At 71.7% G+C, this 115343-nt stretch carries 93 protein-coding genes and 1 pseudogene (2 of these 94 only partly in view); 70 read left to right on the forward strand and 24 right to left on the reverse strand.

All coding sequences use genetic code 11. The annotated features are described in order from the left end of the window. The 18 genes from AIF0345_RS07765 to AIF0345_RS07850 all read left to right on the forward strand — a co-directional run. A protein-coding gene (locus tag AIF0345_RS07765; RefSeq protein WP_268916780.1) for a lipid II:glycine glycyltransferase FemX crosses the window boundary here: on the forward strand, positions 1-531 show its 3' portion. Its footprint begins 516 nt before the window's first position; the window shows 531 of its 1047 coding nt (coding positions 517-1047); its start codon lies beyond the left edge, outside the window; its stop codon occupies positions 529-531. A gap of 86 nt (positions 532-617) precedes the next feature. Further along, complete coding sequence (gene thrS / locus AIF0345_RS07770; protein ID WP_285297828.1) at positions 618-2657, forward strand: threonine--tRNA ligase; 2040 nt, start codon at positions 618-620, stop codon at positions 2655-2657. Then, positions 2650-3300, forward strand: a complete 651-nt coding sequence (locus AIF0345_RS07775; protein ID WP_052374820.1) for an HIT family protein — start codon at positions 2650-2652, stop codon at positions 3298-3300. Before thrS ends, AIF0345_RS07775 begins: the two co-directional genes overlap by 8 nt. Before the next feature lie 24 nt (positions 3301-3324). Continuing rightward, positions 3325-3993 carry a phosphatidylinositol phosphate synthase gene (gene pgsA / locus AIF0345_RS07780; protein WP_268916778.1) on the forward strand — a complete coding sequence of 223 codons (669 nt, stop codon included), beginning with the start codon at positions 3325-3327 and terminating at the stop codon, positions 3991-3993. Between the two features lie 2 nt (positions 3994-3995). Continuing rightward, complete coding sequence (locus AIF0345_RS07785; protein ID WP_043561940.1) at positions 3996-4967, forward strand: phosphatidylinositol mannoside acyltransferase; 972 nt, start codon at positions 3996-3998, stop codon at positions 4965-4967. Continuing rightward, on the forward strand, positions 4964-6142 hold the full coding sequence (locus tag AIF0345_RS07790; RefSeq protein WP_268916777.1) for a glycosyltransferase family 4 protein: 1179 nt from the start codon (positions 4964-4966) through the stop codon (positions 6140-6142). The genes AIF0345_RS07785 and AIF0345_RS07790 overlap by 4 nt, the downstream gene beginning before the upstream one ends. A 3-nt stretch (positions 6143-6145) precedes the next feature. Next, a complete protein-coding gene (locus AIF0345_RS07795) occupies positions 6146-6778 on the forward strand; it encodes a hypothetical protein (RefSeq protein WP_043561935.1) in 633 nt (210 codons plus the stop codon). 74 nt (positions 6779-6852) lie between these two features. Next, positions 6853-7992, forward strand: coding sequence for a PrsW family intramembrane metalloprotease (locus AIF0345_RS07800; RefSeq protein ID WP_285297908.1), 1140 nt, complete (start codon positions 6853-6855; stop codon positions 7990-7992). 14 nt (positions 7993-8006) lie between these two features. After that, complete coding sequence (locus tag AIF0345_RS07805; protein WP_285297829.1) at positions 8007-8675, forward strand: NUDIX hydrolase; 669 nt, start codon at positions 8007-8009, stop codon at positions 8673-8675. Positions 8676-8793: 118 nt separating this feature from the next. Continuing rightward, complete coding sequence (locus AIF0345_RS07810; RefSeq protein WP_285297830.1) at positions 8794-9552, forward strand: YebC/PmpR family DNA-binding transcriptional regulator; 759 nt, start codon at positions 8794-8796, stop codon at positions 9550-9552. 50 nt (positions 9553-9602) lie between these two features. Continuing rightward, positions 9603-10223, forward strand: a complete 621-nt coding sequence (ruvC, locus tag AIF0345_RS07815; RefSeq protein ID WP_268916807.1) for a crossover junction endodeoxyribonuclease RuvC — start codon at positions 9603-9605, stop codon at positions 10221-10223. A 103-nt stretch (positions 10224-10326) separates the two neighbouring features. Beyond that, positions 10327-10947 (forward strand): Holliday junction branch migration protein RuvA, encoded by a 621-nt coding sequence (gene ruvA / locus AIF0345_RS07820; protein WP_285297831.1) that lies wholly within the window; start codon positions 10327-10329, stop codon positions 10945-10947. Between the two features lie 61 nt (positions 10948-11008). Then, positions 11009-12013: a Holliday junction branch migration DNA helicase RuvB gene (ruvB, locus tag AIF0345_RS07825; protein ID WP_273166972.1), complete on the forward strand. Its 1005-nt coding sequence runs from the start codon at positions 11009-11011 to the stop codon at positions 12011-12013. Between the two features lie 145 nt (positions 12014-12158). After that, positions 12159-12623: a preprotein translocase subunit YajC gene (locus tag AIF0345_RS07830; RefSeq protein WP_285297832.1), complete on the forward strand. Its 465-nt coding sequence runs from the start codon at positions 12159-12161 to the stop codon at positions 12621-12623. Positions 12624-12684: 61 nt separating this feature from the next. Next, positions 12685-14679: a protein translocase subunit SecD gene (secD, locus tag AIF0345_RS07835; RefSeq protein WP_285297833.1), complete on the forward strand. Its 1995-nt coding sequence runs from the start codon at positions 12685-12687 to the stop codon at positions 14677-14679. Further along, positions 14676-15779 carry a protein translocase subunit SecF gene (gene secF, locus AIF0345_RS07840; protein ID WP_043561917.1) on the forward strand — a complete coding sequence of 368 codons (1104 nt, stop codon included), beginning with the start codon at positions 14676-14678 and terminating at the stop codon, positions 15777-15779. Before secD ends, secF begins: the two co-directional genes overlap by 4 nt. Next, a complete protein-coding gene (locus AIF0345_RS07845; protein ID WP_285297834.1) occupies positions 15776-16330 on the forward strand; it encodes an adenine phosphoribosyltransferase in 555 nt (184 codons plus the stop codon). The genes secF and AIF0345_RS07845 overlap by 4 nt, the downstream gene beginning before the upstream one ends. Before the next feature lie 81 nt (positions 16331-16411). Then, positions 16412-18745: a RelA/SpoT family protein gene (locus AIF0345_RS07850; RefSeq protein WP_268916772.1), complete on the forward strand. Its 2334-nt coding sequence runs from the start codon at positions 16412-16414 to the stop codon at positions 18743-18745. Here AIF0345_RS07850 and AIF0345_RS07855 read toward each other — a convergent pair. After that, on the reverse strand, positions 18733-19413 hold the full coding sequence (locus tag AIF0345_RS07855) for a hypothetical protein (protein ID WP_285297835.1): 681 nt from the start codon (positions 19411-19413) through the stop codon (positions 18733-18735). The genes AIF0345_RS07850 and AIF0345_RS07855 overlap by 13 nt on opposite strands. Positions 19414-19577: 164 nt before the next feature. Then, positions 19578-21218, reverse strand: coding sequence for a DUF349 domain-containing protein (locus tag AIF0345_RS07860; RefSeq protein ID WP_285297836.1), 1641 nt, complete (start codon positions 21216-21218; stop codon positions 19578-19580). Positions 21219-21538: 320 nt separating this feature from the next. Between AIF0345_RS07860 and AIF0345_RS07865 the strand changes: the two genes are divergently transcribed. Both AIF0345_RS07865 and AIF0345_RS07870 read left to right on the forward strand, forming a co-directional pair. Further along, on the forward strand, positions 21539-22561 hold the full coding sequence (locus AIF0345_RS07865; RefSeq protein WP_268916769.1) for a helix-turn-helix domain-containing protein: 1023 nt from the start codon (positions 21539-21541) through the stop codon (positions 22559-22561). A 111-nt stretch (positions 22562-22672) separates the two neighbouring features. Continuing rightward, entirely contained in the window at positions 22673-24322 is a 1650-nt protein-coding gene (locus tag AIF0345_RS07870) for an ATP-binding cassette domain-containing protein (protein WP_285297837.1), read from the forward strand. A 43-nt stretch (positions 24323-24365) separates the two neighbouring features. Here the strand turns inward: AIF0345_RS07870 and AIF0345_RS07875 are convergent, their stop codons facing one another. Next, entirely contained in the window at positions 24366-24995 is a 630-nt protein-coding gene (locus tag AIF0345_RS07875; protein WP_285297838.1) for a class I SAM-dependent methyltransferase, read from the reverse strand. 77 nt (positions 24996-25072) lie between these two features. Between AIF0345_RS07875 and AIF0345_RS07880 the strand changes: the two genes are divergently transcribed. Together AIF0345_RS07880 and hisS are read left to right on the forward strand one after the other, a co-directional pair. Continuing rightward, positions 25073-25900: an MBL fold metallo-hydrolase gene (locus AIF0345_RS07880; protein WP_273168436.1), complete on the forward strand. Its 828-nt coding sequence runs from the start codon at positions 25073-25075 to the stop codon at positions 25898-25900. 47 nt (positions 25901-25947) lie between these two features. Continuing rightward, positions 25948-27354: a histidine--tRNA ligase gene (gene hisS / locus AIF0345_RS07885; protein WP_285297839.1), complete on the forward strand. Its 1407-nt coding sequence runs from the start codon at positions 25948-25950 to the stop codon at positions 27352-27354. 50 nt (positions 27355-27404) lie between these two features. Here the strand turns inward: hisS and AIF0345_RS07890 are convergent, their stop codons facing one another. After that, positions 27405-29042: a cation:proton antiporter family protein gene (locus AIF0345_RS07890; RefSeq protein WP_285297840.1), complete on the reverse strand. Its 1638-nt coding sequence runs from the start codon at positions 29040-29042 to the stop codon at positions 27405-27407. 191 nt (positions 29043-29233) lie between these two features. On the opposite strand from AIF0345_RS07890, the gene AIF0345_RS07895 reads away from it, so the two are divergent. Continuing rightward, positions 29234-29785 carry a toxin-antitoxin system HicB family antitoxin gene (locus tag AIF0345_RS07895; protein WP_285297841.1) on the forward strand — a complete coding sequence of 184 codons (552 nt, stop codon included), beginning with the start codon at positions 29234-29236 and terminating at the stop codon, positions 29783-29785. A 78-nt stretch (positions 29786-29863) separates the two neighbouring features. Continuing rightward, positions 29864-30604 (forward strand): DUF4097 family beta strand repeat-containing protein, encoded by a 741-nt coding sequence (locus AIF0345_RS07900; RefSeq protein WP_043561884.1) that lies wholly within the window; start codon positions 29864-29866, stop codon positions 30602-30604. Positions 30605-30622: 18 nt separating this feature from the next. Here the strand turns inward: AIF0345_RS07900 and AIF0345_RS07905 are convergent, their stop codons facing one another. Continuing rightward, positions 30623-33100: a DEAD/DEAH box helicase gene (locus AIF0345_RS07905; protein WP_285297842.1), complete on the reverse strand. Its 2478-nt coding sequence runs from the start codon at positions 33098-33100 to the stop codon at positions 30623-30625. 474 nt (positions 33101-33574) lie between these two features. Further along, positions 33575-33850, reverse strand: coding sequence for an ATP-binding cassette domain-containing protein (locus AIF0345_RS07910; protein WP_285297843.1), 276 nt, complete (start codon positions 33848-33850; stop codon positions 33575-33577). Positions 33851-34360: 510 nt separating this feature from the next. Here AIF0345_RS07910 and AIF0345_RS07915 point away from each other — a divergent pair. The 4 genes from AIF0345_RS07915 (at position 34361) to AIF0345_RS07930 (ending at position 39799) form a co-directional block, all read left to right on the forward strand. Then, the gene (locus AIF0345_RS07915; protein WP_285297844.1) at positions 34361-35953 is read left to right on the forward strand and encodes a hypothetical protein; all 1593 of its coding nucleotides are present in this window, start codon (positions 34361-34363) and stop codon (positions 35951-35953) included. Positions 35954-36125: 172 nt separating this feature from the next. Continuing rightward, positions 36126-36815, forward strand: a complete 690-nt coding sequence (locus AIF0345_RS07920; RefSeq protein WP_285297845.1) for a hypothetical protein — start codon at positions 36126-36128, stop codon at positions 36813-36815. A gap of 204 nt (positions 36816-37019) precedes the next feature. Beyond that, on the forward strand, positions 37020-38798 hold the full coding sequence (gene aspS, locus AIF0345_RS07925; protein ID WP_268916759.1) for an aspartate--tRNA ligase: 1779 nt from the start codon (positions 37020-37022) through the stop codon (positions 38796-38798). A gap of 815 nt (positions 38799-39613) precedes the next feature. Then, complete coding sequence (locus AIF0345_RS07930; protein ID WP_156966651.1) at positions 39614-39799, forward strand: hypothetical protein; 186 nt, start codon at positions 39614-39616, stop codon at positions 39797-39799. Positions 39800-40009: 210 nt separating this feature from the next. Here AIF0345_RS07930 and AIF0345_RS07935 read toward each other — a convergent pair whose 3' ends face one another. Then, the gene (locus AIF0345_RS07935) at positions 40010-40570 is read right to left on the reverse strand and encodes a hypothetical protein (RefSeq protein ID WP_285297846.1); all 561 of its coding nucleotides are present in this window, start codon (positions 40568-40570) and stop codon (positions 40010-40012) included. 118 nt (positions 40571-40688) lie between these two features. Next, a complete protein-coding gene (locus AIF0345_RS07940) occupies positions 40689-41855 on the reverse strand; it encodes an ISAs1 family transposase (RefSeq protein ID WP_285295904.1) in 1167 nt (388 codons plus the stop codon). A 219-nt stretch (positions 41856-42074) separates the two neighbouring features. Here AIF0345_RS07940 and AIF0345_RS07945 point away from each other — a divergent pair, with 219 nt between their 5' ends. The 7 genes and pseudogenes from AIF0345_RS07945 (at position 42075) to AIF0345_RS07975 (ending at position 49960) form a co-directional block, all read left to right on the forward strand. Next, the gene (locus tag AIF0345_RS07945) at positions 42075-43229 is read left to right on the forward strand and encodes a Gfo/Idh/MocA family protein (protein WP_268916756.1); all 1155 of its coding nucleotides are present in this window, start codon (positions 42075-42077) and stop codon (positions 43227-43229) included. Positions 43230-43267: 38 nt separating this feature from the next. Next, positions 43268-44227 (forward strand): annotated as a pseudogene (locus AIF0345_RS07950) (sugar phosphate isomerase/epimerase family protein); the annotation flags it as partial. Positions 44228-44372: 145 nt separating this feature from the next. After that, positions 44373-45230 carry a sugar phosphate isomerase/epimerase family protein gene (locus AIF0345_RS07955; RefSeq protein WP_268916755.1) on the forward strand — a complete coding sequence of 286 codons (858 nt, stop codon included), beginning with the start codon at positions 44373-44375 and terminating at the stop codon, positions 45228-45230. 64 nt (positions 45231-45294) lie between these two features. Continuing rightward, complete coding sequence (locus tag AIF0345_RS07960; RefSeq protein WP_285297847.1) at positions 45295-46356, forward strand: LacI family DNA-binding transcriptional regulator; 1062 nt, start codon at positions 45295-45297, stop codon at positions 46354-46356. Between the two features lie 162 nt (positions 46357-46518). Further along, positions 46519-47832, forward strand: coding sequence for an MFS transporter (locus tag AIF0345_RS07965; RefSeq protein WP_285297848.1), 1314 nt, complete (start codon positions 46519-46521; stop codon positions 47830-47832). Between the two features lie 76 nt (positions 47833-47908). Then, positions 47909-48943, forward strand: a complete 1035-nt coding sequence (locus AIF0345_RS07970; protein WP_268916752.1) for an NAD(P)-dependent alcohol dehydrogenase — start codon at positions 47909-47911, stop codon at positions 48941-48943. Between the two features lie 33 nt (positions 48944-48976). Continuing rightward, a complete protein-coding gene (locus AIF0345_RS07975; RefSeq protein ID WP_285297849.1) occupies positions 48977-49960 on the forward strand; it encodes an AraC family transcriptional regulator in 984 nt (327 codons plus the stop codon). A gap of 44 nt (positions 49961-50004) precedes the next feature. Here the strand turns inward: AIF0345_RS07975 and AIF0345_RS07980 are convergent, their stop codons facing one another. Then, positions 50005-50328: a hypothetical protein gene (locus AIF0345_RS07980; RefSeq protein ID WP_043559685.1), complete on the reverse strand. Its 324-nt coding sequence runs from the start codon at positions 50326-50328 to the stop codon at positions 50005-50007. Between the two features lie 282 nt (positions 50329-50610). Here AIF0345_RS07980 and AIF0345_RS07985 point away from each other — a divergent pair, with 282 nt between their 5' ends. Further along, complete coding sequence (locus AIF0345_RS07985; RefSeq protein ID WP_043559682.1) at positions 50611-51228, forward strand: L-threonylcarbamoyladenylate synthase; 618 nt, start codon at positions 50611-50613, stop codon at positions 51226-51228. A 62-nt stretch (positions 51229-51290) separates the two neighbouring features. On the opposite strand, the gene AIF0345_RS07990 is transcribed toward AIF0345_RS07985, so the two are convergent. Further along, complete coding sequence (locus AIF0345_RS07990) at positions 51291-53579, reverse strand: MMPL family transporter (RefSeq protein WP_268916750.1); 2289 nt, start codon at positions 53577-53579, stop codon at positions 51291-51293. Between the two features lie 131 nt (positions 53580-53710). Between AIF0345_RS07990 and AIF0345_RS07995 the strand changes: the two genes are divergently transcribed. From AIF0345_RS07995 to AIF0345_RS08125, 27 genes are all read left to right on the forward strand, one after another. After that, a complete protein-coding gene (locus AIF0345_RS07995; protein ID WP_043559676.1) occupies positions 53711-55117 on the forward strand; it encodes a replication-associated recombination protein A in 1407 nt (468 codons plus the stop codon). After that, entirely contained in the window at positions 55114-55941 is an 828-nt protein-coding gene (locus tag AIF0345_RS08000) for a sulfite exporter TauE/SafE family protein (protein ID WP_268916748.1), read from the forward strand. Before AIF0345_RS07995 ends, AIF0345_RS08000 begins: the two co-directional genes overlap by 4 nt. Positions 55942-56122: 181 nt before the next feature. After that, the gene (rpsD, locus tag AIF0345_RS08005) at positions 56123-56746 is read left to right on the forward strand and encodes a 30S ribosomal protein S4 (RefSeq protein ID WP_043559669.1); all 624 of its coding nucleotides are present in this window, start codon (positions 56123-56125) and stop codon (positions 56744-56746) included. 202 nt (positions 56747-56948) lie between these two features. Continuing rightward, entirely contained in the window at positions 56949-59660 is a 2712-nt protein-coding gene (gene alaS, locus AIF0345_RS08010) for an alanine--tRNA ligase (protein ID WP_285297850.1), read from the forward strand. A 12-nt stretch (positions 59661-59672) separates the two neighbouring features. Then, the gene (gene ruvX, locus AIF0345_RS08015) at positions 59673-60146 is read left to right on the forward strand and encodes a Holliday junction resolvase RuvX (protein WP_043559662.1); all 474 of its coding nucleotides are present in this window, start codon (positions 59673-59675) and stop codon (positions 60144-60146) included. Then, positions 60146-61420 carry an endolytic transglycosylase MltG gene (gene mltG, locus AIF0345_RS08020; RefSeq protein WP_268916746.1) on the forward strand — a complete coding sequence of 425 codons (1275 nt, stop codon included), beginning with the start codon at positions 60146-60148 and terminating at the stop codon, positions 61418-61420. The genes ruvX and mltG overlap by 1 nt, the downstream gene beginning before the upstream one ends. A 5-nt stretch (positions 61421-61425) precedes the next feature. Continuing rightward, positions 61426-62355 carry a shikimate dehydrogenase gene (locus AIF0345_RS08025; RefSeq protein ID WP_285297851.1) on the forward strand — a complete coding sequence of 310 codons (930 nt, stop codon included), beginning with the start codon at positions 61426-61428 and terminating at the stop codon, positions 62353-62355. Between the two features lie 46 nt (positions 62356-62401). Further along, positions 62402-63634, forward strand: a complete 1233-nt coding sequence (gene aroC, locus AIF0345_RS08030; protein WP_229118312.1) for a chorismate synthase — start codon at positions 62402-62404, stop codon at positions 63632-63634. After that, on the forward strand, positions 63634-65508 hold the full coding sequence (gene aroB, locus AIF0345_RS08035; RefSeq protein ID WP_285297852.1) for a 3-dehydroquinate synthase: 1875 nt from the start codon (positions 63634-63636) through the stop codon (positions 65506-65508). The genes aroC and aroB overlap by 1 nt, the downstream gene beginning before the upstream one ends. Further along, complete coding sequence (locus AIF0345_RS08040) at positions 65505-66056, forward strand: shikimate kinase (protein WP_268916743.1); 552 nt, start codon at positions 65505-65507, stop codon at positions 66054-66056. Before aroB ends, AIF0345_RS08040 begins: the two co-directional genes overlap by 4 nt. A 73-nt stretch (positions 66057-66129) precedes the next feature. Beyond that, positions 66130-66807 carry an FMN-binding negative transcriptional regulator gene (locus AIF0345_RS08045; RefSeq protein ID WP_043559653.1) on the forward strand — a complete coding sequence of 226 codons (678 nt, stop codon included), beginning with the start codon at positions 66130-66132 and terminating at the stop codon, positions 66805-66807. 137 nt (positions 66808-66944) lie between these two features. After that, the gene (gene efp, locus AIF0345_RS08050) at positions 66945-67508 is read left to right on the forward strand and encodes an elongation factor P (RefSeq protein WP_043559650.1); all 564 of its coding nucleotides are present in this window, start codon (positions 66945-66947) and stop codon (positions 67506-67508) included. Positions 67509-67520: 12 nt separating this feature from the next. Then, complete coding sequence (nusB, locus tag AIF0345_RS08055; protein WP_285297853.1) at positions 67521-68111, forward strand: transcription antitermination factor NusB; 591 nt, start codon at positions 67521-67523, stop codon at positions 68109-68111. A 63-nt stretch (positions 68112-68174) separates the two neighbouring features. Continuing rightward, positions 68175-69056, forward strand: coding sequence for an SDR family oxidoreductase (locus tag AIF0345_RS08060; RefSeq protein ID WP_285297854.1), 882 nt, complete (start codon positions 68175-68177; stop codon positions 69054-69056). A 120-nt stretch (positions 69057-69176) separates the two neighbouring features. Then, positions 69177-69941, forward strand: coding sequence for a hypothetical protein (locus AIF0345_RS08065; protein WP_285297855.1), 765 nt, complete (start codon positions 69177-69179; stop codon positions 69939-69941). A 146-nt stretch (positions 69942-70087) separates the two neighbouring features. Beyond that, positions 70088-70699, forward strand: a complete 612-nt coding sequence (gene pyrR, locus AIF0345_RS08070) for a bifunctional pyr operon transcriptional regulator/uracil phosphoribosyltransferase PyrR (protein WP_285297856.1) — start codon at positions 70088-70090, stop codon at positions 70697-70699. Then, positions 70696-71679, forward strand: coding sequence for an aspartate carbamoyltransferase catalytic subunit (locus tag AIF0345_RS08075; RefSeq protein ID WP_043559634.1), 984 nt, complete (start codon positions 70696-70698; stop codon positions 71677-71679). The genes pyrR and AIF0345_RS08075 overlap by 4 nt, the downstream gene beginning before the upstream one ends. Beyond that, the gene (locus tag AIF0345_RS08080; protein ID WP_268916737.1) at positions 71676-72986 is read left to right on the forward strand and encodes a dihydroorotase; all 1311 of its coding nucleotides are present in this window, start codon (positions 71676-71678) and stop codon (positions 72984-72986) included. Before AIF0345_RS08075 ends, AIF0345_RS08080 begins: the two co-directional genes overlap by 4 nt. 3 nt (positions 72987-72989) lie before the next feature. Continuing rightward, positions 72990-74276, forward strand: a complete 1287-nt coding sequence (gene carA / locus AIF0345_RS08085) for a glutamine-hydrolyzing carbamoyl-phosphate synthase small subunit (RefSeq protein ID WP_404975993.1) — start codon at positions 72990-72992, stop codon at positions 74274-74276. 1 nt (position 74277) lies between these two features. After that, positions 74278-77613 (forward strand): carbamoyl-phosphate synthase large subunit, encoded by a 3336-nt coding sequence (carB, locus tag AIF0345_RS08090; RefSeq protein ID WP_285297857.1) that lies wholly within the window; start codon positions 74278-74280, stop codon positions 77611-77613. Then, on the forward strand, positions 77610-78512 hold the full coding sequence (pyrF, locus tag AIF0345_RS08095) for an orotidine-5'-phosphate decarboxylase (protein WP_043559625.1): 903 nt from the start codon (positions 77610-77612) through the stop codon (positions 78510-78512). The genes carB and pyrF overlap by 4 nt, the downstream gene beginning before the upstream one ends. 33 nt (positions 78513-78545) lie before the next feature. Further along, a complete protein-coding gene (gene gmk / locus AIF0345_RS08100; RefSeq protein WP_285297858.1) occupies positions 78546-79124 on the forward strand; it encodes a guanylate kinase in 579 nt (192 codons plus the stop codon). A gap of 63 nt (positions 79125-79187) precedes the next feature. Beyond that, entirely contained in the window at positions 79188-79598 is a 411-nt protein-coding gene (rpoZ, locus tag AIF0345_RS08105) for a DNA-directed RNA polymerase subunit omega (protein ID WP_043559619.1), read from the forward strand. Further along, positions 79595-80899, forward strand: coding sequence for a bifunctional phosphopantothenoylcysteine decarboxylase/phosphopantothenate--cysteine ligase CoaBC (gene coaBC, locus AIF0345_RS08110; RefSeq protein WP_268916804.1), 1305 nt, complete (start codon positions 79595-79597; stop codon positions 80897-80899). Before rpoZ ends, coaBC begins: the two co-directional genes overlap by 4 nt. 145 nt (positions 80900-81044) lie before the next feature. After that, on the forward strand, positions 81045-82358 hold the full coding sequence (locus AIF0345_RS08115; protein WP_268916735.1) for an SAM-dependent methyltransferase: 1314 nt from the start codon (positions 81045-81047) through the stop codon (positions 82356-82358). Between the two features lie 64 nt (positions 82359-82422). Beyond that, positions 82423-83646: a methionine adenosyltransferase gene (gene metK / locus AIF0345_RS08120; protein WP_043559611.1), complete on the forward strand. Its 1224-nt coding sequence runs from the start codon at positions 82423-82425 to the stop codon at positions 83644-83646. Positions 83647-83674: 28 nt separating this feature from the next. After that, complete coding sequence (locus tag AIF0345_RS08125) at positions 83675-85768, forward strand: primosomal protein N' family DNA-binding protein (RefSeq protein WP_404975994.1); 2094 nt, start codon at positions 83675-83677, stop codon at positions 85766-85768. 16 nt (positions 85769-85784) lie between these two features. Here the strand turns inward: AIF0345_RS08125 and AIF0345_RS08130 are convergent, their stop codons facing one another. From AIF0345_RS08130 to argF, 10 genes are all read right to left on the reverse strand, one after another. Further along, on the reverse strand, positions 85785-86414 hold the full coding sequence (locus AIF0345_RS08130; protein WP_268916734.1) for a TetR/AcrR family transcriptional regulator: 630 nt from the start codon (positions 86412-86414) through the stop codon (positions 85785-85787). 83 nt (positions 86415-86497) lie between these two features. Then, complete coding sequence (locus AIF0345_RS08135; RefSeq protein ID WP_268916733.1) at positions 86498-87871, reverse strand: MFS transporter; 1374 nt, start codon at positions 87869-87871, stop codon at positions 86498-86500. 436 nt (positions 87872-88307) lie between these two features. Continuing rightward, positions 88308-89918 (reverse strand): BCCT family transporter, encoded by a 1611-nt coding sequence (locus tag AIF0345_RS08140; RefSeq protein WP_268916802.1) that lies wholly within the window; start codon positions 89916-89918, stop codon positions 88308-88310. Positions 89919-90272: 354 nt separating this feature from the next. Further along, positions 90273-91040, reverse strand: a complete 768-nt coding sequence (locus AIF0345_RS08145; RefSeq protein WP_268916732.1) for a creatininase — start codon at positions 91038-91040, stop codon at positions 90273-90275. 53 nt (positions 91041-91093) lie between these two features. Then, positions 91094-92152 (reverse strand): DMT family transporter, encoded by a 1059-nt coding sequence (locus tag AIF0345_RS08150; protein WP_285297859.1) that lies wholly within the window; start codon positions 92150-92152, stop codon positions 91094-91096. A 225-nt stretch (positions 92153-92377) separates the two neighbouring features. Beyond that, positions 92378-93505, reverse strand: coding sequence for a serine/threonine protein kinase (locus tag AIF0345_RS08155; protein ID WP_043559598.1), 1128 nt, complete (start codon positions 93503-93505; stop codon positions 92378-92380). Positions 93506-93626: 121 nt separating this feature from the next. Beyond that, positions 93627-94700, reverse strand: a complete 1074-nt coding sequence (locus AIF0345_RS08160; protein ID WP_285297860.1) for a DMT family transporter — start codon at positions 94698-94700, stop codon at positions 93627-93629. A gap of 219 nt (positions 94701-94919) precedes the next feature. After that, on the reverse strand, positions 94920-96047 hold the full coding sequence (locus AIF0345_RS08165; RefSeq protein ID WP_285297861.1) for a serine/threonine protein kinase: 1128 nt from the start codon (positions 96045-96047) through the stop codon (positions 94920-94922). Between the two features lie 146 nt (positions 96048-96193). Next, on the reverse strand, positions 96194-97168 hold the full coding sequence (locus AIF0345_RS08170; protein ID WP_285297862.1) for a carbamate kinase: 975 nt from the start codon (positions 97166-97168) through the stop codon (positions 96194-96196). A gap of 145 nt (positions 97169-97313) precedes the next feature. After that, positions 97314-98324, reverse strand: coding sequence for an ornithine carbamoyltransferase (gene argF / locus AIF0345_RS08175; protein WP_285297863.1), 1011 nt, complete (start codon positions 98322-98324; stop codon positions 97314-97316). A gap of 605 nt (positions 98325-98929) precedes the next feature. Between argF and AIF0345_RS08180 the strand changes: the two genes are divergently transcribed. From AIF0345_RS08180 to rpe, 4 genes are all read left to right on the forward strand, one after another. After that, positions 98930-99661, forward strand: coding sequence for an HAD family hydrolase (locus AIF0345_RS08180; RefSeq protein ID WP_268917141.1), 732 nt, complete (start codon positions 98930-98932; stop codon positions 99659-99661). Between the two features lie 10 nt (positions 99662-99671). Next, the gene (gene fmt, locus AIF0345_RS08185) at positions 99672-100622 is read left to right on the forward strand and encodes a methionyl-tRNA formyltransferase (RefSeq protein ID WP_268917142.1); all 951 of its coding nucleotides are present in this window, start codon (positions 99672-99674) and stop codon (positions 100620-100622) included. Positions 100623-100750: 128 nt separating this feature from the next. Then, positions 100751-102127 carry an RsmB/NOP family class I SAM-dependent RNA methyltransferase gene (locus AIF0345_RS08190; protein WP_404976007.1) on the forward strand — a complete coding sequence of 459 codons (1377 nt, stop codon included), beginning with the start codon at positions 100751-100753 and terminating at the stop codon, positions 102125-102127. Positions 102128-102169: 42 nt separating this feature from the next. Then, the gene (gene rpe / locus AIF0345_RS08195; protein ID WP_285295846.1) at positions 102170-102832 is read left to right on the forward strand and encodes a ribulose-phosphate 3-epimerase; all 663 of its coding nucleotides are present in this window, start codon (positions 102170-102172) and stop codon (positions 102830-102832) included. A 4-nt stretch (positions 102833-102836) separates the two neighbouring features. Here rpe and AIF0345_RS08200 read toward each other — a convergent pair whose 3' ends face one another. From AIF0345_RS08200 to AIF0345_RS08215, 4 genes are all read right to left on the reverse strand, one after another. After that, complete coding sequence (locus AIF0345_RS08200) at positions 102837-103610, reverse strand: DUF364 domain-containing protein (protein WP_285295847.1); 774 nt, start codon at positions 103608-103610, stop codon at positions 102837-102839. A gap of 57 nt (positions 103611-103667) precedes the next feature. Continuing rightward, a complete protein-coding gene (locus AIF0345_RS08205; RefSeq protein ID WP_285295848.1) occupies positions 103668-104747 on the reverse strand; it encodes an ABC transporter substrate-binding protein in 1080 nt (359 codons plus the stop codon). A 95-nt stretch (positions 104748-104842) separates the two neighbouring features. Next, a complete protein-coding gene (locus AIF0345_RS08210) occupies positions 104843-105658 on the reverse strand; it encodes an ABC transporter ATP-binding protein (protein ID WP_285295849.1) in 816 nt (271 codons plus the stop codon). Beyond that, positions 105655-106626: a FecCD family ABC transporter permease gene (locus tag AIF0345_RS08215; RefSeq protein WP_285295850.1), complete on the reverse strand. Its 972-nt coding sequence runs from the start codon at positions 106624-106626 to the stop codon at positions 105655-105657. The genes AIF0345_RS08210 and AIF0345_RS08215 overlap by 4 nt, the downstream gene beginning before the upstream one ends. A 512-nt stretch (positions 106627-107138) precedes the next feature. On the opposite strand from AIF0345_RS08215, the gene AIF0345_RS08220 reads away from it, so the two are divergent. The 3 genes from AIF0345_RS08220 to AIF0345_RS08230 form a co-directional block, all read left to right on the forward strand. Beyond that, positions 107139-109016: an acetyl/propionyl/methylcrotonyl-CoA carboxylase subunit alpha gene (locus AIF0345_RS08220; protein WP_285295851.1), complete on the forward strand. Its 1878-nt coding sequence runs from the start codon at positions 107139-107141 to the stop codon at positions 109014-109016. Positions 109017-109019: 3 nt separating this feature from the next. After that, entirely contained in the window at positions 109020-110678 is a 1659-nt protein-coding gene (locus AIF0345_RS08225) for an acyl-CoA carboxylase subunit beta (RefSeq protein WP_043559579.1), read from the forward strand. A gap of 101 nt (positions 110679-110779) precedes the next feature. After that, positions 110780-115343, forward strand: the 5' end (the start) of a protein-coding gene (locus AIF0345_RS08230) for a type I polyketide synthase (protein WP_285297910.1). It continues 4904 nt past the right edge of the window; the window shows 4564 of its 9468 coding nt (coding positions 1-4564); its start codon is at positions 110780-110782; the stop codon falls past the right edge of the window.

Consider the following 115343-nt stretch of genomic DNA (forward strand, 5'->3'; position numbering starts at 1 on the left):
ACCGAGGCGGGCTGCGTCATGGCCGAGGAGACAGGGCTCGACCGCCGGGCCTTCGACGAGGTCTACCAGGTGATGGTCACCACGGCCGAGCGCGACGGCTTCCGCCCCCACCCCGCCGAGGTCTACTGGGACATGCTGCGCACCCTGGGCCCGGAGCACGCCAGGCTCTTCGTCCTGCGCCGCGACGGCGCGCCCCACTGCTGGGACCTCGTCACCGTCTCCGGCAAGGCCGCCGTCGCCTACTACGGGGCCTCCTCGGACGAGTCGCGGGGGTTCCGCGGCGCCGAGGCCCTCGACTGGTTCGTGGCCCGCACCCTGGCCGCCGAGGGCAAGGACTCCTTCGACCTCATGGGGGCCGACTCCGCCCGTGTGCCCGAGCTCTACGGGGTGGGCCGTTACAAGAAGCGCTTCGCCCACCACGCCACCGAGGTCGACGGCGCCTGGGACATCCCGATTCACAGGGCTGTCTACGCCGCCCTGGTCCGCGCCCGCCGCGTGCGCCACCTGGTGCGCGACCGCCTGGGCGTCTGAGCAGGCGCTGGCCGACGAGTAGACTCCCGGCCGTCAGCGGGTGCACCAGTGCAGCGCCCGGTCCACAACTCACCAGGAGCAGACTCGTGCCAGCCCAGCCCACCATCGACATCACCCTCGACGGCGCCGTGCGCAGCGTCGAGGCGGGCACCACCGGGACCGCGCTCTTCGGACAGGATCGCGCGGTCGTCGCCATGCGGGTCGATGGCGAGCCGTGGGACCTGGACAGGACCGTTCCCGCGGGCGCGAGCGTGGAGCCCATCACCCTCGGCTCCGAGGACGGCCTGAACATCCTGCGCCACTCCGTCACCCACGTCATGGCCCAGGCCGTCCAGGAGATCTTCCCCGACGTCGACCTCGGCATCGGCCCCTTCATCACCGACGGCTTCTACTACGACTTCGGTGGCATCGACGCCGTCACCCCCGAGCTCCTGCGCGACATCGAGAAGCGCATGAAGCGCATCGTCAAGGAGGGCCAGACCTTCCGACGCCGGGACATCACCGAGGCCGAGGGGCGCGCCGAGCTCGCCGACCAGCCCTACAAGCTCGAGCTCATCACCACCAAGGGCGCCGGCGCCGAAGGCGCCTCGGTGGAGGTGGGCAGGGGCGGCCTCACCGTGTACGACAACGTGCGCCGCGACGGGACCGTGGCCTGGAAGGACCTGTGCCGCGGCCCCCACCTGCCCTCCACCCGGCTCATCGGCCAGGGCTTCGCCCTGACCAAGTCATCCTCCGCCTACTGGAGGGGCGACCAGCACGGGGACTCCCTCCAGCGCATCTACGGCACCGCCTGGGCCTCCAAGGAGGACCTGCGGGCCTACCAGGAGCGCCTCAGGGAGGCCGAGCGCCGCGACCACCGCAGGCTGGGGGCCGAGCTCGACCTCTTCTCCTTCCCCGAGGAGATCGGCCCCGGCCTGGTGGTCTTCCACCCCAGGGGCGGCATGCTCCGTCACCAGATCGAGAGCCATGTGATCCGACGGCACGAGGAGGCCGGCTTCGACTTCGTCCACACCCCCGAGATCTCCAAGGGCGGCCTCTTCCACACCTCGGGCCACCTGCCCTACTACGCCGACACCATGTTCCCGCCCATGCTCGCCGACGAGGAGCGCGACGCGGCGGGCGCCATCACCAGGGCCGGGCAGGAGTACTACCTCAAGGCCATGAACTGCCCCATGCACAACCTCATCTTCCGCTCCCGGGGCCGCTCCTACCGCGAGCTGCCGCTGCGCTTCTTCGAGATGGGCCGTGACTACCGGTACGAGAAGTCCGGCGTCGTCCACGGGCTGACCCGCATGCGCGGCTTCACCCAGGACGACTCCCACACCTACTGCACCCCCGAGCAGGCCGGTGAGGAGATCCGCGCCCAGATCGACTTCTTCCTGTCCATCCTGTCCGACTTCGGGCTGACCGACTTCTACCTGGAGCTGTCCACCCGCGACGACGGCGCCAGGAAGGACAAGTTCATCGGCTCCGAGGCGGACTGGGCCGCCGCCACCGCCGCCCTCCGGGAGGCCTGCGACGCCTCCGGCCTGGAGGTCGTCCCCGACCCCGGCGGCGCCGCCTTCTACGGCCCCAAGGTCTCCGTCCAGGTCAAGGACGCCATCGGCCGCACCTGGCAGATGTCCACCATCCAGTACGACTTCAACCAGCCCGAGCGCTTCGACCTGGAGTACACGGCGGCCGACGGGACCCACCGGCGCCCCGTCATGATCCACTCCGCCAAGCTGGGCAGCGTGGAGCGCTTTATCGGCGTGCTCACCGAGCACTACGCCGGGGCCTTCCCCGCCTGGCTGGCACCCGTCCAGGCGCGGCTCGTGCCCGTGGCCGAGGTCTTCGACGACTACGTCAAGGACATCGCCGCACGCCTGCGCGCCGCGGGCGTGCGGGCGGAGACCGACCTGTCGGACGATCGCTTCAGCAAGAAGATCCGCAACGCCGCCAAGGAGAAGGTGCCCTTCATCCTCATCGCCGGGGGCGACGACGTGGAGGCCGGCGCCGTCTCCTTCCGCTTCCGCGACGGCGAGCAGTGCAACGGGGTGCCGGTCGACCAGGCCGTGGCGCACATCGCCGGCGTCATCGGGGCCCGCGTCAACGACCCGGCGGGGGAGAGGCTCACCCGTGGCTGAGCACCCCGAGACCGAGGCCGACGCCCTGGCGGGCCTGGAGGGCGCCGTCGTGGACGGCGTGCGCATCGAGACGCCCTTCCAGCACGCCGACGCCCCCGACCCCTTCGGGCGGTTGTGGACGCCCCACCGCATGGTCTACATCGGCGGGCAGGACAGGCCCGAGGACTCCTCGCCCGGCCAGTGCCCCTTCTGCGCGGCGCCCGGGCGGGAGGACCGGCAGGCGCTGATCGTCCACCGGGGCGAGAGCGCCTACGTGCTGATGAACCTCTACCCGTACAACACCGGCCACCTCCTGGTGTGCCCCTACCGGCACATCTCGGACTGGACCGAGGCATCGGAGGACGAGCGCATCGAGATCGGCAGGCTGACCGCCCGCGCCATGGAGGTCGTCCGCTCCGTGTCCCACCCCCACGGCTTCAACCTGGGCATGAACCAGGGCGAGGTCGCCGGGGCCGGTATCGCCGCCCACCTCCACCAGCACATCGTTCCGCGCTGGACCGGCGACGCCAACTTCATGCCCATCATCGGCAAGACGAAGCCCGTCCCCCAGCTCCTGGGCGTCCAGCGCGACCAGCTCGCCGCCGCCTGGGACGGCGCTCCTGCCCACCTAGCCGGCCCCGACGACTCCGTACAACCCCGATGACCCAGACGACCCCGTAAGGACTCCATGCTCGGACAGCACGGCCGAGGCCTGACCAAGGCACTGCTCACCCGCCCCGCGCTCGCCATGGCCCGGGCGGGGATCACTCCTGACATGCTCACCGTGGCCGGCACGGTCCTGACGGTGGGCGTGGCCGTGGCGACCCTTCCGCAGGGCCGCTTCCTCGCCGGCCCGCCCCTGCTGGGACTCGCCCTGGCGGGGGACTCCCTCGACGGCATCCTCGCCCGGGCCACAGGGCGCAGCTCGGTCTTCGGCGCCTTCCTCGACTCCACGCTCGACCGGCTCGCCGACGGTGCCGTCTTCGCCTCCCTGGCCGCCTGGGCGGCCCTGACCATGAGGACCGACAGCGCCGCGCTGCGCACGGTCACGGTCGGTCTCGCCCTGGCCTGCATCGTGCTGGCCGCGGCCGTGCCCTACGCCCGGGCCCGCGCCGAGTCCATCGGAGCCGCCGCCTCGGTGGGGATCGCCGAGCGCACCGACCGCCTGGTGGTGGCCCTCGTGGCGGCCTTCGCGGTCGGTCTCGGGGCGCCCCAGTGGGTGCTGTCCGCGGCGCTCGGCTACGTGGCGCTGGCCTCCTTCATCACCGTCATCCAGCGCATTGTCGCGGTCCGCCGTCAGGCGGTGGGCCGAGCGGCCCCTGCGGCCGGTGGCGGAGGACCGGAGGAGGGCGCGTGAGCATGGCGGTCAACGACCTGTACCGTTTCGCCTGGCGGCACGTGCCCGCACTGCCGGCGCCGGTGGGCTACGGGCTGTTCCGCGCCGGGGCCGACGCCGCGTGGGGGCTGCACCGCCTGGGCGCCGGGGCCGCCGGCGTCGGGCAGCTGGAGAGGAACCTGGCGCGCGTCCTGCCCGCGCCCACGAGTCCGCGGCAGGTGCGGCGGGCCTCCCGGCGGGCGATGCGCTCCTACATGCGCTACTTCTACGAGGCCTTCGCCCTGGCCGGCATGAGCGAGGAGCAGATCCTGGCGCGCGTGCGCGCCGACATGCCCCCGCGGGTGCACGCCGACCTGCGGCGGGGCTCGATCGTGCTGGCCGTGGGCCACATGGGCAACTGGGACCTGGTGGGCGCCTGGGCGTGCCGGCGGCTGGCGACCGTTCTGACTGTGGCCGAGCGACTCGAGCCGGCCGACCTGTTCGACCAGTTCGTCGCCTTCCGCGAGCGGCTCGGCATGAGGATCCTTGGCCAGGGCCGCGGTGAGAGGGTCTTCGACCGGCTCGTCGCCGCCGCGCAGGACGGGGGGCCCTACGTCATCCCGCTGCTGGCCGACCGGGACCTGTCGGCCTCCGGCCTGGAGGTGGACCTGTGCGGCCACACCGCGCGCTTCGCCGCCGGGCCCGCCGCCCTGGCGCAGCGCCTGGACCTGCCCCTGTACGTCGCCGGCATGCACTACGAGGCCCTGGCGGGCGAGCGCCGTCGGGCCGCGGGGTCGCGGTGGGGCCTGGTGCTGACCCTGCGGGAGGTGCCCCGCCCCCCGGGCCCGGGCGGCCCTGAGCTGGTCGTGGCGCACACGCGCGCCTGGGCGGCCGCCATGGGTCCGCTGCTCGCCGAGCACGCCGTCGACTGGCACATGCTCCAGCCGGTCTTCGACGCCGATCTCGACCACGAGCGGCTCGCGCGCAGCCACGCGAAGCAGGAGGGGCGCGCATGAGGATCGGTCTTGTGTGCCCGTACTCCCTGGACGCGCCCGGAGGGGTGCAGGCCCATGTCATGGACCTGGCCGCCGAGCTGCGCGGGCGGCGCCACGATGTGCGGGTCCTGGCGCCGGCCGCAGCCGACTCCGACCTGCCCGAGTGGGTCACCTCGGCGGGCGACTCGATCGCCATCCCGTACAACGGCTCGGTCGCCCGCCTCAACTTCGGTGCGGCCGTGGCCCGGCGGGCGCGCCGCTGGCTGGACGCCTACGACTTCGACCTGCTCCACATCCATGAGCCGAGCATGCCCAGCGTCGGTACGATCGCCCTCCAGGCGGCCTCCTGTCCCGTGGTGGGGACCTTCCACGCCGCCATGCCGCGATCCCTGGCTCGCAAGCTGCTCTCCCCGGCCGCGGTCCCGCTCATGGAGAGGATCACTGCGCGCATCGCCGTGTCGGAGGAGGCGCGTCGCACCCTCATCCAGTACCACGGCGGTGACGCCGTGGTGATCCCCAACGGCGTGTACGTCGCTCCTTTCACCGCCGCCAAGAGGGACCCGCGCTTCGCCGGCAGTCCCCAGGCTCCGACGATCTCCTTCCTGGGACGCCTGGACGAGCCCCGCAAAGGGCTGCAGGTACTGGCCGCGGCCATTCCCGCCGTCCTGGAGCGCGTCCCCGGGGCCCGCTTCCTCATCGCCGGCCGCGGCGAGGCCGGGCCCCAGCGCGCCGCCCTGGCCCGATACGGCGATGCCGTGACCTTCCTCGGCGGAGTCTCGGATGAGGACAAGGCGAGCCTGCTCGCCTCGTCCTCATGCTATGTGGCCCCCCAGACCGGTCGCGAGTCCTTCGGAATCGTACTGGTGGAGGCCATGGCCGCCGGCACCCGGGTCGTCGCCTCGGACCTGGCGGCCTTCTCCGACGTCCTGGGCGCGGGCGCCTACGGGGCGCTGTTCCGCAACGGGGACGGAGCGGACCTGGCCCGCGCCATCGTGGACACGCTCACCGACACGCGCGCCGCGGACGCCAGGCGCGAGGCCGCCGCCGCCGTCGTGGGCCGCTACGACTGGTCGGCCGTCACCGACTCCGTGCTCGACGTCTACGACATGGCGCTGTCCACCGCCCACACCCGAGTGACCGTCGCACCGGGCTCGCGCACCATGGTGGGGCGCCTGCGCGACGCCCTGGAGGACTGAGCCGTGGCCGATGTCCTGCTGACCGTGCTCGCCTCAGCGCTCGTCCTGCTGGCCCTGGGATGGGGCCTGTACGCCAGGGCGCTGCGGGTGGACCGGCTCCACCGGCAGGTGCTGGGCTCGCGGGCCACCCTGGAGGCCCAGCTCGTCCACCGCGGCCAGGCGGTCATCGACCTCGCGGCCACCGGCGCCCTCGACCCGGCCTCCGCCGCCCTGCTGTCCCGCGCGGCGCACGACGCCCTGGACTGCGAGGGCCCGATCGTCGAGGACGGCCTGGACCCCGATGACCGGGCGGCGTCCGGCCGGCGGAGCCGGGCCCTGGTCGAGTCCGACCTCTCGCGGGTCATCCGGGTGGTGCTCAACGTGCAGGCGCGTGCGGCCCTGGGCGCCCGCCCCCTGGCCGCCGACGCGCTGACGCGCCTGGACAAGGCCTGCTACCGGCTCGTCCTGGCCCGGCGGTTCCACAACACCCACGTGGCCGAGGCGCGGCGCCTGCGCTCCGGCCTCCTCGTGCGCCGCCTGCACCTGGCCGGTCGCGCGCCCATGCCCCAGACCTTCGACATCGACGACGACGCCGCTCCCGTGGCGGGTCCCGTCACCGCCGCAGCAGACGATCCCACGGACGGAGACTCAGCATGAGCATGCCCACGTCCCCCGCCAACGGCTGGTCCCCGCGCGCCGGCTACCGACGCTCGGCCTACCCGGAGGTGGCGCTGAGCGCGGGGAGCAGGCCGCTGTCGGTCGAGTGGACCCCGCAGGTCGCCTCGGCGCGCCGCCGCGGCCGCATCGCCACCATCGTGCTCAGCGCGCTCGGAGGCGTGGGCCTGCTCGCCATGCTCGGTGTCGTCTACCTCTCGGCCATGAAGTCGTCGCAGCTCGCGACCCAGAGGACGTGGGTCGCCGTGGCGCTGGCGCTCGTTCCGCTGCTCATCGTCCTGGGAACGGTCTGGTGGATCGACAGGTGGGAGCCCGAGCCGCCGGGCGTCCTGGTCGCCGCCTTCCTGTGGGGATCGGGCGTGGCCGCGGTGGTCTCGCTGGTGGTCAACACGTCGGCGTCCCTCCTGGTGGCATCCTCCACCGGCAGCCATTCGGGGACGGAGCTCTTCTCCGCGGTCGTCTCGGCGCCCATTGTCGAGGAGTCCACCAAGGCCCTGGGCGTGCTCATCATCTTCCTGATCTGGCGACGCACCTTCAACGGGCCCGTGGACGGCGTCGTCTACGCGTGCGTCGTTGCAGCGGGCTTCGCCTTCGCCGAGAACATCTCGTACTTCGTGAGGTACTGGGACCAGATTGCCGCCACCTTCCTGATGCGCGGCATCCTGTCGCCGTTCGTGCACGTGACCTTCACCGCCTGCACGGGGCTCGCCATCGGTGCGAGCGCGCGCATGCGCTCCTCACTGGCCTGGATCTGGATGACGCCGATCGGCCTGGCGTGCGCGATCGTGCTGCACGCCTTCTGGAACGGGATCGTCAGCCAGGCCTTCATCCTCTACTTCCTCGTCGAGGTGCCCCTGTTCATGGCCTGGGTCGGCGTGGTCGTCTGGCTGCGGTGGAGCGAGCGCATGACCATGCGCGCCCGCCTGTACGACTACCACCGGGCCGGGTGGTACAGCCCCGCCGAGATCACCATGCTCACCACCGGCTCGGGGCGCGCGGCGGCCAGACGGTGGGCCAGGAGCCAGGGGCCGCGGGCGCTCGACGCCATGAGGGGCTTCCTGAAGGCCTCCGCCGCCCTGGCGCAGCTGCGCCAGCAGGCGCTCGACGGGCACGCCGAGGCCGACTTCGCAGCCCAGGAGGCGTCCCTGCTGGAGACGATGTCGTCATCACGGCGCATCTTCACCGGTCAGGCCTGAGCGCCGCCCCGACCATGACCCCGATCCCGGCAGAGGGCCCTGCGCCGGTCCCGGCCGCCGACGGCCGGGACCAGCGCCGCGTCCCGGAGAACTGGCGCGAGCTCATCGACCCCGACGAGTGGGCCCTCAACGACGAGGGCCTGCCGGCCCGCCGCGCCGCCCGCGTCATCGCCCTGCGGGAGGACCCCGCCCCGGCGGTGCTGCTCGCGGTCGGGCACGACTTCGCCGACGCCGGGCGCTCCTGGGCCTTCACGCCCGGAGGCGGCCTCAGGCCGGGCGAGAGCCCGGTGCAGGGGGCGCTGCGCGAGCTGGCCGAGGAGACCGGCATCCGCCTGGGCGCCGCCGCCCTGGAGGGGCCTGTGGTCGAGCGGAGCGCGCACTTCGCCTTCAACCTGGTCACCTGCCGTCAGGAGGAGCTGTTCTACCTCGTCAGGCTCGACGCCGAGGCGGCCGCGCGCGCCGATGCCGCACGCGGCCGGGACGGCCAGATGGACCGCAGCGGGTGGACCCCGCTGGAGCGCGACGTCCTCGACTCGCTGCGCTGGTGGCCCCTCGATGAGCTCGACGCCGCCGTCGGGGCGGGTCTGACCGTCTACCCGCAGGCCCTGCCGGAGCTGGCCCGGCGGCTGCTGCCCGGGTGGGACGGGACGGTGCTCACCATCCGCGAGGAGGGCGATGCCTGAGCGCGGGAGCGGACGGCGTTAGGATGTCCGAGGTTCTGCCGCGGGCCGTGTCGGCCCGCGGCCGCAGCGTGGCGTCCCCGCCCGGGACGCGTACACGGATCGACACCCAGGAGAACACATGTCGGGACACTCCAAGTGGGCCACCACCAAGCACAAGAAGGCCGCCATCGACGCCAAGCGCGGCAAGCTGTTCGCCCGCCTGATCAAGAACATCGAGGTCGCCGCGTGCACCGGCGGCGCCGACCCCGCCGGTAACCCGACGCTCTTCGACGCCATCCAGAAGGCCAGGAAGAACTCCGTGCCCGCCGACAACATCACCCGCGCCGTCAAGCGCGGCAGCGGCGAAGAGGCCGGCGGCGCCGACTGGCAGACCATTATGTACGAGGGCTACGGGCCGGCCGGCGTGGCCTTCCTGGTGGAGTGCCTCACCGACAACCGCAACCGCGCCGCCTCCGACGTCCGCGTCGCCTTCACCCGCACCGGCGGCAGCCTGGCCGACCCCGGGTCCGTGGCCTACAACTTCTCCCGCAAGGGCGTGGTCGAGATCGCCAAGGCCGACGGCGTTGACGAGGACACGATCCTCATGGCCGTCCTGGACGCCGGTGCCGAGGAGGTCCTCGAGGGCCCGGAGTCCTTCGAGGTCATCAGCGACCCCTCCGACCTCGTCGCCGTGCGCAGCGCCGTGACCGAGGCGGGCATGGAGTACGACTCCGCCGAGTCCCAGTTCATCGCCGCCACCAAGGTGGAGGTCGACCTCGAGGGCGCCCGCAGGGTCCTGCGGCTCGTCGACGCCCTGGAGGACCTCGACGACGTCCAGAACGTCTTCACCTCGGTGGACATCCCCGCCGGGGTCGCCGCCCAGCTCGACGACGAGTGAGCCCCGCCGCTCGCCCCGCCTCCGCGCATGCCGCCGTCGCCCAGCAACGGGTGCTCGGGGTGGACCCCGGCCTGACCCGCTGCGGCCTGGGCTGCGTGGACATCGACCCCCGTCGTCGAGCACGGCTCGTGGAGGCGGGGGTCGTGCGCACACCGACCTCGCAGAGCCCCGAGCTGCGCCTGCTCGCGATCGGAGAGGCGATCGAGGACTGGATCGCCCGCCTCGGCCCGACGGCCGTGTCCGTCGAGCGCGTCTTCGCCCAGGACAACCTGCGCTCGGTCATCACGGTCGCCCAGGTCATGGGCGTGGTCATGGTGGCCGGGGCCCGGGCGGGCCTGGAGGTCGCCCAGCACACGCCCAGCGAGGCCAAGGCCGCGGTCACCGGCTCGGGCACCGCCTCCAAGTCGCAGGTCCAGGCGATGGTCCAGCGGATCCTGGGGCTGGCCGAGGCCCCCAGGCCGGCCGACGCCGCCGACGCCGTCGCCCAGGCGATCTGCCACGGCTGGCGCGGGGGAGGCACGGGCGTGGACGGGGCGACCGAGATGGTCTCGGCCGGCGGCTCGGTGCGGGCCTCGGCGCGCACACCCGCCCAGCAGAAGTGGGCGTCCGCGCAGGCCGCCGCCCGGCGCACCGGCGCCGTCGACCCCCGGTACCGGCGGAGACCGACGTGACACGGCGGACTGCGTGCGCACCGGCGCCCGCGGACTGGTCGCCCGCCCACTGCTATCCTGTGAACAGGCGTTCGATCCACCGCTACCCAAGGAGCTCACCCGCATGATCGCCTCACTGCGCGGAACCGTCCTCGAGGTCTCCCTGACCGGGGCGGTCATCGAGGTCGGCGGCGTCGGCATGGCCTTCCAGGCCACGCCCGCCACCCTGGCCGGGCTGCGCACCGGCCAGGAGGGCTCCGTCCACACCGAGCTCGTCGTCCGCGAGGACTCACTGACCCTGTTCGGCTTCGCCGACGCCGACGAGCGCCGCTGCTTCCGCGTGCTGCTGGGGGCCAAGGGCGTGGGCGCCAAGCTGGCCCTGGCCGTGCTCGCGGTCCACACCCCAGACGCCCTGCGCAGGGCCATCGCCGACCGGGACGTCGCCGCGCTCACGCGCGTGCCGGGCCTGGGGCCCAAGGGGGCGCAGCGCGTCATGATCGACGTCGGCGACAAGCTCGGCGCCCCCGCCGGCGAGGAGCCCGCGCCCGCGACTGTCCCGGCGGCCGGCGCGAAGCAGCCGAACCCGGACGTCGTCGGCGCCCTGGTCCAGCTCGGGTGGAACGAGGCGATCGCGGCCCGGGCCGTGGCCGCCGTCGAGCTGGAGCGCTCGGAGCAGGGGGCCGAACCGAGCGTGCCCGAGCTGCTGCGCGCCTCCCTGCGCCGACTGGGAGGCGGCCGTGGCTGAGTCTTCTGAGTCTTCTGCGTCGTCCGGGGCGTCCGCGCCGGGGAAGGGCCCGAACCGGCTCGTGACGGGCGGCGCCGACGACGTCGAGCGCGCCGCCGAGGCGGCCCTGCGCCCCAAGCGCCTGGAGGACTTCGTGGGCCAGCAGGTCGTGCGCGACCAGCTCTCGGTCGTGCTGCGCGCCGCCCTGGCGCGCGGCGACCCTCCCGACCACGTCCTGCTGTCGGGGCCGCCCGGCCTGGGCAAGACGACCCTGGCCATGATCATCGCCGCCGAGGTCGAGGGCTCCCTGCGCCTGACCTCCGGCCCCGCCATCCAGCACGCCGGCGACCTGGCCGCCATCCTGTCATCCCTGGAGAAGGGCGACGTGCTGTTCATCGACGAGATCCACCGCCTGGCCCGCACCGCCGAGGAGATGCTCTACCTGGCCATGGAGGACTACCGGGTCGATATCGTCGTGGGCAAGGGGCCGGGCGCGACATCCATCCCGCTGACACTGCCCGTCTTCACGGTCGTCGGCGCGACCACCCGCGCGGGTCTGCTGCCGGCGCCGCTGCGCGACCGCTTCGGCTTCACCGGCCACCTGGAGTACTACGACCCGGCCGACCTGGTCCGCATCATCCTGCGCTCCGCCGGGCTGCTGGGCGTGGCCATCGAGGACGAGGCGGCCCAGGAGCTGGCCCGCCGCTCGCGCGGCACGCCCCGCATCGCCAACCGCCTGCTGCGCCGCGTCCAGGACTGGGCGGAGGTGCACGGCACGCCCGGGCGCCTGGACCTGCGGGCGGCCCGCGGCGCCCTGAAGGTCTTCGAGGTGGACGCCCTGGGCCTGGACCGCCTGGACCGCTCGGTGCTTCACGCCCTGTGCTCCCGCTTCTCCGGCAACCCGGTGGGCCTGACGACGCTGGCGGTCAGCGTGGGAGAGGAGCCCGAGACCATCGAGACGGTGGCCGAGCCCTTCCTCTTCCGCGAGGGACTGATCGTGCGCACGCCCCGGGGCCGCATGGCCACGCCGGCCGCCTACAAGCACCTGGGCATGAGCGCCCCCGATGCCGGGCTCCTGTTCACCTGAGCCGGGCGCGCCGGTGCCGTATGGCGGAGCCGACCCGTGATCATCGCGGCGGTCACGTCTCACACGCGCAGGTGTCGGCAGGTGGCCTAGACTCTGCACGGTCGTTCCTCTTCGCCAGAGGATCTCTTGAACGGAAGTCGCCTCCATGAATCCACAGATGCTTATCATGCTCGCCGTTATGGTGCTCGCCTTCTGGGGCCTGTCGCGTTTCTCGCGCTCGCAGCAGAAGAAGATGCTCGCCGAGCAGGAGCGCCGCACCAACGAGGCGCTCGTACCCGGGAACTGGGTGCGCACGCGCGCCGGCTTCTACGGCACCGTGGTCGAGGTCAGCGGCGACGTCGTGACTCTTGCCACGCCACTGGGCGATGAGTCCCTGTGGGCCAAGGCCTCGATCGTCGGCGCGGAGGAGCCGCCCTTCGCCACCGATCCCGAGGGCTCCGAGGTCGAGGACGGCGAGGCGCCCGAGGACGGGGCCGGCACCCGGGCCGACGAGGAGGGCGGGGACGGAGCAGCCGACTCAGCTGACGCGGCTGGCTCAGCCGGCTCAACTGGCGCAGCCCCCGCGGCCGACGACGCGGCGGACGCCGACGACGAGCGCTCCCGGGCCTGAGACGTCCAGACACATCTGACTGAGCGGCGCGAGCCGCACCATCTCCTGAGGAAGGGACCGCGTGTCCACCAAGCAGACGAAGCATCCGGGGCGCCGCCTCGTGATGCTGCTTCTCATCATTGTGATCGGCTTCGCCGGCCTCTACGCCGGCGCCGCCACCGGCCGCACGTCCATGACTCCGGGCCTGGCGCTGGACCTGGAGGGCGGGACCCAGATCATTCTGACGCCCACGACGTCGGACGGCTCCGAGATCACCGATGAGGACGTCGACCAGGCCATTGAGATCATCCGGCAGCGCGTGGACGCCTCCGGCGTCGCCGAGGCGCAGATCTCGCGCCAGGGCGGGCAGAACATCGTGGTCTCGCTGCCGGGATCCCCCAGCCAGGACACCCTCGAGCTGGTGCGCACCTCCGCGGTGCTCTACTTCCGCCCGGTCATCCGGATCATCCAGGGCAGTGCGAGCGCGTTCGCCGACAGCTACAACCAGCGGCTCGCCCAGGCCTCCGCCTCATCGGCCCCGACCGACGCGGCCAGCCAGGCTCCCACCGACGCGCCGAGCGACGCGGCGGAGGAGCCGACCGAGGCGGCCAGCGAGGCCCCCGCCGAGGAGGGGGCGAGCCAGGCGCCCACCGATGCCGCCACGCCCAGCGCCCAGCCGACCCCCGTCACCGCCGAGCAGGTGGCCACCCAGGTCGCTGACGTCAACCAAGACGGGACCATTAGCGAGGACCCGCTGCCGGCGACGTCGGAGGACAGCTCCTCGGACTCGTGGATCAGCGAGAAGATGATCTACGACGCCTACATGCTGGACTGCACGGCACCGGACAACCTCACCGGCGAGACGCAGGACCCGACCAAGGCCGTCATCTCCTGCGCCAAGGATGGCACGGGCAGGGCCTACATCCTGGGCCCCGCGGACATCGCGGGCACCAACATCGCCAACGCCGCCTCCGGCCTGGAGACCACCAGCCAGGGCACGACCACCAACAAGTGGGTCGTGTCCCTGGAGTTCAACGACGAGGGCACCGAGGAGTTCGCCGCGGTCTCGGAGCGCCTCATCGCCTACCGGGACAAGGCGTCGGCCACCGGCGGCCAGGCCAACGCGCAGTCCCACGACTCCGAGAAGGCCCAGTTCGCCATCGTGCTGGACGGGCTGACCATTATGGCCTCGGGGTTCAACCCGGACGTCACCACATCCATCACCGACGGCCGGGTCCAGATCACCGGAGGCTTCACCCAGGCGCAGGCCAACACGCTGGCCAACCAGCTGTCCTTCGGGTCCCTGCCGCTGAGCTTCACCGTCCAGTCCGAGCAGCAGATCTCCGCCACCCTGGGAACCGAGCAGCTGCGCAACGGCCTGATCGCCGGGCTCATCGGCTTCGCCCTCATTATCGTCTACCTCGCCTGGCAGTACCGCGGACTGAGCGTGGTCGCGGTCGCCTCCCTCATGATCGCGGCGGCCACCACCTACCTGGCGATCGCGCTGCTGAGCTGGGCGATGGGCTACCGCCTGTCCCTGGCGGGCGTGGCAGGACTCATTATCTCCATCGGCATCACGATGGACTCCTTCATCATCTACTTCGAGCGCGTGCGCGACGAGGTCCGCCACGGCCGCACCCTGGTGGCCGCCGTGGACGAGGGGTGGAAGCACGCCCGCCGGACGATCATCGTCTCCGACACCGTCAACCTGCTGGCCGCCGTCGTGCTGTACTTCCTGGCCGTGGGCGGCGTGCAGGGGTTCGCCTTCACCCTGGGCGTGACCACGGTGGTCGACCTGGCGGTCATCATCCTGTTCACCCACCCGATGATGGTGTGGATCCTGCGCTTCGCGTTCTTCGGCAGGGGCCACCGCCTGTCGGGCCTGGATCCCGAGCACCTCGGGGCGCGCTCGCTGGCCGCCTACGGCAAGGGCCGCCAGGCCGTCATCGACTCCGCCGTCGGCACCCTGGCCCGCCGCAAGGCCGAGGCCCGCAGAAGGGCGAGTGCTGAGAACGACGGGGACGATGATGCCGTCGCCTCGCAGGACGCCACCGGAAAGGACGGTGAGACGAAGTGACCTCCCTCGCCGCGCTGGGCAACGATCTCTACTCGGGCAGGACCTCTCTGCCCTTCATCGCCAGACGACGTCTGTGGTACACCATCGCCGTCCTCGTCGTCGCCGTCTCGGCCGTGCTGGTGGTCAAGCCCGGGCTCAACCCCGGCATCGACTTCAAGGGCGGCTCGGAGATCACGATCACCGGGGTGACCGACCCCTCCGAGAGCCCGGCCAACGACGTCCTGGCCGACAAGGGCCTGTCCTCGGGCTCGAGCGTGACGACCATGGGAGCGTCCTCCGTGCGGGTTCAGGCCAATGAGCTGGACAAGGCCCAGCTCGACGACCTGGCCTCGGCCCTGGCATCCGCTTACGGCGTCGACCCGGCCGGCGTGTCGGCCACCACCATCGGCCCGACCTGGTCCGCGGACGTGACCAACAAGGCGATCCGCGGCCTGGTGCTCTTCTTCCTGCTCGTAGGCGGCCTCATCTGGGCCTACTTCCGCACCTGGAAGATGGCCGTGGCGGCCCTGCTCGCCCTGAGCCACGACATCATCGTCACCGTCGGCGTCTACGCGGCCTCGGGCTTCGAGGTCACCCCTGCCACCATTATCGGCGTGCTGACCATTCTGGGGTACTCCCTGTACGACACGGTCGTCGTCTTCGACAAGATCCGCGAGAACACCTCGCACTACGAGGCGCAGACGCGCTCCACCTACGCCGAGCTGGCCAATCTCGCGGTCAACCAGACCTTCATCCGGTCGATCAACACCTCGGTGGTGGGCGTTCTGCCCGTCGCCTCCCTGCTGGTGGTGGGCGCCTTCATCCTGGGCGCGGGCACCCTGCGGGACATCGCGCTGACCCTGTTCATCGGCATGATCGCGGGGACGCTGTCCTCGATCTTCCTGGCCACGCCGCTGCTGGTCGACCTGCGCAGCCGCGAGAAGGGCGTCGTCGAGCAGGCGGGGCGCGTCGCGGCGGCCCGCGCCGAACGCGTCGCCCAGGCGGACGGCGACGAGGAGGTCCTGGCCGCCCTCGGCGCCGAACCGGTGGCATCCCCCCTCGTCCCGGGCCACCACCTGGGAGTATCCGCGCAGCCCAAGAGGAAGAAGAGGCGCTCATGACGACCCCCTCCACCCTGCCGCCCGAGCTCACCCGGCTCGTTCTGGACAACCTCCGCGAGGTGCCGGACTTCCCTCAGCCCGGGGTCCTGTTCCGCGACATCACCCCGCTGCTGGCCAACGGGCCGGCCTTCGCCGCCTTCATCGAGGGCCTGGCGGACCATTACGCGGACCGGGTCGACGCCGTGGCCGGCCTGGAGTCCCGCGGCTTCATCCTCGCCGCGCCCCTGGCCGTGCGCCTGGGCACCGGCATGATCACCGTCCGCAAGGGGGGCAAGCTGCCCGGACCCGTGATCGGCGTCGACTACGCGCTCGAGTACGGCACCGCCCGCATGGAGGTCCGCCCGGACACGGTAGTGGCCGGCCAGCGCGTCCTGGTCATCGACGACGTCCTGGCCACCGGCGGGACCGCCGCGGCGTCGATCGCGCTGCTCGAGCAGGCCGGCGCCACCGTCGAGGCGATCTGCATGCTCCTGGAGCTCACCGGCCTGGGCGGACGCGAGAAGCTCGCGGGCCGTCCGATCGACTCCGTCGTCACCTTCGCCACCACCTGAGGCCGGGCCCGACCGGCCGCTGAACGACTCGCAAGGTGGAAGCATGTCGGGGCGGGACCGCCTCGTGGCTATGATCCGGTCATGACGGAGACCAAGAGCAGCGAGGCAGGCGGGCAGACCGTCGTCCCGGGGTCGCGCGTCCGCAGCCGTCTGGCCTGGTTCGGCTCGCGGGGGCACTCGACGCCCGCGGCCATCGAGCCCCTCATGCGGGCGCTGCGCGCCAACCACCCCAAGGCCGACACCGGCCTCATTGTGCGCGCCTACGAGGTGGCCGAGAAGGCCCACGCCGGGCAGACGCGCAGGTCCGGCGAGCCGTACATCACCCACCCGGTCGCGGTGGCGACCATCCTGGCCGAGCTCGGCATGACTCCTCAGACCCTGGCCGCCGCCCTGCTCCACGACACCGTGGAGGACACCGACTACTCCCTGGAGCGGCTGCGCGGGGACTTCGGCGACGAGATCGCCCTGCTGGTGGACGGCGTCACCAAGCTCGACAAGCTCCAGTACGGGGACGCCGCCCAGGCCGAGACGGTGCGCAAGATGATCGTCGCCATGTCCAAGGACATCCGCGTCCTGGTCATCAAGCTCGGCGACCGCCTGCACAACGCCCGCACATGGAAGTACGTCCCCGCGGACAACGCCGCCCGCAAGGCCAAGGAGACCCTGGAGATCTACGCCCCGCTCGCGCACAGGCTGGGCATGAACGCCATCAAGTGGGAGCTGGAGGACCGCTCCTTCAAGACGCTCTACCCGGGCGTGTACGACGAGATCGAGCACATGGTCGCCGAGCGGGCCCCCGCCCGCGAGGAGTACCTGCGCCAGGTCCGCCTCCAGATCGAGGAGGACCTGCGCGTCAGCAAGATCAAGGGCGTCGTGACCGGCCGCCCCAAGCACTACTACTCGGTCTACCAGAAGATGATCGTGCGGGGTAAGGAGTTCGACGACATCTACGACCTGGTGGCGGTGCGCGTCATCGTGGACTCCGTCCAGGACTGCTACGCCGTGCTGGGCTCCCTGCACTCGCGGTGGACGCCCATGAGCGGGCGCTTCAAGGACTACATCGCGGTGCCCAAGTTCAACCTCTACCAGTCGCTGCACACCACCGTCGTCGGTCCGGGCGGCAAGCCGGTGGAGATCCAGATCCGCACCCGCGAGATGCACCGCATGGCCGAGTACGGGGTGGCCGCCCACTGGAAGTACAAGGAGGACCCGAACGCCACCGGCCCCAGCCCGCTGGGCGGCGCCCCCGGGGACTCCGACGCGGGGGAGATGGGCTGGCTGCGCCAGCTCGTCGACTGGCAGAAGGAGACGCAGGACCCCACCGAGTTCCTGGACTCGCTGCGCTACGAGATGGCCGGCACCCAGGTCTACGTCTTCACCCCCAAGGGCGACGTCCTGGCCCTGCCCAGCGCCTCCACCCCGGTGGACTTCGCCTACGCCGTGCACACCGAGGTCGGCCACCGCACCGTGGGGGCGCGCGTCAACGGGCGCCTGGTGCCGCTGGACACCAAGCTGGAGAACGGCGACACCGTGGAGGTCTTCACCTCCAAGGCCCAGGGCGCCGGCCCCAGCCGGGACTGGCTGACCTTCGTGGGCTCCACGCGCGCCCGCAACAAGATACGCTCCTGGTTTTCCAAGGAGCGCCGCGAAGAGGCCATCGAGGCGGGCAAGAACGCGATCGCTCGCGCCATGCGCAAGAAGGACCTGCCGATCCAGCGGCTCATGAGCCACGACTCGCTCATGAACGTGGCCCAGACCCTCGACAAGGGCGACATCGACGGCCTGTACGCCGCCGTCGGCGAGGGGCACGTCTCCGCTCAGCACGTGGTCAACACGCTGGTGGCCGCCATGGGCGGGGAGGCCGGCGCGGAGGAGACCCTGGCGGAGGGCGTCCTGCCGACCAAGGCGACCACGGCCCACCACCGCACCCGAACGGCCGACACGGGTGTCATTGTCGACGGCATGGACGAGGGCGACGTCTATGTCAAGCTCGCCCGGTGCTGCACCCCCCTGCCGGGGGACCCGATCATCGGGTTCGTCACCCGCGGCTCGGGCATCTCGGTGCACCGCAGCGACTGCCAGAACGTCGACCAGCTCAAGCACGAGCCCGAGCGCCTGCTGTCAGTGCACTGGGCGGATCACGCCCAGAGCGCCTACCTCGTCCAGCTCGAGGTGGAGGCCCTGGACCGCGGAGGGCTGCTGGCGGACATCACCCGGGTCCTGGCCGACAACCACGTCAACCTCATCAGCGCCACCATAGGCACCTCCCGCGACCGCGTCGTCACCGCCCGCTTCGTCGTCGAGCTGGCCGAGGCGGGGCACCTGGACTACACGCTGTCGTCCCTGCGCCGCATCGACGGCGTCTTCGAGGCGCGTCGGTCCACCTCTGCGGCTGCGCGCCGTCAACAGGCCTGAGCCCCGGCTGCGCGGGGCGCCGTCCCCTGGCGGCACGGCGGGATCACCGCGTCGATAATGCGCCTGGCGCGGGGGCCGCCTCTGCACGCCGCGCCCCGACAGGTCAGCAGGGCGACCTCCAGGCGGTTCCTGGTCAGTCCCGCGTCGCGGGCCCGGATCACCGCCTCGACCGCGCGCACCGGCGGCGCGACCCTGGTCACATCGACCACCGCCCGGGCGAGCGTGGCGCAGGGCACGCCGCCGACGGCCTCGATCTCCGCGGTCGGGATCACCATGCGGGAGTAGGACAGCGTCCGGGTCCGGCCGCGGCGGTCGGGGTGGGCGACCTGGATGGTGGCGGGCGGCTGCCCGCCCAGGTGCACCCATACGGCCGTGTCCCTGATGACGACGCCGCCGTCGGGCATGACGGCGGCCAGGGCGCGGGCGCGCGCGCCGGGGGTGCCCAGCAGGTCGCGCGGTATCGCGAGAGCGCCGACGCGCTCCAGGAGCCGTTCGTCGAGCCCGCGGCAGCGCAGCACCGCCAGCTCCCGGGGCCCCAGCGGGCCCAGCGCGGGCTCGAAGCCGCGCGGCTGAAGGCGGGCGAGTATGGTGCGCGCGCTCACATCGCGCGAGGAGCCCGGGGGACGGAGCGCACGGGAAGCGGAGGGTACGGGCATGACCTCAGACATGACCCCATGGTGGCGCGGCCCGTCCGCTGAGCACCAGGGCGGTGCGTACCTGTGGAAAAGTCCGCGGGTCGGCGCAGCCGGGGACTCCCTGAGACCACCGGAGCCCGGTGGCCTCAGGGAGTCGATACGTGCGGCGGCCTCGAGGAGGCCGGCCGGGGCCCGTGTCAGGCGCGGGCGGAGCGGCGCACCTGCTCCAACCAGGCTCGCCGTGCGGTGAGCGCCGCCTCGGCCTCGGCGATCTTCTTCGCGTCGCCGGCGGCCGTGGCCGCCGCCAGGTCCTTCTCCAGCGCGGCGATCGAGCTCTCGAGCTGGCCGGCCAGGCCCTCGGCGCGCGCCTTGGTCTCCGGGTCGGTGCGGCGCCACTCGGCGTTCTCCGCCTCGCGGATGGCGTCCTCGACGGCGCGCATGCGGCCCTCGATGCGGCGCAGGGCGGAGCGCGGGACGCGGCCCGCCTCCTCCCAGGCGTCCTGGATGGGGCGCAGCGCCCTCCTGGCGGCCTTGACGTTCTTGACCGGCAGGAGCGCCTCGGCCTTGGCGACCAGCGCCTCCTTGACCTTGAGGTTCTCGGCGTACTCGGCGTCGGTGGCCGCGTCCTTGGCCCGGCGGGCGTCGAAGAACACCTGCTGGGCCGCGCGGAACCGGGCCCACAGGGCGTCGTCCTCCTTGCGGGAGGCGCGGCCCGCCTTCTTCCACTCCTCCATCAGGCCCCGGTACTTGGCGGAGGTCCCCGCCCAGTCCGTCGAGCCGGACAGCTCCTCGGCGCGCTTGATGAGCGCCTCCTTGGCGGCCTTGACCTTCGCCTGCTTGGCGTCGAGCTCGCTGAAGAACTGACGGCGGTGGCGGTCGAAGGCGGTGCGGGCGTGGCTGAAGCGCTTCCACAGGCCGTCCTCGGTGGGGCGGTCCAGGCGCGGACCGCGGCGCTGGGCCTCCTTCCACTTCTCCAGCAGCTCGCGCAGCTCGGCGCCCGAGCTCTTCCACTGGGTGCGGGCGGGGTCCTGGGCGCTGATCGCCTCGGCGCGCTCGACGATCGCGGTGCGGTCCTTCAGGGCCTGCTCCTTGGCGGCGGCGCGCTCGGCCGCAACCGCCGCCCGGCGCTCGGCGGCGACGGACTTCAGGGCGGTGAAGCGGGCGCGCAGGCCGTCCAGGTCGCCGACGGCGGCGGGCTCGGCCAGGGACTGCTCGATCGACTTTAGGGTCGAGTCGATCTCGCGGACGCTGAGCTGCGGCAGGCGAGTGGCGAACAGGTCGACCGTGGCCTTGAGGTCCAGGAAGCGGCGCACATAGAAGGCCATGGCCTCGGCAATGGGCGCGTCGGGGAACTGCCCGACCTCGCGCTCGGTCCCGTTGTCCTGGACGTAGACCCTGCCCTCGCCGTCGACACGCCCCCACTTGGCGGCATCCATGGCCTCCTGGGGGTCGATCGCCGAATCGGAGGCCGGGTTCTTGGCGGGCGCATCCCGACCGTCCTTCTGCTTCGGATCGGGATCGCCCTGCGAGCCCGAGGGCTGTGGAACGTGCTTCGCGGTCTCGGCGGGGGGCTGGGGCTGGGCGGACTCGTCAGGCTCGGTGGCCTCGACCGGCGCTGCCGGCTCGGGCCCGGCATTGTCAGCACCATCAGCACCGTCAGCGCTGTCGGCATTGTCAGCACCGGCGGCGTCGGCGGCACTGTCAGTGCCGCCGACGGCGGCCGACTCGTCCGAGGACGGCTCGGCCTCGGCGGTGGTGGCGGCGATGGCGGAGGAGGTCCCCTCCGCGGACGTGGTGGTAGGATCCAGGGCGGTGTCGGGCTGCGTGTTCTCGGTCACGTGTGCTCCTTCATGAATTGACGGGGTGGATCCGGAGGAGCCTCCGGCCATTTCCGTTCGCGCCCGGCGGTGCCGGGAGTGTCCTGCTGCGGGATGACAGCAATGGCCACCACTCTACGTGCTCAAGGCGTTACGCGGGACCACACCAGCCCTGCCGGCGACCGGATCCGTGGGCGCCGGCGCGGGTGGGGCGCCTCGGCGGGCCGGAGGATGACGACCGTCTTCTGCGCGCATCGGGGACGGCAAAGGGCGTTACGGTGGATCAGTGGGAGACGGGTTAATCGGCCGTCGCCCCGCCCGATAGCGTCCGAGGAGTGACAATGAGCCGTACGAACAATCGGGATGCCGACCGTCCGCGGCATGAGCCCACGGACCCGGATATCGCCGAGGCCATGCGCGACCGGCGGATCGAGCTCGGTCTGACCGTGCAGGAGATCGCTGAGCGGGCCGGCGTATCGGAGCAGACCTGGCGCAACTACGAACGCGGACGCACCCAGGCGCGCGGTGACAAGCAGCTCGGGGTGTGGGAGGCCCTGGACTGGGAGCCGCCCCGGCACTGGGCCCCCGTCACCGTGCTCGAGAACGCTCTCGGCATCCTGGCCGACGGGCAGGGCGGGGGCCCGCAGAGCGCCATGAGCCCCTTCGACTACCCGTGGGCGGACGGATCCGAGCCGCGGTCGGCCGAGGCCGCCCTTGAAGGGTTGGGACTGCCCGACTGGGACGAGATCCCCGACGCCCTCGACTCCTACTCCTTGCTCGTGGAGCGCACGCTCGGAGAGGACGCCGCCCGCTGCTACGCCCTGGGCGCTCACCTGTACGACCGGCTCTTGAGCGAGGACCTCGAGGCCCTGACCGAGATGCCCCGCGGCACCCACGTCGGCGAGCTCGACATCTCCCACATCAGCGGGACGCTGCCCGCTCTGTGGATGACGCGCTACGACTACGAGTTCCTCTTCCAGCTCAGGGGCCTGGGGCAGGTCACCACCCACCGGCTGGTCGAGGAGATCGTCGCTCCCGATGAGCCCCTGGTGCGCACTCTCGCCGAGGCGGTGGTCGTCCACGACATCTTCACCCTGGGCGGAATGACCGCGTCCTCGCTGGGCAAGGAGTTCGACGACGAGGAGTGGGAGGGGTGGGTCAACGAGCTCAGCGGCCCGCACGAGCCGGCGCACCTGCTCCTGAGCACCATCCTCGTGCCGCCGCCGGACGCCGCGATCCACATCGACCACTGGTTCGATCCTCTCACCGACCCCTTCATACCGCGCTGGAACATCGCGGGCACCGCCACCGCCGAGGAGGGGACGGGCGCTCGGGCGACGGTGACCCGGCTGCACCGCGACTGACCCGCGGGCCGCCTGGCCGAGACCCCCCGCATCACTGCGTCTACAATTGGACCCATGGCCGCCTGAGCATCCTGTCCGAACCACCTTCTCGCACAGCCCCAAGGATGCCCCGTGCCCGCGATCACCCTGACCGACCTCAGCTTCTCCTTCACCGCCGAGCCGCTCCTCGACGGCGTCACCCTCACCGTCGCCGACGGCGAGCGGGCCTGCCTCGTCGGCCCCAACGGCTGCGGCAAGACCACCCTGCTGCGCCTGGTCGCCGGCGACCTCACCCCCGACTCCGGCACCGTCCAGGCCCCGCCCCTTGCGCCCGTCCCCGCCGCCACCGCGGCCGGGAGCGTCGGCGACTACCTCGACGCCGCCACCGCGCCGGTCCGCGCGCTCACCGCCCGCTTCGAGGCCGCCGCCAGCGCCCTGGCCGCCGCTCCCGACGACGCCCTGGCCCGCGACTACGACGACCTGCTGGCCGCCGCCACCGCCGCCGACGCGTGGGGCCTGGAGACCCGCACCGAGGAGACGCTTGCGGGCCTGGGGCTCGGGGCCCTGGCCGGGGGCCCTGGGCGCGCCCGCGAGCTGGCGGCGCTCTCGCCGGGCCAGCGCGGCCGCCTCGCGCTGGCGGTCACCCTGCTCGCCCGTCCCGCCGCCCTGGTCCTGGACGAGCCGACCAACCACCTCGACGACACCGCCATCGCCCACCTCGCCGCCGTCCTGCGCGGCTGGCAGGGCCCCGTCCTGCTGGCCAGCCACGACCGCGCCTTCATTGACGACGTCGCCACCTGCGTCCTGGACCTGGACACCGCTCCCTGGCAGGCGCTCCTGACCGCCTCCGGGGGCGGGAACCTGCCCGGCGTCCAGCGCTGCGCCGGCACCTACACCGACTACCTGGAGAACAAGGCCCGCGCCCGCGCCTCCCACGAGCGCATCCACGCCTCCCAGCAGGAGGACAAGCGCGCCCTGGCCCGCCACCGCCGCGAGTCCGAGACCGTCGGCCACTACGGCACCGCACGCCACCACGGCGAGCGCACCGAGGTCAGGATGGCCAAGAAGTTCTACGCCGACCGCGCCGCCTCGACCTCGACGCGGCGTCAGCGTAACGACGACCGTCGGCTCGCCGCCCTGGCCGCCGTCGAGGTCCGCCGACCCCGTTCCTACCGCCTGAGCCTGGATCTGCCGCGGGTCGCCGCCCGCGGCGGCCTGGCGGTCCTAGCCCGCGAGGCCCATGTCCCGGGACGCCTGGCCCCGGTCGCCTTCGACCTGCGCGCCGGGGAGCACCTGCTGGTCACCGGCCCCAACGGCTGCGGCAAGACCACCCTGCTGCGCTGGGCGGCCACCGGCGCGCCTCCCACCGCCGACTCCACCGGCGTGCTGACCGCCTCCGGCCGCATCGCCGTCGTCCCCCAGCGGCTGCCGCGCCCCGGCGACCCCGGCCTGGGGGAGAAGACGTGGGAGTCGGGCATAGGCGGGGCCGGTGCGGGCGTCCTGCACCCCGCCTACTGGTCCCGGCGGGTGGGGGACCTCTCCGCGGGTAACCAGCGCCGTGTCCAGCTCGCCGTGGCGGCCGCGGCCGCCCCCGAGATCCTCATCATTGACGAGCCCACCAACTACCTGGACCTGGACACCATGGAGGCGCTGGAGGCGGCGCTGGTCGCCTGGGGCGGCACCCTGCTCGTGGCCAGCCACGACCGCTGGCTCATTGACCACTGGGACGGCCCCCGGCTGCGCCTGGCGGGCGCGGCGGACGGCCCCCGGCCGGTCGGCTGAGGCGCTGGCGGCCCCGCGACCGGCCTGTGGCCGGCCCGGCGGCTCAGACCTCGGCGACCACGCGCAGCCAGGGCCGGCGCGGGTGGCGCTGCGCGGAGGCGCGGGCGAAGCCGGCCGCCCGGCAGGCGGAGACCAGCTCCTCGCCGTCGGGCACGTTCATGGCCAGCCGGTCGGCCCAGGCCCCGGCCGCCTGGCGGTCGGCGCACTCATCGGCGACGACCAGGCGGCCGCCGGGGGCCAGGACTCGCGCCGTCTCGCGCAGCCCGGCCACGAGGTCGGGCCAGAAGTACACGGTCTCGAAGGCGGTGACGACGTCGAAGCACCCCGAGCGGAACGGCAGCGCCTCGACCGATCCCTCCACCACCCGCAGGCGGCCGGAGGCCGCGGCGGCGGCGTTGAGGCGGCGCGTGCTCTCCACCGCGGCCAGGGAGTGGTCGACGGCGCCCACCTCGGCGCACGTCAGGCGCAGAATGCGGCGCACGGCCGCTCCGCCCCCGCAGCCCACGTCCAGGACGCGCGAGCTGTGCCCGATGCCGGCGGCCTCCAGGCCCCACCGGTGCAGACGGCTGTGCCCGACGTTCATCATCCTGAGCGTGAGCCGGCCGCTCAGCGACGAGGAGGGGCGCTCGAAGTCCGAGGGCGTGCGGGGACCGGAAGATGCGTCGGCGGCCATGAGGCGGATGCTACGGCTCCGAGGCACCGCCGTGCCAGGGACGTCGTGAAGGCGGGAGGCCCCGGTAGGCTGGCACCATGATCCTCGAACGCACGATCGCCCCCGTCTTCGCCGCGAACTGTTACGTCCTGGCGCCCGGGCCGGACCGCCCCGCCCTGGTCGTCGACCCCGGGGCCGGAGCAGTGCGCGGTGCACTGGCCCTGCTGCGCTCGAACCGCCTGACTCTGGGAGCGGTCCTGCTCACCCACGGCCACGCCGACCACGTGTGGGACACCGCCGCCCTCATTGAGACCGCCCGCACCGAGGGCCTGCTGGCCGTCGAGGACCCCGCCGACCCCGCCGCGTCCGTGCCGGTCCACATCCCCGAGCCCGACCGCTACCGCCTGGAGGACCCGGACGCCACCACGGGCGTCAGCGCCGGGGGCATGACCTTCGCCGACCTGGCCGGAACCCCCTGGCGCAGACCGGGCGACATCCGCGCCGTCCCCGCCGAGGCCTTCAGCGGACCCGTCGAGCTGGTCCCCGGCCTCCCCGTCCGGGCGGTGGCGGCGCCGGGCCACTCGGAGGGCTCGACGCTGTTCTTCCTCAACGCCGCCCTGGCGGACAACGCGCTGCTGTACGAGGCGGAGGCCGTCGAGGACGACCCGTCCGTGGCCGAGGAGGAGCACGACTACCTGGTCGCCCTGGACGGCGACGTCATCTTCAAGGGCTCGGTGGGCCGCACCGACCTGCCCGGCGGCGACCAGGTCCAGATGTGGGCCACGCTGCGATTTCTCGCCTCGGCAGTCAACCCCGAGACGGTTCTGCTGCCCGGGCACGGCGCGGCGACCACCATGGCCCACGAGCACCACGCCAACCCCTACCTGGCCGAGGCGAAGGTGCGCGGGGGAGACCGCCACGTGTGAGCCTGGGCGGTGGCCCGGCGACTCCGCCATCATGAGAGGATGCGCCCATGGCGCAATCCGCACAGGCACGACAGGCACTCTCCTCGCTCTCCGGCTTCCCCGAGTGGCTCCCCGCGGGCCGCGTGGTCGAGCAGCACTTCATCGACGCCCTGCGCCGCACCTTCGAGCTCCACGGGTTCAGCGGCATCGAGACCCGCGCCGTCGAGCCGCTCAGCGAGCTGACCAGGAAGGGGGAGACCTCCAAGGAGGTCTATCTCCTCTCCCGCCTGCAGGCCGAGCCCGGGCGGGCGGCCGACACCGCCGATCCCTCCAAGCAGCTCGGCCTGCACTTCGACCTCACGGTCCCCTTCGCCCGCTACGTCGTCGACAACGCCGGCATCCTCCACTTCCCCTTCAAGCGCTACCAGATCCAGAAGGTCTGGCGCGGCGAGCGCCCCCAGGAGGGCCGCTTCCGCGAGTTCTACCAGGTCGATATCGACGTCGTCGGCGACGGTGTGCTCCCGCTGCACCACGACGTCGAGATCCCGCTGATCATGCACGAGGCCCTGTCCGCCCTCCCGATCCCGGCCATCACCATCCACGTCTCCAACCGCAAGGTCGCCCAGGGCTTCTACCAGTCCACGGGCATCGGCGACGACAGGCTCGTCGAGGTCCTGCGTGTGGTTGACAAGATCGACAAGATCGGCCCCGAGCGCGTCGCCGCCGAGCTCGTCGGGGCCGTCGGCACCACGCGCGCCCAGGCCGAGGCCGCACTGAGGCTCGCCACCGTCACCGGCACCGAGCCCGATGATCTGCGCGCCCGCGTCCTGGACGCACTGGACGGCGCCGAGCCCGGCGGGCTCCTGACGGCGGGCCTGGACGAGCTGGAGGCGCTGCTGCGGACCGCCGCGCGACGCCGGCCGGGCGCCGTCGTCGCCGACCTGAAGATCGCCCGCGGCCTGGACTACTACACCGGCACCGTCTACGAGTCCTTCATGGCCGGTCACGAGGACCTCGGCTCAGTGTGCTCGGGAGGCCGCTACGACTCCCTGGCCTCCACCGGCAAGCGCACCTTCCCGGGCGTGGGCATCTCAATCGGCCTGTCCCGCCTGCTCTCCCGTGTCGTGGGCGCCGGGCTGGTCGAGGTCAGTCGGGCGGTGCCCACTGCCGTCCTCGTCGCCGTGACCGACGAGGAGCACCGCGCCGCCTCCGACGCGGTGGCAGACGCCCTGCGCGCGCGCGGCATCGCCGCCGACGTGGCCCCCACGGCCGCCAAGTTCGGCAAGCAGATCAGGTTCGCCGACAGGCGCGGCATCCCCTTCGTCTGGTTCACCGGGGCGGGCGGCGCCCCCGACTCGGTGAAGGACATACGCTCCGGCGAGCAGGTCGACGCCGACGCCGCGACGTGGACGCCGGCCGACCGGGCCGACCTCGCCCCCCGGCTCCTGGTGCCCTCCGGCGGCCCCGGCGCCTGAGCCGCCGCGACCGCGGCCGGACCCGGGGCTCGTACGGGCGATGGCGCCCGTCAGTCGGCGGCGGGCTCCGGCTGCGAGGAGGCGACGACGTCGTTGGCGGCCGGAACGACGGGCGGGGCGGCGTCGGCGGGCAGCGCCTCGACGGCCCGGGCGAGGGCGTCCCCGAGTCCGTCGTACATGTTGATGACGGCATCCACGCCGGCGCGGCGCATGGTGTCGGCCTCGTCGTCGAAGGTCGCCACGGCGATGACGCGGCCCTCGAAGCTGGAGCGGTTGAGCCACTCCAGGACGTGAACATCGGCGCCGGGCTCGGGCATGGCCAGCACGGCCCTGGTGACATGGACGGCGTCGAGACGGTCCCAGAACTCCTGGTCGGTGGCATCGGCCTCGAGAATGTTGTAGCCCTGCTCAGCGAGCGTCTCGACCTTGGAGGCGTCGTTGTCGATCCCCAGGACACCGGCCTCGCCGTCGGCGTACAGGCGGGTGTAGGTGGCGCGGCCGACGCGCCCCATGCCGAAGACGACCGTGCGCACGCCCAGCAGGTTGAGCGGGCGCTCCTCGGGGTGCAGCGTGCTGGAGGGCCGGTGGGGAAGGCGCCCGGCCATCCAGCGCACAAGCCCTGCGGGCTTGCGGTTGACGATGGAGGACACGATGAAGGACAGCGCCAGGGCGAGCGAGACGGCCGCCGTCCAGCCCCCGCCGAGCAGGTTCTGGCGCACGGCGACGCTGACCACGATGAGCGCGAACTCGCTGTAGGCCGTCATCGCCAGCCCCGTCATCACCGAGATGCGCCTGCGCATGCGCATGAGGCGCACGACGACGGCGTAGACGACGGCTCGCACCGGCAGCAGCACGAGCAGCGCCGCGGCCAGGACGAGGGCGCCGGCGCCGGGGATCCCGTCCATGCCGATCGCCAGGAAGAAGCCCACCAGGAGGAGCTCCTTAATGGTGAACAGGGCGCTGGAGAGCTCCTTGGCGGCGGGGTGGGAGGCGAGCAGGGCGCCCATAATGAGCGCGCCGAGGTCGCCGTCCAGGCCGAGGATGTCGAACAGGAGGTATCCGGGCAGCAGCGCCATGGACATGCCGAACAGGGTGCGCATCTCCCGGTGGTCGATGCGGTTGAGGACCTTGCCGAAGAGCCTGGAGGCGGGCCACAGGGCGACCAGGGCGAGCGTCCACGGGCTCGGCGGCTCCTCGGCGCTGAAGGTTATGTGGGCGACAGCGGCGATGTCCTGGGCGACCAGGACGCCGATGGCGATCCGCCCGTACAGGGAGGCGGCGTCGTCGCGGTCCTCCAGGAGCTTGACCACCACGACGGTGGAGGAGAAGGACAGGGAGAAGCACAGCGCCACCGCGCCGGCGGGGGTGACGGTGTCGACCCGTAGGCCGACCAGGAGCAGAGGGCCGACAAGGGCGGCACTCAGTGCCGTCAGCAGCACTAGGGTGGCGGCCGCGGTTCCGGCCACCTCGCGGCGGGCGAGGACCCTGAGGTCGAGCTTGAGACCGATGGTGAACAGTAGCACCGCGACGCCCAGGTCGCCCAGGGTCTGGACGAAGTCGAGGGTGGGCAGATCGGAGGCGCTCAGGACGAACCCGGCTGCCAGGAAGCCGACCAGCGGCGGGAGGCGCAGCAGGGTGGCCGCGAAGCCGAGGACGACGACGGCGAGCAGGTAGATGGCTGGAACCACATGCGCCTCTTTCATGCCGGGCTCGGCGTCGCTGAAACTCGTCGTCAATCGCTGCTAACCGCGCGGACGGGCGGACTATTCCGCCGTGTCGGCGCGTGGGAGGGCCCGCCGCATATGGCATGACAAAAGAATGACTCAATGTGACGTCAGACAGACTTGACTCGACGTCAAAGTGGTGTCAATATGGTGCCATGCATGTGAACGGTTATGCCGAGATCCTGAGCCGAACGCTGCTGGAGACCTCCTCCCTGGGCGACGAGCGCACGCAGGAGGTGGCCCGCTCGCTGATGGCGGCGCTGGATCCCGCGCTGCGGCTCGTTGCGCTCCAGATGCTGACCGATGCCGCCGAGGAGCTGAACGATGAGCTCGACGGCGAGCGCGTCACCGTGGTCATGGACGGTCCGGCGGCGCGCTTCATGGTGACCCAGGCGGCGCCCTGGGAGGCCCGGCCCGATCAGCAGGGGCAGGCCGCGTCCGGGCGCCCCGGGGACCAGGAGGACCAGGAGGACCAGGAGGTCCGTACCACTCTGCGCCTGCCGGGATCCCTCAAGCGGGATATCGACGCCGCGGCCCAGGCGCAGGGCCGGTCCCTGAACGCCTGGATGATCGAGGCCGCCCGCGACGCCCTGACGCGTCCGGGCGCAGCCGGGCCCGACAGGGCGTCCCGGGGCGCCCGTCGTCGGGACCCGGGAGCCGGCGGCACCGGCATATCCGGATCGACGTTGAGGGGGTGGCTGGGATGACCCCGCCTCATCGGCGAACCGGAGCCGCGCTGCACCAGTCCCGCCCTGACGCACCCGACGCAGAAGGAGAAAGAGCCCATGTCCATCTGGACCTTCGAGCTGCCCGAGGACGCTGAGCCCGTCCTCTGCCTGGATCTGTCCTCATTGAGCGTGGTGACCTCCCCGGGCGTCGGCGGAACCATTGCCGTGGAGGCCGAGGCGCGCCTGGAGCCTCTCCTGGACGTCACCGCCGACGGCGCCATTGTGAGCGTCCGTCAGACCGCTCTCCTGGGGCGGGACGGGCTCGGCGGCATCTGGCCGTGGGGCTGGGGCTCGTACGCACCGCGCCTGCGCATTACCGTGCCGCAGGGAACCAGGCTGGAGGCCCGCCTCGACGCCGGCTCTTTGACCGCCGCCCACCCCTGGACCCGGGTCCAGGTGCACACGAGGGCCGGGTCGGTGCGCCTGGGGCCCTGCGACAGCGCCCGGGTGCATGCCGACGCCGGCTCCGTCACCGTCGCCTCGCTTCACGACGGCAGCGTAAGCGCCCAGGCCGGGTCGGTGCGCATCGGCACCACCACCGGTCCGGTGTCCGCCCGGACCGAGGCCGGCTCGGTGAAGGTCATGGAGGCCCGCGAGGGCTCCCTGGACCTGGTCACCGAGATGGGCACAGTCAATGTCGGAGTGCCCGAGGGCACGGCCGTCCTGGCCGACTGCCGGTCGGAGATCGGACGGGTCACCACCGACCTCCTGCGCCACGACCGCCCCGAGGACTTCGACAGGCGCCTGGAGCTGCACGCCCGCACCTCCATGGGCGCCGTTCGCGTGCGGCGCGTGTGAGGCCCGGCCCGCGGGGGCTCAGCGGTCTCCGCGGCCGCGGAAGCCCCGGTTGCCGCCGAAACGGCCCTGGCCGCGGTCCTCGCGCCGGGACCGGAACCCGTCGCGGCCCCCGCGCCGGTCCTCCCAGCGACGGCCACCGCGGTGCCCGCCCCGGTCCTCCCAGCGCCTGCCGCCCTGATCGTCGCGGCGGCCGTCGCGGTCGCGGAAGCCGCGGCGGCCGTCCTGACCATCGCGATCCGTCCAGCGCCTGTCGCCGTCCTCGCGCCGCGGACGGAAACCGCGTTCGGGACGCTCGCCCCGGTCCTCCCAGTCGCGCCGGCGCGCGCGCCTGTCGTCCCCGCCCGGGCCGGACCAGCCGTGGCCCGGCCCCTGGTCCGGGCGAATACGCAGCTCGCGGCCGCCGAAGGTCGCCCGACCCATCGTCTTGAGTTGCTCGGAGCTGAGGTCGGCGTGAATGGTCACCAGGGAGAAGGACTGGAGGATGTCGATCTTGCCGATGTCGGAGCCGCTGATGCCGCCCTCATTGGCCAGGGCCCCCACGATCGCGCCGGGCAGGACGCCGTCGCGGTGCCCGACCTCGATGCGGTAGACGGTGCCGGTGCCGTCCTCGTGGCGACGACCGCCGCGGCCCCCGAACCTGCCCTCGGCGCGGTCCCCCCGGCGCGGGCGACGATCCTCCCGGTCCCGCCCGCCCTCGAAGGAGGCGGACACGAAGGCGCCCTCGGCGTCGAGGTGCTCCTCGCGGCGGCCGCGCTGGCGGGGGCGGTCGTCGTCCTCTCGGCGGCGCGGGCCGTCGTCGCCCACGGCCAGGGCCAGCAGGGTGGAGGCGAACTCGGCGGCGTCGATGCCCAGCTCCTCGGTCCTGGCCTCGACCAGGTCCCGGTACATGGACAGGCGCCCGCGCCCGTGGCGGGCGGCGGCCCTGTCGAGAAGCTTGCGGGCCCGGTGGGATGAGACATCGGCCGGGGACGGCAGAGTGATCTCCTCCAGCCTCGTGCCGGTCAGGCGCTCGATCTGGCGGAGCTTGCGCTTCTCCTTGGGGGTCAGGAAGGTGACGGCCTCGCCGTGGCGGCCGGCGCGCCCGGTGCGGCCGATGCGGTGCACATACGCCTCCGCCTCGCGGGGCACGTCGAAGTTGACCACCAGCCCGATGCGGTCCACGTCCAGACCGCGGGCGGCCACGTCGGTGGCGACGAGCACGTCGAGGGTGCCGGTGCGCAGGCGCTCCACCAGGCGCTCGCGCTCCCGCTGGGGGACGTCGCCGGAGATGGCGGCGGCCTGGATGCCGCGGCCCGCCAGCTCGATCGCCACGTCCTCGGCGGTGGACTTGGTGCGCACGAAGACAATGGCGGCCTCGGCCTCGGTGACGGCCAGGACGCGGGAAACCGCGCCGATCTTGTGGCGGAAGGGCACGACCGCGTAGGTCTGGTGGACGGTGTCGACGGTGGAGGCCTGGGGGGAGACCTCGATCTGGACGGGGTCGACCAGGTGCTGGCGGGCCACGGCCTGGATGGCGGGCGGCATGGTCGCGGAGAACAGGGAGGTGCGCCGCTGCTCGGGCAGGGAGGCGGCGATGGTCTCGACGTCCTCGGCGAAGCCCATGCGCAGCATCTCATCGGCCTCGTCGAGCACGAAGTAGCTCACGTCGTCCAGGACGAGGGCGCCCTTGTCGATGAGGTCGATAATGCGCCCGGGGGTGCCGACGACGACCTGCGCGCCGTCTCTGAGCGCACCGATCTGCGGGCCGTAGGGGGCGCCGCCGTAGACGGCGACGACGTCCAGGCCGCGCGAGCGGTGCGCCATGTCGGTGATGGCGTCGGCGCTCTGGAGGGCCAGCTCGCGTGTGGGCGCCAGGACCAGGGCCTGGACGGCGGGCTCGCGGGCGTCGACGGCGTCCAGCAGGGGCAGGCCGAAGGCCGCGGTCTTGCCCGTGCCGGTCTGGGCGACGCCGACGACGTCGCGGCCGGACATGAGCACCGGGATGGCCTCGCGCTGGATGTCCGTGGGCGTCTTGTAGCCCATGTCGGTCACGGCCTTGAGCAGGTCGGCCGGCAGGCCGAGGTCGTCGAAGGTGACCTCCTCGGGGGCCTCGGCGTCCGGCCCGGCCCCCCCGGCCTCCTCGGGGGCGCCGTCCTCAGTAGTGCCGGTGTCGATGAAGGGGGCGTGGCCGTCGACGTCGTCCTCGTCGATGTCCTCCCCGGTGTCCTCCTCGCCGTCGTCGGAGTCGTCCTCGCCCTCGGGATCGGCCTCGGGCAGGTCCCGGTCGACGTCGTCGGCCTCCTCGGCGTGCTCGACGTCCTCGGGGTCCTCCGGCGAGTCCGAGGAGGCGGGCGTCGCGAAGAAGTCGGGGGAGGCGGTCGAGGAGGTCTCGACCGTATGGGGTGCGGCGACCCCCTCGGCGGTGGCCGCGAGCTCGGCGTTGAAGAGGTCGTCGAGACCGAGCGGGCCGCCCGCCTCGTCGGAGGACGCGGAGGGACCAGTGCTGGTGGCAGTCATGAAGTTCTTCCCGTATCCGGCCCATGGTGGGGCCTGTTGCGGAGTGTGGGGGAGGGCCGCTTGCCCTCCGCTCTTGCCGCACCGCGCCCACCACACTCGCCCTGCGCCGTGGCGCCCCAAGGGGACGACGGCGGCTGACGGGCTTCACGCACAGACTCACGGACTTCCGCCGGTCGCGCCCGCGAGCGCGGGCGACCTGGCAGGCTCCGAACGGGGCTCGCAAATGCGGATCGCTCCTGCACCAAGCCTAGGGGAGGAGCTCGGCGCCAGGGGCCCTCCGACCCACGTGACGCGCAATGTCACACGTGAGGCCCGTCTCTGCGCGTGCTTATCGGCCCAGCAGGCGCAGGATCCTGGCGCGCAGGTCCTGGAACTGCGACGACGCCGGGTCCTGCCCGGCCTCCGGGGGCACGGTGATGTCCTCGACGACGCGGGCGGGCAGCTCGGACAGGACGATGACGCGCCCCGACAGCCTCAGGGGGCCTCCTCGACGTCATGGGTTACCAGCAGGCGGTGAGCTGCTGGGAGAGCCACAGGCGCCTGATCTCGTCCTGCAGGGAGCCGGGTCAGGGCGTCGAGCTTGCCGAAGGGCTCGTCCAGGAGGAACAGGCGGGGGCGGTTGACCAGGGCCCTGGCCGGCGCCGCCCGCTGCGCCATCCCGCCGGACAGGGTCGCGGGATAGGCCTCCGCGAAGTCGCGCAGGCCCACGAGCTCGAGCGCGGCGGTGATGCGGCGCCCGTCGGCCTCCACGACGCCGGTGCCTGGCGTTGAGCACCCGCAGCTCGGCGGGCCTGGCCGTCTCCGCCCGGTGGCGGGCGCGGGCGGCACGAGCCGCGGCGCCGCGGTGTGGGTCACGGCCGGAGCCGGTGGGCCCGCTCGGAGGAGTCGCGGCTCGTCTGCTCGGCCCTCGCCACGCAGTTGTTACAGAGATGAGACCTTCGCGGCGGGGAGCCCGGTGGAGGCCCTTCCGAACCCCGGGAACTGAGTTGTGAAGGGCGTCATATCACTGTGATGGCGGGTGGCCCGGGCGGAAGCGGGCGGCGGCGACGGGCGGGCCGTGCGCCCGGTGCGGTGACCCGGACCGGGCGATCGGCCCGCCTGCGGTTTCGGTGCCGCCTGTGGTGGCGATACGATCTTCTTCGCCGGTCACCGTTCGGTCACGGTCCTCGTACCCGGCGGGAACGGCCTCCATCGCCGCAGCAGCTCTCGAGCTCTCGCGACACGACCCGTATCCAGTGAACCATCGACGAGAGCCACCGTATGACACGTCCACAGCGCTGCACGGCCTCGCGCCGCAGGGTCGGGCTCTCTGCGCGCGCCGCGTTCGTGCTGCCCGCGGTGGCGGCAGCGGCACTGACGACGGGCGCAGGCGGTGCCGCGGCGGTCGGGACCGACGCCGTCGCCCCCGGCTCCCCCTCGGTTCTCGCGGCTGCCGACGCGGGCGGTCCTGCGGAGGGCAGGTGCGAGGAGGACGCTGCGCAGGTCGTCACCGGGGCGGCCGATGGTGCCGGGGCCTCCTACGGCCCAGAGGAGTCGGTTCGTCTCACCGGCAGCGGCTGGTGCGCCAACGGCAGTCTTCTGCAGGGAGAGCGGAGTGTGCGCGTGCGCCTTGTCGCCGTGGGCGGCTACGCCTCGCAGGAGGAGATCATGGTGCCCGTCACGTTCGTCGACGGCGCTTTCGACGCCACTGTGCAGCTCGGCGGGCTCTACGCCCTGTCGGGCCAGGGGCCCGGCAGCTACTACCTCTCCGTCACCGTGGACTCCCGGCAGTACGTCGGCACCGGCCAGTTCCAGATCGCCGAGTCCGCGTCGCGGTCTGCCGACCAGTCCGCCTCAGAGCCGACGACTGCCCCCGAGCCCGCGGGCCAGGCGGACGTGGCGGATGGGGCGGAACCCGCTCCGGAATCGGCCCAGGAGGCCATGGCGGCCCCCGGGCCCGCCTCGGAGCCGGATGGTGAACCCGTTCCGCGGTCTGCCGACCAGTCCGCCTCAGAGCCGACGACTGCCCCCGAGCCGGTCGACGACGTCGAGCCCTCCCCACAGCCCGATCCGGAGCCGACCCCGGAGCCGACTCCGGAGCCGACGCCGTCGTCCGGCCCCGCAGAGACGCCTGCTTCTCCGCCGGCGCCCGACGCCCCGGGCGGGCCCGCCGCGCCTCCCGATCCGCCGCGCTCAGAGCCGACTCCCGCTGGGCCCTCAGGATCGACATCTCAGCCCGGCGGCGGAGGCTCCGACGGCGAGCGGCCCGTGCCGCCGGGTTCCCAAGACGTCCCGGGCGGGCCGAGCGGCGCCCCTGCGGATCCGGGGACCGGGCCCGCTCCGGAGCCCGGGACCGAGCCCACGGCGGACACGGGGGCGGGCAGGGGCCGCCCGACGACGAAGCCAGCGGCTCCCGTCGCCGACGCGAGCCAGCTCGACGCCTCCAACGCCGGCTCCCTGTCGGGGACTCGGCGCGGCAACACCGTGTCGCTGATCCTCCCCTCGGACAAGGCCAAGAAGGACGACTGGGTCGCGGTCTTCCTCTTCCCCGACGAGTCGACTCCGGGGTGGACGCAGGTCGATGCCAGTAACTCCGTGTCGATCGACGTGTCCAACCTTGAGGCCGGCACCTACCAGCTCGCCGTTGGCGATAGGGACTCCCACCTGCTTGGATGGGCGCAGCTGGAGATCACGACAGCCGCCGCGGACACCTCCGAGCCGGCGAGGATGACGGTCGGTACCGCGTCCGTTCCTCAACCCGGCGTGCTGGGGCGGGACGACTGGATGCTCGTCTCCGCCGGAGGTCTCCTTCTGGTGGGCGCGGCGTCCTTCCTGATCCTCGCGAGCCCGACGCTGACCGGTCGTAGGCGGTAAGAGCGTACGAGACAGCAACGAGTCAGTGAAGAGGACGCAGACGGAATCGCGATCGGCGCGCAGGTCCCCCGGAAGAGGGGCCTGGCGGTGCCGCATCCTTCTCGGGTGCCGTGCGGCCGTGGCGGTGTGCGCGCTGGTCGTGGTGTCCGTGCTGGCTCTTGGCATGACGCGCATGGCGCATCCCCTGGCGTCGGCCGCGGAATCCGGCGACTCGACCACCGGCACGGCGTCGACGGTCAGCCCCTCGACAGTGGCTGTGGGCGGTACCCTGACCTACACGCTGTCCGGGTTCCCCCCCGGGGCCACCATCCAGATCTCGGTTGACGACGGCATGCTCAGCGCCCAGGAGGCCATCGGCGCCGCGACGATCAACAAGGACGGAGTCACCTCCGGGGCCGTCGAGCTGCCCGGCTATGTCGCCAAGGGCTCCCACTGGCTTCGGTTCGACGTCTCCGCCGGTCGGGATATTCCGACCAATGAGGTCCGTACCCTGGACTACACGAACAAGAGTCCCTACTTCACCGTCGGCGACGTGACGATTATCGGCGGCTCCGCCACGACCTCTGCGACCGCGAGCGAGTCGGCGCCGGCCGCCGACACGACGCCCTTCGACTCGGGGGCCGCGGACTCCGCGACGGCGGGCTCCGAGACGGCGGGCGCCGAGACGGGCGACTCCCGCACGACCCAGGTCGAGATCGTCTCCGGCGGAAGGGAGACGCAGCCCGCGGTCGAGATCAGGGACAGCACCTTCCCCTATGTGGGCGCGTCCCTCTTCCTGCTCGCACTCCTGCTGGTGCTGCTGGCCGCCGTCGTCGTGCTGAACCGCCGTCGGCGCGCCGCCAGGGAGATGTCTGGAGAGTGATTCCGGGGGCGCTGGTCCACTCCGGTCCTCGCGGTCGTACCATCCTCCTCGCGAGGCGGGGCGTGTCGGCCTGATCACCTTGGCGGTGCCTGGTGAGCGGAGGACCGGGGTCGGCATAGGATCGCAGGCGGCGCCCGCTCATCTCGCGGTGCGCACCGCCGGGCGCCGGGGACGCGCCCCCAATGGTTTAAGGAGATCAGCACCGTGCTGCGAACCCGCTACGCCGGATCCCTGCGACCCGCCGACATCGGCGACACCGTCACCCTCGCCGGCTGGGTGGACCGGCGCCGGGACCACGGCGGCGTCGCCTTCATCGACCTGCGCGACGCCTCGGGGATCGCCCAGGTCGTCATCCGCGAGGAGATCGCCCACGACCTGCGCGCCGAGTACGTCCTGGCGGTCACCGGCGAGGTGACTCAGCGCCCCGAGGGGAACGCGAACCCGAACCTGCCCACCGGCCAGATCGAGGTCGTCGTCTCCGACGTCGAGATCCTCAATCCCGCGGCCCCGCTGCCCTTCCAGGTCTCCGACCACGCCGAGGACGCCGGTCGGGCGGGGGAGGAGGCGCGGCTGAGGTACCGCTATCTCGACCTGCGGCGCAGCCCCATGCAGCACGCCATCCGCCTGCGCGCCAGGGTCAACCAGGCCGCCCGCCGGGTGCTGGACTCCCACGACTTCGTCGAGATCGAGACCCCGACCCTCACCCGCTCCACCCCCGAGGGCGCCCGCGACTTCCTGGTGCCGGCACGCCTGGCGCCGGGCTCCTGGTACGCCCTGCCGCAGAGCCCCCAGCTGTTCAAGCAGCTGCTCATGGCGGCCGGGATGGAGCGCTACTACCAGATCGCCCGCTGCTACCGCGATGAGGACTTCCGGGCCGACCGCCAGCCCGAGTTCACCCAGCTGGACGTGGAGATGAGCTTCGTCGAGCAGGACGACGTCATTGCGGTGGCCGAGGACGTCCTCAAGGAGATCTGGGCCCTCATCGGCTACGAGCTGCCCACCCCGATCCCGCGCATGACCTACGCCGACGCCATGGAGCGGTACGGTTCGGACAAGCCGGACCTGCGCTTCGGCTGCGAGCTGGTGGACCTGACCGGCTATTTCAGGGACACGACCTTCCGCGTCTTCCAGAACCCGTACGTGGGCGCCATCGTCATGCCCGGCGGCGCCTCCCAGTCCCGCCGCACCTTCGACGCCTGGCAGGACTGGGCCAAGCAGCGCGGCGCCAGGGGGCTGGCCTATGTGACGGTCGCCGAGGACGGGGCGCTGGGCGGACCGGTGGCGAAGAACATCACCGATGCCGAGCGAGCGGGCCTGGCCGAGGCCGCCGGGGCGAAGCCGGGGGACTGCATCTTCTTCGCCGCCGGCGACGCGGACGCCTCGCGCGCCCTGCTGGGGGCCGCGCGCCTGGAGATCGGCAGGCGCTGCGGCCTTGTCGACGACGGCGACTGGGCCTTCGTGTGGGTGGTGGACGCCCCCCTGTTCAAGCCCTCGGCCGAGGCCAGGGCCGAGGGGGACGTCGCCCTGGGCGAGTCCGCCTGGACCGCGGTGCACCACGCCTTCACCTCGCCCAAGCCCGAGTGCCTGGACACCTTCGACGCCGACCCCGGCAGCGCCCTGGCCTACGCCTACGACATTGTGTGCAACGGCAACGAGATCGGCGGGGGGTCCATCCGCATCCACCGGGCGGACGTCCAGGAGCGCGTCTTCAAGGTCATGGGCGTCGACGAGGCGCAGGCCCGGGAGAAGTTCGGCTTCCTGCTGGACGCCTTCGCCTTCGGCGCCCCGCCGCACGGCGGCATCGCCTTCGGCTGGGACCGCATTGTGTCCCTGCTGACCGGGGCGGAGTCCATCCGCGACGTCATCGCCTTCCCGAAGATCGGCGCCGGCTGGGACCCGCTGACCGACGCGCCCGCCCCGATCACCCCGGAGCAGCGCAGGGAGGCCGGCGTCGACGCCGAGCCGGAGCCGCGCAGGTCCTGAACGACGGACGATCGAGTCGTGGGGGAGCACCTCTGGCGGGCGCTCCCCCACAATGCTATTCAGTTGCGTGAGCGCAACTCGTACTTCACCGGTGCGCGGGCCATGTGCCCTGGGCCCTGATGGACTGGGCGGGCTCCAACTTCGGGGCGCACGACGCTGCGGTAGCCGAGGCGACACCGGAGGGGACTGAACGATGACGATCGAGACCGATATCCCCGGGGGTGCGGGCTGGCGTGATCGCGAAAAACCCGGAAGGCACGCCGACCGGTATTGTCGGGACCGTTGTTCTCCCGGTGTTCGGGGTCCTGATCGCCGCATCGAGCGTCTACCGTTCGTCTCGTCTCAAGTGCGGTGGGCTCATTTTCCGCCATCACGTTCTTGGTCTCATTCTTCCCAATCATGCGCTTCTTCCCGGGTGCGCCCATCTTCGTCGGTCTCCTGCTTCTGCCTTCTTCGTGTTGCGGAGGCGGCATACCGTTGGGCCCATCTTCTTCGACGCCGGAGGGTTCGGCTGGCCCATATACGGAAGGCGCTTCTCTGCGAAGCGGAATGATATTGTGTTGCTCAGTTCGTCTGGGGAGTGGCAACAGTGCCCCCAGCGCGTGACGGTAGTCGCGCGTCCGGGGGCGGTCGCTGCGAGGCCGAGGGCTCCTCGTTTCGTTTATCGCCGGCGAGCGCCCTGGAAGAACTGGGCCCCGGGGCTGCAGGCCCTGGACATCCAGTGCGGCCGATGCCCCCGATGGCGAGACGGCGCAGAAGCGGGCCGCGGATTAGCTCTTCGGGCGGTGGAGGGCCCGGATATACTGCTCCCGCCCGTGCTCAAGAGCACGGGAATCATCATGGTCCTGGCAGGATTCACCATCTTCGCGCTCCTCGACGAGAGCGATGCGCCCGCGGAGATCATAGCGGGCCTCCTGCTCATCATTGTCGGATATGCCGCCTGGAGCCTCGGGCTGGAGTGGAGCAGGCGTCGGCGTATCCGCCACCCCGGGGGTATCTAATCCCTGCTTTCTGGTCGAGCCGATTCGCATGTGCTACTGGGACCCCGCCATGCGCGGCGGGAAGGTTTACGAATCATGCGCTGCCGCGATCGAAGTTTTCAAAGACATGCACGGCGGTCCGCAGACACCCGCATAACGGTACGGCGCAGCCCGCTGAGGGTCCCCGACGTTGTCGACCACTGCAGTCCGACTTCCTCAGGGAGGCCCTCATCAGGAAATGCGCGGCATCCGTCTGCGCCAGTAGCCCACCAGGGCGGCCGTCAGGGCCACCGGCCACAGGAGCATCGGCGCGTAGCACAGAGCGAAGACGGCCGTCTGGCCCGCGTTCATGCCCTGGACGGGCGTCCATGCCGGCGGGTCGCTCAGAATGGCCAGGCCGAACAGGAGCGCGACCCCGTAGATAATGAGGTAGAGCAGGACGTTGCCGACTCCCCCCAGCACCAGGGGCAGGCGGCGGGGGATCCTCCTGCCGCCCAGGCCGGGCACCCGGCGCGGCACCCTCTCCCCCCACGGCCGGCACAGCCCCACGCACGCCACGGCGGCGCCGACCTGGACGGCCTCCAGGGCGAGGACGTAGATGATTCCGCCCACGCTGTCCCGATAGAGGTAGGCGTCCCCGAAGCCCACGTCCGCCCCGGCCATCATGGCCGCCCGCCAGCACGCCGAGGGCAGGGCGCAGCCCAGACAGGCCCAGCAGGCGACCCTGGCCCAGGGCCGGGATGGGCGGCCAGGCGCCTCGGAGCGCGCTGGAGCAACCGTTCTAGAACTCATGTTCTCATTCTAGGACGCCGCCCGACGGAGGACGCCGCTCGCCCGCCGTGCAGGTACGCCCGTCGTCCGCTGGGCGCTACCGTCGCAGAGCGCCCCGCAAAGCAGGGGGTCGGCGTTGTTATGGGGTGGGTTGTTGTGTGAGTTGTTGGAGGGTTTGGTGGGGGTGGGTTGCCCAGTAGCGGCAGGTGGAGGCGATGCTGCTTTTTCGGCGTTGTCGGCTGGGGTGGTCGGGGCTGGTGAGGCGGATGAGGCTGATGGCGGTGTTCCTGAGTGTGGCCATGGCTCGGGCGGTGGTGGTTGTGGGCAGCTGGTGGCGGTCCTCGTCGAAGGTGACGTCGCGGACCCAGTGGAGGCGGTTCTCTATTCCCCAGTGGCCTTGGATCCAGGCTGCTACGTGATCGGGCGGGGCGGCGATCATGTCCAGGGAGCAGATGGCGTAGACGGTCTCGGTGGTGCGTTTGTTGCTTGCGTCCTTGGTCCTGGTGGTGCGGGTGCGCCGGATCTGGAGGACCTGGGCGGCGTTGGGGAAGTCGATCCATTGAGGTGCCTGGAGTGCTTTGATGGTCCTGCGCACGTATCGGCCGTGGGAGCGCTCGGCTGCGGTGGTGGCGGGAGTGTCCTTCCAGGGCAGGGCCTTGAGCTGGGCCAGCAGCCTGGGCTGGTTGGCCTTGACGGTCAGGACCCAGTGGCCCCCGCGGGCCGTGATCGCCTCGGCGGTGGCCCGTTGGGTGTGCATGGCGTCGGCGGTGGTCACCGCGCCGTCCAGGCCCGGCAGGCGGGCCACGAGATCGTCGATCATGTCCCGCAGGGCGGGGATCTCGTTGGTCTTGGGCCCGACTTCCTGCTGGGCCACGACCGCGCCGGTGGCGTGATCCAGAACGGCCAGCAGGTGGGTTGCGGTGGCCCGCATGGTTTTGCCGTCCACCGCCAGCACGCGTCTGCCCGCGACGGTGGCGGCGGTGCGCGACCACATCCACGCTCCCACGGCCGCGTCCAGGGCGGCTCCGTCGACGCTGGACAGGACGCGGCGGATCGTGGTCTCCTCGGGCAGGCGCGCCGAGGCGGGCAGGCCCAGCCTTGTGCGCGCCTCGGCGTCCAGGCCGGCGGCCCACTGCCCGATGGCCAGCAGGCTGCGCGCTCCGGACAGCACGGCCCCCACCGCCACGGCCAGGATCACCTCCAGCCGGTGCCTCATTCCCCGGGCGCACCTGGGACCGGGCACGGTGGACAAGACCTGCATCAGGCTCGGCTGGCGCCCAGCAATGTTGATAGGGGAAGATGGCATAGCGGCGCGGCTCCTGACGACGAAAGGGTGCGTAGGACACACCCATCGTCACCCCAGGAACCGCGCCGCACCCCCACCAACACACCCACGACTACGCCGACCCCCTGCCCCGCAAAGGGGCTTGTAATCAGATCTAGAGCGCTCTAGTCTAGTGTCGTCGGCGCGGCGCCCGCCGATGAGCAAGAGACCACCACCCGCCCACGAAGAAGTGACACCATAATGAACGTCAAGAGCGCGCGCACCATTCGCGTCGCCGTCGTCGGGGCCGGCCCAGCCGGTCAGGCGCACGCCTTCGGCTTCCGCAACGCCGGCATGGCCGATGCTCTCGCCGGCGTTGAGGTCGTCCTCGACACCGTCGTCGACCCCGACACCGCCCTGGCAGAGACCGTCGCCCGCCGCTACGGATTCGCCCGCACCGCCGCCGACGTCTCCGAGATCCTGGACAACCCCGAGATCGAGGTCGTCTCGGTCGCGCTGCCCAGCTTCCTGTCCGTCCCCGTCCTCGGCTCCCTGCTCAGGGCGGGTAAGCACGTCCTGGGCGAGAAGCCGCTCGGACGCTCCGGCGCCGAGGCCGCCGAGCTGGTCGAGATCGCCGACCGGACCGAGTCCGTCGCCGCCGTCGGCTTCTCCTACCGCCGCCTTCCCGCGGTCGCCCAGCTGCGGGACGCTGTGAGGGACGGCGCCATCGGCACCCCGTACTTCGCCCGCGCCCACTTCTTCTCCGACTACGCCCTCGACCCCTCCAGCCCCATGGCCTGGCGCTTCGACCGGGAGGCCTCCGGAGGCGGCACCATCCTGGACATGGCCACCCACACCATTGACGCCCTGGAGTACGTGCTCGGGGACGTCGGCGAGGTCCTGGCCTGCACCCTCGACACGACCATCACCCGCCGCCCCGGCGAGGACGGCCAGACGCACGAGGTCACCAACGACGACACCGCGCTTATCTCCCTGCGCTTCGCCGGCGGGGCGCTCGCCTCCATCCTGTCGAGCCGCGTCGGGGCGGGCTGCCCCATTGAGCTCGGCCTGGAGGTCTTCGGCTCGACCGGCCACGTCCGCTACGCCTTCAACCGCCCCAACGAGTGGATCCTCTACCAGAAGGATCTGGGCGAGCCCGGAACGGACGCCCCTCGCACCATTATCCCGGGGCCCTCCGCCCGCTACTTCACCGACACCATGCCCATGGCCGCCCGCGGCAACGCCACGGGCTACGGCGAGGCCTTCGTCGCCCAGATGCAGGAGCTCCTGCGGGCCGTCGTCGCCGGAGAGCCGATGGACACCTCCTTCAAGGCCGCCGCCCGCACCATGCGCGTCGTCGACGCCGCCCTCGCCTCTGCCTCCGAGCGGCGCCCCGTCGTCGTCGCCCGGGCCTGACCGCCCAACGACATCCAAGACATCCAAGGAGCAGCACCATGAAGCTCGGCCTGTTCACCTCCTGCCTTCACGACCGCGACCTCGACGGCGTCATCGACGTCGCCCATGAGCAGGGCCTGACCAGCCTGGAGCTCAACTCCGGCGGCTTCTTCCGCGACTACCACATCCACGTCTCAGCCCTCCTGGTCTCCCAGCACGCCCGCGACGAGCTCATGGGCCGACTCGCCCGCGAGGGCATGAGCCTGACGGCCCTGAACTGCAACGCCAACCCGCTGCACCCCGACCCCGAGGTGGGGGAGCGCCACAAGCGCGACATCGACGACGCGATCGAGCTCGCCTCGATGCTGGGCGTGGCGACCGTCGTCGTCCAGTCCGGCAACCCCGGCGCCGAGCCCGGCGCAACCGTCCCCTCCTGGGTCGTCTCGCCCTGGGACTCGGTCTACCTCGACGTCCTGGACTACCAGTGGGGCCTGGCCGTGCCCTACTGGAGGAGGGCCGCCGCCCTCGCCGGCGACAAGGGGGTCAGGCTGGCCATGGAGATGCACCCGCACCAGCTCGTCTACAACCCCGCCACCCTCGAGCGGCTCATCGACGCCACGGGCGCGGACTGCCTCGGCATGGAGATGGACCCCTCCCACCTGTTCTGGCAGGGCATCGACCCGATCGAGACCATCCGCCGCTTCGGCGACCGCGTCTTCATCTCCGCGGCCAAGGACACGAGGATCTACGAGGAGAACCTGCGCAGGAACGGCTTCCTCAACAACCTGTGGCGCCGTGCCGAGGGCCCGGACAGGGTCGCCTTCACCGGCCGCTACAGCGCCAACGACTACCCGCTCGACCCCAGCTACGAGTTCGTCGCCGTCGGCCGCGGGCACGACACGGCGTTCTGGGGCCGGTGGCTGTCCGCCCTGAACGACGTCAACCCCTCCGTCGCCGTCAACATCGAGCACGAGGACCCGCACATGGGCCGCATCGAGGGCCTCGCCTACGCCGCCGACTCGCTCAGGAAGGCCGCCGATCTCGCGGGCATCGGCTTCGAGCCGCCCGCGCGCCGGAACCGCCACCGACCCGATCACCACCCCTCCGACAAGCAGCACCGAGATCAAGACGAGATCAAGAAAGGCACCGACAATGAAGATCGCAATGGATCCCTTCGAGATCCGCGGGGACACCCTCGAGAACTACTTCCGCCGTACCGCGGAGACCGGCTTCACGTACGTCGAGTTCTCCCAGCGCGACGACTTCTGGCCCTACTACACCCATCCCACCGCCAACGACGAGCAGGTCCAGCGGGCCAAGAGGCTCCTGAGGGACTACGGCCTCGAGCTCGCCTCCTGCCTGCCGCTGTACCGCTGGTCCTCCCCGGACGAGGACGAGCGCCAGGCCGCGGTGCGCTACTGGAACCGGGCCATCGACATCACCCTCGAGCTCGGCTGCAACCAGATGAACTCCGAGTTCTCGGGGCGTCCCGAGCAGCCCGAGCGCTCCGAGGCCCAGTTCTGGAAGTCGATGGACGTCATTATCCCCCGCATTGAGAAGGAGGGGATCCTACTCAATATCGAGCCGCACCCCGACGACTTCATCGAGGACGGCATCCGCGGGGTCGACATGGTCCGCGCCATCAACTCCAGGAACGTCGGCTTCCTCTACTGCGCCACCCACACCTTCCACCAGGGCGGCAACATGCGCGAGATCATGGAGTACGCGGGCAAGGACCTGCGCCACGTCCACATCGCCGACTCCTTCGACCACCGTGCCTCGGGCGGCGGGCGCTACATCTCCAACCCGCCCGGCAACCCCGCCCGCGTCCACCAGCACAACCCGATCGACGCGGGGCTGGGCGAGGTCGACTGGGACGACTTCTTCCAGTGCCTGGCCGACATCGGCTTCGACGGCATCGCCACCTGCGCGGTCTTCTCCTGGGCGGAGAGCTTCGACGCCGACGGCCCCGGGGAGCTGAAGAAGATCAGGGACCACTTCGCCAGGGTCGGCCTGCTGTGAGCCCGCGCCGCGGGCGGCCGGCGGGCCCGGGTCGTGAGGCGGGCGCCGAGGCCTTAGGATCGCCGTGAGCGGCGACGCCGTCGGGTGCTCCGGCCACCAGGGGCCCGACGGCGCCGCCATCCGGCGGACCGAGGAGCGCGGCGTGGGCAGGCAACCGACCATGGAGGACGTCGCGCGCGAGTGCGGCGTGTCCCGGGCGCTCGTCTCCATCGTCTTCCGGCGGGCTCCCGGGGCCTCCGAGCGGACCCGGGCCAGGGTGCTGGAGGCCGCCGAGCGCATCGGCTACCGCCACAACCTCATTGCCGCACGCCTGGCGTCGATGTCGACGCGGACCTTCGGCGTCTTCATATTCGACATGCGCAACGCCCTGACGGCCGACGTCTTCGACGGCATCCAGGCCGAGGCCGACTCGCGCGGCATCGGCCTGGTCACGGGCGTCTCGGACCCCAGCGGCGAGCGCGACGAGCGGACCATGCGGGAGCTCCACGCCGCCAGGGTCGACGCCGTCCTGCTCATCTCCGCCGCCATGCCCGGCGACCGCCTGCGTGAGATGAGCGGCTCCGTGCCCGCGGTCTCCCTCACCCGCCGGGTCGACGGTCTGGACTCGGTGGTCGGCGACGACTGGGCGGGCGGGCGCATGCTCACCGAGCACCTGCTGTCCCTGGGGCACGAGCGCATCGCCATGCTCGGCCCGACCTGGAGCCCCTCGGACCGCGTCCTCGGCCACGAGGGGGCCATGCGCGCGGCGGGCCTGGCCCCCGAGGTCGTCGCCATCGGGTACGACGCCGATGCGGTCGCACGCGCCACGCGCGAGCTGCTGGGGCGCCCGGCGGGGGAGCGGCCCACCGCCGTCATGGCGCACAACGACATCGCCGCCTACACGGTCCTCGACGTCGTCGACTCCCTCGGGCTGGCCGTGCCCGGCGACGTCGCCGTCACCGGCTACGACAACCTGCGCACTTCCGCGGGCAGGCGCATGGATCTCACCAGCGCCGATCAGCACGCCCACGAGCTCGGGCGCCGGGGCGTGGAGGCCGCCTGCGCCCGGCTGGAGGATCCCGACGGCGAGCCGACGACGAGCGTGCTGGCCCCCGATCTGGTGGTGAGGGGCTCCTCGGGGGCGTGATGTCTCAGAAGACCGGTGACAAGGGACTCCCCGGGGCCGCGGCGGGCGACGGCGCAAAAAAGTACCAGCACCGGGCACGCGCACCCGTCGTCTGCTGAAGGCCGTCGCGGCACTGTTGAGGTGTCGCGGAACGGGCCGCGACCGAGCACAACGGAGTGACTGATGCAGCGCCTTGCACCACCCAGAATCCTCGTCGCAGGACTCGTCGCCATCGCGGTCTTCATGGCCGGTGACGGCTTCGAGCTGACCTTCCTGTCCAAGTACCTCGTTTCCCTCGGCCTTGCGGCCGCCCAGGCGTCCAGCGTCATCACCGCCTACGGGCTCATGGCGGCCCTGGCGGGCTGGGCCTCGGGCGTCCTTGCCGAGACCTTCGGCGTCCGCCGCATTATGCTCATCGGGGCGGGCCTGTGGATCGTGGTTCACCTGCTCTTCCTGGTCGTCGCCATCCCGAGCGGCTCCTACCCGGTCATCCTCCTCGTCTACGCCATCCGCGGGCTCGCCTACCCGCTGTTCATCTACTCCTTCGTCGTCCACATCACCCAGAAGATCCCGGCGGCCACCCGGGCCTCCTCCATGGGCTGGTTCTGGACGGCCTACTCCGTCGGCGTGGGATGCCTCGGCTCCTGGATCCCTGCGCGCACCGTCCCGGCCGTCGGCGAGTATCGCACGCTGTGGTTCTCGCTCGCCTGGACCTTCACCGGCGCGATCATCTGCCTGCTCCTCGTCGCCAGGGGAGAGCTCCGGCGGAAGACTCAGGGGCTTCACGACACGCTCGTCGAGCTCTCCGCGGGCGTCACCATCCTCGGCCGCAACCGGCAGATCGCCCTCACCGCCGTCGTCCGCGTCATCTGCAATCTCAGCCTCTACGGCTTTCCCGTCATTATGCCGCTCTATCTCACCGACACGGCCTACGGGGATGGCTGGTTCACCATGAGCCAGTGGATGACGATCTGGGGCATCCAGTTCGCCGTCACCGTCTTCGGCAATCTCTTCTGGGGATGGATCGGGGACCGCTTCGGCTGGATGCGACAGATGCGCTGGTACGGGTGCTGGTTCTGCGCGGCCGCCTCTCTCGCCTTCTACTACGTGCCCCGGGTGCTCGGCTCGAACGTCGTCGCCCTGGCCATAGCCGCCGTTCTGCTCGGCATGGGTGTGACCGCCTTCGTGCCGATGGGCGCTGTCTTCCCGGCTCTTGCACCCAAGGAGCAGGGCGCGGCCATCTCGATCAACAACCTCGCCTCGGGCCTGACGACCTTCGCCGGGCCGGGGCTGGTCACCCTGCTCCTGCCGTTCATCGGAGTCGGCGGCGTGTGCTGGACCTATGCCGCCCTCTACCTCGCCGGATCCCTCATCACCATCTGGATCCGCCCGTCCCAGCCGGGCTTCGACGAGCGCGGCCGTCGCCCGCGGACCGCGGACGCCTCCGCGCCGGCCGCACAGACACCGGCCCGCGTTCTCGTCGAGGCTATAGCCTGAGGCCGGTTCCGACTCCACCGGTCTCCCACCGCATCACTAACCCCGCACCGATCACCACTCACCGAGGAGTAGAATCATGAAGGCCGTCGTCCTTGAGAAGCAGCACGAGATCAGTGTCCGCGAGGTCCCCGGAGACCTCGTGTGCGGGCCGGGACAGCTGCGCATCGCCCCGCACACCGTCGGCATCTGCGGCTCCGACGTCCACTACTACACCCATGGCCGCCTTGGGCGCTACGTCGTCGAGGCACCCATGATCCTCGGCCACGAGGCATCCGGCATCGTGGCCGAGGTCGGCGAGGGCGTCGAGGGCTTCGCCGTCGGCGACCGCGTCGCCATGGAGCCCGGCGTGCCCGACACCAGCTCACGCGCCGCCCTCGCCGGCACGTACAACGTCGACCCCGCCGTCTCCTTCTGGGCCACTCCGCCGGTGAACGGCTGCCTGGTCGAGGAGGTCATCCACCCGGCCGCCTTCACCTACCACCTGCCCGAGCACATCTCCTTCGCCGAGGGCGCCCTCATGGAGCCGCTGGCGGTGGGCATGCACGCCGCCACGAAGGCGCGCATCCGGCCGGGCGACACGGTGGCCGTCTCGGGCGCCGGGACGATCGGCCTGCTCACGGCCTCCGCGGCCCTGGCCGGCGGCGCCTCCAGGGTCATGATCTCCGACGTCTCCCCGGTCAAGCTCCAGATCGCCTCCTGCATCCCGGGCGCCATGCCCGTCGACCTGCACGAGCGCCGGCTGCTCGACGTCGTGAACGAGCAGACCGCGGGCTGGGGGGCTGACGTCGTCTTCGAGTGCTCCGGCCACCCGAGTGCCTACGCCGACCTGTGGCGGATCGGCGCGCCCGGTAACCGGACCGTCATCGTCGGCATTCCCGTCGACCCGGTCTCCATCGACATCACGGAGGTGCAGGCGCGCGAGACCACCATTGAGAACGTGTTCCGCTACGCCAACGTCTACCAGCGCGCGATCGACCTCGTCGCCGCCGGGAGGATCAGCCTCGCCCCCTTCATCACGGAGACCTTCGACATGGACCACGCCGTTGACGCCTTCGACCGCGTCGCCGAGGGGCGACCCGGCGACGTCAAGATCCAGATCACCGTCGGCTGAGCAGGCGGGACGGGCCGAGGAGGACGAGCGCGAATGAACGGCACATACTCCTCGGCTCGTCTCCGCCATGCGGCCGTTTCCACCGGGAGCCCGGGCACAACCTCGCTCGCTGCGCCCGCCGGCGCCGACGACGCCGGCGTCGGCGACCTGGAGGTGGTGGTCCCCGACCTCGGCTCGACGGTGCGCTGGTTCCAGCACGGCTACCCGACGCCGCTCGCCCGCTGGCACCACCACCCCGAGATCGAGTTCCACCTCATTGTCGCCTCGCACGGACAGATGATGGCCGGTGACCGCACGCTCGACTTCGCTCCCGGCCAGGTCACACTCATGGGGCCGCATCTGCCCCACAACTGGCTCTCCGACCTGGCGCCGGGGGAGAGCCTGGCGCGGCGAGACGTCCTGTGCCAGGTTCTGCCGGAGCGGCTTGCCGAGGCGGCGCAGACTCTGCCCGAGCTGGCGGCCTTCGAAACGCTTGTGGACAGGTCGCGACGCGGCATTGTCCTGACAGGGGCCAGCGCCGCGCAGGCGGCCGAGCTGCTCATCGCCATGGGGCGTCAGCGGGGGCTCGGCCGGCTCGGTGTCCTCCTCGCCCTCGCCGAGGCCTTCCTGAGGGCCCCTGAGCGGGAGTGGAGCCAGATCGTCTCCAGGGGCTACGTCCCCAGCTTCAACGACGTCATCGCCCAGCGCGTCAACAAGGTCCTGAGCTACATCGAGGAGAACCTCGACGACGAGCTGTCGATGGAGGAGGCGGCGTCCCGTCTCGCCATGAGCCCCTCCGCCTTCTCCCGCTTCTTCCGCGCCACCGCGGGGCTCACCTTCTCGGCCCTCGTGCGCCGGCGGCGGATCGCCCGGGCGTGCCACCTGCTGCGGCGCACCGAACTGCCCGTCGCCCGTATCGCGGGCCTCTCCGGCTACACCAACCTGGCGAGCTTCAACCGGCGCTTCAAGGACGAGACCGGGACGACGCCCACCGGCTACCGGCGGACGCAACGGGCCGCCCTCGGATCAGGCGACTGATCCGAGGGCGTCGGGCCGTGGTCGTGCGGTGCCCGGGACGCCCCTCAGGCCGCGTGCGCGCAGGTGGGGCAGGTGCAGTCCTCGCAGGTGCACGAGGAGCAGGAGTCGTCGCAGTGCTCGCAGGAGCAGACGTTGTGGTTGCAGGTGGGGCAGGTGCAGTCCTCGCAGGTGCAGGTCGCGCAGGAGTCCGAGCAGTGCGGGCAGCTGCAGGTGTCGCACTCGTCGTAGTGGCCGTTGTCCTCGTGGTGGAGGTGGCCGTTGTGAAGGTAGTCGACGTGGTCGTTGTGGATGACGGCGAGGTGACCGCAGCTCGGGCCGTGGGTGTGGCGGTGGGCCTCGGCGGGACGGTGCTCGGTCGTGGTGGTCATACGGGTCTCCTTATCTCGGCGCAGCACTGAGCGGCTGCGGTCCTGTTCTCCAGAACAATAAGATGAGGTTCGCCCGAGCGCCAAACATGAAAATGCCTCTCAGCTGCTAATGGAGAAGAGGTGGAGAATCGTTACACGTAATGCGGCCCTGAAATGCGAGTCATTTTCATGAGTTTGCGGATCCGCGGGAGCCGTGGTCGGAATCATGCGACTCGCGTCCCGTGAGAGGCGGCTCCGCCTGTCGGCTACCGCGGCGAGAGGATCTGGAGCACAATGAGGCCCATGTCGCGATACATAGAGCTCCATCCCGTCGACCCGCAGGCCCGCCTCGTTGACAAGGTCGTCACCGTGCTGCGCGAAGGCGGCCTGATCGCCTATCCCACCGACTCGGGCTACGCCCTGGCCTGCGCCCCCGGGAACAAGGAGGGGCTGGACCGCATCCGCGCCATCCGTCAGCTCAACGACAAGCACAACTTCACCTTCGTGTGCGCGAGCTTCGCCCAGGCAGGCCCTGTGGCGATCGTGGGCAACAACGCCTTCCGCCTCATCAAGCGCCTGACCCCCGGGCCGTGGACCTTCATCCTCAAGGGCACCAAGGACGTGCCCCGGATGACCCTCAACCCGAAGAAGCACACGCTGGGCGTGCGCATCCCCGACCACGCCATCACCCAGGCGCTCGTCGCCGGTTTCGACGCCCCCATCCTGTCATCGACCTTCATCCGGCCTGGCCGGACGGAGCCGGAGAGCTCGGGGTGGGAGATCGAGGACGCCCTGGGCCACCTCATCGACGTCGTCATCGAGGGCCCCGTGGGCTCCACCGAGCCCACCACCGTCGTCGACCTGACCAGTGACGTTCCCGAGGTCGTGCGAGAGGGAGCGGGGGACATCGCCCTGCTGTGACCGAGGCGCTGCCGGGGCCCGGAATCGGCGCTCCGGCAGCGCGCCGATCCAGGGCCGGCCGTCTATGCCAGGAACCGCTCCCGGGCGTCTCGCAGGAAGGCCGGCGCCCACCAGTTCCAGCGTCCGAGCAGATTCATGGTCGCGGGCACCAGGAGCAGGCGCACCACGGTGGCGTCCAGCGCCACCATGATCGCCAGGGCCAGGCCGACCTCCTTGACGATGAGCAGGTCGCCCGCCACGAAGCCGAGGAAGACGACCACCATGATGAGGGCCGCCGAGGTCACGATGCGCCCCGACCGCTGCAGGCCCCTCTCGACCGCGGTGTCGTTGTCGTCCCCGCCGTCCCAGTACTCCTTGATACGGGCCAGGATGAAGACCTCGTAGTCCATCGCCAGGCCGAACCCGACGCCGACGGCCGTCACCATCACGTAGGTCTCGACGCCGCCGATCGGGGTGAAGCCGAGCAGCCCGCTGAGGTGGCCGCCCTGGAACACCCACACCAGCACCCCCAGCGAGGCCGCCAGCGAGATCGTGTTGATGAGCAGGGCCTTGAACGGCACGAGCACGGACCCGGTCATGAGGAACAGGAGCACGAAGGACGCCAGCAGCAGGACGCCGACCACCTTCGGCAGCCCGTGGACGATGGCCTGCCGGAAGTCGTACTGGCTGGCCGCCTGGCCCGTGATCCAGGCGTCGGCCGGCGCGTCCAGGGCCTCAATGCCGGCGACGGCGCGCTCGGCGGTCACCGAGGACGCCTCGCCCTCCAGATCGAGATAGGCCACGGTGTACTTGCCGGCGATGGTCGGCTTGACCTGGACGACCCCGTCCACGTAGGCGACCTGGTCATTGATGTAGGAGGTGACCCGCTCGCCGGTGCCGTAGACGATGAGCGTGGCGTCATCCTCGACGGCCGCCGGGTAGTGCTCCCGCAGGGTCGTCAGGTACGTGCGCTGGTCGGAGTCGGGAGGCAGGAGCTCGGTGGTGGAGGTCAGCATGTGCGCCCCGCGCAGCGGCGAGGCGAGGACGACCAGCAGGGCGATGCAGGCGACCAGGACCACCCAGGGCATCCGGTGGACCTGGCGGGCGATCCAGGCGAAGGCCCCTGAACCGGCGTCGATGCTGCGCGCCGGCCGGCGGCGGGCGACCAGCCTCAGGAGCCTCTGCGGCGCGGAGGGGCGCAGCAGACGGCGCCCCAGCAGCACCAGCAGGGCGGGCACCAGAGTCAGGGCCGCGGCGACGGCGATCAGGACGACCGCCATGCCCGCCACGCCGATGGACCACAGGACGGAGGTGCCCATGAGCACCAGGCCCATCAGCGCCACGGCCACCGTCAGCCCGGAGAACAGCACGGTGTGACCCGCCGTGGTCAGCGTCGTCGTCATGCACTCGGCGATGAGCGGGTCCCGCCGACCGGTGCGCCTGCGCCGCAGGCGCCCGTCCGCCGAGGACTCGATCTCGTCATCCAGGCCGCGGGCCAGCTCCTCGCGGTAGCGGGAGGTCAGCAGCAGCCCGTAGTCGATGGACAGGCCCAGGCCGATGACCGAGGTGATATTGACGACGAAGGACTGCAGATCGGTGGCGAAGCTGAGCGCGTAGAGCACGCCCAGGGAGCCGGCGACCGAGGCCAGCGCGCCGAGCAGGGGCATGCCGGCGAGAAGGAACCCGCCGAAGACCACCACCATGACCAGCAGCGCCAGGGGCAGGGAGATGAGCTCCCCGCGGACCAGGTCCTTCTCGACCTGGTCGTTGACCGCCTGCGACATGAGCGTCTTGTCGGAGACCACGCCCGACGCCTCGGGGCTGATGTCGCGCAGGTCGTCGGGGACCGTCCTCAACCGGGCCTCGACCTTGCGCACGAGCTCGGCGACCTCCTCCGCGTAGGCCTTGTCGTCGGCGCTGGCGACCTTGTCCCCGTTGGGGTTGACGGTCACGATCATGAGGAAGCCGTCCAGGTCGGTGGATGCCAGGGCCTGGGCCGCGGGCTGGGAGAGCATGCCGGGGACGACGAAGGGGTCCAGGACGTTCTGCTCGCCGGCCAGCGCCCGCAGGTCGGCGTGCGCCTCGGTGAGCGCGGAGGAGACCTGCTTCTGGGCGTCGGCGCTGGAGATGTCGACGCCGGTGACCAGCAGGCTCACGGTCTGCGAGTCGCCGGCCAGGGTGCGCAGGATCTGCTCGCCCTCGGCGCTCTGAGTGCCCGAGACCGATGAGTCGCCCGCCTTGAGCCGGTCGAACAGCCCGGTCCCGCCCAGGCCGCTCAGCGAGACGGCGAGAAGTATGACGGCGAGCGCCGCCCATGTACCGACGACGTACCAGGCGTCCTTGACGACGCGACGGGAGAGCCAGACGAGCATGACGGCATTGTCGCAGACGGCCGGCCGCTCATCGCGCGGAGGGCCATGTGGCGGTCGGCGACTCGCCGGCCGCCCGGCCTTCAGCGCCCAGGAGGTGCTGCGAGCCTGCGTAAGGGTCTAGGGTCCCGGGCATGGACCTCTTCGAGTCAGCGAACACCGACGCCGCCGGCCTGCCGGTGGACGCCCGCGCGCCGCTGGCCGTGCGCATGCGCCCGCGCACCTTGGACGAGGTCGTCGGCCAGGACCATCTTCTCCCGCCGGGCTCGCCACTGCGCCGCCTGGTCGCCCCGCCCGCCGACCGGACCGGCGGCGCGGGAGTGTCCAGCGTCATCCTTTGGGGGCCGCCGGGCACCGGCAAGACGACCCTGGCCTACCTCGTCGCACGGGGGAGCGGGCGGAGGTTCGTCGAGCTGTCCGCGGTGAGCGCGGGCGTGAAGGACATCCGCCAGGTCGTGGCCGACGCCCGGCGCAGGCTGGCCGCCGGCGGCGAGGAGACCGTCCTGTTCGTCGACGAGGTCCACCGCTTCTCGCGCTCCCAGCAGGACGCCCTGCTGCCCGGCGTCGAGAACCGCTGGGTCACTCTTGTGGCCGCCACCACCGAGAACCCGAGCTTCTCCGTGGTCTCCCCGCTGCTGTCCCGGTCCCTGCTGCTGACCCTCCAGCCCCTGGACGCCGATGCGGTCCGTACGCTGGTGGACCGGGCGGTCGCCGACGGGCGGGGGCTGGGCGGCGCTCTCGCCGTCGACGACGACGCCCGCGAGCAGATTGTGCGCATGGCGGGCTCGGACGCCCGCAAGTCCCTGACCATCTTGGAGGCCGCGGCCGGCGCGGTCCTGGCGAAGAACCCGCAGGCCCGGCAGCCGCAGGACGACGCCGATCGGGACGACGGCGAGCCGGCCCCGCCGCGCGTGACCCTTAAGGACGTCGAGCGCGCCGCCGACGTCGTCGCCGTGCGCTACGACCGGGCGGGGGACCAGCACTACGACGTCGTCAGCGCCTTCATCAAGTCCATGCGCGGCTCCGACCCCGACGCCACCCTCCACTACCTGGCGCGGATGATCGCCGCCGGGGAGGACCCCCGCTACATCGCGCGGCGCATCACGATCCACGCGGCCGAGGACGTGGGCCTGGCCGACCCCGCCGTGCTGCCGACGGCGGTCGCCGCCCAGCAGGCCGTCGCCCTCATCGGCATGCCCGAGGCCCAGCTGGTCCTGGCCGAGGCGGCCCTGGCGGTGGCCACGGCGCCGAAGTCCAACGCGGTCACGGTCGGCATCGGGCGCGCCCTGGCGGATGTGCGCGCCGGCGCGGGCGGCGGCGTCCCCGCCCATCTGCGCGACGCCCACTACGCGGGTGCCGAGCGTCTGGGGCACGGGCGGGGCTACCTGTACCCGCACGACTTCCCCCACGGCGTGGTCGCCCAGCGCTACCTGCCCGACGAGCTGGCCGGGCGCCGCTACTACGAGCCGACCGGCAACGGCTTCGAGAAGCAGGTCGCCTCCCGACTGGCCGCCGTGCGCCGCATCCTGGACCAGCCGTGAGCGCGCCGGCGGCACCGGGGGCCGCCGTGCGCCGAGTGGTCCTGGTCCTGGCCACCGGCGTCGGCGCGGGCTTCCTGTCCGGCCTGTTCGGCGTCGGCGGGGGAGTGGTCATCGTCCCCGCGCTCATGGCCGTGCTCGGCATGGATCAGCGCAGGGCGGCGGCCACGTCCCTGGCCGCCATCGTGCTCACCGCCGTCGCCGGCTCGGTCTCCTACGGCGCGCGCGGGGAGATCTCCCCGGCTGCGGGGGGCCTGCTGGTGGTTGGCTCGCTCGTCGGCGCGCAGGCCGGCGTCCTGGCGCTGCGGCGCCTGCCCGAGCGGGTGCTGCCCTGGATCTTCGTCGGCTTCGCCGCCTCCGTGGGCGTCTCCATGCGGCTGCACACGCCCGTGCGCGAGGCGGCGCTGGCCCTCGACCCGCCGCGCTGCGCCGCCCTGATCGCCGTCGGAGCGGTCGCCGGGCTCCTGTCGGGGCTCGTCGGCGTGGGCGGGGGCAGCGTCATCGTACCCGGCCTCGAGCTGGTCGTCGGCGTGGGCGACCTCCTGGCCCGGGGCACCTCGCTGCTCGTCATGATCCCGACCGCCCTGACCGGGACATGGACCAGTCTCAGGCACGGCGTCGTGGACCTGAGGGCCGGGGCGATCGTCGGGCTCGGCGCGGCCCTCGCGGCCCCGGCCGGAGCCGCTGCGGCCGCCCGCATCAGCCCCACGACCGGAGCCGTCCTGTTCGACCTGTTCCTCCTCGGCGTCGTCGTCGCCGTGCTGCGCAAGGAGCGTGCGCGCCGGCGCGCACGGGCCGCGGCACCGAGCACGAGCGCCCCCGGCTGAGGATCGGATCACAGTCGAGCGCCGCGAGATGCGTTCCGAGTCGGCAGCCCGGTACAGTACCCGGGCTGCCGTCGCGCGCCTGTGCGCGGCGACGGTCCTGGGGTCCCGGCCCGTGCAGGCTGACCCCGCGCCCCGGACACCCGTTCGCGGCGTGCGATCCGATCCGACAGGAAGACGAACCATGAGCTCCTCCCGCTCCCGCCGTCAGGTGCGCCTGTCGCGCGCCCTCGGCATCCCGCTGACCCCCAAGGCCGTGCGCTACTTCGAGCGCCGCCCCTACGGCCCCGGCGAGCACGGCCGTGCCCGTCGTCGCGCCGAGTCCGACTACGCCGTGCGTCTGAAGGAGAAGCAGCGCCTGCGCGCCCAGTACGGCATCCGCGAGGCCCAGCTGCAGCGCGTCTTCCAGGAGGCCCGCCGGGAGAAGGGCCTGACGGGCGAGTCCCTGGTCGAGCTGCTCGAGATGCGTCTGGACGCCCTCGTCCTGCGCTCGGGCTTCGCCCGCACGATCGCCCAGGCCCGCCAGAACGTCGTCCACCGCCACATCCTGGTGGACGGGAGGGTCGTGGACCGTCCGTCCTTCCGCGTCAAGCCCGGCCAGATCATCCAGGTCCGCCCGCGCTCGCAGGTCATGACGCCCTTCCAGATCGCCGCCGCCGGCACCCACCGCGACGTCCTGCCGCCTGTGCCGGACTACCTCAAGGTCGAGCTGGAGAAGCTGTCCGCCACGCTCGTGCGCCGGCCCAAGCGCGATGAGGTCCCCGTGACCTGTGACGTCCAGATGGTCGTCGAGTATTACTCGCGCTGAGCCGACCACGAGCCGCCACCGAGCCGTGAGCGAGCGCCGATCCGGCGCTCGGGACGCCCCGGACCGCCCGCCGGTTCGGGGCGCCGCCGCATTCCGGGGTAGTCTCGCCCCGGTTCTCCCGTTCCGCTCCACCCCCGTGCCGGCCGGATGCGGCGGCCGCCCGACACACTGAAGAAACAGAAGAAATACTGCGAGGAACTCCATGCGCACCTCTGAGATCCGTACCCGCTGGCTCGACTACTTCGCCGCGAACGGTCACGAGATCCGTCCCTCCGTGCCCCTGGTCTCCCCGGAGCCCTCGATCCTGTTCACCGTGGCGGGCATGGTCCCGTTCATCCCCTACATCCTGGGCACCGAGCCCGCCCCGTGGCCCCGCGCCGCCAGCGTGCAGAAGTGCATCCGCACCAACGACATCGACAACGTCGGCAAGACCACCCGCCACGGCACGTTCTTCCAGATGAACGGCAACTTCTCCTTCGGCGACTACTTCAAGGAGGGGGCGATCGACTACGCCTGGAACCTGCTGACCGGCTCCAGGGACGACGGCGGCTACGGCCTGGACGGCGACCGGCTGTGGATGACGATCTGGGAGGAGGACCGGGTCTCCCTCGACCACTGGACCCGGGTCATCGGCGTCCCGGCCGAGCGCGTCCAGAGGCTCCCGTTCGAGGAGATCTCCTGGTCCACGGGCCAGCCGGGCCCGGCCGGCTCCTGCTGCGAGATCCACTACGACCGCGGCCCCGCCTACGGCCCCGACGGCGGCCCGGAGGCCGACGCGCAGGGCGACCGCTTCCTGGAGATCTGGAACCTGGTCTTCGACGAGTTCGTCCGCGGTGAGGGCAAGGGCCACGACTTCGAGCTGGTGGGCAAGCTCGACCGCACGGCGATCGACACCGGCGCCGGCCTGGAGCGCCTCGCCTTCATCATGCAGGACAAGCCGAACATGTACGAGATCGACGAGGTCTACCCCGTCATCGCGGCCGTCCAGAAGATGTCCGGGCGGACCTACGGGCTCGGCGCGGCCGGCCCGCACGGGTCGGACAGCGCCCGCGGCGCCTACATGGACGACGTGCGCATGCGGGTCGTCGCCGACCACGTGCGCTCCTCGCTCATGCTCATCGGCGACGGCGTGCGCCCGGGCAACGACGGGCGCGGCTATGTGCTGCGCCGACTCATCCGCCGCGCCGTGCGCTCCATGCGCCTGCTGGGCGTGGACTCCGCCTCCCTGCCGACCCTGCTGACCGCCTCGAAGGACGCCATGAAGGCCTCCTACCCCGAGCTGGAGGCGGGCTGGTCGACCATCTCCGAGGTCGCCTACGCCGAGGAGGACGCCTTCCGCCGCACCCTGGCCGCGGGCACCACCATCCTGGACACGGCGGTGGCCGACGCCAAGAGCCGGCCCGGCCGGCCGGTCCTGGCCGGCGACCGCGCCTTCGCCCTGCACGACACCTACGGGTTTCCGATCGACCTGACCCTGGAGATGGCCGCCGAGCAGGGCGTCGAGGTCGATGAGGACGGCTTCCGCGTCCTCATGGAGCGGCAGAGGGAGCGAGCCCGGGCTGATTCCCGCGCCAAGAAGACCGGGCTGACCGACGTGCGCGCCTTCCACGAGATCCAGAAGGCCATGGGCGGCCCGTCGACCTTCCTGGGCTACACCGACTTGGCGGCCGATGCCGTGGTCACCGGCCTGCTCGTCGACGGCGCGCCCGCGCCCGCGGCCACCGCCCCCGCCGAGGTCGAGATCGTCCTGGACCGCACCCCGTTCTACGCCGAGATGGGCGGCCAGCTCGCCGACCACGGCACCATTCGCCTGGCCGACGGCGGCGTCATCGAGGTCCGCGACGTCCAGGCCCCCGTCCGCGGCCTGTCCGTCCACCGCGGGACCCTCACCGAGGGCACCGCGGCGCTCGGCGAGCGCGCCTACGCCGAGATCGACGCCGTCCGCCGCCTGGCCATCGCCCGGGCCCACACCTCCACCCACATGGTCTACGCCGGCCTGCGCCGGGTGGTGGCCCCGGACGCCCCCCAGGCCGGATCCGAGAACTCGCCCGCCCGCCTGCGCTTCGACTTCCGCCACCCCTCAGCGGTCAGCGGCGCCCAGATGGACGACATCGAGTCCCTCGTCAACGACAAGGTCGCCGAGGACCTCGTGGTGACCACCGAGGTGATGCCGCTGGAGGAGGCGCGCCGCCAGGGCGCCATCGCCCTGTTCGGCGAGAAGTACGGCAAGGACGTGCGCGTGGTCACCATCGGGGAGAACTTCGACAAGGAGCTGTGCGGCGGCACCCACGTGCCCTCCACCGGGCACATCGGCCGGATCGCGCTGCTCTCCGAGGGCTCCATCGGCTCGGGCGTGCGGCGCATCGACGCCCTGGTGGCCGACTCGGCCTACCACTTCCAGCACAAGGAGCACGCGCTGGTCTCCCAGCTCTCCGCCCTGGTGGGAGGCCGGCCCGAGGAGCTGCCGGGTCGCGTGGAGTCGCTCATGAGCCGCCTGAAGGAGGCGGAGAAGAAGCTCGCCGCCGCCCGGCAGGCCGCGCTGGCCTCGCGCGCGGGCGAGCTGGCGGCCTCGGCCGCTCGCAGAGGCGGCTACCTCCTGGTGGCCGCCGACGTCGGCACCGTCGGCTCGGCCGACGCGCTGCGCGCCCTCGCCCTGGACGTGCGCGGCCGGCTGCCCGGCTCCGAGGCCGCCGTCGTCGCCGTGGCGGGCACGGCCGGAGAGCGCCCTCTCGTGGTGGTCGCCACCAACGCCGCCGCCCGGAGCGCCGGGGCCAGGGCGGGTGCGCTCGTGCGCGCCGCGGCCGCCGTTCTCGGCGGCGGTGGCGGCGGGAAGGACGACGTCGCCCAGGGCGGCGGGCAGGACGCCCGCAGGATCGCCGCCGCCCTGGAGGCCCTCGCGGGCGAGCTCGCCTGAGACCGAGGCGACGTGCGTCCTGGAGTTCGGCTGGCCTTCGACGTCGGCAGAGTGCGAATCGGCGTCGCCCGGTGCGACGAGCAGGCGATTCTCTCGGTACCGGTGACGACACTCAAGCGTGACCGTTTCGGCGCCGACCTTGAGGAGGCTGCCGACCTGATCGAGGAGTACCATGCCATGGAGGCGGTTGTCGGTCTGCCGCGTCGCATGGATGGTGGCTCATCGACTTCCACCGAGGACGCCCGTCGGTGGGCGCGAGGGCTGGCCCAGCTTGTGACGCCGACGAGCGTGCGCCTGGTGGACGAGCGCTTGTCCACCGTGACGGCCCACCGGGAGCTTCACGAATCCGGTCGAACGGAGGCGAGCTTTCGGAAGGTCGTTGATCAAGCGGCGGCCGTGGTTATCCTCGACCAGGCCCTTGATACAGAGCGAACGACGAACGCCCCGGCGGGCGAGCTCGTCCCCCCGACTCGGAGAGACAGATAGTGAGCCAGGACGACGACTTCTTCACCCAATTGGGTATTGAGCCGCGTGAGCCCAAGCGGATCACGGGGCGTCGCCTGGATGCGGCACGCGCCCGGCGCCGGGAGGAGCGGGCCCGGCGCCGCAGGAAGCGCAAGCGCCGGCTGATCACCGCCCTGGTCCTGGTGCTCGTCCTCTCGGCCGTCGGCGGTGTGGGCTGGGCGGCCTACAAGCACACCGGAATCGAGAACTTCGTGACCGCTCCCAAGGACTACGAGGGCGCCGGCGAGGACGAGGTGACGGTCACCATTCCCGACGGCGCCGTGGGCAAGGACATCGCCCAGATCCTCGTGGACGCCGACGTCGTGGCGACGGCCAGGGCCTTCCTGGAGGCCTACGACGACAACGCCAACGCGATCAACATCCAGCCGGGCACCTACACGCTGCGCCACCACATGTCGGGGGCCAATGCCGTCGCCCTGCTGCTCGACCCGACGTCGAAGTCCGACCACACGCTCACCGTCGCCGAGGGCGCCACGAAGGCCCAGGTCAAGGACCGCCTCATAAGCGTGGGCCACTACACCGAGGCGCAGGTGGACGAGGCCTTCAAGGCCAAGGACGCCATCGGGCTGCCCGATGTCGCCGGCGGCGAGGTCGAGGGATGGCTCGCGCCCGGCACCTACGACATCGAGGGAGGCGCGTCCGTGACGGATGTCGTCGCCTCGATGGTGTCGACCACGGTCAGCCGGCTGCAGGATCTGGGCGTGTCGAAGGCCGACTACCAGGCCGTGCTGATCAAGGCCTCGATCGTGGAGCGCGAGGGCACCTCGGAGTACTACTCGAAGATCGCCCGAGTCATTGAGAACCGTCTGAAAGACACCGACGGGCCGACCCGGGGCCTGCTCCAGATGGACTCCACCGTCCTGTACGGCGTGGGGCGCTCGGGAGGGATCCCGACGGCCGATCAGCTCGCCGACGGCAACAACCCCTACAACACCTACATCCACGCGGGCCTGCCTCCGACTCCGATCGGCAGCCCGGGCGAGGAGACCATCAAGGCGGTCATCAGCCCCGAGCGGGGCGACTGGCTGTACTTCGTCACGGTCAATCTCGACACCGGGGAGACGCTCTTCGCCACCACCAACGAGGAGCAGGACGAGAACAAGAAGAAGTTCGACGCCTACTGCGAGGAGCATCCCGACAAGTGCTACGGCTCCAGCGCGACCGCCAGCCCCGGCGCGACCGCCAGCCCCGGCGCCGGCTCCAGCCCCGGCCCGACGCCCACGGCGGGGGGCTGAGTCCCATGGGAGCCCCTGGGGCCGGCGGTGCGGCGCACCGGGCGGCCGTCATCGGTCGGCCTGTCGCCCACTCCCTGTCCCCGGTGCTGCACGCGGCCGCCTACCGCAGCCTCGGCCTGGAGGACTGGAGGTACGAGGTCCGGGAGGTCTCTCCGGCGCGCCTGCGCGGGATGCTGGCCGAGGTCGCCGCTGCGAGCGCCACGGGACCGGTCTGGGCCGGCCTGAGCGTGACCATGCCGCACAAGCAGACCGTGCTTCCCCTGCTCGACGCAGTCGACCCGCTGGCCGCTGTTGTCGGAGCGGCGAACACCGTCGTCGCCCAGCGCGCGGGGAGGGGCCGCGCGCTCCTGGCGGGCTTCAACACCGACGTCGCCGGGATCGTCGGCGCTCTGCGCGAGGCCGCCCCGGCGGGCCGCCACGACGGCGCGCGGGCCGTGGTGCTCGGCTCGGGGGCCACCGCCTGCTCGGCCCTGGCGGCCCTGGCCGAGCTCGGCGCCACCGACATCGTCGTGGCGGCCCGCCGGCACGCGGGCGCCGGCCGCGCTGCGGCCGCGGCGCACCGCATGGGCCTGTCCGTCACCGCCCTGCCCTGGCGTCCGGGCGACGCCGTCTCCGACGGCTCTGTGGCCGACCTTCTCGCCCACGCCGACCTGGTCGTCTCGACGCTGCCCGCGGGCGCCGCCGACGCGCTCGCCGCGCCAATGGCGGCGGCCCTGGAGCGCCGGGGGAGGATGCGGGCCGTCATGCTCGACGTCGTCTACGCGCCGTGGCCCACCCCGCTGGCCGCCGCGTGGACGGCCGCCGGAGGCTGCGCGGTGCCCGGCCGGCTCATGCTGCTGTATCAGGCCGTCCCGCAGGTCACTCTCATGACCGGGCGGACCCCGCCGGTCGGGCCCATGCGGGAGGCTCTCGAGGCCGCCGTGGCCGCCCGCTGAGGAGGCCGGGCCTGCGGAAGCGACATCGTGTGGGATGATCGTCCTCATGCTTCGATGGATGACTGCCGGCGAGTCCCACGGCGAGGCCCTCACCGCGCTGCTCGAGGGCGTTCCGGCCGGCGTGGAGATCACCGGTGAGCAGATCGCCCGGGCGCTGGAGCGCCGCCGGCTCGGCCACGGGCGGGGCGCGCGCCAGGCCTTCGAGCAGGACCGCCTGGCGGTCCTCGGCGGCATCCGCCACGGACGCACCATCGGCAGCCCCATCGCCCTGCAGATCGGCAACTCCGAGTGGCCCAAGTGGTCCACCGTCATGAGCGCCGACCCGGTCGACCCCGCCGCGCTCCTGCGCGACGCCGGCGCCGGGGACGAGCGCGAGATCGCCCGCAACCGGCCCCTGACCCGGCCGCGTCCCGGTCACGCCGACCTGCCCGGCCTGCTCAAGTACGACCTCGCCGACGCCCGGCCGGTCCTGGAGCGGGCCTCCGCCCGCGAGACCGCCGCCCGGGTCGCCCTCGGAGCCGTGGCGGCCGCAGTGATCGAGCAGGTCGCCGGCATCCGCCTGGTCAGCCACGTCGTGCGGGTCGGCTCGGTGTCGCTGCCCGACGACGCGCCCCGCCCCACTGCCGACGACGAGCAGCGCCTGACCGCCGATCCGGTGCGCTGCGCCGACCCGGCCGTCTCGGCGGCCATGGTGGCCGAGATCGACGCCGCCGGGAAGGACGGCGACACGCTCGGCGGCGTGGTCGAGGTCATCGCCGCGGGCGTACCCATCGGGCTGGGGGCGCACGTCCAGGCCGACCGGCGCCTCGACGCCCGCCTGGCGGCGGCGCTCATGGGCATCCAGGCGGTCAAGGGGGTCGAGGTCGGCGACGGCTTCGCCGGGGCCGCACGGCGCGGCAGCCGGGCGCATGACGAGATCCTGAGCCTTGAGGCGGGGCACGTGGTGCGCGCGACGAACCGGGCCGGCGGCATCGAGGGGGGCATGTCCAACGGCGCCCGGATCCGGGTGCGCGCCGCCTACAAGCCGATCTCCACCGTCCCCAGGTCGCTGCGCACCGTGGACATGGCCACCGGCGAGACGGCCGGCGGGCTGCACCAGCGCTCGGACACCACGGCCGTCGTGCCCGGTGCCGTGATCGCGGAGGCCATGGTCGCGCTCGTCCTGGCGGACGCGCTGCTGACCAAGACCGGTGGGGACAGCGCGGCGGAGGCCAGGCGCAACCTTCAAGGCTACCTCGCCCGTATCGCCGAGCGCACCCAATGGCAAGGAGAAGAGTGATGAGCCGTCGTCCCGTCCCTCACGTCGCACTCGCACCGGAGCACCTTCCGCTGGTCCTGGTGGGGCTGCCCGGAGCCGGCAAGACTACGGTGGCGCGCCTGCTCGCCACGGCCCTCGGGCTGCAGGTCACCGACACCGACGCCGAGATCCGTCGGCGCGCCCGTATGACCATCCCGGAGATCTTCGCCGCGGAGGGGGAGGAGGGATTCCGGACGCGGGAGACGCGCGCCCTGCGCGCGGTGCTCGACTCGCCGGCGCCCGCCCAGGGCGTGGTGGCGCTGGGCGGGGGCGCCATTCTGCGGGAGCAGAACCGTGCCCTGCTGCGCGGCCGCACGGTCGTGCACCTGGCCGCCTCCCCCGAGACGGCCGCCGCGCACGTCGGCGACGGGACGGGCCGGCCGCTGGTGGCGCCCGAGGCGGACTCCGACACCGCCGAGGGCGCGCTGCGCGCCGCGCAGGGGGCGGCGCACACGGGCCCCCACGACAGGCACGGCGCGGTCCTGGCGCGGATGGAGGCCCTCCACGTCCAGCGCGCGCCCCTGTACGCCGAGGTCGCCACGCTGACTGTCCCCGCGGACGGCCTGACCCCCCAGCAGGTGGCCGCGCTCATCCTGGTGGGCCTGGGAGCCCAGGCCCCCAGCACCGCGCGGGCGCTGGCGGACCTGACGGCCCCCGCCGCGAGCACGCGTCCGCGCAGGCCGAGCGAGACCGGTGCCGGCGTGCTCGTGCCGCCGTCCCGGTCCCTGCGAGCCGGGGACGACGGACGACTGCGCCTGACGGTGCTCGGTGCGCGGCCCTACGAGGTCGTTATCGGGCAGGACCTGGCAGTCGATGTGGTGCGCGGCGTCGCCGGGGCGCCCGGCGGGGGCACCGGAGGAGTGGCGCTCGTCCACATCCCCGAGCTGGAGACTCGCGCCGGTCGGTACGAGGACGGGCTGCGCGCCGCCGGACTGAGGGTCGAGCGGATCACCGTTCCGGGCGGTGAGACCTCCAAGTCCAGCACCGTCCTGAACACGCTGTGGGAGCAGCTGGGTCGGATGCGCATGGGACGCGACGGCTGCGTCGTCGCCGTGGGCGGGGGCGCGACGACCGACCTGGTCGGCTTCGCCGCGGCGACCTGGCTGCGGGGCGTGCCGGTCGTCCACGTCCCCACGACCCTCCTGGCCATGGTCGATGCGGCCGTGGGCGGGAAGAGCGGCATCGACACCGCGGCGGGCAAGAACCTGGTCGGCGCCTTCCACCCGCCGGCGGCCGTCGTGTGCGACCTGACCGTTCTCGAGGCGCTCCCCCTCAAGGAGCTGCGGGCGGGGCTGGGCGAGGTCGTCAAGTGCGGGTTCATCGCCGATCCGGTCATCCTGGACCGCGTGATGACCGATTCCGCCGACATCATCCGGTGGGACTCGCCCGCGCTCGCCGAGCTCGTCGCGCGCTCCGTGGCCGTCAAGGCCGCCGTGGTCGGCAAGGACCTCACTGAGGCGGGACCGCGGGAGATCCTGAACTACGGGCACACCTACGCACATGCTGTGGAGGCCGCCACCGGTTACCACTGGCGCCACGGGGAGGCAGTCGCCGTCGGCTGCGTCTTCGCCGCCGAGGTCGCCCACCGCATGGGCCGCCTGAGCGGCGATGTCCTGGCCCTGCACCGTCAGGCGTTCCGCGCGGCCGGGCTGCCGGTGTCCTTCCCGGAGGGCGCCGGGCGCTTCGAGGAGCTCGTGGAGGACATGCGCTCGGACAAGAAGGTGCGTGCCGGGGCGATCCGCATGGTCCTTCTCGACGACGTCGCCCGCCCCGCCCGCGGCATCACCCCCGACACCGCGGTGCTGCGCGAGGCCCATGAGGCGGTGACCGGGGCGGAGGCGGGGACCGAGGCGTGAACGGCGCGAGCGGGGGCGAGCTCCGGCCGGTCGGCTCAGTCGTCCTCATCGGTCCGCCGGGAGCCGGCTGCACCGCTGTCGGGCGCGCCCTGGCGGACCTGTGGGGCGTGCCTGTGTCGGATCTGGCCGGCACGGTCGCTCGGGCCCTGGGCACCCGTCCGGAGCTGGCCCTCGTGGCGGTCCCCGAGACCCGCTACCGGTCGGTTGAGGCGATGACGGCGCTCGACCTGCTCGCCGCGGCCGGGCGCCGTCGGCGCGTGGTGGCGCTCGGCTCGGGCGCCCTGGCCGACGAGCGCGTCCGGCGGGCCCTGGGCGCCGTGGACGAGTCCGGCGGCCGCGTCATCGCCCTGACGGCGAGCACGCGCCGCCTGGCCTCCCGCAACGGCCTGGACGCGCCGCGGTCGATGGCGCTGGGCAACGTCCATCACGAGTTCGTCCGGATGCTGCGCGCCCGCCAGGCCCTGTGCCGTGAGCTTGCGCGCGCTGAGGTCGACACCACCGCGGCAACGCCGGAGGAGGTCGCTGCCGTGATCGCCGCGGGCCGCTGAGCCGCGACTCCGCGGGCCCGCGGCCTCGCCGGCGTGCCGCACGGGCGGCCGGTGCGCGGGTTAGGCTCTCCGCATGTACGTCCCGCGTCACTTCTCGCTGCCCGAGGACTATGTGCGCACGCTCCTGGCACGCCCCGGGATCGGCAACCTCGTGACCGTCATCTCCTCCGGCCCCGAGGCCACCATGGTGCCCTTCTACCTCGATGAGGAGAAGAACGCCCTGGTCACCCACCTGGTGAAGAACAACCCCCAGGCCGCCGAACCGGCTGACGGGCCGGGACTCGTCATCCTGGACGACGTCGACGCCTACGTCCCCCCGCACTGGTACGCGACCAACGCGGTCAAGGCGAACGTCCCCACGTGGGACTACATCACGGTCCACGTGCGGGGCGCCGTGCGCATCGACCCCAGCCCCGAGGCGGCCCTGGCCGCGGCCTGCCGGCTCACCGAGATGATGGAGACCGACGACGTGCTGACGCCGGTCGGCGGGGACCAGCTTCGCCGCATGGCCCGCGCCATTGTCGCCGTCGAGGTTGGCCTGGACGAGGTGCGGGGAAAGGCCAAGATGAGCCAGAACCGGCACCCCGACGACATCCGCGGCCTGGCGGACGAGTTCGAGCGGCACGGGGAACCGCGGATGGCGGAGTTCCTCCGGACCGTCTCGCTGCCCTACGCCGAGCGGCGCTTCTCCACGCTGGCCCGTCTGCGCGAGGCCAGGTCCCCCGGCGGGGACGTGCGCGGCTTCCACTGACGCGCACGGGCCGTGACCGGCTTCGCAGGAGCGCGCCGCAGGAGCGGCCGGCGACCGCGGTAGACTCGCGGCGTCTCAGTGCTCACGACGCTCTCAACGCGCACCGCACAAGTCCCCCGACAGTGAGGAATCCACTCGTGGCAACGACGAACGACCTGAAGAACGGCCTGGTGCTCAACCTCGAGGGCCAGCTGTGGCAGGTGGTCGAGTTCCAGCACGTCAAGCCGGGCAAGGGCCCGGCCTTCGTGCGCACCAAGATCAAGAACGTCCTGTCCGGCAAGACCGTCGACAGGACCTTCAACGCCGGCCTCAAGGTCGACACCGCCACCGTCGACCGTCGCGACATGCAGTACTCCTACAGGGACGGGGAGGACTTCGTCTTCATGGACGTCAAGACCTACGAGCAGACCTATGTGGCGGCCGAGACGGTCGGCGACGCCGCCGACCTCATGCTCGAGGGCCAGGACGTCATCGTCGCATTCCATGAGAGCAGCGTCCTGTTCGTCGAGCTGCCCGCCGCCGTCGTCCTGACGATCTCCCACACCGAGCCGGGCCTGCAGGGCGACCGCTCCTCGGCCGGCACCAAGCCCGCCACGCTGGAGACCGGCGCCGAGATCCAGGTCCCGCTGTTCCTCAACATCGGGGACAGGGTGAAGGTGGACACCCGGTCGCGCTCCTACATCAGCCGGGTCACCGACTGAGTGCCGATGGCCATGGCTGACGACACCGGCGGCGTCGAGCGAGGCGGCCCCGACGGCACTGTCGGCGCCGCCAGTAGGGCCGCCGGGGTCCCCCGTCCGAGAAGAGCCGGCAAGCACCCCGTCACGGCCCGGACCAAGGCCCGTCGCCGCGCCGTCGAGATCCTCTTCGAGGCCGACCAGCGCGGCCTGCTGCACGCCCTCGGGCCCGACGCCGACGCTCCGGAGGCGGCCGCCACCGGCGAGTGCGGGGCGGCCGGGCGCCTGCGCGAGTTCGCGGCCGAGCGCGCCGTGCACTCCGCCAACCACACCGAGGCGCCCGCCTACACCCGGCAGATCCTCTCCGGGGTGGCCGACCACCTGACGGAGGTCGATGAGACCATCGAGACCTACGCCCAGGGCTGGGCGCTCGCCCGCATGCCGGCCGTCGACCGCGCGATCGCCCGGGTCGCCACGTGGGAGATCGTGTGGAACGACGACGTCGACCCCCCTGTTGCCGTCGACGAGGCCATGACGCTGGGACGCATGCTGTCGACCGACGACTCCCCGCGCTTCCTGAACGGCCTGCTCGGCCGCATCGGGGACCTCGCCGACACCCTGCGCTGAGCACCGCGCCGGGACCGGCCCGGTTCCTGACGCGCCACCGTCCTCGAAAGGAGCGCATACACCATGAGCCCGCATCAGCATGATCCGTCATCGACCTCATCACCCCTGGTCGCGGTGACCGGCGCCACGGGGAGGATCGGCGGCGCGGTCGCCGCGCAGCTGCGGGCCGGAGGACTGGCCCCCCGGCTCGTGGTGCGCGACGCCTCCCGCGCTCCGGGGTGGGCCGACGACGTCGCCGTCGCGAGCTATGGCGACCGGCGGGCCGCCACCGCCGCCCTGACAGGCGTCGACATCCTCCTCATGGTCTCCGCCTCCGAGTCCGCCGACCGGCTGACCCAGCACAGGACCTTCATCGACGCCGCCGCGGCCGCCGGGGTGCGTCACATCGTCTACACGAGCTTCCTTAGCGCCGCGCCGGACGCCGTCTTCACCCTGGCGCGCACCCACTGGGCCACCGAGGAGCATCTGCGCGCCTCGGGAGCGGGCCTGACCGTTCTGCGCGACTCCTTCTACGCCGACTTCCTCCCCGACCTGGCCGTCGACGGCGTCATCGCCGGGCCCGCCGGGACGGGGCGCGTGGGCGCGGTCGCCCGGACCGACGTCGCCCGGGCCGCCACCGCCGTCATCGGCGACCTCGCCGCCGGGGACCGCCGGCACGACGGCGCCGTCTACGAGCTCACCGGTCCCGAGGCCCTCACGCTGGCCGAGGCTGCCGCCGTCATCACCAGGGCCACCGGGCGGCCCACCGTCTACCGCGAGCAGACCCTTGAGGAGGCCTACGCCTCCCGCTCGGTCTACGGCGCCCCCGACTGGGAGGTCGACGCCTGGGTGTCCACCTACACCGCCATCGCCTCCGGCGCTCTCGACCGTGTGACGGACGGCGTCGAGCGCCTCACCGGGCGCCGTCCGCTCAGCCTGGCGCAGCTGCTCGCCGATCACCGTTGATCGGCGGCCGTCCGGGGGCGGGCGCTCCCCATCGCGGGGCAGCGTTTAGGCTGTACCCGTCACTGCCGCCCCTCGCTGTCGGGACGGCCGCCGCCACGTACGCACCGAAGGAGCCGAGTCATGGGGCAGTACCCATCGCCGTACGAGTCCGGCCCTTATGCGGCTGATCAAGGTCCTGCCGGGAACCCGTACGCCGCCGAACCCGCCCACGGCCCGGGCGCGGCGCAGGGCGGCCCGGCCTACGGCCCGGGCGCGGCGCCGTACGCTCCCGGCGGGAGCCCTTACATGCCGGTCATGCCCATGCCCGCGCCCATATTCATCGTCCCGCAGCTCAGCCCCGAGGAGGTCGCGGAGAAGGGCCGGCGGACCACCCGCGGGCTGGGGCTCGGCGCGGTGATCACCGGGACCGTCTCGGTCGCGATCCAGGTTCTTGCCGTGCTGGGCGTGGTCCTGGTACTCGCCACCAGCGACTCCTGGACGGACGGGACCACGGTCGCCGCCACCCTGATCGCATTCATAAGTGTGCTCATCGTGCCCGCGCTGGTCTGCCTGGCCTGGGCCACGTCCTTCGGGCTGTCCCTGGCGGCGTGCGTGAGGGCGAGCGGCGGCGGGGCGGGGCGGCAGCCCGCGCAGTGGTCCGGCGCCGGGGGCATGATGGGCGGCCTCCTGGGCGCCTCCGTCCTGCAGGGCGTACCGGCGGTCATGCTTCTCTTCGTCCCCGGGTTCTACGACGACAGCGTCTCCTCCGGAAACGCCATGCTGATCGCGGCGGCGATCGCCGGACTCGGGCTGCTGTTCGCGCACATTGCTCTGACCGTCAAGATCCGCGCCCTGGGCGTCACGATCGAGCAGCAGGTCCCCTACGCCCAGGCCCCCTACGCCTGAGCGCAGCCGCCGCACGGTGTGAGGTTCCTCCCGGCTCGCTCCAGGAGCCGGTTGGGCGAGCCCGGGGGAGCGGCCCGCGCTACGATCGGCAGCGCCAGACATCCTTGAAGCCCGTCCAGTGAGGCGGAGAAGGAGGTCCACTGACCGTGGCCGAAAACCAGTCCACCGGGAAGCAGATCCTCGGCGCAGCCGAGATCAAGCGCTCCCTCGTCCGCATTGCTCACGAGGTCGTTGAGCGCAACCGCGGCGTCGATGACGTCATCCTCCTCGGCATCCCGTCCGGGGGGGTGCCGCTGGCCCGCCGCCTCGGCGAGGCTCTGAGCATCGCGCTGGCGGAGGACGCCGCCCTGACCGGCTCCCAGCCGGACGCCGCCTCCGTCCCGGTCGGGACGCTGGACATCACCATGTTCCGCGACGACCTGGGGCGCCACCCGATCCGCGTCCCCCAGCCCACGTTCGTCCCCGGCGGCACCCTGGAGGGGCGCACCGTCGTCCTGGTCGACGACGTCCTGTACTCCGGGCGCACCATCCGCGCCGCCCTGGACGCCCTGGGCTCGATCGGACGCGCACGGGCCGTCCAGCTCGCCGTCCTGGTCGACCGCGGTCACCGCGAGCTGCCGATCCGCGCCGACTACGTCGGCAAGAACCTGCCGACATCCCGCACCGAGAAGGTCGTCGTCTCGCTGACCGAGCTGGGCGCGGCCGAGGACGCCGTCACCATCCACGACCTGGCCGCGGCCGAGGAGGCCACCCGATGAAGCACCTGCTTTCCGCCAAGGACCTGACTCGCGACGAGGCCGTCATGGTCCTCGACACCGCCGAGGCGATGGCCGCCACCCAGCGCCACGCCGTCAAGAAGCTGCCCACCCTGCGCGGCAAGACCGTCGTCAACCTCTTCTTCGAGGACTCCACCCGCACGCGCCTGTCCTTCGAGGCGGCCGCCAAGCGGCTGAGCGCGGACGTCATCAACTTCTCCGCCAAGGGCTCGAGCGTCTCCAAGGGCGAGTCCCTGAAGGACACCGCCCAGACCATTATGGCCATGGGCGCCGACGCCGTCGTCATCCGCCACTCCGCGTGCGGGGCGGCTCACCTGCTCGCCCACGCCGGCTGGATCAGGGTGCCGGTCCTCAATGCGGGCGACGGCACCCACCAGCACCCCACCCAGGCCCTCCTGGACGCCATGACCCTGCGCCGCTGGTACGCGCCCGACGGCGGTGCCGACGGCTCCCCGGCGCCGCAGGGGCGCGATCTGTCCGGGGCGAAGGTCGTGATCGTCGGAGACATCCTCCACTCCCGGGTTGCCCGCTCCAACGTGGATCTCATGACCGCCCTGGGGGCCCGCGTCACCCTCGTCGCCCCGCCGACCCTCCTGCCCGTGGGCATGGACGACTGGACCTGCGACGTCTCCTACGACCTGGACGCCACGATCGAGGCCGTCCGGCCCGACGCCGTCATGATGCTGCGCATCCAGCGCGAGCGCATGAGCGCCGCCGGCGGCGGCTTCTTCCCCAGTCCCGCGGAGTACTCGCAGGCCTACGGCCTGGACCTCGCCCGGCGCGCGGCCATGCCGGAGCACGCCATTGTCATGCACCCCGGGCCCATGAACCGGGGCCTGGAGATCACCGCGGAGGCGGCCGACGACCCCCGCTCGCGCGTGATCGAGCAGGTCGGCAACGGCGTGTCCGTCCGCATGGCCGCCCTCTACCTCCTCCTCGCCGACGAAGGGAACCAGCTGTGACCCCCTACCTCCTGACGGGCGCCCGCCCCTACGGCGAGGACGCCGCCGACATCCTCCTGGCCGACGGCGTCATCGCCGCCATCGGCCCCGACGCGGCCGCCCAGGCCCCGGCCGACGCCGTGCGCTGCGACGCGGACGGCCTCGTGGCTCTGCCCGGCCTGGTCGACATCCACACCCACCTGCGCGAGCCCGGCGGCGAGTCCGCCGAGACGATCTTCACCGGCACCCGCGCCGCCGCCGTGGGCGGGTACACCTCCGTGTTCGCCATGGCCAACACCACCCCCGTGCAGGACAACGCCGGCGTCGTGGAGCAGGTGCTGCGCCTGGGCCGCGAGGCCGGCTGGGTCGATGTCCACCCGGTCGGCGCCGTGAGTGCGGGCCTGGAGGGCAGGCACCTGTCCGAGATGAGCGCCATGGCGCACTGCGCCGCTCGGGTGCGGGTCTTCTCCGACGACGGCCGGTGCGTGGCCGACCCCGTCCTCATGCGCCGCGCCCTGGAGTACGTCAAGAGCTTCGACGGCGTCATCGCCCAGCACGCGCAGGACCCCCGCCTGACCGAGGGCTCCCAGATGCACGAGGGCGTCCTCTCCGCCGAGCTGGGCCTGCGCGGCTGGCCCGCCGTGGCCGAGGAGTCGATCATCGCCCGCGACGTCCTGCTCGCCCAGCACGTGGGCAGCCGTCTTCACGTGTGCCACCTGTCGACCGCCGGCAGCGTCGACATTATCCGCTGGGCCAAGGCCCGGGGGATTGACGTGACCGCCGAGGTGACCCCGCACCACCTGCTGCTGACCGACGAGATGGCGCGCACCTACTCGCCCTTGTACAAGGTCAACCCGCCGCTGCGCACGGCCGAGGACGTCGAGGCGGTGCGCGAGGCCCTGGCCGACGGCACCATCGACGTGGTCGGCACCGACCACGCCCCCCACCCCGTGGAGGACAAGGACTGCGAGTGGCAGGCCGGCGCCTTCGGCATGACGGGCCTGGAGACGGCGCTGCCGGTCCTCATCGAGACCATGGTGTCCACCGGGCGCATGAGCTGGCGGGACCTGGCCCGCGTCATGTCCACCGTGCCGGCCGAGATCGGGCGGCTGACAGACCAGGGGCGGGGCCTGGAGGCGGGCGCGCCCGCGAACGTCACGCTGGTCGACCCCGAGGTGCGGCGCACCGTCGACGGCTCGACGCAGTGGACGCACTCGGCCAACACCCCCTACGCGGGCATGGAGCTGCCCGGTCGGGTGGCGGCCACCTTCCTGCACGGGCGCGCCACCGTGCTCGACGGCGCCCCGGTCCATACCCGGGAGGCCTGACCGGTGCCCGCAGCACCCGCAGCGCCCGGCGCGTCCGCGTCGCTGCGTCCCGGCGCCCGCGAGATCGCTCTGCTGGTCCTGGAGGACGGGTACGTCCTGCGCGGCAGGTCCTACGGGGCCACGGGGCGAACGGTCGGGGAGATCGTCTTCAACACCGGCATGACCGGCTACCAGGAGACGCTCACCGACCCGTCCTACCACCGCCAGATCGTCGTCATGACGGCGCCGCACATCGGCAACACCGGCGTCAACGACGAGGACCGCGAGTCGTCGCGCATCTGGGTCGCCGGCTACGTCGTGCGCGATCCCGCGCGACGCGCCTCCAGCTGGCGCAGCCGCCGCGAGCTGGAGGACGAGCTGGCGGCCGCGGGCGTGGTGGGCGTCTGCGGGGTCGACACCCGGGCGCTGACCCGGCACCTGCGCGAGCGCGGCGCCATGCGGGCGGGTATCTTCTCCTCGGACGCCCTGCCCGCGGGCGCCGCCGACGCGGGCGGGCCGTCCCAGGCCGCCGTCGACGTCTGCCTCGAGGCCGTGCGCGCCGCGCCCCCGATGGCCGGCCAGGCCCTGGCCGCCGAGGTCAGCACCCGGGAGCACTACGTCGTCGAGCCCTCCGGGCGCTTCGAGGGACGCGACCCGGTCGCCGTCGTCGCCGCCATCGACCTGGGGATCAAGGCCCGCACCCCGTGGCAGCTCGCCGAGCGGGGCGTGCGCGTCCACGTCCTGCCGCAGAGCACCGTCTTCGAGGAGGTGCTCGCCCTCCACCCGGACGGCGTGTTCTTCTCCAACGGGCCGGGAGACCCCGGCACCGCCCGCAGCGAGGTCGAGATGCTGCGCGGCGTACTGGACGCCCGCATCCCCTTCTTCGGCATCTGCCTGGGCAACCAGATCTTCGGCCGCGCGCTGGGCTACGGCACCTACAAGCTCGACTACGGTCACCGCGGCGTCAACCAGCCGGTCCTCGACCGCACCACCGGGCGCGTGGAGATCACCGCCCACAACCACGGCTTCGCGGTCGACGCCCCGATCTGCGGGCCCAGCCTGGCGCCCTACGACGACGGCCGCTACGGGCGCGTCGAGGTCTCCCACGTCGGACTGAACGACAACGTCGTCGAGGGGCTGCGAGCCCTGGACCTGCCGGCCTTCTCCGTGCAGTTCCACCCCGAGGCGGCCGCCGGCCCCCACGACGGGGAGCACCTGTTCGACCGCTTCGTGCGGCTCATGACCGACCATCGCGCCGCTCGTGACGGTCGTGACGGCCCAGCGCCCGAGACGACCCGGGAGGACGACTGACATGCCGCTGCGCCCCGACATCCGCTCCGTCCTGGTCATCGGCTCCGGTCCGATCGTCATCGGCCAGGCCTGCGAGTTCGACTACTCCGGCACCCAGGCCTGCCGCGTGCTGCGCGGCGAGGGCATCCGGGTGATCCTGGTCAACTCCAACCCGGCGACGATCATGACCGACCCGGACATCGCCGACGCCACCTACGTCGAGCCCATCACCACCGAGGTCCTGACCGCCGTCATCGCCAAGGAGCGCCCCGACGCGCTTCTGCCCACCCTCGGCGGGCAGACGGGGCTCAACGCCGCCATGAGCCTGGTCGAGGCCGGCGTCCTGGACGACTACGGCGTCGAGCTCATCGGCGCCGACGCGACGGCCATCAGCGCCGGCGAGGACCGTGAGGAGTTCAAACGGGTCGTCGAGCGCTGCGGGGCGCAGGTCGCCCGCTCCGTCATCGCCCGCACCCTGGGCGAGTGCCATGAGGCCGTGGCGGCCCTGGGCGGCTACCCCGTGGTGGTGCGCCCCTCCTTCACCATGGGCGGGCTCGGCAGCGGCATCGCCCGCGACGCCGCCGACCTGGAGCGCATCTGCGGGCAGGGCCTGGAGGCCTCCCGCACCACCGAGGTGCTCCTGGAGGAGTCCATCCTGGGATGGAAGGAGTACGAGCTCGAGCTCATGCGCGACAAGGCGGACAATGTCGTCGTCGTGTGCTCCATCGAGAACGTCGACCCCGTCGGGGTCCACACCGGCGACTCGATCACCGTCGCGCCGGCCCTGACCCTGACCGACCGGGAGATGCAGCGCCTGCGCGATATCGGCATCGCCGTCATCCGGGAGGTCGGCGTGGACACCGGCGGCTGCAACATCCAGTTCGCCGTCGACCCGGTCACCGGGCGCATTATCGTCATCGAGATGAACCCGCGCGTCTCGCGCTCCTCGGCCCTGGCCTCCAAGGCGACCGGCTTCCCGATCGCCAAGATCGCCGCCCGCCTGGCCGTGGGCTACACCCTCGACGAGATCCCCAACGACATCACCGGCTCCACGCCCGCCTCCTTCGAGCCGACCCTCGACTACGTGGTGGTCAAGGTGCCGCGCTTCGCCTTCGAGAAGTTCCGCAGCGCCGACCCGACGCTGACCACCACCATGAAGTCGGTCGGCGAGGCCATGGCCATAGGCCGGTCCTTCACCGAGGCCCTCCAGAAGGCCATGCGCTCCATCGACAAGAGGGGCGCGGTCTTCCACTGGAACGGCCCGCGCCCGGATGCCGCGGACACCGCCGCCCTGCTGGAGTCGATCCGGGTGCCCGCCGAGCACCGCCTCGTCGACCTCCAGCAGGCGGTGCGCGGCGGCGCCGCCGTCGAGCGGCTCCACGAGGCCACCGGCATCGACCCCTGGTTCCTGGACCAGATGGTGCTGCTGCAGGACGTCGCCGAGGCGGTCGCCGACGCCCCCGCGCTGAGCGCGCAGGTCCTGGCCGAGGCCAAGCGCCACGGCTTCTCCGACCGTCAGGTGGGCGACCTGCGGGGCATCGGGGAGGACACGGCCCGCGAGATCCGCCACGCCTACGGCCTGCGCCCGGTCTACAAGACGGTCGACACCTGCGCCGCCGAGTTCGCGGCCCGCACCCCCTACCACTACTCCAGCTACGACATGGAGACCGAGGTCGCCCCGCGCGGGCGGGAGGCCGTCATCATCCTGGGGTCCGGCCCCAACCGCATCGGCCAGGGCATCGAGTTCGACTACTCCTGCGTGCACGCCGCCCTGGCCCTCGCCGAGCGCTACGAGACCGTCATGGTCAACTGCAACCCCGAGACCGTCTCCACCGACTACGACGTGTCCGACCGGCTCTACTTCGAGCCGCTCACCTTCGAGGACGTCATGGAGGTCTACGAGGCCGAGAGGGCTGCGGGCCCGGTAGCCGGCATGATCGTCCAGCTCGGCGGGCAGACCCCCCTGTCCCTGGCCGCCCGCCTCAAGGCCGCCGGCGTGCCGATCCTGGGCACCAGCCCGGAGGCCATCGACGCGGCGGAGGACCGGCAGGCCTTCGGCGTGGTCCTGGAGCGGGCGGGCCTGCCCTCGCCCGCCCACGGCACGGCCCGCTCCGACGAGCAGGCCCTGGCGGTGGCCGGGCGGATCGGCTTCCCCGTGCTCGTGCGCCCCAGCTATGTGCTGGGCGGGCGCGGCATGGAGATCGTCTACGACGCGGACGGCCTGGTGGACTACCTGCGCCGCGCGGGCGCCGAGCCCGGCGGGGCCTGCGCCAACGGCCCGCTGCTCATCGACCGGTTCCTCGACGACGCCGTCGAGATCGACGTCGACGCCCTCTACGACGGCTCCGAGCTGTTCCTGGGCGGGGTCATGGAGCACATCGAGGAGGCCGGCATCCACTCCGGCGACTCCGCCTGCGTGCTGCCGCCCATGAGCCTGTCCGACGCCGAGATCGCCCGGATCCGCCGCTCCACGCGGGCCATCGCCGACGGCGTGGGGGTGCGCGGCCTGATCAACATCCAGTTCGCCCTCATGAGCGACACCCTCTACGTCATCGAGGCCAATCCCCGCGCCAGCCGCACCGTCCCGTTCGTCTCCAAGGCCACGGGTGTCCAGCTCGCCAAGGCCGCCGCCCTGCTCATGGCCGGCCAGTCCATCGCGTCCCTGAGGGCCGCGGGCCGCCTGCCGCGGGAGGACGCCGCCGTGACCGATCTCTACGACCCGATCGCCGTCAAGGAGGCGGTCCTGCCCTTCCGCCGCTTCCGCACGCCGAATGGGCGGATCGTGGACACCGTGCTGGGCCCGGAGATGCGCTCGACCGGCGAGGTCATGGGCTACGACGTCGATTTCCCCCGGGCCTTCGCCAAGTCGCAGGCGAGCGCCTACGGCGGCCTGCCCAGTGAGGGGACCCTGTTCGTCTCGGTGGCCGACCGGGACAAGCGCGCCATCATCCTGCCGGTGGCCCGCCTGGCCGAGCTGGGCTTCACCGTCCTGGCCACCACGGGCACGGCCCAGATCCTGCGCCGCAACGGCATCCCCGCCACCCCGGTGCGCAAGGTCAGCCAGGGGCGGGGCGCGCACGGCGAGCAGACGATCGTCGGGCTCATCGAGTCCGGTGCCATCGACATGGTCGTCAACACCCCCAAGGGGCAGGGGGCCCGCGCCGACGGCTACTCCATCCGGGCGGCCACGACCAGCGCCGACCGGCCCATCATCACGACCGTCCAAGAGCTCCAGGCGGCCGTCCAGGCCCTGGAGGCGCAGCTGCGCGGCCCCTTCCGCGTCCGCAGCCTCCAGGAGCACGGCGCCGACAGGGTCTCCCGCCGGCAGAGCGCGGCGAGACGGGAGGCCCGGGCATGAGCACCGCCGGCACCGGTATCACCGGCGGCACTGCGAGCGCGCCGTCTTTCGGGGCTGCGCTCGCCGAGGCCATGGACGCCCACGGCCCGCTGTGCGTGGGCATCGACCCCCACCGGGCGCTTCTGGACGCCTGGGGCCTGCCGGACAGCCCGCGGGGACTGAGGGACTTCGCGCTGCGCGCCGTGGACGCCGTCGGGGGCGGGGTCGCGGCGGTCAAGCCGCAGTCGGCCTTCTTCGAGCGGCACGGGGCCGCCGGCATCGCCGTCCTGGAGGAGACCCTTGCTGCGCTGCGCGCCTGCGGCACCCTGTCCATCCTGGACGTCAAGCGCGGCGACATCGGCTCGACCATGGGCGGCTACGCCCAGGCCTACCTCGCCGACGGCGCCCCCCTGGCGGCGGACGCCATTACGGTCTCGCCCTACCTGGGGTACGGCTCACTGACCCCGGCCCTGGATCTCGCCCGCAGCACCGGCCGGGGCGTCTTCGTCCTGGCGCTCACCTCGAACCCGGAGGGGGCGAGCGTCCAGCACGCGCGCACAGGGCAGGGGCGCACGCGCTCCGTGGCGGCCGACGTCGTGGCGGGCGCGGCCCGCTCGAACGCCTCCGCGCGCGCCGCCGGCAGGCTCGGCGGCGTCGGCCTTGTGGTCGGGGCGACGACCGGAGGAGCCGTGGCCGAGCTCGGCATCGACCTGCTCGGGGCCAATGCGCCGCTGCTGGCGCCGGGCGTAGGTGCCCAGGGCGCGGGCGCCGCCGAGCTGGAGTCCGTGTTCGGCGCGGCGCGGCGTCATGTGCTGGCCTCGACATCCCGCGGCGTGCTGGCCGCCGGACCGGATCCGGCAGCCCTGCGCGCGGCGGCGCTGACGGCGGCCGCGCAGGCGTCGGCGGCGCTGAGGGGCTGAGACCGTGCAGCGCGGTGCGGCATTATACGGTGCATGACCCGCCCCGCCCCCCAGCCCTCCTCCCGCCTGACCGTGATCGCCGGCCCCACCGCGGTGGGCAAGGGGACCCTCGTCGCCGAGCTGCGCCGCCGCCACCCCGGCCTGTTCGTCTCGGTCTCGGCGACCACGCGGGCGCCCCGCCCCGGCGAGGTCGACGGGATGGACTACCACTTCGTGTCGGACGCCGAGTTCGACAGGCTCGTCAGCAGCGGACAGATGCTGGAGTGGGCCCTGGTTCACGGGGCGCACCGCTACGGCACGCCCCGCGGACCCGTTCAGGCCCAGCTCGACGCCGGGCGCCCCGCCCTGCTCGAGATCGACCTGGCGGGGGCGCGGCAGGTTCGTCGGTCCATGCCGTCCGCACAGCTGGTCTTCGTCATGCCGCCGAGCTGGGACGAGCTCGTCGCGCGGCTCGCCGGACGCGGCACCGAGGACGCGGCCGAGCAGGAGCGCCGCCTGGTCACCGCGCGCGCGGAGATGGACGCGGCCGGGGAGTTCGACCACATCATTGTCAATGACACCGTGGTGCGTGCCACGGATGAGCTCGAGAGACTGCTGGGGCTCAGCGGCTAGACTGTCCCGGTTACAGTTGGGCGCGCTGAGCGCCTTGAACGTCCACCACACGGGGAGAAGCACATGCTCGGAACCTCCGCACAGCCCGAGGGCATCACCAACCCGCCGATCGACGACCTGCTCGAGAAGGTCGACTCCAAGTACGGGCTCGTCGTGGAGGCCGCCAAGCGCGCCCGGCAGATTAACGCCTACACCCGGCAGCTGGAGGACAACCAGCTCGATTACTTCGGCCCCCTGGTGGAGGCCGAGCCCGACGAGAAGCCGTTGAGCATCGCCCTGCGCGAGGTGGCCGAGGACAAGCTCCAGGTCATCCCGGGCGACGAGGCCCGCGCCCGGCGCGCCGAGGTCGACAAGGCCCGGCGCGCCGCGGAGGAGGACATGTTCTCCGACATCCCGCTCGACGCCTCCAGGCCCGCCCCGGCGGAGAGCGAGGACGTGCCGGCCGCCACGAACCTCGACGAGATCCAGTTCTGAGCGCCGCCCCGACCGGGCCGCGGCGCGTCGTCGTCGGCGTGTCCGGATCCATCGCCGCCTACAAGGCGCCCTTCGTCATCCGCCTCCTGCGGCGGGCCGGTCACGAGGTCCGCACCCTCGCGACGCAGGCCGCGCTGCGCTTCATCGGCGCGCCCGCCCTCGCCGCGGTGACCGGGAGCCCGGTGAGCAGCGGCGTCTTCGACGACCCCGCCGCCGTCGAGCACGTCGCGGTGGGGGAGTGGGCCGACCTGGTCGTGGTGGCCCCCGCCTCGGCGGATCTGCTGGCCCGGGTCGCGGCAGGTCGCGCCGACGACCTGCTGACCGCGACGATCCTGACGACGACGGCCCCCGTGGTCCTCGCCCCCGCCATGCACACCCAGATGTGGGCCAACCCGGCGACCCGGGAGAACGTGGCTACGCTGCGCCGCCGCGGACTGAGCGTCATCGAGCCGGACTCCGGGCGCCTGACCGGCTCCGACTCGGGGGAGGGCCGCCTGCCCGAGGCCGAGCGCATTGTCGATGAGGCTCTGGCGGTGCTCGCCGAGCGGCGGGCGCAGCGGATCGCCCCTGCGCCGCATCCGTCGGATCTGTCCGGCAGGCGCGTCGTCGTCTCCGCCGGCGGCACCCGTGAGCCGATCGACCCGGTGCGCTACCTGGGCAACCGCTCCTCGGGGCGCCAGGGCGCCGCCGTGGCCCGCGCCGCCGTCGAGCGCGGTGCGCGCACGACCCTGGTGGCCGCTCATGTGGCCGGCGATGTTCTCGCGGCGCTGCCGGGCGAGGTGGAGGTGGTGCCCGTCGGCACCGCCATGGAGATGCGCGATGCTGTCCGACGGGCCGCCCGGGACGCCGATGCCGTGGTGATGGCGGCTGCCGTCGCCGACTACCGGCCCGCGGAGGCGGCTGCGTCCAAGATCAAGAAGCGCGGCCTGCGCAGCGGCGGGGAGGCGGGCGCGACCCGGCTGAGCATCGAGCTCGTCGAGAATCCTGACATCCTCGCCGGGCTGGTCGCTGATCCGCCGCGCAGTGACGGCGGGCGGACGCTCGTGGTGGGCTTCGCCGCGGAGACCGGTGACGACGACGGCGATGTGCTCGCCCACGGCGCCGCCAAGGCGCGCCGCAAGGGCGCGGACCTCCTGGCCGTCAACGCGGTGGGGGAGCGCACCGGCTTCGGCGACGTGCCCAACGCCGTCGTCGTCCTGGACTGCCGGGGCCGTGAGGTCGCCAGGGCCCGGGGCTCCAAGACCGACGTCGCCCGCGCTCTCATCGACCTGGTCGCCCGCAGGCTGCCCGGCCGCTTCTGAATCCGGCGGCAAACGTCTGATTAATCACGTGCGGGCACGGCGTTCGCTCTTCAGACGCACCGGTGCGCGCGCCTACTATGGGGATCAGGACAGCGCGGAGCCCTGTCGCCGTGGGCCGCGCACAGAAGTGATCTGAGTGATCTGCATGAAGAGGACCGGAGCGAGCACCTGCACCACAGCCGACATGACCGTGGCGGACATGGTCAGGGCGGTGACGACCCCGCCGCTGCCCGTGCGCATTACCGCCTACGACGGCTCCGCCGTCGGCCCGCGGAGCGGCGGCCTCGAGCTGCACGTCGTCTCCCCGCAGGCCCTCAGCTACCTGGCCACGGCCCCCGGAGAGCTCGGCCTCGCCCGCGCCTACATCATGGGCAAGATCGCCGTGCGCGGGGTCTCGCCCGGCAACCCCTACAGGGCCTTCGACGGCCTCGAACAGCTCAAGGAGCGGGTGCGGCGCCCCTCGGTCTCCAACCTGGGCCGCATTCTCGTCGCGCTCGGCAGGAACGGGATCCGCCGGCCCGAGATCCCGCAGGTCGAGACCCCGCCGGCGTGGCGGCGGGCGCTGTCGGGCGTGCGCTCCCACACCCAGCAGAGCGACAAGGACACCGTCTCGTCCCACTACGACCGCTCGAACCGCTTCTACTCGATGGTCCTCGGCCCGCTGATGACCTACACCTGCGCCCTGTTCACCGATCCGGGCGACTCCCTCGAGGACGCCCAGGCCAACAAGATCCGCCTCGTCCTCGACAAGCTCGACCTGTCGCCCGGCCAGCGCCTGCTCGACATCGGCTGCGGCTGGGGCTCCGTGCTGGTCGCGGCGGCGCGACGCGGCATCCGGGCCATCGGCGTCACGCTCTCCGAGCCGCAGGCCCGCTGGGCCAACGACTGGATCGCCCGCGAGGGCCTGTCCGACCTGGCCGAGGCCCGCGTCATGGACTACCGGCAGGTGCCCGAGCGCGACTTCGATGCCATCTGCTCCCTGGGCATGATGGAGCACGTCGGCGTCCGCCACTACGACGAGTACTTCTCGACCATGTTCTCCCTCCTGCACCCCGGCGGCAGGCTCCTCAACCACCAGATCACGCGCCGCGACTCCACCCAGCCGAACCGCGCCGGAGCCTTCATCGGGCGATACGTCTTCCCGGACGGCGAGCTCGCCGCACCGGGCGTGGTCATGACCCGTCTGCACGACGCGGGCTTCGAGGTGGTTCACGAGGAGAACCTCCGCCAGCACTACGCCCTCACCCTGGAGCACTGGTGCCGCAACCTGCAGGAGCACTGGGGCGCCGCCGTCGAGAGCGCCGGCACGCAGACCTCGCTCCTGTGGGGCCTGTACATGGCGGGTGCGCGGTGGAACTTCGAGCGCGACAACATTCAGATCCACCAGCTTCTCGCGGTACGCCCGGGGCCCGACCGGGACGGGCACTGGTATCCCCTGCGTCCCTGGTGGGACGCCTGAGCCGGCCTGCTGCCGTACCCGGTCCGAGACCCGCACCCACCGACCTCACAAGGACGACAACCACATGTCATCGAACTCGCTCCGTCTGTTCACCTCCGAGTCCGTCACCGAGGGGCACCCCGACAAGGTCTGCGACCGCATCTCGGACTCCATTCTCGATGCCATCCTCGCCCAGGACCCGGTCGCCCACGTGGCCGTCGAGACGATGGTGACTACGGGGCTCGTCCACGTCGCCGGGGAGGTCACCACCGACGCCTACGTCGAGATCCCCGAGATTGTGCGCTCCGAGATCGTGTCGATCGGCTACACGTCCTCCGAGGTCTGCTTCGACGGCGCCTCCTGCGGCGTGTCGATCTCCATCGGCCAGCAGTCCCCGGACATCGCTGCGGGTGTGGACAAGGCGCTCGAGGTGCGCGGCGCCGCCGGAGGCGTCAGTGACGCCGGGGGGCTGGACCCCCTCGACTTCCAGGGCGCGGGGGACCAGGGCCTCATGTTCGGCTACGCCTGCACGGACACGGCCGAGCTCATGCCGCTGCCGATCCACCTGGCCCACCGCCTGGCCGAGCGGCTGACGGCGGTGCGCAAGCAGGGCGTCGTGGCGGGGCTGCGCCCCGACGGCAAGACACAGGTCACCATCGGCTACGACGGGGACCGCGCGGTGAGCCTGGCGGGCGTGGTGGTCTCCACCCAGCACGACCCGGGTCGCACCCGGGCCTGGCTGACCGACGCCATCACCACCGAGGTGATCCGTCCCGTGCTCGAGGCCGAGGAGGCCAAGGGCATTCAGCTGGCGACCGCCGACGCCGAGATCCTGGTCAACCCCTCGGGGCAGTTCGTCATCGGCGGCCCCGCCGGGGACGCGGGCCTGACCGGGCGCAAGATCATTGTGGACACCTACGGCGGCATGTCCCGCCATGGCGGTGGCGCCTTCTCGGGGAAGGACCCCTCCAAGGTGGATCGTTCCGCCTCCTACGCCATGCGCTGGGTCGCCAAGAACGTCGTGGCGGCCGGTCTCGCGCAGCGGTGTGAGATCCAGGTCGCCTACGCCATCGGCTCGGCCCGCCCCGTGGGCCTGTACGTCGAGACCTTCGGCACCGAGACGGTCCCCGTCGCGCGGATCGCCGCCGCCGTCGAGGAGGTCTTCGACCTGCGCCCGGCCGCGATCGTGCGGGACCTCGACCTGCTCCGCCCCATCTACCGGGCCACCAGCGCCTACGGGCACTTCGGGCGCGACGGCTTCTCCTGGGAGGAGACCGGCCGCACCGGGGACCTGCGTGCGGCGCTGTGAGGCCGCGCCACTCGTGTCGGGCGGTGCCGTGAGCCGGGCGGGGCGCCGGGGGCGGCCCGCCCAGGGCGCGCTGCTGGCCGCCCCGGCGCCCTCCGAGCACGCCGTGGAGGGCCGGGGCGTTGCCGCGCCCGTGGCCCGGGTGCTGCTCGACTCCCCCCTGCCGCACCTGGACCGGCTCTTCGACTACCTGGTCACGCCGGACCTCGACGACGCCGCCGCCGTCGGCACGAGCGTGATCGTCCGCTTCGGCGGGCAGGACATGCGCGGCTGGGTCTGGGAGCGCGGCGCGACCACGACCCATCCCGGGACGCTGGCGGCTCTCCGCCGGGTGGTCTCGGACCTGCCGGTGCTCACCGGGGCGACCCGGGCGCTGATCGAGGCGGTCGCCACGCGTAGCGCCGGAGTGCGATCGGACGTCGTGCGGCTCGCCGTGCCGCCGCGTCACGCCTCCACCGAGCGGTCCGAGCGCGACAGCGCGGTGCCGCCGGCGCCGCGCTGGCGGGCGCCGTCCGCGAAGGGCTGGGACGCCTACGGCGGGGGCGGGTTCCTGTCCGTGCTCGCCGACGGCGGGGCGCCGCGCGCCGTGTGGACCGCCCTGCCCGGACGGGTCGGCCTCGTGCGCGGGTGGACCGCATTGCTCGCCGATGCGGTCCGGGCCGCCCTGGCGTCGGGCAGGGGAGCCCTGGTCGTCGTCGCCACCGCGGCGCAGGCGGAGGCGGTCGCGGCGGCGCTGGGCAAAGAGCTGAACAGGGGGCCGGGCGCCGGGCGCGGCGAGCCGGTCGTCACCCTGACCGCGGAGGGCGGACCCGCGCGCCGCTACCGGGCGTTCCTGCATGTGCTCCTCGGGCTTGCGCGCGTCGTGGTGGGCACCCGTGGCGCCGCCTTCGCGCCCGTGCGCGCCCTGGGCCTGGTGGTCATCTGGGACGACGGCGACAACCGGCTCGATGAGCGCCACGCCCCCTACACCCACGCCCGCACCGTCCTGGCCCTGCGCTCCGGCCTGGAGGGCGCGGGGCTGCTCGTGGCCGGCTACTCGCGCAGCGTCGAGGCGCAGAGCTATGTGGAGCGGGGCTGGGCGGAGGACCTGAGTGCCGCGCGGCCGCTGAGGCGTGCCGCCGTTGCGCGCGTGCAGGCCCCGGGCGCGCTCCAGCTGGAGGCCGAGGGCGCCTCCGGGATGGCGCGGATCCCCTCGGTCGCCCACAGGGCGGTGCGCGACGCCCTGACCGGCGGCCCCGTCCTCGTCCAGGTCTCACGGACCGGCTACGCGCCGGTGGTGGTCTGCTGCCGCTGCGGGCGGGTCGGCCGGTGCCCTCGCTGCGGGGGCCCGCTGGCGATGGAGCGGGCCGGGGCGCTCACCTGCCGGTGGTGCGCTCGCGAGCCGGCCGACTGGGCCTGTCCCGCGTGCGGGGAGGACCGGCTGCGCATGCGCGGGTCGGGCAGCACCCGGACCGGTGAGGAGCTGGGACGCGCCTTCCCCGGCACGCCGGTGGTCGTCTCCGGTGCACGCGAGTCCCACGGCGTCGTGGAGTTTGTCGATGCCTCGCCCCGCCTGGTGGTGGCCACGCCCGGCGCCGAGCCGGTCGCCGACGGCGGGTACCGCGCGGTCCTGCTGCTCGACGGCGGGTGCCTGTCCTCCCGGCCCGAGCTCGGCGCCGGCGCGGAGGCGCTGCGCCGGTGGACCAATGCGGTGGTCCTGGCCCGAACGGATGCACGGGTGATTCTTCTGGGTGGCCCGGATCCGTCGGTCGCGCAGGCGCTGGTACGGTGGGACCACGCGGGCTACGCCCGTGAGGACCTGCTTGAGCGCGCAGACCTCCACCTGCCCCCCGCGTGGCGTACGGCCCGGCTGGACGGGCCGCGCGACGGGGTGGAGGCGCTGCTCGCACAGGCGGAGTCCGCCGGCTTCGAGACTCTGGGCCCGGCGTCAGCGCCGCCCGGCCCGGAGGCGGAGCGGCCTCCGGTGTCGGCGTCGGGGGGCGATGCCACTGTGCGGGCCTTGATCAGGACGCGGGTCGACCGCGGTCGTGAGCTGGCCGCCATGCTGCGGGTGCGCCAGCGCGAGCGCTCGGCCCGCCGGGAGGACGCGGTCCGGGTCGAGCTCGACCCCACGGTCCTGTGGTGAGGCCGCGGCCGGGCCCCTACTGGTCGGGCCGCCTCCAGAATCCGGTGATCTTGCCGAGAAGATCGGCCGCGGTGGCGTGGACGTCACGGCCCTCGCTCAGGGCGGTCACTGCCGCCCCGTCGACGACCGCGATCACCAGATCCGGTTCAATCTCCACCCCCAACCGGTTCAGCAGCCGGCCGACGGCCGTGTTGAGGCGCTGCCGACCCCGACGATAGGCCTGTTCGACGGGCGTGACCGTTCCTGCAGAGATGAGCTGGATGTAGTGCCCCAGGTACGGGCCCTCCGGCGGGAGCGTCGCCTGAAGCACCAGGTCCAGCCGTCCGGACAGCGAGGGAAGCTGTTCCAGGGCCTCGACCTTGTCCGCCACGCGCTCGGCGCGCGAGGCCCAGATGGCGATATTGACCAGACCCGCCTGGTAGAGCAGGTCGTCGAGTCCCTTGAAGTAGTAGGTCGTCGCCGACAACGAGCACCCGGCGCGCCTGGCGACCGCACGGTGGCTGACCGCGGACGGCCCCTCCTCGCGGATGATCGCGGCAGCCGCCTCGATGATGGCCTGCCGACGGTCCTGCCCTCGCGCCGTTGAGCGAGCACCGCCCCGAGATCCACGAGGCGACCGAGAAGTGGCAGACAGGGGGGTAGCCATAGCAAAGTAGGATAGCAAAAGGTGCAAAGTTATGCGCGCGGAAGCGATCCGTGCATCCGGACCGGACCGGTTCGCCGCGGGCCTCAGGATGAGCCGGATTGATGAGCCTCAATCAGTTCTGAACCGTGGATGACCCGTGAGGCGAGGATCGCCACCATGGCGATCAGCGAGACCACGGTGAGGTAGACCGCCGGGACGAGTGTCGATTCGGTGACCGTGATGAGCCATGTCACGATGAAGGGCGTCGTACCGCCCAGGAGCGCATTGGCGCTGTTGAAGGAGAGGGCGAACCCCGAGTAGCGGACGTTGGTGGGGAAGGACTCCGCCAGGAAGGTGGCGAGGGTCCCGTCATTGCCGGTGAGGATGATGGCGAAGACGATCTGGCACAGGATCACAATTCCGAGGCGCCCACCGGCCCTGGTCATTATGGCGAACAGCGGGATGGACATCACAATGAAGGCGACGCATGCGGTGATGAGCATGCGCCGTCTCCCGAAGGAGTCGGACAGGTGCCCCATAATAAAAATGGAGGCGATGTAGACCACGAGCATGACGGAGGTCGCCAGGTTCGCGGTGTTCGAGGAGAACCCGAGCTCCTCGGTGACATAGGTGGGCATGTAGCTCAGCAGCATGTAGAACGCCACTGCGTTGAGGCAGGAGACGCCGAAGGTGATGAGCGTCTCGCGCCAGTGGTGCCGCAGCAGGCGGACCAGTGGCTCGAACCATCGTGTCGCCTTCTGCTCCTGGGGCAGCTCCGCGCGCATTGCCTGGTATGCGGGGGAGTCCTCCAGATGCACCCGGATGTAACGGCCGATGAGGCCCAGTGGGCCCGCCAGGATGAAGGGGATGCGCCAGCCCCACTGGGTCATTGCGGGCGAGTCCGCGCCCCCCAGGCCGAAGAGCATGCCCGAGACCATGAGAGAGCCTGCGAGCAGGCCGCAGGCGGTGGAGGCGGGAACGAGGCAGGTGTAGATGCCGCGACGCGCCGGCGGGGCGTACTCCGCCAGGAACGTTCCCGCGCCGGCGTACTCGCCGGAGGCAGAGAATCCCTGGACCATGCGCAGGATGAGCAGACCAAGAGCGCTCCACACCCCGACCATGGCGTAGGTGGGCAGAAGGCCGATGAGGCAGGTCGAGCCCGACATGATAAGAATCGACCAGGACAGCGCCCACCGGCGCCCGCGACGGTCCCCCCATGCGCCCCAGACCACGGCGCCGATGGGACGCAGGATGAAGGAGGTGGCGAACACGGCGAAGGACAGCATCAGCTGAACCTGCTTGTCGGATTCCGGGAAGAAGACGCCGCCGATGACACCCGCAAGATAGCCGTAGGAGGCGTAGTCGAACCACTCGATGAAGTTCCCGATGAAACTTGCCGTGGCGGCGCGTTTCAAGGTCTTCGCTCGCTCAGGATCTCTGTCGTGAGCGGTTTCGGTTCTATGGGAGACAGTGTTCATCTATTCAACTCCAGACGTGAGCGTCGAGACCCTATGAATACTTATGCGGCCGATAGCGGCGCCCGCCCTCGGACCGGGAACAGGCCGGCAGCAGGCGAACGGACCGATTACCAACTGGCTGACTGCGAGAGCACTTCATCGTGCTGCCGAGACAATCGATGCCGACTCTGGACAAGATGAGCGAACTGGCGCCGGGGGGAGTCCGGAAGACCAGTTCCGAGCACTCCCGGAGATGGCCATGATGGATACCGACAGTCTAGCAGAAAACGTCCAGGAAATCCCCTGTACTGATTCCAGCGCCGGTGCCGTCGGGCCGCATCACGACTGGCGCCTCACTCGGCGCAGGGCGCACCAATTGCACGCGTCCAGCCTCACGGGCCGCCGGAGTCCGCTGCCCGAGTACCCGCTGGAGCTTCCTGCACGGAAGGCGAGAAGATCAGTTCTGAGGGGGATCCTGCTGAGACCTGGGCTCCAGGTTCGTCTGACGGACTGTATTCGCCATCATTAGCAGCACCACGATGGTATAGGGGAGCGCTCCGATAATAGTACCGGTCTGAACCGTGCCGACCACGCTCTCACCGCCGATGCTGAGAAGCAGAAACGCGATGGCCGCGATACCCGCAACCAGTGCGACCCGGAATAGTCTCGACGGCCTGGCGGCCGAGGACGCGAAGCCGCTCAGCGCATGGACACCGGAATCCAGCGATGTCAGGTAGTAGGTTCCCACCAGAATAGTTGCGGCCAGTAGGAGAATGAAAACCACCGGCCGGTAGGGCAGTTCCTTCAGCATGGCGAACAGCCCGAGCGAGGTGTCCTGGCCGACGGCCTTGGTGACCACACCGTTTCTGGTCTCGTCGTAGAACAGAGCCGCACCCCCGACGACACCGATCCAGATGACGCAGATCGCTGAAGGAATGCCGAGCACGCCGATAACGAACTCCCGAACCGAGCGGCCGCGAGAGATCCGAGCGATGAACGACCCGACGAACGGCGAGAAGGCCCAGCACCAGCACCAGATGAACACGGTCCACGTGCCGTTCCAGCTGTCTTTCCACGAGTGCAGAGGAGCCATCGCGGAACCGGCGTCGGCCCAGGTGCCCATCCACCACATCGACCAGAAGTACTGACCCGCGGTCTGCGGCAGGACCGAGAGCAGGTAGAGGGTCGGGCCAGCGAGAAGAACTCCGACGACGAGCACGATCGACAAGATGGAGTTGACCTCACTGACGCGCTTCATGCCCTTCTCAATGCCCAGGTAGACACTGGCCCCGGCCAGGACGCCGATCCCAATGATGACGAACATGCGGATCACGCCGCCGCTGTCCAGGTTGAAGGTCTGCTCCAGGCCGGCCGTGAGCTGCATGGCCGCAAACGCGAAAGAAGTCGACAGCCCGAATACCGTCGCCAGGATCGCAATGACCTCGACCAGGAGACCGACCGTCCGGCGGGCTCCCTCGGGGAACATCCCGACTACGGCGTCCCGGAATGTCATCGCCGCTTTGCGGTTGTGGAACGAGAGCGCCAGGCACAGGGCGACAACACAGTAGATGGCCCATGCGTGCACCGCCCAGTGGAAATATCCCCAGATCAGCGCGCCGTCCAGCTTGTCGACACTGATCCGGTCCTGAATCGGGTCGTCGCCCTTGACCAGGATGGGCTCGGCGACTGACCAGAAGATCAGTCCGATCCCCTGACCGCAGGCGAAGAGCATCGAGTACCAGGCGAAGCGGCCGTACTCGGGCTTGGCGTCCTCTCCTCCGAGTACGATGGACCCGCGTCTCCCCGCTGCCATATAGATGCAGAAGAACAACGCCAACGTGGCAAGCGCCACAAAATACCAGGTGAAGTTGCGGGTGACGAAAGTTCTAAACGCCTCAATCGCGCGCGCGGCGATCTCGCCGTTGAACACGGTGACGACAACGACGACACCGACCAGGAGGAGACTGACAGACTTAATGGCCCGGTCATCCCGGTCCCGGGGAGTCGCAGCGGAGGCGGAAGGGGCCTCCTTCGAGTCGGGATCCTTTGAAGGTACTCGATTATCCATGGTCACATAACCTCTTCGGGGTCTCATCGGCGGCTAGGGAGGTCTTGCCGGCAACGATCGATTGAGTAGCGGCGAGAACGGCGTCCTGGAGCTCGCCTCCTGCCGGCAGGGCATTCATCGACCGATGTGCGGCGCTCGCACGGCTCGCGGTGCGCGCAAACGCATCGCGAGCTGCGAAGAGCGCTGCGATATGACAGCACATATGGTATCCGGCACAGGTCGATCTCTCTCATCGGGAGCAATTCTGCCAGCCGCTGCGCGTCGGCGCTCCCTGGTCGCAGTCACATTCGCCCCACTGAGCGCCCGGCTATCACCCGCAACCCTGAGGACGGCCTCGCGCGCCCGGGAGACCGCCTATACCGTGAATCTGCTCCGGAGGGCGCAGATGATGCCCGTCACAATGGAGTCGGCGAGGATTCGCCCCTTCTCGGCGCTCGCGTCTGCGGCGGACGAGAGGCATCCGGACTCCGGAGTCAGCGTCGGGTCCACGGGCAGCAGGTCGTAGGGAGGCAGGTCGGCGGCGGGCAGGTCCATGACACGCTCCATGCGCACCAGGTCCGGGAAGTACTCGAGCATGAGCGAAGTCTCCATCACGCCGCCGTGCTCGACGTCCCATCCCGGAAAGCCGTCGGGGTACAGACGAGAGATGACCTTCTCGGTCACGAAGTCCCAGTAGGACAAGAGCATCACCTGAGGAGCGCTCTGCACCGCCAGGTCGCGCAGAGCCAGATCGACGCCCTCGTAGATGAACTGGTAGTTCTCGTAGTGACCGTTGACGAACGCGATCCTCTTGAGTCCGTGCCGTGCGAACTCCTGCACGAAAGTGCGGCAGATGCCGATGACGGTGGCGGCGTCGAACCCGAAGGAGCCGACGATGTGGTTGCCGCCGCCCGAGCGCTGCTGCGACTTGTATCCGGTGGTGATGGTCGGGCCCACCAGGGCGTCAGTCTTCTCGGCCACGAGCTCGGCCATCTTAGTGGACAGCATCATGTCAACGCCCAAGGGCATGTGCGGGCCGTGCTGCTCGACGGAGCCCACCGGGATGAGCATGACCGGGTCGTCCTCGATCAGCGTGCGGTAGGTGAAAGCGTCCAAACGGGTGATGTTGCGTTCCTGATTCATTGGTGGACCCCTTTCGTGGGTGCGCCTGCGTGCTGTGGTGCCTGACTGTCCGCTCAGGATGCTGCTACTGAGGGCCGCGAGACCTCCTTCGGCTCTGGCTCTGACCTGATCATGTCAGTCTTGCTCTTCTTCCCCCGTGTGGAGAAGTATACCTGGGAGACGCCACCGCTGATGATAAGCAGCCCGCCCAGCATCTGCATCCCTGACAGATGCTCCCGGAAGAAGGCGAGGCCCAGCAATGAGGCCATGATGGTCTCCTGGTAGGAGATGGTTGCCAGCTCGCCCGCAAGAAGGATCTTGCTTGCCAGGGTGAGGAAGTAGAAGGCTCCGAAGCCGGTCACCAGGGCGGCGACGATGAGCACCGCCCAGGTGCGCGCGTCCATGCTGAACAGGTCCCATGGGGCGGTCACGGTGTTTCCGGATTCGTCAAGCTTGGCCGTGGGGACGCCGTCAACCTTCTCGCGAACCACGTAGGTGAGCTGCGGCCAGCGCACGGCGACCATGACTCCGATGGTGACCACGGCGAAGAGGAAGTTGTACCAGGCCCGGACATTGGAGTCGCAGTCCGTTCGGTAGCGCGAAGCGAAGAGGTAGAGGCCGTAGGCCACGCCGGAGAGCAGGCCTATGATGTTTCCGAAGGCGTACTTGGGATCAAGATCGAGCTTGAATCCCGCGCCTGATATGATCTGGACGATCAGAAGGGTTCCGACCACCACGGCCCCCAGCGAGCCTATCATCGCGGGCTTGAATGGCTCTTTGAGGAATATTGTCGCCAGGATGGTGGAATAAACTGGCCCGGTGTAGATGAGGAATGAGGCGTTGGCGAGGGTGGTGTACTGGGTGGAGATGACATAGAGGGCGGACAGCAGTCCGAGGAAGAGTCCGGAGAAAAAGATTGACGGGGTGAACCTGGTCGCCTTGACCTTGGCGAACCCTCCGACGAGGAGGAAGAACAGCGACATGCCGATCAGGCCGCTGAAGCTGCGGAAGAAGGAGATGAAGTCTCCGGGGGCGTCAATGTAGCGGGCGAACGCTCCGATTCCGCCCATGAGGCTCGATGACAAGAACATGAGTCCGAAGCCTTTGAGCTTTGCGCGGGCTGCTGTATCCAACTTCCGCTCCTTTGCGGTGCATAAATAAGTATTCAGTCAAAGTGTTTCTGAATTTTCATCGCAGAACCGGCCCGCATCTTGCGGACGGTCATGGATGCAATCAAAGAACTAGAACAAATGAGCGGGGAGGAGGCTGCTCGTTCTCTTGCTGTTCGACGCTTGGGCGCTCCGAGCGGCGGGGGCGGCGTTCTGGATGTGGGCTGCCCCCGCCGTTCGTCCCTTGGCTCAGACCAGGGTCGGGTCGTCGACCTGGTTGGGGAAGTAGTCCTCGCAGGTGCCCTCGCGGTAGACGTCCGCGGTTGCGCAGTGCAGGCCGCCGCCGAAGGCGTAGGCGTCGCGGAAGGGCACGGGGATGACGTTCATTCCCAGCTTGTCCATCTGCTCCATCTGGTGGACCTCGCTGGCCTCGACGCACACGGTCTTGTGGTCGATCACCAGGCAGTTCATGGACAGCCACACCGAGGAGTAGCACAGCGGCGGTGGCGTGGTGTGAGCCGGCGGCGCGGCGTCAACGATCTGCCAGTCGTTGGCCTCGAAGATCTTGCGCTGCTCCTCGGGCAGGTGACGGTGCGGGTTGTTGATGATCAGGCCCGGCCGCAGCGGCACGAAGGTCGCGTCGATGTGGATCGGGTAGGGGTCGCCCGGGAAGTTGACGGCGTGGACGCGGAAGTCGGGGTAGTACCGCTTGAACCACTCCATGGCCTTCCGGTTGGTGGTCAGGCCGTGCTGGATGAACAGGTCCTTGCCCACCCGCATGACGTCGGCGGCGTCCCACATGGGCTCGACCTCGGTGGTCACGAAGTCCTTGGCGGCCGTGCGCTCCAGACGCTCCTCGATGGAGATCTTCTCGTCGTAGTAGTTGTGCTTGTAGGACTTGTCGGTCAGGCGCGGCCGGGGGGCCTGGGTCCACTTGAACTCCGGGTCCTCCTCGAAGTACTGGTTCATCAGCGGCCAGTAGGCCAGGTACTCGAAGTAGCGGCAGCGGAAGGAGTTCGCCGAGGACATGATCTCCTCACCGATGGTGAGCAGGATGTCGCGAGGAGGCATCTGGGTGAAACCCGACTCCGTGCGGAAGTCCGGGGTCTGGATGGCCTGGTTCCACTGCAGCGGCGTGGGACGGTCCACCTTGACGCCCAGACCCTCAAGGATCTTGACGTAGTTGTCCAGCTGCTCGTTGGCCGCCTCGACGGTCGCGGTGGGGCGAGGCCCCCACATGCCGCGCATCTCGGAGTCGATCGGCACCTTCTCCGAGGTGGCGGGCTCCTCCGGCGGGATGACCGAGAAGTCCGCACGCCCCACGATCACGTGCTTGAGCGGGTCGAAGTCGTTCCAGGAGTTGACGATCTTCGTCATGTGTTATGTCACTTCCTTGTGCATTGTTGTTAGGTGCGAGTATCTTATGCGGCCAGTGTTTCAGGCATTGATGACGTGCGTTCGCCTTTCTTCAGGCCGGGACCGTTAGAAATCAGTATCCTCAATCGACGGAGACGGTCTCGCGTGTCAGGACCCGATTCTGCGTATGCAGCCGCTGAGAGTCGCCCTCCTGCAGCTGCGAGCCGGGACAGGCGTCCCCGGTTCTCTCCTCAGCCGACGAACGGGAGCGCTTCGACACAGTGTCCAGGACGATCGGTGCCATACCGCCCCCGACGACGAGCAGTCCTCCGAGGATCCCGACCACGCTGAGCGACTCGTGCCACACCAGGATGCCCAGCACAATGACGACCGCGCACTCCCAGTAGGAGATCGTGGAGTACTCCACGGCGGGCAGGTTGCGCCCGGCGACGATCAGGAAGCCCAGCGCGAACAGGCCGCAGACGATGAACAGGGCGAAGGCTCCGACCCAGTTGGAGACCGTGAAGGAGGCAACGCCCTGCCAGGGACGCATGATGAAGGACATCACCAGCGCGGCGGAGGACGCCCAGATGAAGTTCCACACGCCGCGAACCGCTGAATCCACGTCCTTGCGGTATCCGTAGAAGAACATGGCCAGGCCGTAGAAGACCCCGGACAGGAGGCCGAACAGGTCGCCCAGGCTCTTGCGCGGGAACTCCGGGGTCGAGGCTGACAGGTCGAGTCCGAAAACGAGGCCTCCGTCCTTGATGTCGATGACGCCGATGGTCATCAGCATCCCGAGGAAGACCAGGAAGAGGAAGAGGCCTCCGAGGACGCCGATCTTCTCCTTGCGGAAGATGCGGGCCAGGATCGTGCAGAACATGGGCCCGGTGTAGATGAGGAAGACGGCGTTGACCAGGGAGGTCATCAGTGTCGAGGTGATGTAGCAGCCCAGGGACAGGCCGATGCTCACCCCGCCCATGACCACCGCGAAGCTGAGCCGGGTCCTGCGGAGCAGGGCGACCTTCCGGCTTGCCAGCACGATGACGATAAAGCCGATCAGGGCGACGAACATGCGTCCGAAGGCCAGGAAGGAGCCGATGGCGGGCTTGTGGGCCTCGGCGAGCCCGTTGGTGGCGATGCGGCTGATGGTGCCCACGAGGCCCATGCCGGTGGAGGCCAGAAGCATGGCGATCGCGCCAAGCTTCTTGTTCATGACGTAGTCTGTGCTCGAGGATTCGGGGGACGAAGACATAGCGAGTGTTCCTGGGTTCTCACCCGGCACACGTGGCGGATCAGCACCCTTGCCGATCTCTACTCGGTCTGCCGGGGCTCACCGCTGTCACGGGAGCCCTGACGGCTGCTGCGCCACTGGGCCGGGAGCGGCGGGGGCGGCGTTCTGGATGTGGGCTGCCCCCGCCGTTCGTCCCTTGGCTCAGACCAGGGTCGGGTCGTCGACCTGGTTGGGGAAGTAGTCCTCGCAGGTGCCCTCGCGGTAGACGTCCGCGGTTGCGCAGTGCAGGCCGCCGCCGAAGGCGTAGGCGTCGCGGAAGGGCACGGGGATGACGTTCATTCCCAGCTTGTCCATCTGCTCCATCTGGTGGACCTCGCTGGCCTCGACGCACACGGTCTTGTGGTCGATCACCAGGCAGTTCATGGACAGCCACACCGAGGAGTAGCACAGCGGCGGTGGCGTGGTGTGAGCCGGCGGCGCGGCGTCAACGATCTGCCAGTCGTTGGCCTCGAAGATCTTGCGCTGCTCCTCGGGCAGGTGACGGTGCGGGTTGTTGATGATCAGGCCCGGCCGCAGCGGCACGAAGGTCGCGTCGATGTGGATCGGGTAGGGGTCGCCCGGGAAGTTGACGGCGTGGACGCGGAAGTCGGGGTAGTACCGCTTGAACCACTCCATGGCCTTCCGGTTGGTGGTCAGGCCGTGCTGGATGAACAGGTCCTTGCCCACCCGCATGACGTCGGCGGCGTCCCACATGGGCTCGACCTCGGTGGTCACGAAGTCCTTGGCGGCCGTGCGCTCCAGACGCTCCTCGATGGAGATCTTCTCGTCGTAGTAGTTGTGCTTGTAGGACTTGTCGGTCAGGCGCGGCCGGGGGGCCTGGGTCCACTTGAACTCCGGGTCCTCCTCGAAGTACTGGTTCATCAGCGGCCAGTAGGCCAGGTACTCGAAGTAGCGGCAGCGGAAGGAGTTCGCCGAGGACATGATCTCCTCACCGATGGTGAGCAGGATGTCGCGAGGAGGCATCTGGGTGAAACCCGACTCCGTGCGGAAGTCCGGGGTCTGGATGGCCTGGTTCCACTGCAGCGGCGTGGGACGGTCCACCTTGACGCCCAGACCCTCAAGGATCTTGACGTAGTTGTCCAGCTGCTCGTTGGCCGCCTCGACGGTCGCGGTGGGGCGAGGCCCCCACATGCCGCGCATCTCGGAGTCGATCGGCACCTTCTCCGAGGTGGCGGGCTCCTCCGGCGGGATGACCGAGAAGTCCGCACGCCCCACGATCACGTACTTGAGCGGGTCGAAGTCGTTCCAGGAGTTGACGATCTTCGTCATGTGTTATGTCACTTCCTTGTGCATTGTGAACAGGCCCTCAGCAGGGCCGATGGTTGGGCTGATAGTGCGGCAGCGACGGCGAGAGGGCGCCGTCATGACTCGGTGCGGTGGACCACCTCCTTGATCAGGCCGGTACGTTGACGTTCTCAGGCCCGTTCGGGCCCGCCGGCCGCCGGCTGGGGTGGTTGGAGGTCGTTGGGTTGGCCGTAGCTGCCGCCGGGGGTGATGATGGTGCCGGCGGTGCCTTGGATGATGTGGGTGGCGTCGTGGAGGCGGCCGATGGCGGCCATGTCTCCGGTGAGCTCGACGAAGCGGCAGACGGCCTCGACCTTGGGTCCCATGGATCCTGCGGGTGGGTTGAGGGCGCGCAGGGTGGTGGGGGTGGCGCGGGGGATCTGCTTGGCGTGGGGTGTGCCGTAGTGGGTGTAGACGCCGTTGACGTCGGTGAGGATGAGCAGGGCGTCGGCCTCGAGGTCCTCGGCCAGGACGGCGGCGGTGAGGTCCTTGTCGATGACGGCCTCGATGCCCTGGAGCTTGCCGTGGGTGTTGCGGATGACGGGCACGCCGCCGCCTCCGGCGCAGATGACCACGGCGCCGGCCTGGAGCAGGGTGCGCACCAGGCGGGTCTCGATCACGCGCTGGGGGGCGGGGGAGCCGACCACGCGCCGGTAGTGCTCGCCGTCGGGGCGCACGGTCCACCCGCGCGTCGCGGCCAGGGCCTGGGCCTCGTCCCTGGTGTAGACCTCGCCGACGAACTTGGTGGGGTGCTCCAGGGCGGGGTCGCCGGCCAGGACCAGGGTCTGGTTGACCATGGAGGCGACCTGGCGCCCGGGCAGGGCGTTCTGCATGGCCTGGAGCAGCCAGTAGCCGATCATGCCCTGGGTCTGGGCGCCCAGGGTGTCGAAGGGGTAGGGCTCGGACAGCCGCTGGTCGTCGGCCGACTCCAGGGCCAGGACCCCCACCTGGGGGCCGTTGCCGTGGGTGATGACCAGCTCGTGGTCCTGCGCCAGCTCGGCCAGGCGCGCCGCGGCGGCGCGCACGTTGGCCACCTGGACGGCCGCGTCGGGCGCCTGCCCGCGCTCCAGCAGGGCGTTGCCGCCCAGCGCCGCGACGATCCTCATCGCCACTCCCCCCCGGCCGCCCCGGCCCGCTCTGCCTTCCCGGCCTGCTCTGCCCGCTCTGCCTGCTCGGCCTGCTCGGCCTGCTCTGCCTGCTCTGCCTGTCCTGCCTTCCCGGCCTGCCGGGCCTGTCTCACCTGCGTCACCGTCACTCCCAGTCCCCCAGGGTGGCCACCATGACCGCCTTGATGGTGTGCATGCGGTTCTCGGCCTGGTCGAAGACGATACTGGCCTCGGACTCGAACACCTCGTCGGTGACCTCCAGGCCCTCCATGCCGGTCCTGTCGTAGATCTCCGCCCCCACCGCGGTGCCCCGGTCGTGGAAGGCCGGCAGGCAGTGCAGGAACCTCACGCCGGGGTTGCCGGTGGCCCGGACCAGGGCCGCGTTGACCTGGTAGGGGCGCAGCAGCCCGATCCGGGAGTCCCACACCTCCTTGGGCTCGCCCATGGAGACCCACACGTCGGTGTACAGGAAGTCCACCCCCTCCACGCCCGCGACCGGGTCCTCGGTGACCGTGACCCGGCCGCCGCTGCCCGCGGCCAGGCCCTCGGCCGCGGCCACCACACCCGCCTCGGGCCGCAGCTCGCCCGGGCAGACCATGCGCACGTCCATGCCCATCAGCGCCCCCGACACCAGCAGGGAGTGAGCCACGTTGTTACGAGCGTCCCCCAGGTAGGCCAGGGACACCTCCCCCAGCGGCCGGCCCCCCGAGTGCTCCAGCATCGTCAGCTGGTCGGCCAGCATCTGCGTGGGGTGCCACTGGTCAGTCAGACCGTTCCACACCGGCACCCCCGACAGCTCCGCCAGCGTCTCGACGTGCTCCTGCCGGCTGCCCCGGAACTCGATCCCGTCATAGAACCGGCCCAGCACCCGCGCCGTGTCCGCCACCGACTCCTTGTGCCCCAGCTGGGAGCCCGACGGGTCCAGGTACGTCACCCGCGCCCCCTGGTCATAGGCCGCCACCTCGAACGAGCACCGCGTCCGCGTCGAGGTCTTCTCAAACACCAGAGCGATATTCCGCCCCACCAGACGCCGCACCTCACAACCAGACCGCTTCGCCGCCTTCAGCTCCCCAGCCAGATCCAGCAACGACCCCCACTCCTCAGCAGAGAAGTCCAGCTCCCTCAGAAAATGACGACCAGACAACAAATGACCCACAACAACTCCTACATCAGCGAATAGTTGGCGAAAGTGAACGGCTAGAGGGCGACTGTACCGCCGAGGAGGCGGCCGGCGCTCTGCGAACCCTCCGGGCTCTCGGCACGAACCGGGGTGCCGCGGCTTCGGGACGGCGCAGCGATCCGCCGGGGCTCCCCGGCTCCGGAGCCGATGGGCGACAGCATCAGTGTCATCGCTCCCTCTCTGGCACAGCCCTGTGCCGTGGAAAACAGAAGACGCGCGGTGGTACGGATCACGTCCCCGCTCGACTGGTACGAGCGTACTACTTCTGGTCGGGATGGGGAAGCCGCTCCCGCAAACCGCCTCATCTTTGTTGTGACCCTCAACACTCCTGTTGTCGCGGGGCGGCAAGGACCGCCACCATCTCTTGATCTCCCAACGATTCACTGTGACCACGCGAGGAGTGCGCACGGCGGTGCGATGCCATCTAGTTGTGCGATCCGACAATCTCGACGTCGCCCCGAGCGGTCCCGGAAGAGCCGTGCCCGGGCGAAAGCTGGTACGCACGCACCATCTTCGACTGCGACGCGAGCACCGTCCTGGCCGGCTTGCCCGGCACTGCGCGGGGCTGGGATCGTCCGGTCATGGACTCAGCAGACTTGCCGACCGGCTCCACCGACTCGGCGGACTCGCCCGAGCGGGTCCCGCTCCGACCGGTCACCGCCGTCGTCCTGGACGTGGGCAACGTCCTGTACGCCTGGGAGGCCATCGGCGCCGTCGCGGGTCGTGTGCCCACGGCGCTGTGGCACGAGTTCTGCGCGGACGCCGACTTCGGCTCCCTCAACGCCCGCGCCGATGCCGGTGAGCCCCTCGACGACATCCTCGCCGACCTGGTCGCTGCTCACCCCGACCGCCCCGAGTGGGAGCGCATTCAGCGCCTGTACTGGGACCACTTCGAGGACTCGCTCACCGGTCCGGTGCCCGGCATGGCGTCCCTCGTCGACGATCTCCTCGCCGCGGGAGCGCCCCTGTACGCCCTGACCAACTTCAATGACGTTCTCTTCGCCGCCTCCCGGCGCCTTATGCCCCAGCTCGCGCGCTTCCACGGCGTCGTCGTCTCCGGGGCCGAGCACCTGGTCAAGCCCGACCCGGCACTCTACCGGATCCTGCTGACTCGCTACGGCCTCGACCCCGCACGCACCCTCTTCGCCGATGACTCCCCGGCCAACATCGACGGTGCCAGGAGCGTCGGCCTGCGCACGCACCTCTTCACCGGGGCCGGCGCCCTGCGCGCCGCGCTGGCCGACGCGGGCCTTCTGCCGCCGCGGCGGCACAGGAGCGCTGAGCGCGCCGAGAGCGCTGCGACTGCCCCGTAGACTGTCACCCATGCGCGTTCTCTTCGCCGGCACCCCCGGGGTGGCCCTGCCCACCCTCCGGGCCCTCATGAACGACCCCGAGCACGAGGTCGTCGGCGTCCTCACCCGCGCCGACGCCCGCAAGGGCCGCGGACGCGTCCTGCGCCCCTCGCCCGTGGCGGCGCTCGCCCGCGCCGCAGGCCTCGACACGCGCACGCCCGCCACCCTGAAGGATGAGGGCACCCGGACCTGGGTGCGGGACCTGAACGCCGGGGTCGCCGTCGTCGTCGCCTACGGGCGCCTCGTCCCGCCGCCGCTCCTGGAGGCGCCCGAGCACGGCTGGCTCAACCTCCACTTCTCGCTCCTGCCCGCCTGGCGCGGCGCCGCCCCCGTCCAGCACGCCCTCATCGCCGGCGACGCCGTCACCGGAGCCTGCGTCTTCGGCCTCGAGGAGGGCCTGGACACCGGTCCGGTCTATGCACGGCTGACCGAGACCATCCGCTCCACCGACACCGCGGGAGATCTTCTGGCCCGCCTCGCCGACGCCGGCGCCCCCCTGGTCCTCGACGTCCTGCGCGCCATCGCCCGCGGCACGGCCGCCCCCGAGCCGCAGGCGGAGGAGGGCGTCACCCTCGCGCCCGCGCTCACGCCCGCCGACGGCGAGATCCGCTGGACCGATCCGGCCCGCGTCATCGACCGCCGCGTGCGCGGGGTGACGCCCGCCCCAGGCGCCCGCACCCTCTACGACGGCGCCCGCCTCCGACTCGGACCGGTCGTGCTCGCCCCCGAGGTCACCGATCTTCCGCCCGGGCGGATCCGGGTCGCCAGGCACGAGGTGCTCGCCGGCACCGGCACCTGCGCCGTGCGGCTGGGCGAGGTCGCTCCCGCCGGAAGGAAGTGGATGCCGGCGGACGCCTGGGCGCGCGGCGCCCGCCCGCCGGCGGGAGCCGCTCTCGGTGCGCGAGGGGAGAGGCTGTCGTGACGGCGCGCGGGACCCGCGCCGGCGGACGGCGCGGGGGCTATCACCATCACGGCCGCTCCTCCGATCGTCGCAGCCGGCAGCACGGCGACTCCCGGGACCCGCGGGTCGATGGCCCCCGGCTCGTCAGCCTGCAGGCCCTCACCAAGGTCCGCCAGGACGACGCCTACGCCAACCTGATCCTGCCCGGGCTCCTGGAGAGGGCCCGCTTGGACCGGCGCGACGCCGGCTTCGCCACGGCCCTGACCTACGGCGCCCTGCGGCTCCGAGGCCGCTACGACGCTGTCATCGCCCACTGCTCGGACCGCCCCGTGTCCCGCATGGACGCCGTCGTGCTCGACGTGCTCAGGCTGGGGAGCCACCAGCTGCTCGGCATGCGCGTGCCCGGCCACGCCGCCGTCTCGGCCACGGTGGACCTGGCCGCGTACGCCGCGGGTCGCGGCGCCGCGACCTTCGTCAACGCCGTCCTGCGACGCGTCTCCGAGCGCGATCTCGACGCCTGGCTGGCCGTGCTGCGGGCCGAGGCGCCCGACGGGGTGGAGGCGCTGGCTGCCGTCGAGTCCCACCCGGTGTGGGTGGTCAAGGCCATGCGCCAGGCGCTGCTGGCCAACGGCCGTTCCGAGGACGAGCTGGAGGCGCTGCTGCAGGCCGACAACGCCGAGCCGAAGGTGGTGCTGTGCGCCCGCCCCGGGCTCATCGCCCCCGAGCGCCTCGCCGGTGAGGCCGAGGCCGCCACCCGCCAGGAGCCGTGCCCCGGCGACGTGAGCCCCTGCGCCGTCGTCCTGGCCGGGGGAGACCCCGGCCGGATCCGTGCCGTGCGCGACTCGCGGGCCGGTGTCGAGGACGAGGGCAGCCAGCTGGTCGCCCTCATGCTCGCCGAGGCCCCGGTCGAGGGGCGCGACGAGCGCTGGCTCGACCTGTGCGCCGGGCCGGGCGGCAAGGCTGCGCTGCTCGGCGCCTGCGCGGCCGGGCGCGGCGCCCGGCTGACGGCCAACGAGATCGCTCCGCACCGGGCGCGGCTGGTCGAGGCCTCCGTGCGCGCCCTGCCCCCCGGCGCGGTCGAGGTCCGCTGCGGCGACGGCCGGAGCCTGGGCCGGGACGAGCCGGGCCGCTACGACCGGGTCCTCGTGGACGCCCCCTGCACGGGGCTCGGTTCCCTGCGCCGACGCCCCGAGGCCCGGTGGCGGCGGAGTCCCAAGGACGTCTCCGAGCTCGCCGCCCTGCAGCGCGAGCTGCTCGCCGGCGCGCTGGCGGCCGTGCGGCCCGGGGGAGTGGTGGCCTACGCGACGTGCTCGCCGCACGTCCTGGAGACCGAGTACGTCGTGCGCGATGTGCTCAGGCAGCTTCATCGGAGCGGCGGCCGGGTCGAGGTCCTCCACGCCGGCGACATCGCCGCCCGCACCGCGCCGCGTCCGCCCGCCGGGGCCGACCGGCAGATGCTCCAGCTGTGGCCGCACGCCGACGACACCGACGCCATGTTCTGCGCGCTGCTGCGGCGGGACGTCTAGGCCGCGCCGCACCGTCCGTTCCGTCAGCCCCAGGAGGCCGTCATGACCACCCCCGCTATTCACCCCTCCATCCTCAATGCAGACCAGGCGCACCTGGCCGACGAGCTCGCGCGCATCGCGGGCGCGGACGGCCTGCACGTGGACGTCATGGACAACCGCTTCGTGCCCAACCACTTCGGCGGGCCCTCCTTCGTCCAGACCGTCATGGCGAACACGGACCTGCCGGTGGACGCCCACCTCATGATCGAGCAGGCCGACCGGTGGGCGCCCCAGTACGCCGAGATCGGGTGCGCGGTGGTGACCGCCCACGTCGAGGCCACAGCGGCACCCTTCCGCCTGGTCGCCGAGCTGCACCGCCTCGGGGCCGGCGCCGGTCTCGCGCTGCGCCCGGCCACGCCCCTGTCGGCGGTCGAGTCCGTCCTGGGGCGGATCGACCTGCTGCTGCTCATGACCGTCGAGCCCGGCTTCGGCGGCCAGTCCTTCATCGAGGCCATGCTGCCCAAGATCGCGCAGGCCCGGCGCCTGGTGAGCGCGGCGGGCCTGGAGCTGCGCATCCAGGTCGACGGCGGAATCACCGCCCAGACCATTGAGCGGGCCGCCGAGGCCGGGGCCGACGTCTTCGTCGCAGGCTCGGCCGTCTACCGGGCCGACGACGCCCTGGCCGCCATCACCAGTCTGCGCGACCTCGCCGCCGGCGGCTGCTGACTCGTCACGGGCGTGACCGCGGAGCCCCGTGGGGCACCAGGTTGACCATCCTGCCGGCGCGCGGCCGCCCCTTGCCGCCCGCACCCAGTGCCGGGATGATCTCGTGCGGAGCGCCGGGCACGAGTCCCGACAGGCAGTCGGCGCCGTGCGCGAACATGATCGGGGTCAGCGGGGTGCTCGGCCCGACCACGAGCGTTCGCGCCCCGCGGCACAGGGCGAGCAGCCGGGGGAGGGACTTGTTGGCCAGCGCCGCCCCGGTGATGAAGACGACGTCCTGCTCGGGCAGGATGTACTCGGCCGCGGTGTCGGGGAAGTCCCCCTCCTGCGGCGCGCGCTCCAGGATGCTGAGCCTGCGCGCACCGCCCAGGGCAGTCTCCACGCCGGGGAAGTGGCCGACGACGGCGACGCGCCTGCCGCGGACCTCACCGGTGTGCGCCGCGAAGGCCGTCGGATCCGCTCCCGGGGCGGTCACGTCCCAGCCAACAGCATCGACCCGGTCGGCGCGGTTGTACCAGGCGTTGATTGCCGCAGCGCCGAGGGCCGCCTCCACGAGGTTCCAGCTGCGAACCAGGCCGGCGGCCTCCCGCAGGGGCATGCCGTCGAGCGCACCGTCGTGCAGGGGCGGCCGACTCCGACCGCCGTACTGGCTGGACAGTCCCAGCCCGCCGTCGTCGCTGATCACGTAGACCCATGCCGACATCACCTCGGAGCACCGGACCCGGGGGCCGTCCGGTATGCCGGCGATCAGCTCGTCGTAGAGCCCCCACGGACCGGTCATGACCTCTCCTCCGGCCCCGGCGACAGCTTCCGGCCCGGACCGGGCGCGGCGCGCACCTCACCCATGAGCGGACGGGGCCGTGCCGGTCCGCCCCAGGAGCGTCAGGGCCTCCTCGTCGGTCAGGTCGTGGCGGTAGAGCAGGGAGTAGAACTCCTTGGTCTTGGCGACCATGTCGTAGGTGAAGGTCTGCGGGTACAGCACGCTGCCGAGCCACTGGAGGCCCAGAAGACGGTTGGGGCCCGGCGGACGGCCGATCCAGTTGTAGGGGGCGCCCGCGACCGTGTAGTAGCGCCTGCTCTTCACGGCGTCGAGCGAGGCCCAGGAGGCGTCCTCGGCGACCGTCGAGCCGATCGAGTCGGGACCGAAGACGATGGCGTCCGGATTCTTGTCGAGGACGGTCTCCAGCGAGACCGTGCCGCCGCCCCTCTTCTCCTCCTGGAGCGAGTCCTTGTCCGCGATCAACTCGGCCCCCACCATGTCGAAGACCTGGGCGTGGATGGAACCGGCGATGATGGTGCTCAGGCCGTCCTTGCCCTCGCCGTAGTAGACGCTCAACCGCTTGTCCTGCGCGATGCCGGCCGCCTTGGCCCGGACGTCGCTGATGACGCCGTCGGCGTAGGCGCCCAGCTGCTCGCCCAGGTCGGTCTTGCCCAGGGCCTGGCCCAGGAGCCGGAAGGCGTCGCCGGAGACGTCCAGCGCGCCGTCGATGAGGATGACGGGAATGCCGAGGTCCTCCTGGAGAGAGTCGAGCTTGCCCTTGTACTCCTCATCCCACTGGCCGACGTCCACGATCAGCTGGGGGTCGGAGGCCAGCACCGCCTCCCGGTTGAAGTCTCCGGAGTCCCCGTAGAACTTCCCGTACTCCGGCAGGTCGAGGTACTTCTGGTCGATGTACTTCGCGGCGGAGTCATCGGGCTTGTTGGACCAGCCGACCAGCTCGTCGGGGGCCATGGCGTACAGCATGATATTGGCCAGCGGCCCCGCCGAGGCGACTCGGGTGATCTCCCGGGGGAGCTCGACCTGACGGCCGGTGGAGTCGGTGAAGCTCACAGTGGCGGACTCGGCCGACGCCGACGTCTCGGGGCCGGTGGTCGTGGAGTGGGCGCAGCCGGCCAGGGCCAGCACGGCCACCGCCATAAGCGCAAGCAGTCTTCTCAGTACGTCGAAGGCCGGTTTTCCACGCGGCCTGGAGGGTATGGAGGGTATGGAGGGTATGGAGGGTATGGGCATGGTCACTCCTTTGTGCGCGGGGAATGGGATGTGGTCTTGATGACCGGTACGGCGACCGGCACGGTGCCGCGTGCGGAGCGCAGGGGGACGGGGGCGACCTGAAGGTCCACCCCGTAGACGGCGGTGAGGTTCTTCTCGGTCAGCACCTCGCTCGGGCGCCCGGTCAGGCACAGGCCGTCATCTCCCAGGACGACGACCTCGTCGGCGTAGAGGAAGGCATGGTTGGGCGCGTGGCTGACCATGAGGACGGTCCAGCCGTCGTCGGCCAGGGCTCGCACGCGCGACATGACGCGCACCTCGTTGCCGATGTCGAGGTGGGCGGTTGGCTCGTCCAGGACCAGCAGGGGCGCGCGCTGCGCCAGGGCGCGGGCGATCATGACGAGCTGTCGCTCGCCGCCGGAGATCTCCGTATAGGGCCGTGAGGCGAGGTGGGAGACTCCGAGGCGCTCGAGCTGTTCCTGAGCGACGGCGAGCTCCTCGGGCCCCGGTCGGGCCAGCTCGCCCATGGAGGGGTTGCACCCCATGACGACGACGTCGCGCACGTGGTAGGGGAAGGCGGGGACGTGGCCCTGGGGGACGTAGGCGACGGTGCGGGCGAGCTCCTTGACCGAGTAGGTGCCCAGCGGTCGGCCGCCCAGGGTGAAGGATCCCGACACCGGCGCCAGCAGTCCGAGAAGCGTCTTGAACAAGGTTGTCTTGCCCACGCCGTTGGGACCGAGCAGGCAGGTGATGCCGCGTTCTGGGACCGTGAGGGTCAGGGGCCCGACGACCGGAGGCGCGCCCGGGTACCCGCACACCAGGGAGCTGATGTCGATCACTGGAGGAACCCTCGGCGCGAGCGGAGGATGAGGATGAAGAAGAACGGCGCGCCGATGAAGGCGGTGATAATGCCCAGAGGGATCTCGACCGTGGAGGCGAGTCGGGCGATGGTGTCGACCAGCAGGAGGAAGGCCGCCCCGATTGACATCGACGCCCACATGAGGCGCACGTGGTCGGGCCCCACCAGCTTTCGCGCCAGGTGGGGCACGACCAGGCCGATCCAGCCGATGTTGCCGCTGACCGACACCGAGGTCGAGGTCAGCAGGGTGGCGCAGGCGATAGTGAGCCACCGGTACAGGCGGACGTTGACCCCGAGCATGCGCGCCTCCTCGTCGCCCATGGCCAGGACGTTGAGCTTCCAGCTCAGCGCGTACAGCAGCAGGCACACCGGCGCGAAGACCCAGATGGTCGACAGGCCGTCGACCCTGGTCCCCGCGAGCGACCCCATGAGCCAGTAGGTGATCGCAGGGAGCTTGGTATCCGTGTCCGCGACGAACTTGATCAGTGAGACGGCCGCGTTGAAGACGCTGGAAACGAGCATGCCGCACAGGATCATGGTGACGATGCCGCTGGTGCGCCGGTCCACCAGGGCCGCCAGAGTGGCGACCAGGAGCACCGCGACCAGTCCGGTGGCGAACGAGAGGGCCTGGATGAGAGGCCCCGACAGTCCCAGGAGGATGGCCAGGGCCGCGCCGAAGGACGCGCCGGAGGAGGCGCCGAGCAGGTCGGGGGAGACCACCGGGTTGCGGAAGAGCCCCTGGAAGGCGGTGCCCGAGGCGGACAGCGCGGCGCCCACCATGAGGGCCAGGCACAGGCGCGGCATCCTGACTGTTATCAGGGCGATGTCCGCGCGGCTCATCTCCTGGCCGCTTGCCCAGGTAACGGCGGAGGACCACAGCGAGTCGAGGCTGACCGGGTAGCGCCCCACCGACAGTGAGACGACGAACACCGCCGCCGGTGCGAGCACGGCGGCAGCACCCGGCAGGAGACTTCGCGCGACGCTGCGCGGCTCTGGCGACATCAAAGGCCTTCGGGAGTCGGCATGGACGGGAGCGGCTACTATGACCTTGGACACATGACATCTACCGTAGCAGTGTTCAGGACCGAGTTCGACCACAATTTCGGCCAGCCGAAAACATCGACCTTCGGGCGACCTGTCCGCGGCAATACGCCGGGATGACCTCGGTCTCGTTCTGGGCGTGCGGTGCGCACGATGGCGCTGCTCCCGGGCGCTGGCGCCAGCCGATTCAACGTAACCGCGTGTCTTTGTGAGATATCCACAATGCTGCGATAGTGGTTCGGCGTCATACCGTGGCTCCGTGAGTCGCTCGGACCGATTTTCTTGTAGGAACAGGCGATCCACTTGCGGGGTCTTCCCCCGCACAAGATCCACTGAGCACGTCGTCTCGGATATGAGCCGCCCGCCCCGTCCGGGCTCGCGGCTCATGCGAGCGGCTGCCCGACGCGAGGAGCACACTAGTGACCAGGCGGACACTCAACCGCATCCTCATCGCCAACCGCGGTGAGATCGCCCTGCGCGTGGTGCGCACCGTCCGGGATCTGGGCGGCACATCCATCCTCCCCTATGCCCCTGAGGACCTGATGAGCCCGGCGGCCGAGCTCGCGGACGAGGCCCACGCCCTGCCCGAGGGCTCTTCGTACACCGACACCGAGGCCGTCCTGGACATGGCCCGGGCCACCGGCGCCGACGCAGTTCACCCCGGCTACGGCTTCCTGTCCGAGGACGACGCCTTCGCTCAGGCGGTCGCCGACGCCGGCATCGCCTGGGTGGGCCCCTCGCCGTCGGCCATGCGGGCCCTGGGCGACAAGATGAGCGCCCGTGCCACCGCCGAGCGCACCGGAGTCGCCCCCGTCCCCGGCATCACCGAACCGGTCACCGACGCCGAGACCGTCATCTCCTTCGCGGCAGTCCACGGCTACCCCGTGGCGCTGAAACGGACCGACGGCGGCGGCGGGCGCGGCATCACCGTGCTGAGCTCGGACGAGGAGGCCCGCACCACGCCGGCCTTCGAGTCCGCCACCGCCGGTGGCTGCACCCTGATCCTCGAGAAGTTCATCCCGGCCGCGCGGCACGTGGAGACCCAGTGCGCCCGCGACGGCCACGGAACGTTCGCCGTCGTGTCCACCCGCGACTGCAGCCTGCAGCGCCGCAACCAGAAGCTCCTTGAGGAGGCGCCCGCCCCCTGGCTGCCCGAGGGCCTGGGCGACCGGCTCGTCGAGGCCTCCCACCGTCTGCTCGAAGCCGTTGACTACGTCGGGGTCGCCACCTGCGAGTTCCTGCTGACCCCCGCCGGGGACCTGTGGTTCCTCGAGGTCAACCCCCGCCTGCAGGTCGAGCACTGCGTCTCGGAGGAGGTCACCGGCATCGACCTGGTCGAGGTCCAGCTGCGCATCGCGGCCGGCGGGCGCCTGGGGCCCGTCCCCGCCCCCCGCGGCCACTCCATCGAGCTGCGCATCACCTGCGAGGACCCCGCCCGCGGCCTGGCCCCGTCCACAGGCGCCATCACCCGACTGCGCTGGCCGGCCGGACCGGGCATCCGCATCGAGTCCGGCGTGGTCGAGGGCGACGTCGTCACCCCCATGTTCGACCCCATGCTCGCCAAGATCGTCGTCACCGGCGCCACCCGCGACCAGGCCATCCGCCGTGCACGGCGCGCCCTGAGCGAGACGGTCGTCGAGGGCGTCACCGTGTGCACGTCCCTGCACGCCCATGTTCTGACCCGCCCCGAGATGACCGAGCCCACCGCCGAGGGGCTGCTCGGCGTGACCACGCGCTGGCTCGAGACCGACGTCCTGCCCGACCTCGTTGATCCGACCTCCGCGCAGGCCGGGGCCGACCCCGTGCCGGAGAGCCGCCGCACCCGCTCCTCCTACGTCATCGAGCTCAACGGCCGGCGCGTGCAGCTGACGATCCCCGACGGCATCCTGGGGGGCCACGGCCCCCGCCTCGGGGTGGGCTACCCGGGTGCGCCCAGCCGGCGCCTGACCCAGCAGCCGCTGCGCGGACGCGCCAGCGCCCGGTCGGGCGCGCGGGAGACCGCGGAGCCGACCGCCGCCGACCCCACGGTCATCCCCGCCCCCATGCAGGCGATCGTCACCCGCATCTGCGTCGAGCCGGGTCAGCGGGTCCACGCCGGCGAGCTCCTCGTCGTCCTGGAGTCCATGAAGATGGAGAACTACGTCCACGCTCCCGCGGACGCCACGGTCGCCGAGATCCCCGTCAGCGCCGGACGCACCGTCTCGGCCGGCGAGGTCCTCGTGCGCATGAGGAGCACCGCCGGGCAGGCCGCGGAGCCTGCCGAGCCCGCCCAGCACCCGACCCAGCAGGAGGCCTGAGCCGTGACCGACACCTCTTCCAGGCCCACCACGCCCGCCCCCGGCGCACCCGCTACCGGCGCCGGTCCCGACGCCGGCTCGCAGGCCCGCACGATCGCGGACTCGGCGGCCACGACGGCCTTCCGCGAGCACATCGCGCGAGTCGACACCGAGGCCGAGGACCGCGCCGTCGCCCGCCAGCACGCCAAGGGCAAGCAGACCGCCCGCGAGCGCATCGACGCGCTGCTGGACTCCGGCACCTTCCTCGAGATCGGCCGCTACACCGGCTCCGGCGCCGGAAAGGACGCCCGCCCCTCGGGTGTCGTCACCGGGTTCGGCCAGATCGACGGGCGCCAGGTGGCCGTCTACTCCCAGGACTTCTCCGTCTCCGGCGGGGCCCTGGGCACCATCGAGGGCGACAAGATCGTCCGGCTGCTCGACGACGCCCTGCGCCTGCGCATCCCGGTGATCGGCCTGATCGACTCCGGCGGCGCCAAGATCCAGGAGGGCGTGGGGGCGCTGCGCCAGTACGGGCGCATCTTCAACCGCACCTGCGCCGCCTCCGGACTGGTGCCCCAGATCAGCGTCATCCTCGGCCCCTGCGCGGGCGGGGCCGTCTACAGCCCGGCCCTGACGGACTTCGTCATCGCCACCCGCGAGGCCTCCCACATGTTCGTCACCGGCCCCGACGTGGTGCGCGCCGTCACGGGGGAGAGCATCAGCGCCGAGGAGCTCGGCGGCGCCCGGATCCACGGCCGGGTCTCCGGCGTCGTGCACTACGTCGCCGAGGACGAGGCCGACGCCCTGGACCAGGTCCGCACACTCCTGGCCTACCTGCCCTCCTCGGCCGACCAGGACGCCCCTCGCTACGACTACGACACGACCGCCCGCACCACCGACGCCTCCGCGGCGGCCCGGGTCGGCTCCCTGGTGCCGGCCTCCTCCCGTCAGGCCTACGACGTCGCCGAGGTGGTCGCCGCCCTGGTCGACCACGGCGAGCTCGTGCAGGTCCAGGAGGACTTCGCCCCCAACGTGGTCATCGGCTTCGCCTGCTTCGAGGGCCGCCCGGTCGGCATCGTGGCCAACCAGCCTCTTCACGACGCCGGCACGCTGGACGTGGACGCCTCGGAGAAGCTGGCCCGCTTCGTGCGCTTCTGCGACGCCTTCGGCCTGCCGGTGGTCACCTTCGTCGATGTGCCCGGATACCGTCCCGGGGCGCAGCAGGAGCACGCCGGCATCATCCGCCGCGGCGCCAAGGTCATCAACGCCTACGCCACCGCCACCGTCCCCCTGGTGACCGTCATCCTGCGCAAGGCGTACGGCGGCGCCTACATCGTCATGGGCTCCAAGGCCATCGGGGCGGACTTCAACTTCTGCTGGCCCGGCGCCGAGATCGCCGTCCTGGGCGCCGCGGGCGCCGTGGGGATCATCCACCGCCGCGACCTGAAGGCCGTGCGCGACGAGCGCGGCGAGCGGGCCGAGGCCGCCGAGCGGGAGCGCCTCACCCAGGAGTACACCCGCGCGGTCATCAACCCCGACAGGGCCGTCGCCATCGGTGAGATCGACGCCGTGATCGCCCCGGAGGACACCCGCACCGTCATCGTCGACTCTCTGGCCGCCCTGGCCGACAAGCGCGACTCGCGCCACACGCCCACCAAGAAGCACGACAACGTCCCCCTGTGAGGCGCCGCATGACCGATCATCCCGCCTCACCGGCGCCGTCGGACACCACTGTCCCGAGCACCGCACCGTCTACCGACCTGTCCACCACGACCGAGGACCGCATGACCACCCAGCCCACCACCTCCACCACCGTCGAGGCCGCCGCCCCGACCTCCGCCGAGCGTCTGAGCGGGGGCGAGCCCTACGTCCTGGCCTTTGGCGGACAGGCCACGCCCTGGCGCGCCACCCTTGACGAGCTCGTCGGCCTGGACCGCGAGCTGGCGGCCGCGCTCGTCAGGCTGGACGCCGCCGTCGCGGCGCGCCTGGCGCCCGTAGCCACCGACCTGCTGACCATCACCCCGCGCGGCGCCCGCTTCCTGACCGACGACGCCGTCCCCGTGACCCCCGCCGCCGCGGGCGGGTCCGTGGCCGACACCGCCGACATCTCGGTCCCCGGGATCCTGTTCGCCCAGCACGCCGCCGTCGCCTCCCTGCCCGCAGCCGGCGTCGCCGTCACCTCGTCGGCGGCCCCCGCCGCCGTCATCGGCCACTCCCAGGGAGTGCTCGGCGTCGCCCTGCTGCAGACCCTGGCCGGCGACGGCGGCTCCGAGGCCGATGAGGCGGGCGCTGTCGAGGTCCACGCCATCGCCCGTCTCATCGGAGCGGCCGCCGCCCGCACCACCCGCCGTCTCGACCTGGGCACCGTGGGGGAGTCCACCCCCATGCTCTCGGTGCGCGGCGTGACCCGCCAGGTCCTGGACGCCGTGCTCGCCCGGGTCCCCGGCGCGCAGGACATCAGCGTCGGAGTCACCAACGGCCGCCAGGCCCACATCCTGTCGGGCCGCCCCGCCGACCTGGAGGCCGTGGTCAGCGCCCTGGAGGCCGCCGCCCGCCGCAGCGCCGACGACCGCAAGGAGCGCCGCCGCGGGGGAGCGGTCCTCAGCCCCGTCACCGAGTTCCTCACCACCTCGGTCCCCTTCCACACCCCGCTGCTCGCGCCCGCCGTCGAGGACGTCGTCGCGTGGTCCGAGCGCGCCGGGCTGGACGCCGGCCTGGCCCGCGACCTGGCTGTCGCCGTTCTCATCGACCCGGTCGACTGGCCCGAGATGGTCGCCCAGGCCCTGGCGGGGGCCGGCTCCCGCCTCGTGGTCGACCTGGGCCCGGGGACCGTGCTCACGCGTCTGACCGAGGCAGTCGTGGCCGGCACCGGCACGACCGTCATCCCCGCGGGCACCGCACGCGGTATCGACAACCTCGAGCGGCCCGGCGCCGCCCCGGCGCCGGCGGTCGACCGCGCCCGCTTCGCCCCGCGCCTGACCCGCCTGCCCGACGGGCGGCTCACCCTCGACACCGCCTTCACCCGCCTGACCGGACGCTCCGCCGTGCTGCTGGCCGGCATGACGCCCACCACCGTCGACCCCGCGATCGTGGCAGCGGCGGCCAACGCCGGCTACTGGTCCGAGCTCGCCGGCGGCGGGCAGACCACCGCCACGGTCCTGACCGAGAACCTGGCCGGGCTGGAGGCCGCCCTGGAGCCGGGCCGCACGGCCGCCTTCAACGCCATGTTCATGGACCGCTACCTGTGGAACCTTCACCTGGGCACCCAGCGCCTGCTGTCCAAGGCCCGCGGCGCCGGCGCCCCCGTGGACGGCGTCGTCATCTCCGCGGGCATCCCCGAGCTCGACGAGGCGGTCGCCCTGCTGGCGCGCCTGCACGCCGAGGGCTTCCCCTACGTGGCCTTCAAGCCCGGCACCGTGGACCAGATCCGCCAGGTCATCGCCATCGCCAAGGCCGTGCCCGGCAGCCCCGTCATTATGCAGATCGAGGACGGGCACGCCGGCGGCCACCACTCCTGGGAGGACCTGGACACCATGCTCCTGGCCACCTACGACGCCATCCGGGCGTGCGACAACCTGGTGGTGTGCGTCGGCGGGGGCATCGGCACGCCCGAGAGGGCCGCCGACTACCTCACCGGGCGCTGGGCCGAGGCCTACGGAGTCACCGCCGCCCCCGTGGACGGCGTCATGGTCGGCACGGCCGCTATGACCTGCCTGGAGGCCAGGACCAACGAGGACGTCAAGCAGCTCCTCGTCGACACCCCCGGCATCGACCCCGCGCACGAGGGCGGCTGGGTCGCCTCGGGCGCCTCGGTGGGCGGGATGACCTCCGGCCTGTCGCACCTGCGCGCCGACCTGTATGAGATCGACAACTCCTCGGCGCGCGCCTCCCGCCTCATCCAGGAGCTCGCCGGCAACGACCGGGCCATGAACGCCCGGCGCGAGGAGATGATCGCCGCCCTGTCCAAGACCGCCAAGCCCTACTTCGGCGACGTCGAGGAGATGACCTACCTGGACTGGGCCACCCGCTACGCCGAGCTGTGCGTCGCCCCCCACGACGGGCGTGCCGCCACCCGCGCGGACTGGGCCGACGAGGGCTGGTACGACCGCTTCGTCGACCTGCTCCACCGCGTCGAGGCGCGTGTGAGCAGCGCCGACCACGGCGAGATCGAGACCCTGTTCGCCACCGAGGACGACGTCCTGGACGCCGACGCCGCCCTGGCCGCGCTCGCCCGGCGCTACCCGTCCGCCGCCCGGACGCTCGTCGAGCCGGCCGACGCCGCCTGGTTCGTCGACCTGTGCCGCAAGCACCCCAGGCCGGTGCCCTTCGTGCCGGTCCTGGACGCCGACATCCTGCGCTGGTGGGGCACCGACTCGCTGTGGCAGTCCCAGGACCCGCGTTACACCGCCGACCAGGTGCGCATCATCCCCGGCCCGGTCGCCGTGGCGGGTATCACCACCATCAACGAGCCCGTCGGCCACCTCCTGGGCCGCTTTGAGACCGCCGCCGTCGAGGCCCTCCAGGCCGCTGGCGTGCCCGAGCAGGTCGCCGCCGGACGCCTGGGCACCGAGGTGACCGCGAGCACGCTCGGCGCCCCCGTCGCCGACGCCACCGAGCTGGTCCGCACCACGCCGCACGTCCTGTGGAACGGGCACCTGACCATCAACCCGGCCCGCGTGCTGCCGCCGGAGGCCTACACGGTCATCGCCCGCCCCGACGTCGCCGAGGACGCCTACGACCTGGACATCCGCCTCGACACCCACTGGGACTCCACACCCGGCGGCCAGGACATCCACGCCGTGCGCCGCCTCGTCGTCCCCCTGCGCCTGGCCCGCGCCTGGGACGGGGCCGCGCCGCTGGTGGACCCCGAGCGCATCAGCGAGACCATGAACGACCTGCTGCGCGCCACCGCCGGCGTGGGTGCCGTGTCCGTCACCGGCGACCTCGTCGAGGCCCTGCCGCAGGTGGTCGCCGCCGCGCCCGGAGCCGCCGACGCGCTCGGCCGCCCCGCAACCCAGCCCTTCGGCACCGTCCACGCCCGTTTCACCCTGGCCGGCAACCTGGGGGCCGATCACGGCGCCGTGACCGCAGACGCCCTGCCGACCTCGCTGTCGCCCGCCCCGCTGGTGCCCGACGCCCTGCTCGGCCCCTGCTGGCCGGTGGTCTACGCGGCCCTGGGCAGCGTCGTCGAGGACGGCATGCCGCTCATCGAGGGGCTGCTGGGAGCCGTCCACCTCGACCACACCATCGACCTGCGCCGCCCACTGGCCGAGCTGCACGCCCAGGCGGGCCCCGACACCGTCATCCAGGTCGACGGGTGGGTGGCCGCCCTGGAGGAGTCCGGCGCCGGCCGGGTCGTCGATGTGCGCCTGGAGCTGACCGACGCCTCCGACGGCGCCCTGGTCGCCCTCATGCGCGAGCGCTTCGCCATCCGCGGGCGCGCCTCGGGCACCGCCGTGCCCACCAGCCCCGAGCCGGCCGGGGGCACGGGGCGCGCCACCGCCCCCGCTGCGCGCCGTCTGCTGCGCCGCGTCACGGTGACGGCGCCGGCCGACATGACCGCCTTCGCCCGCGTCACCGGCGACTTCAACCCCATCCACACCAGCTACCACGCGGCCAAGGTCGCCGGCATGGAGGCGCCGCTGGTCCACGGCATGTGGCTGTCGGCGACCGCCCAGCAGGTGGTGGCCGCCACCGCCGCCAACGGCACCCGCAATGTGCTGGCCGGCTGGACCTACGTCATGCTCGGCACCGTCGAGCTCGGCGACCGCGTCGAGATCAGCGTCGAGCGCACCGGCCTGGTGCGCGGCGGCGGCCTCGTCCTGGAGGTCACCTGCCGTATCGGCGACGAGGTCGTCTCCCGCGGCACCGCCGTCACCGAGCCCGAGCCGACCGCCTACATCTACCCCGGCCAGGGCATCCAGGCACGCGGCATGGGGCTGGACGAGATGAACAGCTCCAGGGCCGCCCGCGAGGTCTGGGAGCGCGCAGACGCCCACACCCGCGCCGAGCTCGGCTTCTCCGTCATCGCCCTGGTGCGCGACAACCCCACCGAGATGACCGCCCGCGGCGTCACCTACCGCCACCCCGAGGGGCTGCTCAACCTCACCCAGTTCACCCAGGTGGCCCTGGCCACCGTCGCCATGGCCACCACGGCGCGCCTGGCCGAGGCCGGGGCCCTGGTCGAGGGGGCCGCCTTCGCCGGGCACTCCCTGGGGGAGTACACCGCCCTGAGCGCCTACGGGCGCGTCATGCCCGTGGAGACGACCATCTCCATCGTCTTCCAGCGCGGCTCGACCATGCACACCCTGGTCGAGCGCGACGAGCACGGCGCCTCGAACTACCGCA

Origin of the sequence: Actinomyces israelii, from assembly GCF_030253495.1 — a bacterium.
In the GTDB taxonomy this organism is placed as follows: domain Bacteria; phylum Actinomycetota; class Actinomycetes; order Actinomycetales; family Actinomycetaceae; genus Actinomyces; species Actinomyces israelii.

Excerpts from the sequence above, each read along its gene's own strand:
- pgsA (WP_268916778.1), top strand. The coding sequence starts at position 3,325 with ATGCTCGGACAGCACGGCCGAGGCCTGACCAAGGCACTGCTCACCCGC.
- AIF0345_RS07785 (WP_043561940.1), top strand. The coding sequence starts at position 3,996 with ATGGCGGTCAACGACCTGTACCGTTTCGCCTGGCGGCACGTGCCCGCA.
- AIF0345_RS07790 (WP_268916777.1), top strand. The coding sequence starts at position 4,964 with ATGAGGATCGGTCTTGTGTGCCCGTACTCCCTGGACGCGCCCGGAGGG.
- AIF0345_RS07805 (WP_285297829.1), top strand. The coding sequence starts at position 8,007 with ATGACCCCGATCCCGGCAGAGGGCCCTGCGCCGGTCCCGGCCGCCGAC.
- AIF0345_RS07810 (WP_285297830.1), top strand. The coding sequence starts at position 8,794 with ATGTCGGGACACTCCAAGTGGGCCACCACCAAGCACAAGAAGGCCGCC.
- ruvA (WP_285297831.1), top strand. The coding sequence starts at position 10,327 with ATGATCGCCTCACTGCGCGGAACCGTCCTCGAGGTCTCCCTGACCGGG.
- AIF0345_RS07830 (WP_285297832.1), top strand. The coding sequence starts at position 12,159 with ATGAATCCACAGATGCTTATCATGCTCGCCGTTATGGTGCTCGCCTTC.
- AIF0345_RS07845 (WP_285297834.1), top strand. The coding sequence starts at position 15,776 with ATGACGACCCCCTCCACCCTGCCGCCCGAGCTCACCCGGCTCGTTCTG.
- AIF0345_RS07850 (WP_268916772.1), top strand. The coding sequence starts at position 16,412 with ATGACGGAGACCAAGAGCAGCGAGGCAGGCGGGCAGACCGTCGTCCCG.
- AIF0345_RS07855 (WP_285297835.1), bottom strand. The coding sequence starts at position 19,413 with ATGTCTGAGGTCATGCCCGTACCCTCCGCTTCCCGTGCGCTCCGTCCC.
- AIF0345_RS07865 (WP_268916769.1), top strand. The coding sequence starts at position 21,539 with ATGAGCCGTACGAACAATCGGGATGCCGACCGTCCGCGGCATGAGCCC.
- AIF0345_RS07875 (WP_285297838.1), bottom strand. The coding sequence starts at position 24,995 with ATGGCCGCCGACGCATCTTCCGGTCCCCGCACGCCCTCGGACTTCGAG.
- AIF0345_RS07880 (WP_273168436.1), top strand. The coding sequence starts at position 25,073 with ATGATCCTCGAACGCACGATCGCCCCCGTCTTCGCCGCGAACTGTTAC.
- hisS (WP_285297839.1), top strand. The coding sequence starts at position 25,948 with ATGGCGCAATCCGCACAGGCACGACAGGCACTCTCCTCGCTCTCCGGC.
- AIF0345_RS07895 (WP_285297841.1), top strand. The coding sequence starts at position 29,234 with ATGCATGTGAACGGTTATGCCGAGATCCTGAGCCGAACGCTGCTGGAG.
- AIF0345_RS07900 (WP_043561884.1), top strand. The coding sequence starts at position 29,864 with ATGTCCATCTGGACCTTCGAGCTGCCCGAGGACGCTGAGCCCGTCCTC.
- AIF0345_RS07905 (WP_285297842.1), bottom strand. The coding sequence starts at position 33,100 with ATGACTGCCACCAGCACTGGTCCCTCCGCGTCCTCCGACGAGGCGGGC.
- AIF0345_RS07915 (WP_285297844.1), top strand. The coding sequence starts at position 34,361 with ATGACACGTCCACAGCGCTGCACGGCCTCGCGCCGCAGGGTCGGGCTC.
- AIF0345_RS07920 (WP_285297845.1), top strand. The coding sequence starts at position 36,126 with ATGGCGCATCCCCTGGCGTCGGCCGCGGAATCCGGCGACTCGACCACC.
- AIF0345_RS07935 (WP_285297846.1), bottom strand. The coding sequence starts at position 40,570 with ATGAGTTCTAGAACGGTTGCTCCAGCGCGCTCCGAGGCGCCTGGCCGC.
- AIF0345_RS07940 (WP_285295904.1), bottom strand. The coding sequence starts at position 41,855 with ATGCCATCTTCCCCTATCAACATTGCTGGGCGCCAGCCGAGCCTGATG.
- AIF0345_RS07945 (WP_268916756.1), top strand. The coding sequence starts at position 42,075 with ATGAACGTCAAGAGCGCGCGCACCATTCGCGTCGCCGTCGTCGGGGCC.
- AIF0345_RS07955 (WP_268916755.1), top strand. The coding sequence starts at position 44,373 with ATGGATCCCTTCGAGATCCGCGGGGACACCCTCGAGAACTACTTCCGC.
- AIF0345_RS07965 (WP_285297848.1), top strand. The coding sequence starts at position 46,519 with ATGCAGCGCCTTGCACCACCCAGAATCCTCGTCGCAGGACTCGTCGCC.
- AIF0345_RS07970 (WP_268916752.1), top strand. The coding sequence starts at position 47,909 with ATGAAGGCCGTCGTCCTTGAGAAGCAGCACGAGATCAGTGTCCGCGAG.
- AIF0345_RS07975 (WP_285297849.1), top strand. The coding sequence starts at position 48,977 with ATGAACGGCACATACTCCTCGGCTCGTCTCCGCCATGCGGCCGTTTCC.
- AIF0345_RS07980 (WP_043559685.1), bottom strand. The coding sequence starts at position 50,328 with ATGACCACCACGACCGAGCACCGTCCCGCCGAGGCCCACCGCCACACC.
- AIF0345_RS07985 (WP_043559682.1), top strand. The coding sequence starts at position 50,611 with ATGTCGCGATACATAGAGCTCCATCCCGTCGACCCGCAGGCCCGCCTC.
- AIF0345_RS07990 (WP_268916750.1), bottom strand. The coding sequence starts at position 53,579 with ATGCTCGTCTGGCTCTCCCGTCGCGTCGTCAAGGACGCCTGGTACGTC.
- AIF0345_RS07995 (WP_043559676.1), top strand. The coding sequence starts at position 53,711 with ATGGACCTCTTCGAGTCAGCGAACACCGACGCCGCCGGCCTGCCGGTG.
- rpsD (WP_043559669.1), top strand. The coding sequence starts at position 56,123 with ATGAGCTCCTCCCGCTCCCGCCGTCAGGTGCGCCTGTCGCGCGCCCTC.
- alaS (WP_285297850.1), top strand. The coding sequence starts at position 56,949 with ATGCGCACCTCTGAGATCCGTACCCGCTGGCTCGACTACTTCGCCGCG.
- AIF0345_RS08025 (WP_285297851.1), top strand. The coding sequence starts at position 61,426 with ATGGGAGCCCCTGGGGCCGGCGGTGCGGCGCACCGGGCGGCCGTCATC.
- aroC (WP_229118312.1), top strand. The coding sequence starts at position 62,402 with ATGCTTCGATGGATGACTGCCGGCGAGTCCCACGGCGAGGCCCTCACC.
- aroB (WP_285297852.1), top strand. The coding sequence starts at position 63,634 with ATGAGCCGTCGTCCCGTCCCTCACGTCGCACTCGCACCGGAGCACCTT.
- AIF0345_RS08045 (WP_043559653.1), top strand. The coding sequence starts at position 66,130 with ATGTACGTCCCGCGTCACTTCTCGCTGCCCGAGGACTATGTGCGCACG.
- nusB (WP_285297853.1), top strand. The coding sequence starts at position 67,521 with ATGGCTGACGACACCGGCGGCGTCGAGCGAGGCGGCCCCGACGGCACT.
- AIF0345_RS08060 (WP_285297854.1), top strand. The coding sequence starts at position 68,175 with ATGAGCCCGCATCAGCATGATCCGTCATCGACCTCATCACCCCTGGTC.
- AIF0345_RS08065 (WP_285297855.1), top strand. The coding sequence starts at position 69,177 with ATGGGGCAGTACCCATCGCCGTACGAGTCCGGCCCTTATGCGGCTGAT.
- AIF0345_RS08075 (WP_043559634.1), top strand. The coding sequence starts at position 70,696 with ATGAAGCACCTGCTTTCCGCCAAGGACCTGACTCGCGACGAGGCCGTC.
- carB (WP_285297857.1), top strand. The coding sequence starts at position 74,278 with ATGCCGCTGCGCCCCGACATCCGCTCCGTCCTGGTCATCGGCTCCGGT.
- pyrF (WP_043559625.1), top strand. The coding sequence starts at position 77,610 with ATGAGCACCGCCGGCACCGGTATCACCGGCGGCACTGCGAGCGCGCCG.
- gmk (WP_285297858.1), top strand. The coding sequence starts at position 78,546 with ATGACCCGCCCCGCCCCCCAGCCCTCCTCCCGCCTGACCGTGATCGCC.
- rpoZ (WP_043559619.1), top strand. The coding sequence starts at position 79,188 with ATGCTCGGAACCTCCGCACAGCCCGAGGGCATCACCAACCCGCCGATC.
- AIF0345_RS08115 (WP_268916735.1), top strand. The coding sequence starts at position 81,045 with ATGAAGAGGACCGGAGCGAGCACCTGCACCACAGCCGACATGACCGTG.
- metK (WP_043559611.1), top strand. The coding sequence starts at position 82,423 with ATGTCATCGAACTCGCTCCGTCTGTTCACCTCCGAGTCCGTCACCGAG.
- AIF0345_RS08130 (WP_268916734.1), bottom strand. The coding sequence starts at position 86,414 with ATGGCTACCCCCCTGTCTGCCACTTCTCGGTCGCCTCGTGGATCTCGG.
- AIF0345_RS08135 (WP_268916733.1), bottom strand. The coding sequence starts at position 87,871 with ATGAACACTGTCTCCCATAGAACCGAAACCGCTCACGACAGAGATCCT.
- AIF0345_RS08140 (WP_268916802.1), bottom strand. The coding sequence starts at position 89,918 with ATGGATAATCGAGTACCTTCAAAGGATCCCGACTCGAAGGAGGCCCCT.
- AIF0345_RS08145 (WP_268916732.1), bottom strand. The coding sequence starts at position 91,040 with ATGAATCAGGAACGCAACATCACCCGTTTGGACGCTTTCACCTACCGC.
- AIF0345_RS08155 (WP_043559598.1), bottom strand. The coding sequence starts at position 93,505 with ATGACGAAGATCGTCAACTCCTGGAACGACTTCGACCCGCTCAAGCAC.
- AIF0345_RS08160 (WP_285297860.1), bottom strand. The coding sequence starts at position 94,700 with ATGAACAAGAAGCTTGGCGCGATCGCCATGCTTCTGGCCTCCACCGGC.
- AIF0345_RS08165 (WP_285297861.1), bottom strand. The coding sequence starts at position 96,047 with ATGACGAAGATCGTCAACTCCTGGAACGACTTCGACCCGCTCAAGTAC.
- AIF0345_RS08170 (WP_285297862.1), bottom strand. The coding sequence starts at position 97,168 with ATGAGGATCGTCGCGGCGCTGGGCGGCAACGCCCTGCTGGAGCGCGGG.
- AIF0345_RS08180 (WP_268917141.1), top strand. The coding sequence starts at position 98,930 with ATGGACTCAGCAGACTTGCCGACCGGCTCCACCGACTCGGCGGACTCG.
- fmt (WP_268917142.1), top strand. The coding sequence starts at position 99,672 with ATGCGCGTTCTCTTCGCCGGCACCCCCGGGGTGGCCCTGCCCACCCTC.
- rpe (WP_285295846.1), top strand. The coding sequence starts at position 102,170 with ATGACCACCCCCGCTATTCACCCCTCCATCCTCAATGCAGACCAGGCG.
- AIF0345_RS08200 (WP_285295847.1), bottom strand. The coding sequence starts at position 103,610 with ATGACCGGTCCGTGGGGGCTCTACGACGAGCTGATCGCCGGCATACCG.
- AIF0345_RS08205 (WP_285295848.1), bottom strand. The coding sequence starts at position 104,747 with ATGGCGGTGGCCGTGCTGGCCCTGGCCGGCTGCGCCCACTCCACGACC.